Here is an 87,264-nt window from a genome sequence, read left to right on the forward strand (position 1 = left end):
GGAAATTCGTTCATAGAGCGACCACTCCCGTTCGGATCGTCGGGAGCGATGCTCGCAGCAGGTCGGCTCCTTTTCAAGTCGGTAACGCTCTTTTTATAGAAAACGCCTGAGATAAAATGCGTTACTTGTAAGTGAATCGTTACTAAAAGGGAACAGACCACGTTTTAAACTGCGTCAGTTCCTCATACATCCAAGCCGGGTCGAGATCCGCCCCGTTCGGCCAGGTGACGACACCCATTTGAAGACGCGCTTGCTTAAAGTAGCTCGGATCCTTGAGCGGTTCGTAGATGCCGCGGTCATGAGCCGAGGTGACCGCCGAGAGATCTGCGACGCCGCTGGTGCCATCTTGGAAGGTCACCGCCAGGCGATAGTCCGGCAATATCGACAATCCCTTCACGCGCCAAGGAGCGGCTGGAATCACTCCAATGGCGCGATCCGTCTCGGAAGCTGCTTCAATTGGCATAGTTTCCAATCCTCCATCAATTCTTCGCGGTGCTCGACGGCCCACTCGATTGTCAGGGCGAGCGCTCGCTTCGGCAGTCGTCCACCAATGACTTCGAGCGTGCGGATATCGATCAGCGCTTCATGCTCGGCGTAAAGGGCATGAAAATGCGGCGGTGCGTGCTCGCGCCAAAACATCTGGATCACGATTCCGAAGAATTGGCTGATGGTGGGCATCCAGTGATTTCAGCCTCCGTGTGCGAATCGATTTGTCGGCGATCCTAAGCCGGACGAGGTTTAGGGGCAAGCCCGGGTGAGCAGGGAGATTGACGTCTTGGCTCGTGGTTCTTCCGGGCTAGGCTCCGTGATTCCCGAGCCGCTCGAAGGGACCCGACGATGGTGACGAGTCTCACGAGCGCCGGTCCACGAGCGCTTCGACCAGCCGCAGGTCGTCCTCCACGGTCTCCTCGGCGACGACAAAACCGTGACCGAAGTGCTCCTTAAGCCGGTAATGGAACTCCTCGTAGCCAAGGCCGGCGAGGGCCGCGGCGGCGCCGAAGCTGATCTTGTGCGCTTGGTACAGACCGGCGGCGAGGAAGAAATCGCCGGCACCGTTCCCGAGGGGCTCCAGCACCGTGGCGAAGTCCGGATTGATGGTTGGTGTCGGCATGGTCGGGCCCCGGACTTGATTGGCTGAATCGGGTGATCGGTCTTGTCAAGTTTAGCGCAGAAGACGTGCCATCGTGGCTCGACGCCGTGGCTCTCCCGGATCTCATGCGAGGGAAACGGGGCCGGCTCAATTCGACAACGGCAAATCGCTTCTCGTCGCCCGCTTCTCCCCCCACGACAGCACAACCACAGTCAAAGCCGGCAGAAATGTAACGGTAACCGTCGCCGCACCCATCAACCCGAACAACACAATCACCCCCACACCGCGATAAAGCTCGGTGCCCTCCCCGGGCAGCAAGACCAGCGGCGACAGGCCGCAGATAGTGGTCAGGGTCGTCATAGCGATGGGACGCAGGCGGGTCTGGACCGCGTCCACCACGGCGTCCACCACCGACACGCCTTCCTGGCGGAGGTTTTGGCGGGCCTGATCCACGACCAGGATCGGATTGTTCACGACCGTCCCCATCAGGATGAGGAAGCCCAGCATGGTGATCATGTCGAAGGGCTGACTCAGGGGCATCAGGCCGATCGTCGGCAATAAGCTGCCGACCAGGTTCAGCAGCGCCAGCCCGACGATGCCGCCGGCGATGCCCAATGGAATGGCAGTCATGATCAGCAGCGGGAAGCCCCAATGCGCAAAGATCGCCACCAGCACCAGGTAGATGATGACCAGGGCAATCAGGAAGTTGCCGCTCAAGGCGTCGCGGGTGGCGTCGAGCTGGTCACTGGCCCCGGAGATCTCCACGCTGACGTCCGAGGACAGCTCCCCGCTGCTGCGCATGGCGCCCAGCAGATCCTCCTTCACGCGCTCGACTCCCGTTTCCAGAGGGACGTCGTCCGGCGGAATCACGTTCAGGGTGACGGTTCGGCGACCGTCCACCCGGCGCACCGTGCCGGCGTCCACGGCCTCCTCGATGGTGGCTAGGCCGGACAGCGGGAGGGTGGCGCCTCCGGGCGTGTGGATCATCACGTGTGGCAGCTCGTCCAGGCGAGGCTCCCGGCCCTGGCTGCCGTACAGGTAGATGTCGATCTTGTCGTCGTCGAGGAAGAAATCGTCGAGGTACGCCCCTTCGGTCAGGGCTGCGATAGTGAAGCCGATCGCCTCGGTGTCCAGACCCAGCTCGGCGACCCGATTCCAGTCCGGGCGCACCTGGATCGAGGGCTGGGCCAGAGACAGGGTGGGCGGTTGGGTCTGGATGCGCGGGTTGTCGAAGATCTCACGGGCGCGTTCGTAGGCGGCGTTGGCCGAGCGGTAGACCGACACGAGATCCGCACCGGAGATATCCAGGTTGATGCTGCGGGTCCCGCCGTCGTTGCTTGAGATGATGGAGCCCTTGGCCGCAAATGAACGCATGCCCGGAAACTGCTCGTAGAACCCGGTGATCTCGTCCATCAAGGGCTCGATGTGCAGCGGATCGATGGTTTCGGCGATGATGCGCACGTTGGTGGGCCGCACCTGCATGTTCAGGAAGGCGATCGGCGGCACCGAGACCTCGCCGGCGTCAAAGGCATCGCTCTCGGCCCCCACGTGCGGCAGAAAATGGCCTTCGATCTGTTTGGCGATGGCCTCCATCTCCGACAGGTTGTAGCCGGGTGGCGCGTTCATGGAGGCGAAGGTCTTCGGCTCTTCGCCCTCGGGCAGATATTCGGCGGGGGGTGTCAGCGTCAGGATGATCCAGAGGCTCAGCGCAACCGTGACCAGGATGGTCAGGCTCCGTCGCACGGCACTGCCGACCAGCCAGCGCACGCCACCCACGATGCCCCCGACCCAGCCCCCAGCCCAGCCGCCGGCCCGACCTTCGAATGGCGCGTTGCCAGATCCGTCCGCGGCCGTTTCGCGGACACCGAAGCCCATCCGTGCACTGAGCGTGGGAATCAGCGTGATCGCCACCAGCATGGAGGCCAGAATGGCGGCGGAGATCGCAATGGCCACATCGGAGTAAAGCTGTCCCGCTTCCTGCTCGATGAAGAGGATGGGCAGGAACACCAGGATGGTGGTCATGGTGGATGCGAGCACTGCCGGCCAGACCTCCTGGACGCCCTTGAGTGCGGAATCGAACCGATTCAGCCCCAGACGGCGGTGGCGCTCGATGTTCTCCAGCACCACGATGCTGTTGTCCACGGTCATCCCGATGGCGAACGCGATGCCGGCCAACGAGATGACGTTGATGGTGCGCCCGGCGAGCAGCAGGCCCATGAATGCCGCGATGGTGCACAATGGGATGCCGATTACCGCGACCAGCGTGGCCCGCGACGAGCGCAGGAACAGAAACAGCACCAGGGACGCAAACACCGCACCGATCGCCAGATTGTTGCGGACGTTGGCCACCGATGCCTCCACATAGCGGGCATCGTCCGAGGTCAACTCAAGCCGCAGCCCGGCGGGCTCCAACACCTCGCGATTGATGGCGTCGACTTCCTTCAACATGGCCCGCTTGATGTCGATGACGTTGGAGCCGCTCTCCCGCCTGACCTGCAACCCCAGCACCCGCTGGCCGTTGACGAACGACAGGGCGCGAATCCGGGAGTGGTCCTGACGCACGCTGGCTACATCCGAGAGTCTGACAACGCTGTCGCCGGTGCGCGAGACCACCAACTGCTCCAGCTCCTCGAGATCTTCGAACCGTCCCAGGGTGCGCAGCAGGTAGGAGCGCTTGCCCGAATCGATCTCGCCGCCGGACACATCGCGATTCCGTGCCGTGATGGCGTCCCGCAGGTCCAGGAGGCTCAGTCCGCGCTGGGCCAGTTTCAGCTCGTCGACAGTGATCTGGATCTGGCGCTCGGCACCGCCGCCGACGGTGACCTCGGACACCCCCGGCACGCTCTCCATGCGCGGCCGAACCCGGTCTTCGACAAAGTCCCGCATCAGGTCGATGTCCAGCTCGCGGGGGTTGCCTATCAGGGTGGAGATCCGGAAGTACATGAAGGCGTTGGCGGAGAAGGACGCCGCGACGATGCGGGGCTCGTCCACGTTGCGGGGGTAATCGGACACCTGACTGAGGGCGTTGTTGATCTGGATCAGGGCCTCGGTGATATCCACACCGAACGGGAATTCCAGCTCGATCTCCGATGCGCCGAAGGACGCGGACGAGATCATTCGGGTCAGATTGGGGACATTGCGCAGGTAGCGCTCCTGCTCGATGAGGATCTCCTTTTCGATGTCTTGCGGGGTCGCGCCGGGCCACCGGGTCTCCACCGTCACCGTGCGGGTTTCCAGATCGGGGATCATCTGGACCGGAATGCGCAGGGCCGCGGCAGTGCCCAGGATCGCCAGGATCAGGGTGATCACGGCCACCAGGGTGCCGTGCCGGATGATGCGGGAGAACATCAGCGCGCCGTCCGCTCGGAGATGCGCACCTTCATGCCGTCATCCAGGGATTCATTGCCTCGAACGACGACCTGCTCATGGCCTTGCAAGCCGTCGACAATGACGACCCGATCGTGGAAGCCGATGCCGGTGGTCACGCGTTTCTCCCGGACCGCGAAAAGCCCCCCATCGGTCGGCTCGGCAATCCAGACGCTGACACGACCGTCCGGGTAGCGGTTGATCGCATCGCGGGACACCGTCAACCCTGTCCCCCCGACGGAGACCCGCAGCACCGCATCGACGGCCATGCCCGGCAGGGCGGCAAAGCCGTCGGGCGCAATCGCGCGCAGCAGGAAGGTTCTGGATTGCGATTCGCCGACCGGGACCAAGGCATCGATCTCGGCCGTGATGGGGTTGCCTTCGGGACCGGCGCCGTCGATCAGCAACTCCGAGCCTTCATCGATCCGGCGGTAGGCCTCCTGGGGCACCTGAAAATCCAGCCGCAGATTGTCGGTGTCCACGAGCGTCAGCAAGGCGTCTCCCGGCGTGACCCACTCGCCCAGTTCGCTGGAACGATCGCTGACGACACCGTCGAACGGCGCCTCCACGCGATGTCGGCGCAACACCACCTGCCGGTGTGCTTCGGCGGCCTGCAGACGGGCGACCGCGGCCTCTGCGGCGGCAACATCGGTCTCCCGGGTGCTGACTTCGGTCTCGGCAATGTTCCCGCGCCCCACCGACCGGGCCTCCTCCAGCCTGCGACGGGCCTCCTCCAGCCGCGCCCGGGCCTCGTCGGTTTCGGCACGGGCCCCGGCCAGCTCGAACAGCGCCTGCTCATCGTCCAGCCCGATCAGCAGGTCGCCTTGACTGACCTTCGCGCCCGTGTCGACCGCGACCTTGTTCACCAGGCCGGCAACCGCCGTGGACAAACGGGAGCTGCGCAGCGCGTTCACGGTTCCGGTGAGTCGGACCTCCTCGACGATCTCGGTGGTTTCAACATTCGCCAGTTGCACACCGGGCGGCTCTTGACCCCACGCGGGCGTCGTCAGCGCGCAGATCAGGAAGACCTGCAGGCAATGGCGCCAAGGGTGGTGACGCATTCAGTGTCCTCTCGTTTTCATCGGGATCAAGGCGATGTCTTCGGCCTCGTGACGCTGTACCGAGATACCGAATGTCAGGACGCGGGTCGCCAAACAGGAAGGATATCGGTCTGCGAGAAATCCTCACCTTTGAACAGCAGCGGAAGTCCGCGGACCTTGGCAAGCGCGTAACTGAATAGGTCGCCGTAGTTCAAGCCGGCCGCGTGCCCACTGCCCCGACCGTAGGCGACAAAGGCCGCGAACGCGGCTTGCAGCTCGGCCTTGCCCGGCGCCACCAGCTCGAACATCGGCAGGCGCAGCAGATCATCCAACAGCACGACCGCGCGCTCGCCCCGTCGGCCATGCACGACCATGCGGGCTTCCAACGCGGTCGGGGTACTGATCAGTGCGCGCGGCGCTTTCTGGATGATGTCGACAAATGCCTCGCGTTCCGGCTCCCCGAAGACGATCGCCACGAGCGCCGAGGTGTCGATGACGATCATTCGGGGAGTCCTGCCTCATCCCAAGGGAGAGGATCGAAGGCGTCCGCTCGGTCCGGGATGCGATCGAGCTGCGCCAGCAGCGCACGCATGCAGGCGGCTGGCTCGGCGGCGCCATCGAGCTCTCGCAGCAATTGATCGACCGCGCGCTCCACGGCAGCCGTCTTACTCAAACCGGTCACTCGGGCGAGCCGCTCGACCTTGCCGACGACGGCGGGATTGGCGATTTGCAGAGGCATGGAGAGACGCTCGATATTGAAATCAACACCGTCAATATAGGCATGCCTGCCGGTCATCGCAAACGGCCCGCCGATTCGGCCTTCAATCGGCTCCGGGGACCGGTCTAGCTCGGCTTTATCCTCTCGCCGAGCCCGACAGCATGACCCGTCTACCCGGGCGGACATGCCGACGGAGCCGCACTCGGAGAGTTGGAGGACGGGCTGGAATGTCACTGAGACGGAGCCGCCGGCGCCGGCTTTGATCGACACCGAAGGCGGACCCGTTCGGGATGGTTCCTCGCGCCGCTACATACTCCCCGAGCGCAGAAGCACTTGTCCCGTCGCCCCGACCATGGCCTCCATGCCACCGCTGAGCGAGATGCTCAGCGCTCCTCGCACGGCGGCGTAAAGAGTCCCAAGCCGCGCGGGCGGGCGGCACTGCCGTTCGCGCCGAAGTCACGCGCGACTGCCGAGAGCACTGTCGGCTCCTGCACGGGTCGCGCTTGATGCGGCTGTCCCGGCATGGTCTCCACCTCGATCGTCTGGGTCGGAAATGCGAATTCCACGCCCAATCGATCCGCGAGCCGCATGATCTCGAGGAACACGCGTTGCCTCTCGACAAGCTCCGCGGACCAGTCCGGGACCTGCAGGAAAAAGTACAACAGGACATCGAGCCCGTGAGGGCCAAAGTCGTGCATGACGACGTGAAAGTAGTCTTTGCGTGTAGCCGGGTTGGCCTTGATGATCTCTTTGATACCCTCGAGAAAGGCCTCGATCCGCTCCGGCCCGGTGTCGTAGCGAATATTCAGCTTCGTCGTGACACGGCGATAGGTCCGCTCGCCCATGTTGTCGATCGCCGCATTCACCGTGACCGAATTGGGCACCGACAGCAGCGAATCGTAAAAGGTACGAATCCGGGTGCTGCGAAAGCCGATGTCTTCGACCGTTCCTTCGTTGTCGTTCATCTTGATCCAGTCGCCGATCCGGAAGGGTCGATCGAGCATGATCGCCAACGAGCCGAGGAGATTCGCCAGCGTCTCGCGAGCGGCCAGGGCGACCGCCAGACCGCCGACGCCGAGGCCGGTAATGACCGAATACGCAGGCAGGCCGATGCGCTGCGCCCCGTCCACCACTAATGCAGCGATCGCGACGAACGCCAATAGCTTGAACCCGAGCCGGAGAAGTTGGCTGTCGATGCCCCGTGGACGCAAGTGCCGCGAGCGAATCACGACCTCCGGGATCTGTGTCAGGATCAAGACCGCGAGCCAGCCAAGCAGCGTGTATTCCAGGATCACGAAGAACTGCTTGTCCAGGATCAGCATGTGGCCGGTGAAGTTGACGATCTCGTTGATGAAATACTTCACACCCTGCACCAGGACGACCCCGAACAAGAGGGCCAGGATGGCCCCCCTTCGCGAGATCTGATGTTGCTCTCGACGGCGCTTATCGGCTCGCCGTCCGGCGCGATAGCCGGCCACGCCCAAAGCAAAACCAGCCATGAGCACAACGACCGCGGCGATCCATTGCCACGCCGTCTGCCCCAAGACCTGTCGCCCAAGCCAAGCCGGCAGGCCCGCGTTCCAGGACAGGCTCAAACCGGGTCCCGGGGTGAGGCTGTAGGCGTCGTAGAGTCCGGGCGTTGCCTCTGCACGATACGGCAGATCGGAGACCCGTTCGAAAAACGACTCTGCGCGCTCCACCGTCAAGGGGCTGAACAGCCACTCGCCGGTCCGAGTCCCTTCCTGGACCTGTGCGATGGTGATCTCGGTGTAGGGGATGCGCCATTTCAAGATCTCGTCGATTTCCACGCGCCTGGCGTCCGGGATCTCCTCGTAGGGCGGCAAACCCACGCGGTCGATGGTCTCCTTGAGCAGCAGAGCCGCCTCGAGGCCGATGTCCGCGGCAAACTCCGCCGGCACACCGCTCAGATCAAGGGTACGCCAAGCGCGGCGCAGCGGCTCGAGGGTCTCTTCCCGCGATTTCCCTGGATCCTCTGCGATCTTGTAGGCTTCCTCAAGGTTGACGATCAAGCTCCGCGCAGTCGCCTGCGGACTGGAGGTATCCGGCGGGCGAAGCGGATTGGCCAAGGGCTCGATCGCTCGAGGCGCGGCGAAGAGCGGCGCAGCCGCTAGCCACAGCAGAATCAGGGAGACCGTCATCGGAACCGGGATCCTCGAGCGACGGAAAAGCCTCCGGAAGCAAACGCACATAGAAGGTGCCAGAGTGACCAATGCTTCGGGGCAGAATACAGGTAATCGCCCGACGAAGATAAAAACGGCATCCGTCGCCGCTCCACGGCCTCGTCGTTCCGCCCCGCGACATACCGCGGCATCCTCCCGGTCCTTTCAGACCCCGCCGGGGCACGCAGCATCGAACATTTCCCGCTGCGCGCACTCGCCCGCTCCGGGCGGCACCTCCGTCGCAAACCATGACGCTCATCAATTCGCGCAACCCGCGCCGCGTCTACACTCAAACACGTCCTTGCGATTTCATGGAGAACGTCCCCGACGATGGACACCGACAGCGCTCAAATCAGCGACACCACCCATCACGGCGGTCGCAGCACGCGCAGCAAGGTCGTCCGGGCCGCCGGACCCGAAGCAGCCAAGGACGAGGCCGAGTGCCCAGCCGGTCGCTATCAGGTCGGACGCGTCGTCGGCATCGGCAAACGCTGATCCCCACCATCGAGAACGGACGCTCATGGCCAGAATCATTCCCTCCGACATCAGCCCCTTGGCGCTCGCGGGCGCGCATTCGGGAGAATTGGAGACCCTGGCGCTGCTCGAGGCGCAACTCGGCCCCGACTATGCCGTGTTCCACAGTGTCCATTGGAGCTTCAGCCAAGGCCAGGTCACCCGATTCGGCGAGATCGACTTCATCCTGGTCAACCGCGCGGGCGCCGTGCTCTGCATCGAGCAGAAGAACGGTGTCCTGAGCGAAACGCCGGACGGCCTGGTCAAGGTCTACGGTCAGCGTCGAAAGTTGGTCGGTGCGCAGATTCACCGCGCGCTGGACCAGGTCCGCGACAAGTTTCAGTGGCAGCACGGGAGCGCGTCGCCGCTCGACCTCGACTATCTGCTCTACTGCCCCGACTACCGCGTCCGCAATCTCAACGCGGCCGGCCTGGACCAAAGTCGCATCCTCGATGCCGCCGCCACCGACGGACTGGCCCGGCGGATCGAACGGATCCTCGGCCCCGGCGAACCCGATCCCGCCCGACGCACCTTGGTCGAAGACTTCTTCTGCCAGACCTTCGAGGTCGTCCCGCAGATCCACCTCTACCGACGGGCCCAAGAGCAACACTTCGTGCGCCACGGCGGCGGCCTCGCCGAACTGGTCCGCACCCTGGAGATGACGCCGTTTCGGGTACGCGTCTCCGGCACCGGCGGCTGCGGCAAGAGTCTGCTGGCCGGCGTGTTCGCCCGTGATCAGGTCAAGCAGGGTCGGCGTGTCCTTATGATCTGCTTCAACCGACCGCTCGCCGATCGCCTGCAAAGCCTGCTGCCCGAGGTCCACGCCCGAACCTTCTACGGCTTTTGCGACCAGTTCCTGCGCGCACGCGGCGAGCCGCTGGACTACAAGGGCATGAACCAACCCGGCTTCTGGAGCACCATGCAGGACCGCGTCCTCTCCGCCCCGATCCCGGACGCTTGGCGCTTCGATGTGCTCATCCTCGACGAGGGCCAAGATTTCGAGGCCGATTGGCTGGAGATCCTCAAGCTCTTCCTCACCGAGGACGCCCGCATCCTCTGGCTCGACGATCCGAATCAAAACCTGCTCGGCAAACCGCCGGTCGATCTCCCGGGCTTCGTGCGCCTGCACTCGCGCCACAACTACCGCTCCCCCTACGGCATCGCCCGCTTCATGCGCAGCCATCTGCCCTTCGACTTCGAGCCTGCCAACCCCCTGCCCGGGCTGGGTGTGGGCGTGCACCCCTATCGCGATGCCGACGATCAAGCCAAGCACCTGGACGCGGTCGTCGGCAACTTGATCGGCCTCGGCTTCGCACCCGACGAGATCGTCATCCTCTCGCTGCGCGGCGTCGACCAGTCGCCGCTCTGGAAACACGACCGCATCGGGCGCCACACCATCCGCCGCTTCACCGGAACCTACCAACCCGACGGCGTCCAGATCTGGACCGACGGCGACATCACACTCGACAGCCTCTACCGATTCAAAGGCCAGGACGCCCCGGCGATCATCCTGACCGATGTCGAGGATCAGAAGGACCCGGAACGCCTCGACCGATTGCTCTATTGCGGGATGGGGCGGGCGACGGTGCGGGTGGATGTGTTGGTGAAGGGGGAGAGTGGGATTGGGAAGCGGTTGGGGGGCACGTGATGGTATTGCGCTCGATCAAAGCCTACCGAGCGGGGAAACCAACGACTCTAAACAGACAGGGAGCCGAGGATCGGACCGCATTGTGAGCAGAGTCAGCGGGATCGCCCCCGCAAACCGCATACGGTCGTGGCCATGGGGAATGCAAAGCGACAAGAGCGACTGCTTTAGATCCATTGAAACCGACCCCTAAACTGCGCAAACAAAAAGCCAATGAATTACCTGCGACACCCGTAAAAACACTAACCATAGCAATCAGAAAACTGACTTTTCGACGCACCGTTCGACCGATAACAACGTCCTTAAAGGCAGGAACATACATACAATATTTCGCCTCTTTAGTTGTTATCTTGAACCCCCTATGACAATTTAAAAACCAGCGGAGTTTAGCGTGAACGAATATCAGAAACTTAGCGACACAATTAACAATATTGCCGAAGAAGCAAGCAGGGCAAGCATTAAAAACTATCTTAAACGCTTTAAGGAAACTGGTCATTTCGATAAATTTGAAGAACGGTTTGCAGATTTCAAGCAAGACGTTCAACGCGCGGCTGAAGAATGTGACCGGGCAATCAATAGCCCAGTCTACGTTGGCGTTGTCGGGCATTACTCCCACGGAAAGTCTAGCCTTTTAAACGCTCTATTATCCCCACCTAAAAGCCGAGAGTTGCTACCCACCGGCGATAGCGTAGTGACTGCAATGTGTACTTTAGTTGGCTTTAAGGATGACCGCCAGGGTCATGAATTCCATGAGGTGAAATACGACGGCATTGAGTCACCAATTCCAGCAGAAGAATACCAAAGCAAAGTCTCAGGTAAGCGACCGAGCTCTTTGCAAGGCGTTCATCATTTTCGGATCAAGCTCAATACATCCGAACTCAATCCCGGCGTCTTCCAGTCGATGGCGGAAAAAAATATCGAGTTACTTGACACGCCCGGACTAGGAGGGCCTTACTGGAAAGATGAGCAAGCACTACAGAGTTGGATCAAGGAGTTTATGCTGCTTATCGTGGCTGTAAAAGCTGACGCCATCAATAAACGCGTTGCCGATTCCGTTAATCCATTTTTGAAATACTCTACACGACCTATCATTCCAGTCGTTACATTCTGGGACCTATGGCAACAATCTGACGCATACAAGGGAATCAGCACAGAGGAAGATGCACGCCAGAAAGCCCGTGAAGACTTGATAAAGTATTTCCCCGCGATGTCGGATGCAGTTGAGGAAGGAAGGGTTACTTTCGTTTCGGCGAAAAACTATCGAGACCAGACCAATCCGTATGAAACGAATGCACGTGAATTTTATACGGAAGACTGGAATATCGACAATGTCAGGACTACGCTCACTAACTATATTAGCAGCAAAGTCATCGTTCTACAGTCGATGCGTTCGGAGCAGTCCGACCTAGAGCTCAATCGGAAAAGACGCGTTATCGAAGGGTGCAGCAACCTCTGCTCCACCTACAACAGCCTTAACTATACGTTGAAGTCGGAGCTAGAGGCGACAAGACCAAAAGCAGCATACGAAGAAGAACTAGAAGAGGCATTTCAGAGAATTCAGGATGAACTAACTCGCGAGTATGATCGCATCATAGATAAAGCCGCTGAGACTGTCGAGGATCGCGTTGCTGCAATATCAACGACCGGAAACTTGAGTCAACAATTGAACGAGATCACAAAGGACGTCAATATAGAGACACATCGCCTAATTAAGGAAACTCTCCCCGATCGCCTTGACCGCACCCTTGAGCGCAGCGTGAAAAGAAGTATTACACGCTTCCTAGACAATGATTACCCCATTGAAAAATCCAAAATCAAACGCATGAAGCAGCTGGTCAATGACGCTTGCCGAGATCTCACCGAGGACCTTTGTAAGCCTACATCACAGAGTCCATTTAACCCTCCGCAGGGTGTAACTGATCTTGCAAAAAACGTAAGCAGCGCTTTGTTCGATGGCCTGAAAACCCTATTTACGACAAACCTGCCTTTGGCATTGTTAATACTTGCAGCGATCTTTATACTACCCGCAATAACTGGCTGGCTCAGCGGCATTTGGTTAGTCGGAGATAAACTTGCGACTGGCGTCCAGTATCTGCAATACTTTATCTTTGCAGCCGGCGTATTCACACTTTTCGCTATTAGTTGGAGCAATGTAAAACGTGCCCGAGAGATCACCGCAATGCAAGTAAAAGAAAAGGCGCGTAAACAAAATCGGCGGGCCGATATTAGTGACCGCATCAAGCCCGATGTCGATGCCAAGCTCAAGACCTTTGAGAATGACATTCGGGAAATACTTGAAAATGAGATTAAACCACTAATTCAGTCCGGTGATGACATTTCTGAGGATCTCGATCGTTTGTTTTCGGACATAGGATCTCAGATTCGAATTATCGAAAAGGAGTGCAGCTCGATGGCTAGAGGTATCCGCTGATGAGACCATTAAGAGGACTCTCTGATCATTACAATCGAGCTGCGGTCATATTGGCTAAAACCTTGCCTCAGCCAAGTCTTAGCGACGACCCCCTGATGCAATTGCTTCAGGCATTGGAGTCAGTCGAAACGGGCTCGCTTGCGCAGGATCTCGATCCACTACGAAGCTTTATCCGCTCGACCGAAAAGATTCTCGATAGTGAGTATCGATCCATTGCGAGTCGGTCAAATACGAGCTTCAGGGATCTTTGGCTTCCAATCGTTCTTCTTGGGAAAAGTTGGGCTTTGGCCGCACGATCTTTATTAGGCATTCCAGCAGATTCTTGGCAACATGTAGACAGGGTCGAATCTATCATTTTCACACCGGTCACCCAGCGCGAAGATCCACGTTTGCGCGTCAGGCTATACAATGAGGTTAATTGTATACAAAGGAATGACTATCGAGAGTTCGAAAATTGCATAAAAATCCCTTTCGGCCTTCGTACAACATACAAAACGAAAGAAGCGAGGATAGGATTTTTAGACCAGAAGAGTCGAATCATCGAAACAGAAAAGGATGATGCTGAACGCATGCTTCGCGGCGACTTCCCGACTTGGCTTACTCTGCTTTTGAAGTGGGACGCGGTCGAGCAGATTGAGCTAAACTACCGACATGAAATCGGCGAAGATATTTGCAAACAAATCACTTCGATCGTAGCAATTCCGGATTGCCCAAGTTCCGTACGAGCTACTGCGGAGAGCGCTGAAACCTTCCTTGATAATTGCTTCGGCTGGCTCGGTTTATCGGACTCGCGAGCCAGAATCCCTGCGTCAGCCCTAATCATACTTACTAATGGCGGGGAGGAATGGTATCAACTCCTTGAAGCATACAGCCGACGGATAAGAGCGCTCCTGTATGAAGAGTGCAGCTTTCGCTCCAATTACGGTGAAGCGATTGACGCGGAAACAAACACCCCTCTGTTCTTTTCACTCATACAAAGGCATCTGATCTTTCCCCCTGGGGCTGACATTCGATTAGAGAATGAATTCAACGCACTTGGAACGCTTTTCGATTTCGGAAGCGACGGTGAAAAAGGTGTTATACAAGAGAGATTTACATGGCCCAGCACCAGTGATTTAGCTGACCTGATAAGGCACAGGATCGGCAACGTATCATTTTTGGTTGATGCGGGGGAGTCGCTTAAGCAGCATTGCGATTACCTATTAAAAAAGGCAGACTCGCTGGATCTATCTTCGACCGACCAAACAGAACAAGATTACTCTACGGAGTGGGAGCGTGAGGTTGCGGGATCGGCGCAATCGCCTACAATTACTCCAAATCCTACGACTGGAGACATTTTTGATCGTCTTACGGACCGACTTGCGGATTTGATCGCCAAGTCCACTCCGGAGGCTTTTGATCAGTCTTTCTCACAGGCTCAGAAAGTCGCAAACCGAGGGGTTATGCCTAGCCGCGAGAGCATGGAGCGTTCATTAAGCATGATGACCATGCTGACATCTTGCGTGTTTAGGGCAATTTTAGGCGTGTTTTCGCGCAATCTTGATATCGGCTTAGAAGTAATTCGACTTCTCAACGAACAAGGCACATATTCACCGAAGGGCACTGGCTTTCATAGCTTTAATGATGGATTTGAGGGAGACGATTTGTTTAAAGCGATGTCCATCCTATTACGCTCTGCGGTCCATGAAGAGTCTCTTAATGACCGAATTACCGCGTTCGCAGCTGCATTGTATGTTTTAGATGTTAATGGGGTCGTTCCTGAACGCGGACCGGATGGGACGTTCGACGATGAGTATTGTGCTGCAACTGCGCTTGTAGCACTTGAGGAACGGGGTTTAGTCATTCCCGAGGAAGTGTCAGCGTGGGCATTTGATTGCAAAGCGAACATCGATGCACTACTTAGCGCCGAAAAGCAAAATCAGATTAACGCAATCATGTCAAAGCATTCACTGTTTTTGCAAAATCTGAAATAGGCTGAAAAAAGTAAAAAAAAGGGGTCACCATTTAGCTGACCTCGATCAAAGGCACAACGTATTTCCTCGCACCCAAGCACGCTCGTGTCGGTCGGGAAGTGCAACATCGGTACCGCCAACGCGCCCGCGGTTCTCGTTGACAGGTCGCGGATTGACTCCGATCCGCGCCAGTCACCCTAAAAAGGGGTCAGGTTCAGTCGATCCAGATCGGCAACTCCTGCTGCTCGGCCTCTCCCAAGGCTCGGCCGCTTCCGTTTTGCGCGGGCGTTCCCGCTGGCGCAGTCCTCGACGTTGTCCGGCCACAGCTTCGATCTCGGCGCTAAACCGTACGTTTCCGATCGGTTGGTCTTGGTTCAGAACCATGCATCGATCGGCCCCTATCGAGTTGAGGTTCCGCGCGAGCCTCGGGCCTGGGACAGGGCACGCCTGCCGGCAAGATGGATGGGTGGCGCCGGCAACCGCGGGTGCGGGCGTCATGCCGCACGACCGCCCGAGCCGACCGAGCGCAATCAGGGGGACGGTTGTCGGGATGACGATCGAGGCCGAAACGGGTCTTTGTCGTTGCGTGGTCTGGCTGTCCGGGATTATAAACCGCCGGCTTTCGTTTCTTTTTTCTTCACCACAGAGAATCACGGCATGCACCTGTTCTACAAACTGGCAACCGCGGCCACCGTCACGCTGGCACTCGCCGGAGCGCGCGGCGTCATGGCTGCGGAGACCGTGCCCCAAGCGGCGGCAACGGCAGCTCCGCCGGCGGCTGAATCTTCGGCCACATCCGGCGACCCCGCGGATGTCGTCGTGACGATCAACGGCGTGGGCATGACGCGCGCCGAGCTGGACCGCAACGTCGGCGCCCTCTTGGCCCAAAGTCGGTCGGCTGCGCCGCTCGACCCCGCCATGCGCGAACGCATCGAGGAGACCGCGCGGGAGAACATGATCCGCTCGGAGCTTCTGTATCAGCTCGCGAAGGATGAGACGGTCGCCGATCTCGACGAGCAGACCGATGCGCAGCTCGCTGAAATCAGGTCGCGTTTTGCCAGCGAGGAGGAATGGGAGACGACGCTCGCCCAGAAAGGCGTGACCCCGGATGCGTTGCGCGAAATCCTTAAACAGGGAATCTTGATCGATGCCTTCATCGAGAACGAGGTGGCGTCGAAGATCGAGATCACAGACGCACAGCTGAAGGCCTTCTACGACGAGAATGCCGACGCATTCAAGAAGCCGGAATCCATCCGTGCCAGCCATATCCTGATCGGCGTGGATTCCAACGCTACGCCCGAGGAGAAGGAGAAGGCGAAGCAGAAGGCCGAGGGGTTACTGAAACAGGTGCAGTCCGGTGAAGACTTTGCCGAGCTGGCCAAGACGGAATCGACCTGCCCGAGCGCGCCTCAAGGGGGCGATCTGGGCGAGTTCGGACGCGGTCAAATGGTCGCGCCCTTTGAAGAGGCGGCCTTCAGCCTGGAACCGGGTGATGTCAGCGAGGTGGTGGAGACCCAGTTTGGGTATCACATCATCAAGTCGACGGGCAAGAACGCGGCCGGAGCCGTGCCCTTCGAGGACATGAAGGCACAAATCGAGAAGCAGCTGAGGGCGCAAGAGCTGCAAATGCAGGTCCTCGCCAAGGTCGATGCATTCAGGCAGACGTCCGTAATCACGTTCCCGGAGCAGGTTCAGTAAACCTCCCCGGCAACGCCAGCACTCATCCAGGATGAGACGCGCGGATTCCCCCGGCAGAGCCGGGGGTGATCCGGTGTTTGGAGCCTTAGGTCACCGCAACGGGCTCTCGACGTTGCGCGGTCATCGCATGCAGGACGCATTGCTCGCGCGGCAGAGCTTCCCCCAGCCGTGCCCGATAGACGCGATCGTCCTGTGCATCGAAGGGCCGTGCTCGTAACGCGGGCCACTGCGATGACTTTGCGCTGGGTGGAGAAGCGGGAGCGCAGTCCACCAGCGTCGGCGCGGGGTTCGGTGGACTTCGCTCTCGCTCGTCCACCCTACCGGCTCGTCTTAATGAACGGCGTGAATCGAGGGAAGAGGCGCTGGGGTTGCGTGACCGCGGTGCGCGACGTGCAACGGCTCGCCTTCAAGATGGAGTCGGAGGCGTCTGGGCATGGGGGCAGGCTTGGCGGAAAATGCAGCTGACCGCTGCCGCTGTACTTTTTCTGTCATCTTAAAACGAGGCAGCTCCGAGGATCGTTGATTCTGCCGGGGCCGTCTCATTCCAAAACATCGTATAACGCGCCGAGCAAGGTTGAGGATATCTCGGCATTTTCAGCTGAACCACCCTTGGGTTGATTCGTCCCGTGCGCGAATCTTCTCGGACAGTCGGGCGCAGCGCCGATCCTTCAGCGGACCGGACGGCAGCGCGGCGGCGAGCGCTAAGGCACGGTCAAGATCGTGGGTGCGGTGCTCGTGGTACTTCGCCAGTGCCGTGCACGCATCGGCATCGCCTTCAGCAGCCAGTTGCTCCCAAATTGCAAGAGCCTGCTCCCAGTCGCCACGTCGACGATGCAGACGCGCCAAATCCAGCAAGCCGGCCGAATCCAGGTGGCGGCACCCGGACCGGAGTAGATCGAAAGCGCGATCGGATCGACCCTGCGCATGATGGTAGGCGGCCACGGCACGGATGTCGGCATCGAACGCACCCGGATCGTCGAACACCTCGCCCAGACGCGGGATCAAGGTCGCCAGCGAGAGCAGATCCCAGCGGTTGTGACGCAGCACGCCGGCCAAAGGGGTCGTCTCGCCCGTGCGCAACCAGGCGAGCCAGGCCGCCGGGGCCTCGGAGCCCGGCAAATCATCCTTGCGCTTGAACCCCAAGAGGCGCTGCTCCACGCTCGCGAGTCGGCAATCGGGCCAGACGCGGCCGTAGGCTCGGCGCACCGGCTTCAACAGATCCAGATGCGGCAGCGTCGGAAGCGGATCGGCTTGACCGCAGAGGCGAAACCGCGTGGTGAGCAGCGGGATGTCGAAGGACAGGCCGTTGTAGCTAACGAGAAGCCCGGCGCCACTGAGTTCGGCGGCGATGGCTTCAAGATAAGCCGGCTCGGCATCGAGGCGCGTCAGGAGGTATTGGCGCAGGGTCCATCCGTCGGCTTGTGCGCGCAGCAGACCGGTCATAAAGGCCCAGGTCCCCGTGCCGCCGGCCAGGCCGCTGGTCTCGGTATCGAGACAGACCGGGGCGGCTGCTGCCGGAACCGACCGCCCTCGTTCGAGCTCGGGCTCGAGGCGCGACGGCGGACTCACCCAGCCCGGATCGATCGACGCCTCCCACATGGCACCATCGAAGGGTCCGATCGAGACCTGACCGTGCCGCTGTCGCGCGGGGATCCGCCGCTCAAGACAGAGCACGCCGGGCGCGATCTCGACCGCGCCGACCGCTTCGGCCAACCGGTCGGCCCCCGGTTCACCCGCGCCACCGGCCCGGGCCTGCCCGACCGACACCCGACGAATCCGCTCGGCCAGCGAGGGTCTGTCGGTCGGCGACGACGGGGCGCTGCCCTGTCCGTCCGGGCCAGGACCCGCTCCGCGCAAGCGTTGAAGGCGGTCTTTGAGTGTCATTCCGGGCGATCATTCCGCGACGGCGGAGAGGTCGGGTGCTCGCGGCGTCACCCGAGCGACCGATGCGCTCACCCCCCTGCCCCGCTCAGGAGATCGAGCACCTTCAAGGCGGCTTGCCGTGGCGTCACGGCAAGCTCTTCGTCGCCGCGCAAGACCGGCCCGACACAAGCGGGACAGCCGGCGGTGCAGCCGCAAGCGGCGACCAGATCACGGGCGTCGGCAACCAACAGGGACGCGTCGTCGTAGAGCGGTGCCGAGAGTCCGACGCCGCCCGGATAGTTGTCGTAGAGGAAGAGCGTCGGCTCGAAGCGCTGGCCGGACATCGGGTCCAGGGGCGCGTTGTCCGGTCCGCGCATCTGACCGCGACCCTCGGCGCCCACGATGGCGAACCAGGTGCCCTGCCCGTCTCCGACCGAGCGGCCGAGATCGTGGATCTCGGCCATCGAGCGCAGCGCGGCGACGTGGTGCAGCGCATAGGCGGCGCCGAGAAAGCCGTCGATCGCCTGCTGACGGTCCGGCAGCGCGGCCTCCAACGCGCTCGGCTCGACCTGCCACCAGACCGCGGTGGTGTGCATCTCCTGATCCGGCAGGTCGATGTTGCCGTATCCGATGTTGTCGTGGCTGTAGTAGCGGATCTTCTTGTAGCCAGGATAGCGCCTGACGAGATGGACCTCGCCTTGCGCCGTCGCGCCTTGGCCTTGGGCGCGGCCGTCGAAGCGGGCGAGAATCTTGAGCCGGGTGTAGTCGATGGCGTCGGTGTAATAGTCGGCGCGGGTGCGGGTGACGAACGCCTTGCGGCCGGTCCAGTCCAGACGCTCCACCTGATAGGGCTGGGACTGGATCATGTAGATGGCCCCCTCGTAGAGCGTGCCCGGCGCGCTGCTGTAGTCGACCTCGGCAATGACCGTCTGGGAACCGCCGGTGGTGTCGATCACCACGAAGTTGCCCTCCGCGACCGAGCGGAGCGACACCGCGTTGGCGGGATAGCTGTCGGCGACCCAGAACCAGCGGTCACCCTGGTGCTGCAGGACACCCTCGTCGCGCAGATAGCTCAGCATCTCGCCGAGATCCTCCGCGCCGAAGGACTCGCCGTCGCGAAACGGCAGCTCGAAGGCGGCGCAGCGCACGTGGTCCATGAGGATCAAGAGCTGATCCGGATGGATGCGCGCGTGCTCCGGCGAGGCGCCGAAAAAGAACTCGGGGTGGCGCATCATGTATTGATCGAGCGCGTCGCTGGTCGCCACCATCACGCCCAGGCTGGGTTTGAGCCGCCGCCCTGCCCGCCCGAGCCGCTGCCAGGTCGCGGCCACTGTCCCCGGATAGCCGTTCAGGATGGCGACATCCAGGGCGCCGATGTCGACCCCGAGCTCCAACGCCGAGGTGCTGACCACCAGATCCACGGCGCCGGCGCGCATGGTCTGCTCGGCACGGCGGCGCTCGCTCGGCAGATAACCGCCGCGATAGGCCAGGACGCGCGGCGGCTTGCGCGGGTCGCGGTCGAAGACGTCCTTCAGGTATTTGGTGATGACCTCGACCATGAGGCGCGAGCGGGCGAAGACGATGCTTTTCAGCCCCAGCTTGGCCGCCGTGCGCGCGATCCGCGTGGTCTGGGAGCGGGCCGAGGCGCGGATCCCGAGATCCGGGTTGATGACCGGCGGGTTCCAGAGCAGGAGATAACGCTCGCCCTGCGGTGCGCCCGACTCGGCGATGGCCGCGACCGGTGCACCGCAGAGACGCTCGGCCAGCTCGGCGGGATTGGCGATGGTCGCCGAGGCGAAGATGAAGGTCGGCTCCACGCCGTAGAAACGACAGACCCGGAGCAACCGTCGAAAGACGTTGGCGACATGCGAGCCGAACACACCGCGATAGGTGTGCAGCTCGTCCACGACGATGAAGGCCAGCCCCTCGAAGAACTGCGCCCATTTGGTGTGATGCGGTAGGATCGCCTGGTGGAGCATGTCCGGATTGCTCAGCACGATGTCGCCGCGCGTGCGCACCGCCTTGCGGGCATCGCCGGGGGTATCGCCGTCGAAGGTGAATGCCTTCACGCCCGGCCCGCCGGCGGCTTGGATGGCACGGCTCAGGTCCATCAGCTCGGCGGCCTGATCCTGCGCGAGCGCCTTGGTCGGAAAGAGATAGAGCGCCTTGCGGCCTTGCGCGAGCACGGCATCGAGCACCGGCAGGTTGTAGCAGAGTGTCTTGCCGGAGGCGGTCGGCGTAGCGACCACGAAATGCCGCTTGGCGCGGGCGAGATCCCAGGCCTCGCGTTGATGGCTGTAGAGCTGCGCGCGACCGCCGGCCCGCAGCGCCTCGGCAAGCGGCGGCGCAAGATCGTCCGGAAGATCGAGCCAGCGCGCGGGACGCGCGGCCTGAGTCGACTCGCCGGCGATCCGCCCCCGATAGCCCTTGAGCAGATGGGCCTTCAGGCGCGTGACGGGTTGCGCCTCGCTCGGTGCCGTCTCGATGATCGTCTCTTCGCGGGCAGCGCGGGTCAGTGGATACGAAAGAGGCACGCTGTCGATTCCGCTCACTGGGGATTGGCTGATCTGATGAGTCGGCCCTCTTCGTAAGGCCGACCCGTAAGGTGGCGAGCGAGAGCGTAGGGTGGACGAGCGGGAGCGAAGTCCACCGGTTCACGCGCCGGCGCTGGTGGACTGCGCTGCGCTTGTCCACCCTACAGCGCTTGTCCACCCTACGGCGCTTGTCCACCCTACGGCGTTTGTCCACCCTACAGCGCTTGTCCGCCCTGCGGCGCTGATGGGATAGGCCGGGGTCTGCAACGAACCCCGATCATCCCCCGGACATCCGGATCCTGCAACCTCGCCGGTCCGGTTGATATGGCTGCACGCGCGCCGGGTTTATGGCCAGCCCGGAAAACCCTATACTGCCGATAGATTAAGCGCTCGACGAGCCCCTAACCAAGAGGACACCCATGCACAACGGCACGACCATCACCCAGTTCATCATCGAGGAGCAGCGCCACGTGGCCGGCGCCACGGGCGATTTCACCTCCCTGCTCAACGATATCGTCACGGCCTGCAAGGTCATCAGCAACATGGTGAACCATGGTGCGTTGGTCGGCGTGCTCGGGAGCGCCGAGAGCGAGAACATCCAGGGCGAGACCCAGAAGAAGCTCGACATCCTCACCAACGAGGTCTTCATCAAGTCCAACGAGTGGGCCGGGCATCTGGCGGCCATGGCGTCCGAAGAGATGGACACCATCTACGACATCCCGGCCAAATACCCGCGCGGCAAATACCTGCTGACCTTCGACCCGCTCGACGGCTCCTCGAACATCGACGTGAACGTCTCCGTGGGCACCATCTTCTCGATCCTGCGTATTCAGGGCGGCGACGGCGCGCCGAGCGAGCGTGATTTCCTTCAGGCCGGTACCCAGCAGGTCGCCGCGGGATATGCGCTCTATGGGCCCTCGACCATGATGGTCCTGACCACGGGCAACGGCGTGAACGGCTTCACCCTGGATCAGAACATCGGCGAGTTCATACTCACCCACCCCAACATGACGATCCCGGCCGACACGCGCGAGTTCGCGATCAACGCCTCGAACATGCGTTTCTGGGAGCCACCGGTCAAGCGCTATGTCCAGGAGTGCCTGGACGGCAAGGAAGGCCCGCGCGGTGAAGACTTCAACATGCGCTGGATCGCCTCCATGGTTGCCGAGGTGCATCGCATCCTCACGCGCGGCGGCGTCTTCATGTACCCCATCGACAGCAAGATGAAGGAGAAGGGTCAAGGCGGGAAGCTGCGTCTGCTCTACGAGGCCAACCCCATGTCATTCATCGTCGAGCAGGCCGGCGGCGGATCCATCACGGGTACCGAGCGCATCATGGATCTGCAGCCCGAGTCGCTGCACCAACGCGTCCCGGTCATCCTGGGCTCGAAGAACGAGGTCGAGCGCATCCTCGGCTATCACGACCAAGCGTAAGAGCCCGTCTGCCGGATCCCGTTTGCAGTCATCCACGCGACTGCGAGCGGAGATCCGGCACCGAACCTCCGACCCTTTCAAGCCAGCTCGATCTCCACCGCTTCGGCAACACGCCTGGCCTTCTCCCGCGCCTCCTCCAGCGTCTCCCCGCGCGCCAGCGCAACACCCACGCGACGCTTGCCGTCGACCTCCGGCTTGCCGAACAGGCGCAGGGCCGTGTCCGGCTCCACGAGTGCGCAATCCAGACCGCCGAAGCGCAGATCCCGTGACCGACCCTCAGCCAAGAGCGCCACCGATGCCGAAGGGCCGAGCTGTGTGATGTGCGGCACGGGCAGACCCAGGATGGCGCGCACGTGCAGCGCAAACTCCGAGAGATCCTGCGAGATCAGCGTCACCAACCCGGTGTCGTGCGGACGCGGCGAGACCTCGCTGAACCAGACCTCGTCGCCACGCACGAACAGCTCCACGCCGAAGATGCCGGTGCCGCCGAGCGCATCGGTCACCGCACAGGCGATCTCCTGCGCGCGGGCCAGCGCGGCGGCCGCCATCGGGTGCGGCTGCCAGGATTCGCGGTAATCGCCGTCGATCTGAAGATGGCCGATCGGCGCGCAGAAGCTGGTCCGGTCCCCGTGACGCAGTGTGAGCAAGGTGATCTCGTAGTCGAAGGCGACGAAACCCTCCACGATCACGCGGCCCGAGCCGGTACGCCCGCCCTGCTGCGAGTAATCCCAGGCGGCATGCACCTGCTCCGCATTGCGCACGGTGCTCTGACCCTTGCCCGATGAGCTCATCACCGGCTTGACCACGCAGGGCAGACCGATCGCCTCGATCGCGGCACGGTAGGCTGCCTCGTCATCGGCAAACCGGTACGGCGAGGTCGGCAGGCCCAGCTCCTCCGCGGCCAGCCGACGGATGCCCTCGCGGTTCATCGTCAGATGCGCGGCACGCGCGGTGGGCACGACATGACGCCCGCCGGCTTCGAGCTCCAGCAAGGTCGCCGTGGCGATCGCCTCGATCTCGGGGACGATCAGTGCCGGATCCTCCTCCGCCACCAGTGCAGCCAGTGCCGCGCCATCCAGCATATTCAAGACATGGCTGCGATGCGCGACCTGCATCGCCGGCGCCCCCGGGTAGCGATCCACGGCGATCACCTCCACCCCGAAGCGCTGCGCCTCGATCGCGACCTCCTTACCGAGCTCGCCCGAGCCGAGCAACATCATGCGGGTCGCGCCTGCGGCGCCGGGTGTTCCGATTCTGGTCATGCGTGTGCTCCGGGGTTGGCTTCGGCGGGATGATACATCGGCTACAGGGACGGTCTCCAAGGGCTATGCAAAGGCGTTCCGCCGAGGTGAATTGACCGGCAACACCGGAACCCCTCATTCGGCATCGGTCACTCGGGCAATCAGCTCCCGCCCCTCGTTGCGGACATTGCCGACCGCTCGCGAGACCGGGTGCATCGCAAGCCGCTCCTCCGGAGAGGGCATCAAAAGCGCCGAGAGCCGAGCCGGATCGCTCGTGCGATCGAGCCAGACGTCCACGACATCGGGCGCCAGGATTACCGGCATGCGGTCATGCAACGGCTGGATAGCGGGATTGGCCTCGGTGGTCACGATGGTGAAGCTGTCGATCACCTCTCCGTCCGCGGGGCTGGTCCAGCGCTCCCAGAGTCCGGCGAAGGCGAGGATGGTCTCGTCCGTTGAATGGATGAAGTAGGGCTGCTTGCCGTCCGGGCGCTTGGCCCACTCGTAGAAGCCGTCGGCCGGGACCACGCACCGACGCGCCCGGTAGGCCGCCCGAAACGCAGGCTTCTCCGCCACGGTCTCGGCGCGAGCGTTGATCAGTCGGGCTGCGATCGTCTCATCCCTCGCCCAACTCGGGAGCAAGCCCCAGCGCAAGGCGTGGAGAACCCGCTCCCCGTTCGGCCGCTGACGGATTACCGGCAGCCATTGCATCGGGGCCGCGTTGTAGCGCGGGCCAAGACCTTCGATCTCGATGGCCGCGCCGAAAAGGTCGGCGATGGCATCGGCCGAACTGTATTGGGCGTAGCGTCCGCACATGGATGGGGTCTCCTCCGGATCGGTATCGGGTGTAGGGTATCGACATCAAGGTTTGCGACGGTCTGCTTCGAGTCGACCCGCTCCCTGGTTACGGTATTGCGATCGGCGTCAACTGGACGATCCTGAGGTGGTGATGAAGAAGCTCCTATCCCGATCGATCGGCTCGCTGCTGATCTTGGCGGCACTCTACCTGGTTTGCATCAACATCACGCTGACCCTGCCGGCGACGCGCGCCTTTCTCGACGCGCTTCAGCCGGAGCACTTCAGGATCACCTGGCAGCGCGCGTGGAGCCTCTATCCGCTGCGCATCGAGCTGGACGGCGTCGTCGCCGATGGTCAAACGCCCACCGAGCAATGGCAGGTCGATGCGCGGCGCGCGGCGGCGTCGGTGTCGCTGCTGCCGCTGCTGAAGGGAGAGATCCGGATACACGACCTGGATCTGGAAGACATCGACCTGCGCCTGCGGCCGCGTCCTCCCGCCGACGGCTCCCGAGACGCCCTCGCCGAATTCTTTCCCGTAATTCGAGACCGCGATCCCGATGCAGCCGCGGAGGCGGCGCCGGAAGACCCGAGCGGCACGCTGGTGCTGGAGATCGACGACATCCAGGTCCGGGGCGAGCACAGCTTCTGGGTGTCCCATGTCCGCGGGAGCACACCCGGTGCGGTCCGCGGCAGCTTTCGCATGGAGACCGCCACGGGTCGGCTGGCCTTGGCGGGCGGTGCGCTTGACCTGGCACTGACATCATTGACGGTCGGACCGAGTCAGGCGGTGACCGACGCCGCGGCTATCGCGGGAACGATCGACATCCCGCCGTTCATCGTATCCGAGACGAAGGGGCTCGAGATGATGCGCGTGCCGGAGCTGGATGCCCGCATCGATCTACCGGTGCAAAACCTGGATTTCCTGGCCCTGCTGATGCCGGTTTTCGACGAGATCAGGTTGAGCGGCCGCGGACGCCTGCGCGGCCGGCTCGCACTGTCGGCCGGCGAGATGTTGGGCGGGACCGATCTGGTGGTCGAGGCGCATGAGCTGGCGATGGATCTCGGACGCTACGACTTCAGCGGCGACGGCACGATCGAGCTGAAGGTGGATCCGCAAGACGAGGCGCAGGCCGACCTGCTGGTGCGCTTCGAGCAGGTCCGGGCCGAGCTGGAGCCGGACGATTCCGCCGGATCGAAGCGTCCGCAGGTGCTGTTCACGGGTCGCGGACTTACCGCACAGCTCCATGCCGCCGAGGTCGATCCGACCACCACATCCACCGCGGAGCAGGTCGAGGAGCTGGCCTCCGAGGTCGAGTTAGGATTCAAGTTGGATATTCCGTCCATGCAGGTGCCGGATCTCGCCGTCTACAGCCGCCTGTTCCCGGAGAAGTGGGATCTGGACTTGTTGGGCGGCACCGGCACCGTGGCCGGCGCTTTGGAGGTCTCGGCGGACCGCCTGGCGCTTAAGCTGGACCTTGCCTCCGACGACGCGGATCTGCGCTATCGCGGCTATCACGCCACCGCGGACCTGCTGCTCCGCCTGCGGGCGCGGATCGATGACAGCTCGACAGCCAACCTCCGCCTGGACGGCACCGAGCTGCGCATCGAGGATGCACGGCTTGCCGTCACACACGGCGACGCCAAAAAGCGACAAGCGGCGGAGCGGCACCCCTCCTCCGAGCCTTGGCGGGCGCATCTCGAGATCTCGGAGAGCGCCTTGGGGCTGCCCGTGTCCGCCGGTCATACCGATGCCGACCCCATCCCGGCAATCGCTGAAACGCTGCAGGACGAGGGCTTCGGGGCCCTGTTGGCCGGGGCCGACGGTCGCGTCTCTGCGGTCTTGAGCGTCTCTCGGCTGGATTGGATCGCCGAGCTGCTGGAGCGCCCGCTGGGCCTGAGCCTGGCCGGCGCCGGCGAGCTCGACACCGAGATCGTCCTGACCAACGGCCGGGCCGACACGGGTACGACCCTGACGATGCCCCGCGAGCCGCTCTCACTCGGCATCCTGGAGCATCGGGTGGATGGCATGGGGACGGCCCACCTGCGCATGGAGCAGGGTGGCGAGCGACCTCGGTTTCGCCTGAATGTTGCTCTGGACGATGCGCGCTTACGCCGGCGCGACGAGCCCGAGCCGAGCATCGGCGACGTGCGCCTGGACGCCGAGATCCTGATGACCGACTCCCGCGCCGATGGCGGTGACTCCGCGGACATCCGCTTGAATCTGCATTCCGCGCGCGTGCGCGACATGAGCAGCTACAACGCCTATCTGCCTGCGAACACACCCCTGTCGCTGGTCTCGGGCGAAGCGACCCTGGTGGGCGATCTGCGCCTGAAGCCGGATCGCGCCGAGGGACAACTGCTTCTGGCGGGAGAGGATATTCGCGTGAAATTGGACCGGCAGGACCTGTCCGGAGACCTGAAGCTCGAGCTCCTGGTCCGCGATGGCTCCGCGAAGGATCTACGCTTCGACATCACCGGCTCGTCGGTTCTGCTCGAGAATTTTCGGGTGGCCGGAGCGGGCGGCTCGGCCTCGGCGCCGGAGGATTGGCATGCCCGGCTCCAGCTCGACGAGACGCAGATCCGCTGGCACAAACCGATGCATCTGGACATGCAAGCCTATGTCACCGTCAAGGACACCCGGCCCTTCGTCGAGCTGCTCGACGGCGTGCGCGGTAAACACGACTGGATCGATAACCTCCTCACGCTGGAGAATCTGGCCGGTCATCTGCGGCTGGCCGTAGACGCCGACACCGCGGTCATCGAAGACGCCATGCTCGGCGCGCCCGAGCTCGGCATCCACGCCAAGGGGCGTTCCGCCCCGACCGCTCGCGAGGGCATGTTGCTCCTGCGATGGCACAATCTCACCGGCACCATGGAGCTGCAAAACGGGCGAAGGCATTTCGATATCCTCGATGCACCTGCCCGCTTTACCGCCTACAGACCCGGCAAGACGCCGCTTCGGGACCTCGACGCGGCGCAGACCGATGCCGAGGATCGCCCCGGTACCGAACCCTCTTCGACCGCCGCGACACACGACAGGGCGCCGTTCAGTCATGACACGGCAGGGCCTCCGAACAAGACGCCCCCGAGCGGACGCCAACGACCCACGCCGACGCAAAACCCTTTCCTGGACGACAGTCTGTGAAGCGATCGCCGTCGCGGTCGAGATCAGCTCCCTGCGCCTCCGGCAACAGGGGATCGTGCCGGCTCCTAAACCGCGCCAGCTCCGACAGTCATCGGAGCCGGCGCGGCCGATCCACTCCAACGAATGACGCATACCGCACCGGACGCGGTTTAGGACGATCGATCCCCGAGGCTATCAAGATCGCTCACAGGGTCTATCATCAGACGGAGATGGTCCCGGACCTGGATAACGAAAACTGCCGAGGGGCTTGGCAATGCGGACCGTCGGGGCCGCCTTGGCCAAAGGCGGCAGCCGGACAAGGAACGCGGTCCCGACCCGCAGCTTTTCGGAGACATCATGACCACACTCCCTGCCGTTGAGCCACCTGCTGCGCTCGATACACCCGACAACCCCGCATCAACCCTCGCAGCGACAAGCGGCGCGCCGGCCGGCACGGCGGCCCCGACCACCCTGGGCCCGGCCGCCATCGCTGCCGAGCTAGGCAAATTGGCGACCTCGCCGAAGGGTTTGAGTCCCGACGAGGCCAAAGGCCGGCTGGAGAAGGTCGGGCCGAACGCCATCATCGCCCGGGAGGAGAACCGCTGGAGCAAGCTGCTCGGATACTTCTGGGGACCGATCCCCTGGATGATCGAGGCAGCCGCGTTGATCTCGCTCGTGCGCCGGGACTGGCCGGACTTCGCCGTCGTGACCGGGCTCTTGCTGTACAACGCCGCGGTCGGCTTCTGGCAGGACAACAAGGCGGCCAACGCCTTGGCCGCCCTGAAAAAGGGGTTGGCACTCAAGGCACGGGCGCTGCGCGGCGGTCAATGGCTCTCGGTGGATGCGGCCGATCTGGTGCCCGGTGATGTCGTCATGGTTGCCGCCGGCGAGATCGTGCCGGCCGACTGTCTGCTGATCGAGGGCGAGTATCTGAGCGTGGATCAGTCCGCACTCACGGGCGAGTCCTTGCCGGTCTCCAAGCGTGTGGGCGACAGCGCCTATTCTGGAAGCATCGCCAAACAGGGCACGATGACGGCCGCCGTGACGGCCACCGGCAACCAGACCTTCTTCGGGCGCACGGCCAAGCTGGTCGCGTCCGCCGGCTCCAAATCGCACTCGGAGCAGGCGGTGCTCCAGATCGGCGACTTCCTGATCCTGCTGGCCGCCGCCTTGGCCGTCGTGCTGGTCGGCTTCCAGGTGTATCGGGACGTCGTGGTCGCAGACGTCTGGGGTTGGGACACGATCGGCGCAATCGCCCAGTTCGTCTTGGTGCTCCTGATCGCCTCGGTGCCGGTGGCCATGCCTGCGGTGATGTCCGTGACCATGGCCCTGGGTGCCTTGGCGCTATCGAAGGAGAAGGCGATCGTCTCGCGGCTCTCGGCGATCGAGGAGTTGGCTGGCGTCGACGTCCTGTGCAGCGACAAGACAGGCACCCTGACGCTGAACCAGCTCAAGCTGGATACCCCGATCCCCTACGGGAGCGCCCGGGCGCAGGATGTGGTCTTCGCCGCCGCGCTTGCAAGCCAGACCGGCAGCGAGGATGCGATCGACCAGGCGGTTTTGCAGGCGCTGGCCGACCCCAAGGCGCTGGATACCGTCACCCGGACCAAATTCGTCCCCTTCGACCCGGTCAACAAGAAGACGGTCGCCACCGTCACCGACGCGCAAGGCCGCACCTTCCAGTATGCCAAGGGCGCCCCGCAGGCCATCGCCGAGCTCTGCAAGCTCGATCCGGTGACCCGCGGGAAGTACGACGGGGAGGTCAACGCGCTGGCGGGCCGCGGCTACCGGGCGCTCGGGGTCGCACAGTCCGGAGACGACGGCACGACCTGGGTCTTGGTGGGCCTGCTGTCGCTGATGGACCCGCCGCGGCCGGATGCGAAGTCGACGATCGCCGAGACCGAGAAGCTCGGACTCGCCGTGAAGATGGTGACGGGAGACGATGTCGCCATCGGCAGCGAGATCGCCAAGCAGCTCGGCATGGGCGGGCACCTGCTGGTGGCGGGCGACGTGTTCAAGGAGGGCACGGACCCCGACCGGATCCCCATGTCCGCTGCCCGAGCAGTGGAGCGCGCCGACGGCTTCGGGCGGGTCTTCCCGCAGCACAAGTACGAGATCGTGAAGAGTCTCCAGGAGCTGGGGCATCTGGTCGCGATGACCGGCGACGGGGTCAACGATGCTCCGGCCCTCAAGGAGGCCGACTGCGGCGTGGCCGTGAGCGGCGCCACCGACGCGGCCCGCAGCGCGGCCGCGCTCGTCCTGACGGCACCGGGTCTGTCGACCATCGTCAATGCCATCATCGAGGCGCGCAAGATCTTCGAGCGCATCCGCAGCTACGTCTACTACCGGATCGCCATGACGCTCGACATCATGTTCGTCGTCGTCATGGCCTATGTCTTCTTCGGCTTTCAGCCGCTGACCGCCATCATGATCGTCGTTCTGGCCCTGCTGGACGACATCCCGATCATGACCATCGCCTACGACAAGGTCGAGACCTCGCCGCAGCCGGTGCGTTGGCACATGCAGCGCATCCTGGTGTTCTCCTCGCTGATGGGCCTGCTCGCCATCGCGCAGAGCTTCGGCCTGGTCCTGGCGGGCATGGAGTGGATGAGCGATCCGGCCTTGATGGCCCGCTTCGCACTCGATCATCAACACCTGCAGACCATGTTGTTCCTGCAGCTCGCGGCCGGCGGTCACTTGCTGCTCTTCGTCGTGCGGACCCGGCGCTCGATCTTCGTGCCGCCCTACCCGAGTGCACCGCTCTTCGTGGCGATCGTCGCAACCCAGGCGGTCGCGGCCTTGATGTGCGCCTACGGGATCCTGGTACCGCAACTGCCTTGGAGTCTGATCGGCATCGTCTGGGTCTACGTCCTGATCTGGATGGTCGTGACCGACGTCGTGAAGCTGATCTACTACCGCATCCAGGACCAGCGCGAGGCCGCAGGCATGAGGCTGAGCCAGCCAATCACAGGGGTACAAGCGTGAACGACATCAAAACGCTGATCGTCGAACCGGGTGCAAAGGTGCATCTCGAGCAATTCGATCCGGCCTACACAGGCGAACCCGGGCAGGAGATCGCGCACGCCGATCGCGCACCTGCGTTGGAATCGGTCAAGGCCAGGATCGGTGCATTGCAGCGCAAGATGTACGGGGACAACGCGCATTCACTTCTCATCGTGCTCCAGGGCCTGGATGCCGCCGGCAAGGACGGCGTGTGCTGGCACGTGATCTCCGGCATGGATCCTCAGGGCTGCAGGGTCCAGGGATTCAAGGCGCCCACGGCCGTGGAGGCAGCGCACGACTTCCTGTGGCGCATTCACCCGCATGCACCGGCCAAGGGCGAGGTGGCGGTCTTCAACCGCTCGCACTACGAGGACGTGCTGGTCACTCGGGTTCACAAGCTGGTACCGCGCAAGGTCTGGGAGCGGCGTTACGACCTGATCAACGAATGGGAGCGTCTGCTTCACATCGAGAACGGCACGACCATCCTGAAGTTTTGCCTGGTCGTTTCCAAAGAGGAGCAGCTCAAGCGCTTCGCGGAGCGGCTGGAGGATCCCGACCGGCAGTGGAAGATCAGCGATTCCGATTACAGGGAGCGCGAATTCTTCGACGACTATCTGGCCGCCTTCAACGAGGCCCTGGAGCGCACCTCGACACCGCACGCGCCCTGGTTCACCATCCCCTGCGACCACAAGTGGTTCCGCAACCTGGCCGTCGCCGGCATCATCGCCGACACCCTGGACGCGTTGCACCTCGAATACCCCGAGCCCACGGTCGATCTCGACCGGATCCGGCGCGAATACCACGCGGCGCAGAGCAAGGAGAATGCGGGCGGCAAGGGATAGCGGGGCTCGACGGCGGCGTCTTGGCCCCGTCGAGGAGCCGCCGGGATGCAACGATGAGCCGGTGTCAAGCCGGCCCGCAAGCGAGGCGCGCGCCGAAGGGCCCGGCCCGGCCGGGCGCTCGCGCCCGGCTCTCGAGACGCCGATCTACGTCGTCACCATACCCATCAGATAGCGCACCCAGACCCAGGCGATGAGCAACGTGGTCAGCGCGATCGGGATGCCCGCCTTGGCAAACTCCCAGAACGAGATGTTGAACCCTTTCGCGTTTGCCGCATCGACCACGATGATGTTGGCCAGGCTGCCGATGATGATGAGGTTGCTGGAGAGCCCGCTGGCCAAGGCGATCAAGGGTCCGGCCTGCGGATCGCCGGCATAGGGCAGGAGCAGCATGACCGTCGGCACGTTCGAGACGATGTCGCTCAGCACGGCGGTCAAAGCATAAAGCACGCCGCTGTGCTGCAGATCGAACCCTGCCGCCTTCAGATCGCCGACCAATTGTTGCGGCAACCCGCTGTCCTGGATGGCGCCGTTGACGACGAACAGGCCGATGAACAGGATCAGCAGATCCCAATCGACACGGTGCAGCATCGTGCGCGAGACGAAGCGGGCGTTGAACAGCATGAAGGCCCCCGCGCTGGCTGCCACCAATCCGCGATTCCAATCCGTAAAGATGAAGGCGTAGAGGATAAAGCCCAGGACCAACAGCCCCTTCAGGGTCTCCCAGCCGTCGAATCGAGGCGTTTCGGCGGTTGACTCGGCAGTGTCGACGCGCTGCGCTGTATCCGGTCGATCGAGCCGCCAGCGTCCGCGGTAGGCCACGACCAGAACAAGCCAGACAACGACCAGAGAGAGGACGGCAGGGATCGCCGCGTACCCCATAAAGCCGGCAAAGGACAGGTGGAGCCGTTCGCCGATGAGCATGTTCTGGGGGCTGCCGATGAGCGTGGCCACCGACCCGGCATTGGCGGCAAAGGCGATGGCCAACAGGAAGGGGACCGGGTTCATACGCCGCTGCAGACTGATCGACAACACGACCGGGGTCATGGCGACGGCCACCACGTCGTTGGTGAGGAATGCCGACATCACCCCGACCACTGCCGTCAGCGACGCAAGCAAGACGGGCGGACTGGCCTGGATTCGGGTCACCGCTGCGGACAGCGACCCATAGAACCCGGACAGCTCGAGCTGGATGGAGATCAGCATGAGGCCGAAGAGCATGCCGAGTGTGCTGAAATCGATGCTCGCGAGGGCTTGGCTCTGGGTCAGCTCGGCAGTGGCGAGCAGGGCGATGGCGCCGCCCAAGGCGATGGACGCACGGTCGACCTTCAGCCACGGCAAGTGACCGAGCATCATCCCCAGATAGACCACGAAGAAGACGATCAGGACCATCGACATGAGTCATTCACTCGGTTCGATCCGGGTTTGCCGCACTCACATGCATACCCGAAGGCGTACGCAGCGGTCGTGCCGGACGGTCGGTTTGCTATCGGAAGGAGATTATCGTACAGGAGAATCGACGCGCTCGCGGATGTCGCCGAACGCCGCTGCATCGCGGTCACCCGAGCCGCTCGATCGGCGCATAGAGCCCCACAGCCGTGCCGACCGCCATCGCCGAGGCACCTTGCCGAGGACGATCCGGCGGCCGACGGACACGTCGGTCGGCTCCAACGCGTCCGGGCACACTCTGCGTCTTTGCGGTTCAAACCGGAAAGGGTCCATTCTCGGACCCGGCCGACCGAAACGGAGGAGACACCCCGATGCCGCTGCAATCGATCAACCCGTACAACGGCGAGACCCTGGAGCAGATCGAGACGATCGACGAGACCGCGCTGGAGGCCGCGCTCGACGCGGCGGCGCGGGCCGCATCCGCCTGGGGCGCCCGGCCCGTCGCCGAGCGCGCGGGCCTGCTGCATGGGGTCGCCAAGCTCCTGCGCGGCCGCACCCCGAATTTGGCCCGCCTGATGTCCTTGGAGATGGGCAAGCTGATCGGCGAGGCCGAGGCCGAAATCGGCAAATGCGCGCTGGTCTGCGACTACTACGCCGAGAACGCCGAACGACTGCTCGCCGACGAGCCGATCGCCTCCGATGCCTCGCGCAGCATGGTCGTGCATCAACCGCTGGGTCCGCTGCTCGCCGTGATGCCGTGGAACTTCCCCTTCTGGCAGGCGTTCCGCTGCGCCGCACCCGCAATCGCGGCGGGTAATCCGGTCCTGCTCAAGCATGCCTCGAATGTCCCGCGCTGCGCCTTGGAGATCGAGCGACTGTTCGAGGACGCGGGCGCCCCGGACGGGGTCTTCAGCACGCTGTTGATCGACGCCCGCCGCGCGGAGGGTGTCGTCGCCGACCCGCGCGTGCGCGGCGTCAGCCTCACGGGCAGCGACGCGGCGGGACGACGGGTCGCGTCCATCGCCGGCGAGCACCTGAAGCGAACGGTGCTCGAGCTCGGCGGCTCCGACGCCTTCGTGGTACTTGAAGATGCCGACCTCGAGGAGGCCGTCGCGACCGCCGTGCGCTCGCGGTTCATGAACGCCGGCCAGAGCTGTATCGCGGCCAAGCGATTCATCGTCGTCGATGCAATCGCCGAGACGTTCGTCGCGCGCCTGCGCACGGCAATCAAGGCGCTGGTGCCGGGCGATCCCCTGGACCCGCGGACGACCTTGGCACCGCTCGCGCGTGCGGATCTTCGCGACACGCTCCATGAGCAGGTGCTCGCGAGCCTCGACGCCGGGGCACGCCTGATCATCGGCGGACACCCCTTGGATCGCCCCGGCTGGTTCTATGCCGCGACCCTGCTCGACGCCGTCGGCCCCGGCATGCCGGCCTACGACGACGAGCTGTTCGGCCCCGTAGCGGCCGTTCTCCGTGCCGCCGACGAAAGCGAAGCGCTCAAGATCGCCAACGACACCCGGTTCGGGCTCGGCGGCAGCGTCTGGACACGCGACAGCGCGCGCGGCGAGCGCTTTGCGCGCCGGATGGCCTGCGGATGCGCCTTCGTCAACGGTCTGGTCAAGAGCGACCCGCGCCTGCCCTTCGGCGGGATCAAGGAGTCGGGCTACGGACGCGAGCTCGGCGCGCTTGGCATCCATGAGTTCGTCAACGCCAAGACCTTGTGGATCCGCTAGGACTGTCGAGCCTTGGAGTGCCGGCCGACTCAACACCCGTGTGCTCCCCGGGACCAACCCATGGCACGCGTCGTTGTCTCGGTATCCGCCATGGCCTATGTTTTCCACCGCCTAGGGTTTCCCGGAGCCTCTCGTGACCACCAAGCACCCCTTTCATCCCGCCTTGATGCGGCAATTGGATCGGGACGATTTGCTTGATATCGGTGCACATGGCGAGGTCTACCGATAAGGCGCACCACGCATTGAGCGGTCGGCTTCGAGGATATTCATCAGGCGTCGGAGATAGCGATCAAACCACCGGCACGAACATCCGGTTCGGCGTACGCCCGAAGTGGTCGCCGAGGCATTGTTTGTCACTCCGGCCACCGCGGCACTTGGCGCAGAGCGCCACGGGCATGCGTGACACCGCTGAGCGGTGTCACGCGTTCTTTGCGGTTTGGGTGGTCGGTCTATGGGACGAGGCCTACGGCGACACCGAGAGTGCAAGGCCAACGGGTGCAACGCCTGACCAAAAAAAGGCCCGGTAAGACCGGGCCGAAATGTCTCCCTAAGGAGGAGACGAGGAGGACTCTGGGAGCCGAGTCAGCCGTGCAGCGTTCGCTCGGGGCTTTTGCCGGGCTGGGACCGACTCGGCATCGTTCGGGTCTCGATGCCGCTCACTTGGCCGTCACGCCTGCGACGAGTGAGGGCTTGGGTTCCTGAAGCGATGGCTTGAGGATGAGCAAGGCGACCGTGGTCAGAATGGTGCCGACGGCGATGGCGAGCGCGTACAAGGCAAGGTGGCTGACGGCGTTCGGGATGGCGAGGACGAAGACGCCGCCGTGGGGTGCGCGCAGTCCGACGCTGAAGTACATGGAGAGTGCCCCGGCGGCCGCCGAGCCGAGGACGGCGGCGGGTATGACGCGCAACGGGTCCTTGGCGGCGAAGGGGATGGCGCCTTCGGTGATGAAGGAGAGCCCGAGCACGCCGGCGGCCTTGCCGGCCTCGCGCTCGGCTTGGGTGAAGCGGTTGCCGCCGACGAGGGTGGCGATGGCGATCCCGAGCGGCGGCGTCATGCCGGCGGCCATCACGGCGGCCATGGGCATGAAGCTGTCGCTGGTGAGCAGTCCGACGGCGAAGGTGTAGGCGGCCTTGTTGACCGGGCCGCCCATGTCCACGGCCATCATGCCGCCGAGGATGAGGCCGAGGATGACGGCGTTGGTGGTGCCCATGCCCTGCAGGAAGGCGGTGAGACCGTCCATGATCAGCTTCACCGGTCCGCCGACGACGTAGATCATCAGCAGGCCGACCGCGAGCGTGGAGAGCAGCGGGATGACCAGCACGGGTTTCAGCCCTTCGAAGTGCTGGGGCAGATGCACCCGGTCGCGAATCAGGAGGGCGATGTAGCCGGCAAGAAAGCCGGAGACGATGCCGCCGAGGAAGCCGGCTTCGAGGTTCATGGCGAGCATGCCGCCGACCAGTCCCGGGGTCAGACCGGGTCGGTCGGCGATCGAATAGGCGATGAAGCCGGAGAGGATCGGGATCATCAGCTTGAACGCGGCACCGCCGCCGATCTCCATCAGGGCTGCGGCCAGCGAGCCCTCGACCTTGAACGCCTCGATGCCGAAGACGAAAGAGAGCGCGATGCAGAGACCGCCCGCGACCACGATCGGCAGCATGTAGGAGACGCCGGTCAGCAGGTGTTTGTAGACGCCTTCGAGATGGCGCTTTCCGGCGCCCGATCCCGCCCCCGCGGTCGGCGCGGCAGCGACCGGCGCGGTTCCGCCGGCGACGGTCGCCTCGGCCTTGGCGCGATCGATCAGGGCCGCAGCGCCCTTCACCGCTGCACCGACCGATGTCGTGTAAACCGGCTTGCCGGCGAACCGACCGGTGTCGACATGGGTGTCGGCGGCGATGATGACCAGGTCCGCCGCGGCGATCTGCTCGGCGCTGAGCTGGTTCTTCGCGCCTACCGAACCCTGGGTCTCGACATCGATGCTGTCCCCGGCGGCGACCGCCGCCTTCTTCAGCGCGTCCGCGGCCATGAAGGTGTGGGCGATGCCCGTGGGGCAAGCGGTGATGGCGACGATGCGCCGGCCCGCCCGGGGCGCCGGCGCGGCTTCGGCGGTCGGTGCCTTCGGCGGTGCCGTCGCCACGTCCGAGGCGGGACTCGGAGCCAACCCCGGCACCAACGCCAACAGCTCCTCGATGACCGCCCGGCTGTCGCGAATCGCGCGGCCGGTGGAAACCGTCAGCATCGGCTTGTCGCCGAAGGGTTCGAGCTCGACATGGATGTCCGCGGCGATGAGCACCGCATCGGCGGCGGCGATGGTCTCCTCCGAGAGCCGATTGGTGGTGCCTTCGGCGCCGTGGATCTCGACCTGGATCTCGTGACCCATCAGGGCTGCGGTCTTCTTGATGGCCTCCGCCGCCATCAGGCTGTGGGCGATACCCGTCGGACAGGATGTCACTGCAATAAGTCTGGCCATGGTGTGCTCCGGAATCTGGTGGTCGGCTTGCGTGGCTCGGCCTGGAAGGACTTAAACCGCGCCCGGCGCGATGTGCGTCGTTTGCTGGATTGGTTTGGGCGCGCCGCCTCCGACAATTGCCGGAGCCGGAGCGGCTTAAGGTATTAAAAAATATATAATTCTAAAGCGCGTCCCCGCTAAGGGCCGTGGATACACCAAACGTCGAGCTCACTCGAAAGTGAGCATCTCGCTCTGGACGCGGTTTAGGCGACGGCGTCGAGTGCGCTCACCTGCACGCGGGCGGCGAAGGATTCGACGACCTCGGCGCCGGGCAGATTAGGACCCAGCTCGCAGAGTGCGCCGAGCGAAAAGGCGGTCGCCAGGCGCGCGCGTCCGGCCAGGTCCAGGCCGTGCAGCGTGCCGACGACGAGCCCGGCCACCATGGCATCGCCCGCACCGACGGTGCTTTTGACCTTGACGGCCGGCGGTGTCGCGAAGACCGCCCCGTCGCGCTCGACAAAGAGTGCACCGGCGGCGCCCATCGAGACGGCAACCAGACCCACACCCTGCTCGACCAGCGATCGGGCGGCCGCCAGCACCTCGGCACGGCCCTTCAGCGGCCGGCCGACCAGCTCGCTCAGCTCCTCGATGTTCGGCTTGATGATGTCCGGGCCGCGGCCGACGGCCTCGGCAAAGGGGGCACCGCTCGCGTCGAGCACGACCTGCTTGCCGCGTGCCTTGAGACGCGTGACCAGCTCCGCGTAGATCGTCGCATGCACCCCGGCCGGGACGCTGCCCGAGAGCACGAACCAGTCGGTGTCCGCACAGAGGCTGTCGATCGTCTCGGTCAGACGCAGCAGATCATCCGGGTGCGGCTCCAGGCCGGGAAAGTTGATGTCGGTGACCTGGTCCAGGATGGGGTCGACGATCTTGACGTTGACGCGGGTGCGTCCGGGCAACCGTACGAAGCGGTCCTCGATCCCCTTGCGGGCAAAGAGCGCGACAAAGGGCTCGGCGTTGGCGGCGCCGAGCAGCCCCGTCGCAGCAACCCGCGGGCCGAAATCGGCCAGGAAGGAGGCGACGTTGACCCCTTTGCCGCCGGCATCCGACTGCTCCTGCTCGACGCGGTTGACGCGTCCGGCGGTGAACTCCGGCACCCGCGCGGTCTGGTCGATGGCCGGGTTCAGGCTGAGCGTGGCGATCTTGGTGCTGTTGGTCATGGTCCGGGTCTCCATCAGCGCAGTCCGCGCACGGCGGCGGAGGTGGGGCAGGCCAGGGCGCGTCGGGCAAGGGCACGCGCCTGCTCCATCGAGAGGCCGCGGATCTGCGCCTTGACCGCCGCGATGCTCGGGATGCTCACCGAGAGCTCGCGCACGCCAAGACCGGTCAGGATGACCACGCCGCGCGGGTCGCCGGCGATGCCGCCGCAGACCCCGACCCAGATCCCGGCCTTGTCGGCGGCGCGCACGGTCGCATCGATCATGCGAAGTACGGCCGGATGCAGACCGTCGGCTTGACGCGACAGCAGCGGGTGCATCCGGTCCACCGCCAAGCAATACTGGGTGAGATCGTTGGAGCCGATCGAGAAGAAGTCCGCCTCGGCGGCCAGCTCCTCGGCCATCATTACCGCGGAGGGGACCTCGATCATGATGCCGATCTCGACCGGATCAGCGCCGAGCTCCAGACGGACCTCCTCGGTCAGGGACTTGGCGCGCTTGAGCTCCTCCAGGGTCGAGATCATGGGGTACATGATGCGTACCGGGCCATGCGCAGCGGCGCGGAAGATGGCCCGCAGCTGGGTGCGGAACAGCTCGGGGCGGTTCAGACAGAGCCGGATGCCGCGCTCGCCGAGGAAGGGGTTCTCCTCCGCCGGCATGGACATGTAGGGCACGGCCTTGTCGCCGCCGATGTCCAGGGTGCGGATGATGATGGGCAGGCCGTTCAAGGCGCGGACCATCTCGGTGTAGGCCGCGGCCTGCTCGTCCTCGCTCGGGGCCTGATCGCGACCCAGGAAGAGGAACTCGGTGCGCAGCAGGCCGACGCCCTCCCCGCCCGCCTCAACCGCTCGACCGGCCTCCGCGGGTGCGGCGATGTTGGCAACCACCTCGATGCGTGCCCCGTCGGTCGTGATGGCGGGCTGGTAGCAGGCGCGACGTTCGGCCTCGCGCTGGGTCGCCAAGTCGGCGCGCGCACGCTCGGCGTTGGCCCGATCCGCGTCGGTCGGGATCAGCACCAGGGTGCCGCTGTTGCCGTCCAACACGATCGGGCTGCCGTCGGCGATGTCGAGCACCGAGTCACCGGCACCGACCACGGCCGGGATGCCGAGTGAGCGGGCGATGATGGCGGTGTGGGAGGTCGGCCCGCCGGCGGCGGTGCAGATACCAAGCACCAGGGCCGGATCCAGACGGGCGGTATCGGACGGGCTCAGGTCGTCGGCGATGAGGATCACCGGCGTATCCGGCAGGTTCGGCTCGTCCTCGATGCGCTCCGCCAGCATGCGCAGCACGCGCCGACCCACGTCGCGCAGGTCCAGTGCGCGGGCGGCGAGGAGCGCGTCCTGCTGCGCGGCCAGAGTCTTGGCCTGCTCGCCGATACTCTGCTCCCAGGCATAGCCGGCGGAGCGCGCGTCCTCGCGAATCAGCGCCTTGGCACGGTCGATCAGACCCTGATCCGCCAGGAACTCGGCATGGGCGCGGAAGATGGCGGCCTTGCCGGCGCCTGCGCGGGCCTTGACCTCCTCGTAGAGCTCGGCTAGCTCGCGTTTCGCGGCCTCGATAGCGCGCTCCAGACGTGTCAGCTCGGCGGCGGGATCTCGGGCGGTCGCAGCCACCACGATCTTGCCGCGTTGATATTGCCGGACCGGGCCAAGCGCCAACCCGGGCGAAGCGGCCACGGCGGCGACACTCGGGCCTTCCCAGTCGATCCGGGGCAGATCGGCGGTGCCGGCCGCGCCTGCGGTCTCCTCTTCTTCCTCCAGCCCCGTGTCGATGGCCTCGCGCAGCGCGGCGAGCGCGGCATCCGCGTCGGCGCCCTCGGCCATGACGCGGATGGTCGCGCCGGACTCGATCCCGAGGTTCAGGAGCGCGATCAGGCTCTTGGCGTCCCCCGCACGGTCGCCGTGACGCACCCGAATGGTCGCGCCGAAGCCCTTGGCGATATCGACCAGTGCCGTCGCCGGACGCGCATGCAGGCCATGCGGGGAGGTGATGACGGCATCGAAGTGATTCGGAAGATCATCCGGCAGCGGTTCCGTCGTCGGTGCGCCCGGGGCGGTTCCGCTCGATAGCCGTTGCGCGATATCCGCCGGGCTGGTGGTTCGGGCGAGCCGTGCGGCCTCGGCCGCGTCGCCGAGGACATCGGTCAGGTTGGTCAGGATCTGGAGATGCTCGTCGGACTTGGCCGCGATGCCGACCACCAGATGCACGCGGTCGCCCGGATTCCACTCAACGCCCTCCGGCACCTGCAGCACGGCGACGCCGGTCTTCTTGATCATCCCGCGGTCCTTGGGCACGCCATGAGGGATGGCGATGCCGTTGCCGAGAAAGGTGTTGGCCACGCGCTCACGCGCCAGCAGGCTGTCGATATAGCCCGGCTCGATGTAACCCGCATCGACCAGGATCCGGCCGACCTGACGGATGGCGTCGGTCTTGTCGATTGCGGTGGCGCCGAGACGCACCGCGGAGAGGTCTAAAGAGATCATGTCGGTCCTCCTCAGTGTTGTTTTAGGAGCCGGCTGCCACCTGCCTCCTGCGTTCTGGCTCCAGCCTCATGGTCGAGTCCTTTCGGGAGATCGGAAACCGATCAGAGCCGGAGGCCGGCGGCTTTCAAGAACTCGTGACATCCGCTCCGCGGTGTCACGCATGCCCCTGGCGCTCTGCGCCAAGTGCCGCCGTGCCCCGAGTGACGAACGAGGCCGTCGGATCTTTTGCCGGCGGTCGGGCCTCGCTCGTCGGTCCGGCCAAAGCACATTTAGTGCGGTTCCCGGGATAGTCGAGTTGGACTCGACCCCGCTGGCCGTCAGGACCGAGTAAGAAGACGACTGCAAGTCGTCGATCCCGGGCTTTCGCCGCTTCGCGACGATCGCCTGTTTCGCTTCCGGGCGGGGACCAACGCGGCTGAAGGCTGATAGCTGACGGCTGATCGCTGACAGCCGACCTATAGCGAAACCCCGAACTGCATCCCGATCACCGTCGCATCCGGTATATCGCCCGTCCCGCCCGGCTGAACGATGTACTGAATATCGGGCTGGATATAGGCGAATTTGGTCAGCTGGATGCGATAGCCCAGCTCCAAGACCCATTCGTAGTCCGGGTCACCGTTGCCGAGTGATTCCTGCTCGGCGGCATAGTCATCGCTCAGCTTGCCGAAGGTGGTACCGAAGATGAGGCGGTCTTGATGACGGCCGGCGAAGGGGCCGACATACTGGGCGCCGAAGCTGGTCTGGAATGGGACAAGCGCCGGCTGCTGCTGGTTGGTATAGGCAAGTGTGCCGAAGAGATAAAGCCCTTGATCGGAGCCTGCGCGCTCCTGTGTGACCTGCTGATCCAGTTGGGCGTAATAGCGGATGAAGGTATCCGTGGTGGAGTCCGAATTAAAATCGGGCATGTCGAAATAGACGTTGTTCAGACCCAGACCGAAGTGACCGGGCTTGGAGCCCCAGCGCCAATCCCATTCCAGCTGTGCCATGATCGACACACCGTCGCTGGAGCGAAAAGTGAAATCCGTACCGTGCAGATCTGGATCCCACATCTTCTCCGTCAGCTGGTAGACGCCGATCTTGGCTCGGAAGTCGTCGGTCGGTGCGTATTGGAAGCGCGTGCCCCAAACGGCGAACGGATAGGATGTCATGACGCCGTCGAGCAGCACGGCCCGGATCTGGCCGTTGAAGCTGTTGGAGAGGTAATATCCGTAAAATGGCGATCCGGCGAAATCGTCTGTCGCCGTAATGCGGCCGAACTTGAGGGCGTACTGTCCGTCGGCCCAAGTCTTTTCCAGGCTGAGGTTGTAGAGAAAATAGGTTTGGCCGCCGACGAGCTGCATGACGCTGTAGATGCCGCCTACGTCCTCGTCGATACTCGCGCCGGCCCGGTCGATGCCGCTGAGATTGAAGGTCCAGCCGTTCAAACCGGCCGCTTTGCCCAGATCGACCGTCATCCCCATGTAGAGATCGCCGGCCAAGGCCGTGCCCTGCTGGATGCCACCGCCGACGTTGCTCGCGACGATGGCGTTGTAGTAGGCAAAAAAGTCGAAGCCGTTGGCCGCGAGCTCGGTGCGCTTGCCGCCCCAATCGCCGGTGAGATAGTCGCCGTTCAACCAACCGCCCGAGGCGTCCGAAGGGCTACTCGGCGGCAGAGGTACTTCGTCTCCCACGTTGCCGTCTTCGGCCAGCGCCGCATTGGCTGCGATGATGGCGATCGTCAGGGCTGCGAGACCTACACGGGTGTTGGTGGTATTCATCTTTGTCCTCTCGTAGGGTCGGGGTTCGTCATCGACGGGGCCGTCCGATACGCTTCGATCGAGCGCTTGGCCTGCGACGTATCACAACCCTGCGGGATGAACGAACGATGACACGACTCCATGGCCTTTTTGTCATCTTTGTCATATTCGCCGTGCCGTCGTTCGCGCTGCGGGCGACGGGTGCCGACGGCGATCAGCGCGCCGGACAGACCGGGGGCAGGCCGAGCCTGCACATCCTCACCCGCGACACCACTGCCATCGGCGGTCCGGCCGAGCGGCACGGGCGGGACTTCGAGGCCGCGACCGGAACCGTGGTGGAGGTGACTCGGGTCCCCTTCGCGGACCTCTACGAGCGGATCATGCTCGGTTTCGTCACCGGTCACTTGCCCTTCGATGCACTCCTGATCCCCTCGGCGTGGCTGCCGGATTTCGCACCCTATCTGTCGCCGGTCCCGGAGCGGATCATCGCCGGACCGATCGTCGGCGACATCCTTCCGCTCTATCGCGACGCTTTGATGCGATGGAACAACCGCTGGATGGCTCTCACTATAGATGGTGATCTGCACATGGGCGCCTATCGCCGGGATCTCTTCGATGACCCGTCGGCCGGTGCCGCCTTCGTCGAGGAGCACGGTCGGCCCTTGCAGCCGCCGCAGACCTGGACCGAGTACCGCGACATCGCAGCCTTCTTCAGCGGTCGACAAGGCGCCGACGGCAGCGTGCTCGCCGGCACGCTCGAGGCCTATGCCCGCGACGGACAGCGGATCTGGACACTCTTCAGCCACGCCGCGGCCTACACCAATCACCCGGACCATCCGGGCGCTATGTTCTTCGACCCGGACACCATGGTTCCGGCCATCGACAATCCCGGCTGGGTGCATGCATTGAATGAGATGCTGGAGCTGCGCCGATTCGGTCCAGCCGATGCGGACAGTCTGGACAGCGAGGCCGTACGCACCCGTTTCGCCGCAGGACGGGCCGCGATGAATATCGACTGGGCCGATACCGGCGTGTTGGCCGGTGCGCTGGACGGGGGGCAAGGCGGCACGGCCAGGCCATCCGCCATTGCCGGCGATGTCGGCTTCTTCGTTCTGCCCGGCAGTCGCGAGATCTGGAACCCCGCGAGCGGCGCCTGGGAGACACTGCCGGCCGTCCGCTCGGTCAGCTTCCTGGCCTTCGGCGGCTGGATCGCCTTGGTGCCCGCGGCCAGCGCCGAGCACGAGCGGGTATGGGCCTATTTGGCCTGGTACGCAAGTCCGGAGCACAGCGCCCGCGACATGCTCGACGGCAGCTCCGGCATCAACCCCTACCGTCTCTCGCACCTCGACGACCCGGCACCCTGGCGGCGCCTCCTCGGAGACCGTCAGGCGAACGACTATCTGGGCGTGCTGCGCGCCAGCCTCTCCGCACCTCAGATCGCGCGCGACCTGCGCCTGCCCGGCTATCGCGCCTACATCGCCGCCCTCGAAGACCAGCTCGACCGCGTCATGACCGGCAGCGCAACACCCGAGGAGGGACTTCGCGCCGCCGCCGCGGACTGGGAGGCCCTCACCGACCGCCTGGGTCGCAACAGCCAGCGCCGACATTATCGGGAGGCGATGGGGTTGTCTGAGAAGCACGATTGATACAGCCGGGGGGGCTTCGCCGGGGCGGCCCCGGTCGGAAGGGATCTGCCCTACCCCGATCCCTTGTTGACCGGGAGCGTTGCAGTAGACTACAGATGGTTGGCGGTGGCTTCGGCGAGGGATTCACCATGAATGATCGAGCTGCAGCCATTCGATCGACTGAAATCGAAAACGACCGTAGACTGAACATTTAGCGCACGACGGCGGAGGAGGAAGCCAACGATGCCGACATTACCGGAAGCCATTTACGAGCACAGCCTGAGGCTGCCGGAATCCGCTGCTCGGGAAGCCCTGGCCTTTATTCAGCAATTGGAGAATCGCTGCGGGAAGGAACAGGTTCTGCAGACGCGCTCATCCAAGGAAACCGAATCCTTCTTGGCCGCCGTCGCCGGCACCCTCGGCAATGACTTCCCGGACGACATCGACGATGCCGACCTTGGCATCGATGCGCCGCGGGATTCACTGGACTAATGGCTTACCTGCTCGATACCAACACAGTCATCGCTTTGATGAAGAACAATGCGAACGTCGTAACCCGGGTACGCGAGGCCGGCCTCGCCGAGCTGCGGATATGCGTCCCTGTCGAGGCGGAGCTTTGGTTTGGTGTCGCCAAAAGCGCCCGGCCCGATGAAAACCGCCAACGCCTGCTGATTCTGCTTTCCTGGTTGCCCAGTCTGCCGTTCACCAGCAACGCTGCGCAGTATTTCGGGGATATTCGCGCCTACCTCGCCAAGAAAGGGACGCCGATCGGGCCATATGACCTGCAGATCGCCGCGATCGCACGTGCGCGGGGATTGGTTCTCGTCACCCACAACACGGATGAGTTTTCCCGCGTCCCACTGCTGGCCCTGGAGGATTGGATCGGGTGAGGGACACGGAATCATCGAGTTGAGCTCGATCCGCTGGTCGCCCGGCGAGCGCAAGAAGCCGACTGCACGTCGGCGATCCCGGGATATCAGCGCTCCCCTATCCAGCCCTTTTTCTCTGTTTTTTCACGCCCTGCACCCACCGCGATGTTCTCCGGCATCCAAGCACGTCTGCTGCTGATCCTGGGCCTCGCGGCCCTGGCGATCACGCTCGCGAGCGCCATCGCCCTGATGGCGCTGCTGGAAGCCCGTGCCGGGGTGGCGACGGTCATGGAGCGCGAGCTGCCGGCGTCCAACGCGGCCTTGGTGCTGGCGCGTGTCGGCGAGCGGCTGGAGGATCGCGCGCCTGCGCTGCTGGCCGCGAAGGACGCCGAGGCGCGTCAACGCCAGACCGCTCTGATCAACCGTGACCTGCGCTCCCTGGCCAGCGAGACCGAGCGGCTGCGCGACCTGCATCCGGCCGGCAGCGACGGGGTCGCGGACATCGCCCGGCTGGCACCCGAGCTGGCGGCGAACCTGCGTGATCTGGCCCTGACGCTGGAGCAACAGGCAACCCTGGGTGTCGCCCTGCAAAACCAACGCGATCGACTGCTGGCCCTGCGCGAGCGCGTGCAGCAGATCCTGGGGCCGTCGATCCTGCTGGTGAGCGATGTCGTGGGACGGGATACGGACGTCGACCCGGGACTCTTTCGCCGCGCGGCCGGTGCCCAGGGACCCCTGTTGGATGCTGAGCGGTTGGCGGGCTCGGCCTTCAGCGACCTGCTGCTCGCGGCCGAATCGCCGAGCCTCGACCAGGTACGGGTGTTCCGTGGCTCCTTCGAGCGCACCCGCGGTCAGCTCACGGACCTGCTCCCGAGGATTCCGTCGGGACTGCGCCCGGAGCTGGCACAGGCGATCGCCGACCTGGAGGTCCAACTTCGCACCGACGGCATCTTCCGACTGCGCGAGCAGGAGATCGCGACCATCGAGGGCGCGGAGTCCCTGGTGACCGCGAGCCGCGGTATCGCCGCAGCGCTCAAGACGCGAGTGGATGCACTGGTGCACTCGGCCAGCGAGACCATCGCCCGGGCCGCGGACGCCATGGGCGACACCCTGCTGACCAATACACTGATCTTCGTCGCCGTCAGCATCGCGGTGGTGCTGCTCGCGACGCTCATCTCCTACCGGTTCCTGGTACGCGACATCAGCCTGAACCTGCGTGCGGTCACCCGTGCGATGCAACGCCTCGCCGGCGGCGAGCGCGATGCCCGGGTACCGGCGATGGATCGGCGCGACGAGATCGGCGACCTGGCCCGGGTCTTCAACGTCTTCAAGGACAACGCCTTTCGCATGGAGACGGTGGAGGGGCAGCTGCGCCAGGCCCAGAAGATGGAGCTGGTCGGGCAGCTCACCGGCGGTATCGCCCATGACTTCAACAACATCCTCGCCGCCATCCTCGGCAATCTGATCTACCTCGAGCCGAAGCCGGGAGAGGACACCATACTTCGCGAGCGTTGGCAGCGAGCGATGGGTGCGACGGATCGCGCGGTGCGCCAGGTGGAGCGATTGCTCGCCTTCTCCCGGCGCCAACGACTCGCGCCCGAGGTCGTGGACATCAACGCTTTGGTCGGCGGGATGCTGGATCTGCTCGAGGTGAGCGTCGCGGAGGGTCACGAGCTGCGTGCCGTGCTCGCGCCGGACCTGCCCCCGGTGCGGGTCGACCCCGGACAGCTCGAGAACGCGCTCATGAATCTGGTCATCAACGCCCGCGATGCCTTGGACGGCGACGGTCGGATCAGCGTCACGACCGCAGCTGCCGGTGACGATGCCGTCGAGGTCGCGGTCGCGGATACGGGTCGCGGCATCCCCGCGGACGTCCTCGAGCGCGTCTGCGAGCCCTTCTTCACCACCAAGGCACCCGGCAAGGGCAGCGGACTCGGGCTCAGCATGGTGTATGGCTTCGCCCGCCAGTCCGGGGGCGAGATGCGGATCGAAAGCCGCGTCGGGGAAGGCACGACCGTGCGCATACGGCTTCCGGTCGCCGAGCCGTCAGCGACCGTATCCGAGCACATCGCAGAACCCGCCCGGGACGCGAATCCACCGCAGGGCCACGGCGAGTGCGTGCTGGCGGTCGAGGACGACGTGGATGTGCTGGCGACCACGGCCGATTACCTCCGCGGTCTCGGTTATCGCGTCCTGACCGCCGGCGACGGCTCGACGGCCTTGGATCTGCTGGAGCACGAGCCCGCGATCCGCCTGCTCTACACGGATATCGCGATGCCGGCACCTTGGGACGGGGTCACCCTGGCCCGCGAGGCGCGCTCGCGCCGGCCCGACCTGGCGATCGTGTTTACGTCCGGCGAGGCCCGCGAAATCAAGGACCCATCCGCCGAGCTGCTGCGCAAGCCGGTCGGTCGGGCGCATCTGGCGCACGCGATCCGGCAGGCGCTCGATAGCGAGTAAACTCAGTCGTGCTCCCGGGGCGTTGCCCCGGGCTCGCGTGGTGAGCCCCGTTGGGGCAGCCGGAGACCAGCGGGTTCGATTCATGGCCACGTAAGGCTCCGTCCGATGGTGGATCAGGGAGCAGTCTGCGCCGATCGGTGGCTTATTCCGTGAGCCTGCCGGACGATTCTTTCTAATCAGGAACAGGAATGCGCTGCCCCGTCTGCTCCACATCGGCATCGAAGACATAGCCTGCTCCGCGCTCGGTTCGGATCAGCCGCGGGGCGTGGCTGTTGGACTCGATCTTACGGCGCAGGCGCATGATGAGGACGTCGATGGTACGGTCGAACACATCGGCCTCGAACGCATGGGTGCGCTCGAGGAGATGCTCGCGGCTTAAGACCCGGCGCGGTGCATCGAGGAAGGCCTCGAGCAGTAGAAACTCGGCATTGGTCAGGGACACCGGGTTGCCGTCCGGGTCGGTCAAGAGACGCGCGGAGAGGTCCAGCATCCAGCCGGCGAAATGCCTGCAATCGTGCCGGGTGGATGGAGTCTGCGCGGGCATCGTCGCACCTGCGGATGTGCGTCGCAGCACGGCCTTGATACGTGCGATCAACTCGCGCGGATTGAATGGCTTGACCACATAGTCGTCGGCGCCGATCTCCAGCCCGACGATCCGGTCTACGTCCGAGCCCATGCCGGTGAGCATGATGATCGGGATCGTCGAGGCCGCGCGCAGGCGACGCGCGATCGTCAAGCCATCCTGATCGGGCAGGCGGATGTCGAGCAGGATGATGTCGGGCGTGTGCTGCCGCAACAGCTCAGTCAGCTCCGAGTCGCTGCCGGCCTGCAGAACGTCCCAACCCTGTTGACGGACCTCGTGCGCGACAAGATCCCGGATGTCCCGGTCATCGTCGACGATGAGGACCTGAATCAATAGCGCCCGCCGGTCTTGTGCATGTAGTTCGCGAGCTCGTTGCGCTCGAGGTTGACCCGCATCAGGTTCGTGTGGGTGATGCGGAAGATCGCGCGCATGACCTTGTAGACCAACCGCGGATGGGTCTCGACCAATGCCTCGAAATCATCGGGCTCCAGGGTCAGCACGCTGCTCTCGTCCTCCGATCGCAAGGCCGCCTTGCGGGCGGAGCCGTCGACGAAGGCGCGGGTGCCGGCACATTCGCCCGGCCGCATCCGATACAGAGACTCCTCGACCCCGCCGACCGTCTTGCACACGCACAGACGCCCCTCCGCCAACAGAAACAAGGTGCGCCGCTGCTCGTCCTCCGACACCAGTAATTCACCGTTGGTCAGCCTGACGAGCCCCATGCGCTCCGCCAGAATCGACGCTTCCGTCTCGTCCAGCTCGGTGCCGAGCACCGAGCTGCGCAGTATTGCCACCCGATCCATCTGATTCATCGACCGATCTCCCGTTTCTCTCCGACACAAAGGACAACGTGCAGTCATCGTCCGCGAGCGCAGCAGGTGCGCACGCTGATGAAGGTCCCGTGAGTTTAGCGCGTCGGATCGGGATGTGCCCCGTCGGCGAGGCACGCCGGGGTGCGGTCAAGGCGCGTCGAAATCATTTCCGACCAGCAGATTCGCCTCGGTCTGCGGGACATGGCACTGGGTACAGAAATAGCGAGTCCCGATGATCTTTTTCTCGACCGTACCCGGATCGCTGCGCAGGCTCACGTAATGACTCTCCGGCATCGGGGAGGGTTCGTCCGCGTCCTTGTCCTGATCCCAGAGATCCTGGTCGTGGTGACATTTCAGGCACTTGTTGTTCTTCAGCGTAATCAGGCCGGATTCCTCGATGCTGTGCGGGATCAAGGGCGGCGCATCCTCGAACGCGGTCGGCAGGGTCGAGTCGGCATCCTCGGGATCGATCGAAAGATACTCGAAGCTCACCGGGTCGGGGGAATCGAAGACGGTCCCGCCAAGATCGTCGTCGATCCAAGACAGGTCTTGTGCAAGGGCAAAGCTGCCGGCCAGAACGACCCCGACGACGAGCGTGATGGAACGGGGAAGCATGGTCATGGGTGATCCTCCTTCGTGATGAGCGGATGCCGCACCGGAGCGGAGCCGGAAACCGGCGTGCTTAAGCGCCAACCGAATGCCAGGCTCTCCTCCGGGCAGATCGGGATACAACGCGCGCAATTCGTACATTCCCCCGAAAGGACCTGACCATCCTGCGCGAGCCTTTTGAGGTTCAAGACCTGCGGCTCCGGGCAGATCGCTTGGCATTTCCCGCAACCGTTGCAGCTGGCTTGATCGAATTTGACCCTGACCTGGGCCGTATAGCGCCCGACCGCCGAATAGAAGGCGCCGAGTGGACAGAGGTGGCCGCACCAACCGTGCTTCACGACAAGCCAGTCGAATAAAAAGAGACCGACCAATGCGGTCCAGCCCAACCCCAAGCCGAAGATCATCTCCCGATGCATGGCACCGATCGGGCTGACCCATTCAAATGCCGGTAGCCCGATCAAGACCGACAGCAGGAGTGCGAGTGCCAGCACCGTGTAACGCAGGTGACGTGGAAGCGCGAAGAGGTTCTTGCGCCAGGTCTTGCGATGCAGAAAGCCCGCGAAGTCGGTGACCGGATTTACCGGACAGACCCAAGAGCACCAGACCCTTCCCCCTAAGATGAGGAAAACGCCCAAGACCAGCGCTGCACCCAAGAGCACCTCGGATTGAAGGACGTGTCCGGTCAGCAGGATCTGGAGCGTTGCGAATGGATCGGCGAGCGTCACTTGACCGAGGACCTCGGATGCACTGAGGTTTCCGCTCAACACGGGGAGACCGAACAAGGACCAGCCCCAGTGCAGCGTCCCGAAGAACAGCAGCAAGACGCCGATCTGAACGATCCGACGCAGAATCAAATAGCGCCAACTCCAGAGGCGAGTTGTCGTGGCCTTAATCATCGGATTGCAGGACCGAGGCGTGGCGCGGAGCGCCAAGGGATGCATGACACCGCCGGAGCGGTGTCACGAGAAACGTAGGCGCGTCGCGGCGAATCTGGTAGCGCGTTTTGCGGCAGTGCTCGAAAGACCGGCGGTTAGGGTGGACGAGCGCGAGCGAAGTCCATCTAGCCCTGCGCCGGCGCTTCAGTGGCTCTAGCTCATGACACCTGCTCTGCGGTGTCACGCATGCCCCGTGGCGCTCTGCGCCACGCGCCGCGATCGCCGCAGTGACGGGCAAGGCCGGCGTTGCCTGCCGATTCCTCGCCATCTAAAACTCCGCCTGATTCAGATAATCCAGCCCGGGCACCTGACCCTGCTCCGGTGCGGAATCCAGTCGTCCCTTCCGGGTTTCGCCTGCATCGGGACCGGACATCGCGCCTTCTGCCTGCTTCCATCCCATCCTGAAGTGGTCGCCGATCTTGCCTTGAATCAACTCGGCGGGAAGCACCTTGATGGCCGCGATCTCAGTCGGACAGGCGTTTTCGCAGATGCCGCAGCCCGTGCAGCCTTCGCTGAGGACCATGGGCAGAAGCATCGCGTGCTTGCTCAACTCACGCCGTCGGGTTTCGACATGAATGGCCTTGTCCCGGAGCGGGCAGACCCGATAGCAGATCTCGCAACGCAAGCCTTGCCAGGAGAGACAGTGTTCGGTGTCGATAAAGGCAAGACCCATCCGCGAATCCATCACCTCGTCGAGGGTCGGTGAGAGCGCACCGGTCGGGCAAGCCACCTTGCAGGGAATGTCGTGACACAGGTAGCAAGGGATCTCCCGCGGCTCGAAATAGGGTGTGCCCAGCGGAGCGCGGTCGGCCAAGGCAGCGAGCTTCAAGGTGTCGTATGGACAGGCGACGGCGCAACGTCCGCATTTGATGCAGAGCGCATTGAAGTCCGCATCCGGAAGCGCACCGGGCGGACGCAGGGCCAATGGCTCGGCGCGGGCGTTCTGAATGACGAGATACGACCAGAGCATACCGCCGCTCGTGGCGACGGCTGCGCCCTGGATGCTCTTCTGTATAAAACCGCGCCGCGTTGTCATGGTCGGTGAGTCGCCGGACGTGATGAAAGCGCTCGGCTCGCTCGGATGCGTACATCGCACCCGAGCACCGTCGAAGAAGCCGAGGAGGCCGACCTACACCTTATAGATCTTGATCGCGGTCTTCTTGAAATCCTCCTCCTTGGAGATCGGACAGGTGGCGTCGATACAGAGCTTATTGACGAACACCGATTCGTCGAAGAAGGCCATGAAGCTATAGCCTCGCGGCGGACGATTTCGGCCTGTCGTCTCGATCACCGCCTTGATCTTGCCACGCCGGGACTCGATCCAGACCGCATCCTGACTTTTCAGACCGCGCTCCTCGGCATCCTTCTCGTTCATGTCCAGGACCGCCGCCGGCATGGCCCGATGCAGCTCGGGGACGCGTCGCGTCATGGTGCCGGTATGCCAGTGTTCGAGCAGTCGCCCGGTGCAGAGCCAGAGGTCGTAGTTTCCGTCGGGTGATTCGACCGGCGCGGCATAGGGTCTGAAGAAGATCTTCGCCTTGCCGGGGAATTTGGTCTTCTCCTGCGTCGTTGGACCCGTCAAATTACCGGTCACCAGCTCCTTCATCGCGCCGCCGTAGAACTCGATCTCCCCGTTCTTCACATAGGGGTCGTATTTGGCGTTGAAGCGCCACGGCGTCTCTTTACCGTCGACGACGGGCCACCGCAGCCCCCGCACATCGTCTTGATAATAGACATCGAAGGGCGCGAGGTCGTGGTGATGACCGCGCCCGAAGGCGGCGTACTCTTCGAACAGCGCCTTTTCCACAAACCAATCCACACCGAGATGCTTGACCGTGTGATTGTCGTGTCCTTTGGCGACCGGATCGGGCCAGGCAAACGCCTTGTTCTCCGGTGTCTCGAAGAGCGCTTCATATAAGGTCATCTCGGGTCGATAACCCATCTCCTGCGCCGCCGACATCACGTCGGGGAGTTTTCCCTCTTCGAATCCCTCGTCCTCGAGACCGGGAATGGCCTGCTCCTTCCAGACCTCCGCCAGGGTAAGACGTTTGGAAAACTCGAGGATCTGCCACAGATCACTGCGCGCGTCCCCGGGCGGCGGCACCTGCTCGCGCCAGACCTGCGTGCGTCGCTCGGCGTTACCGTAGCCGCCCCATTTCTCGAAGATCATGGCGACGGGCAGGATCAGATCGGCGACCTTGGCCGAGATGCTCGGATAGGCATCGGAGACGACGATGAAGTTGTCCTGCTCGCGTGCCGCCTTCAGCCAATGGTTGGCATTGGCGACATGCTGGAACGGATTATTGACCTGCACCCAGATCCACGAGATGGAGCCGTCTTCCAGATCACGCATGATCTTGGTGATGTGGCTCCCGGGTTTCGGGTTGAGCGTCTTGGGCGGCAGCTTCCAAGTCTGCTCGGTGATGTCTCGATGCTTGGGGATGTTCACGACCATGTCGGCCGGCAAACGGTGACTGAAGGTGCCGACCTCGCGCGCGGTGCCGCAGGCGGAGGGCTGGCCGGTCAGGGAGAAGGGGCTGTTGCCGGGCTCGGCGATCTTCCCCAACAAGAGATGCACACTGTAGATCTGCTCGTTGACCCAGGTTCCGCGCACATGCTGATTGAAGCCCATGGTCCAGAAACTGACCAGCTTGCGCTTCGGGTCGGCGTAGAGATCCGCCAGACGCACGAGCTTGGCCTTGAAGGCATCCAAAGATTCTTCGGAGTCGCCCTTGGCCAGCTCGGCGACAAAATCCAGGGTATAGGGCTCGACCCCGGTCTTGAAGTCATCGAAGCCGACCAGCCAGTGTTTTCCCGCGGTCGCGGTATTGCTCTGTGCGATCGTGTGCACCTGCTCGGGATCCAGTCCGAGCCCGATCGCCTCGTCCCGCGTCAGTGTCACCTCGACCTCGCGCGCCTGGATATCCTTCTCGGCTTCGAACGCGAACTTATCGGTCGCACGCATCCCGTAACCGATGTCTGTGGGCCCGGCGCAAAAGACACAGTGCGCATCGACGAAGGCTTGATTCACGGCATCGCGTTGGATGATCTCGCGCGCAAGGTAGTTCAGCAGTGCCGTGTCGGTGTTCGGTTTGATGATGATCTCGAGATCCGATCCTTCCGATGTCATGTTTCGAAAGGTCGTGATATTGACGACCTTCATCTCGGGATGACTTAGGCGGCGGTCGATCACACGTTGCCAGAGGACCGGATGGGCCTCGGCCATATTCGCGCCCCAGGCAACGGCCGTATCCGTGTATTCGATGTCGTCGTAGTTGCCGGGCGGCTCGTCGATGCCGAAGACCTGCATGAATGCCGCCACCGCCGAGGCCATGCAATTGCGCGCATTCGGATCGATGTTGTTGCTGCGAAAACCGGCCTTCATCAGCTTGGTCATCGCATAGCCTTCCTGGATCAACCATTGGCCGGAGCCGATGACGCCGATCCCGGTCGGACCTTTTTCCTCGTAGGCCTTCTTGAACTGGATCGCCATCTCGTCGAAGGCCTGATCCCAGGTCACCGGCGTGAACTTGCCCTTCTTGTCGAACCGGCCGTCGGTCATCCGCATCAAGGGCTGCGTCAGGCGATCCTTGCCGTAGAGGATCTTGCCGTTGAAATAACCCTTCACACAGTTCAGACCGCGATTGACCGGGGCGTCTGGATCGCCCTTGGTCGCGACGATCTTGCCGTCTTGGGTCGCGATCATGATCCCGCAACCCACGCCGCAGAAGCGGCAGACGCCTTTATCCCAGCGCCAGTCCTGCTCGGTCTCGGCCGCCGCCACGGCGGCGATGCGGCTGATCGGGATTCCGACGGAAATGGCCGTCGCGGCTGCAACGCCAGATTTCAAAAAGGTACGGCGGCTAAGCTCCATCATTCCTCCTCGATCTCGTTCTATTTCTTGATCGCTCACCCGCTCAAGTCGGGTAAGGATGCGGTTTAGGATTCGGCCATCTCCGCAGGGATCGCATCCCGTTCCGGCGGTGTTTCGTCGAAGACGTGGTAGACCATCTCGGCCAGCATCACGCCGGGTAATGCCTTGATGCGGCAGAGTGCGGCGACCTCCCCTTCGACCGTCTCGGCCTCCTGTACGACCACGATCCGCCCGGTCGCAGGCTCCACGTGATGGACCTCGACGCCGGGCAACACATTGAGCGCTCGCGTTGCGTCCTCGACTCGGGCGGGCGGGACGACGACCAGGATGCCTGAGAGATTCATCGGTGGGTTTCCGGGCTCGGTTTGGTTTTGACTGTCCGGACGCTAGCGCCGCAGCTGACGAGAAACCTTGATTCTCATCAAGAATCGCCAGCGAATGATCCGAGCCTGCCAAGGCTTCGCCGAGCCGAGTTGAGTCTGGCTCGTTGTTTGCATCTGCTGATCTCTAGGCCAACGGTCGCTCGAGTGTTGGTTTTTTCTCGGAGTAGTCCCCGATGTCGATCCGAATCATGCTTGTGGACGCGCGTCCTGACCGGCGCGAGGTGCTCGGACCGGCCTTGAGTGCGGAGGGGTTCGACGTGGTGGCCTGTGTGGATCCGGACGAGGGGCTCCTGAGTGCGGTGGTGCGTTTCGCGCCTGACGTGGTGCTGATCGATATCGACTCGCCGAGCCGGGATACCCTGGAGAACCTCCGCACCGTTCAGGCGCATCAACCTCGCCCCATGGTGATGTTCACGCAGGACGACGCCAACGAGAGCATCCGACGCGCGATCGAGGCCGGTGTCAGCGCCTATGTCGTCGACGGAATCGAGCGGCGGCGCGTCCGCCCCATCGTCGAGGCGGCGATGGCGCGTTTCAGCCAGTTTCAGGCACTTGAGAAGGAGCTTCTCGAGACTCGAGGCAAGCTGGCGGAGCGCAAGCTCATCGAGCGTGCCAAGGGAATCATCATGAAGCAGCAGGGGTTGTCAGAGGACGCGGCCTTCCAGGCGATGCGGCGGCTGGCGATGCGTAAGAACAAGAGGTTGGCCGAGATTGCCGAAAGCGTGATTTCGGCGTCCGAGTTGTTCGAGCCTTAAACCGCGTTTAGGGGGGTGCCGGGGTACTTCGGGATTTGGTTTCGGCCTTGCGGGCGCCTGACGCGTCGGCGTTACGCGGTTTAAATCATTGATAAAATATGGAATTCTTGCGCTGCGTGAGACAGAAGTCATCGGAGCAGCGCTTTGGGCCGTTCGTTTTGGTGCGCGGGAGGGCGCTCTGCACCGAGGATGGCCGGTCCTGAACGGCAACACGCGTCTATTGAATCGCCGGTGCTGACGACAACCTTACTCGACCAGCCAGCAAAACTCTTTTTTAAATCAATTAGCTCGAACTTTCGAATTGATCGATGCAACGGCCTCCTGGCGTTTTGGCATCGATTCTGCGTAACATCACTGACGATCACCCAACGGCGGGCGGATCGGAAGATCGTGATCCAGACAGACGACGTCCCTCGGAGCCTGTAGGCAACAGCGACGTCTCGTTTCGACCGAGTGGGCCCACGTGCGGTCGCGACACCCGGTCGTCGGATCCAAAAACAGTTTCGGCATGGTCATGGCGGCCGTGCCACCGGACAAAGGCGTCCATCGTGCAGCGCTCAGCGTTGCTTGGTGGACGCCTTTTTTCGTTTTCCGGTTTCCGTTTCATGCCTTGCTACCGACAGAGGTCAACATGCGCAATCAAGACAGACCCGAACATCAGACCCGCGGCGTCCTGCCGACGCGCCTTGCCGCGGCCGGCATCGCCGCGCTCATGCTGAGCCTGGCGGCCCGCGCATCGGCGGAGGCGCTCGGCCCGCCCGAGAAAGAGGATCTCAAGCTCGGCTTCATCAAGCTCACCGATATGGCGCCGCTCGCTATCGCCTACGAGAAGGGCTTTTTCGAGGACGAAGACCTCTTCGTCACTCTGGAGGCCCAGGCCAATTGGAAGGTGCTGCTCGATCGCGTCATCGACGGCCAGCTCGACGGCGCCCACATGCTGGCCGGCCAGCCCTTGGCCGCGACCATCGGCTTCGGGACCGAAGCGCCGATCGTCACACCGCTCAGCATGGATCTGAACGGGAACGCCATCACCGTCTCGAACGCCGTGTGGGAGCAGATGAAGCCGCACGTGCCGAAGATGGCCGACGGCCGTCCGGAGCATCCGATCAAGGCCGATGCGCTCAAGCCCGTCGTGGAGAGCTTCAAGGCCGCGGGCAAACCCTTCAAGATGGGCATGGTCTTCCCGGTCTCGACACACAACTACGAGCTGCGCTACTGGCTCGCCGCCGGCGGGCTGAACCCCGGCTACTACGCACCCCATAAGAACGACACCGACGGGCAGATCGACGCCGACGTGTTGCTCTCGGTGACCCCGCCCCCGCAGATGCCCGCCACCATGGAGTCCGGCACCATCGACGGCTACTGCGTCGGCGAGCCCTGGAACCAGCAGGCGGTCTTCATGGGGATCGGCGTCCCCGTGATCACCGACCATGAGATCTGGCCGTACAACCCCGAGAAGGTTTTCGGCATGACCGCCGCGTTCGTCGAGGCCAACCCCAACACGGCCGTGCGGATCGTCAAGGCGATGCTTCGGGCCGCCAAGTGGCTCGACGAGAACGACAATGCCAACCGCGCCGAGGCGGTCAAGATCCTCTCGCGGCCGAACTATGTCGGCGCGGACGAGGCGGTGATCGCCGCCTCCATGACCGGCACCTTCGAGTACGAGAAGGGCGACAGCCGCGATGTCCCGGACTTCAACGTCTTCTTCCGCCACAACGCGAGCTACCCCTACTACTCGGATGCCGTCTGGTATCTCACCCAGATGCGCCGCTGGGGTCAGATCGCCGAGCCCAAGTCCGACGACTGGTACATGGAGACGGCCAAGCAGGTCTATCGGCCCGATCTCTACCGCCTGGCTGCCGAATCATTGATCGCCGACGGTCTGATGGAGGCGTCCGACTTCCCGGACTTCGACACCGAGACCGGATTCAAACCGACACAGACCGGATTCATCGACGGCATCGACTACGACGGCACCCGTCCGAACGCCTATCTGGAGCAGTTCTCGATCGGGCTGAAGGGCGACAAGCAGTTGTAACGCACGGCCTGAAGCGTCCGGCGACGGGAGAGCCCCAAGCCGGACGCGAGCCCATCGAATCCGGAGAACACCATGTCGAACATCGACGTCACCGCGAAGACCTACGACTTGCCCTGGCTCGCGCGGGCTATGGACTGGCTCGCCGGAGACGGTGCCGAGCGCGCCGCCGGCGGCTTGACCCGCCATCTGTTGCTGCCTGCGGTCGGGATCGGCCTCTTTCTGATGCTTTGGGCTGCCGCGGCCTCGCAGATCCAGACCTCGCTCGGCCAGTTGCCCGGGCCGACTCAGGTCTGGGCCCAATCCGTAGCGCTCTGGGATGAGCACCGCGAGGAGCGCGCCCGCGAGGCCGCCTTCGACGAACGCGTCGAGCAGCGCGCTGAACGTGCCATCGCAAGGGGTGCCTCGGATGAGGAGATCGCCAAGATCCGAGCCCGCGGCTACACGGGTGCGCCGACCTTCTTCAGCCAGATCTGGACCAGTCTGGTGACGGTCATGGTCGGCTTCCTGCTCGCATCCTTGATCGCGATCCCGCTCGGCATCCTCTGCGGGATGAGCGCGGCGGTCTATGCGGCGGTCAACCCCTTGATCCAGATCTTCAAACCGGTCTCGCCGCTCGCCTGGCTGCCGCTTGTCACCATCATCGTCAGCGCCGTCTATGTGACCGACGACCCGCTCCTTGCCAAGTCGTTCATCATCTCGGCGATGACGGTGACCCTGTGCTGTCTCTGGCCCACGGTGATCAACACGACCGTCGGGGTCGCGACGGTCGATCGTGACCTGATGAACGTCAGCCGCGTTCTGCGGCTGTCTTGGTTCAAGCAAACGGTCAAGATCATCCTGCCCTCGGCCTTGCCGATGATCTTCACGGGTCTGCGGCTGAGCCTCGGGATCGGCTGGATGGTGCTGATCGCCGCGGAGATGTTGGCCCAGAACCCCGGCCTCGGGAAGTTCGTCTGGGACGAGTTCCAAAACGGCAGCTCCAACTCGCTGGCGCGGATCATGGTCGCCGTGCTCGTGATCGGCTTCATCGGCTTCGCGCTCGACCGCGGCATGCTGATGCTCCAGCGCCGCGTCTCCTGGGACAAGACGGCGGTGCTGCGATGACAAGACCTGCCGATTGCTCCGCCCCCACGACCGTCGCACGAGGATCCAAGACATGTCTGCCTATCTGAGCATCGATCGGGTCGGGATCACCTTCCCGACGCCGAAGGGACCGCTCGAGGTCCTGAAGGACATCAAGCTCGACATCGCCCAGGGCGAGGTCGTCTCGCTTATCGGCCATTCGGGCTGCGGCAAATCGACCGTGCTGAACATCGTCGCCGGGCTGCTCGAAGCGAGCGTCGGCGGCGTGCTCCTTGAAGAGCGCGAGGTGAAGTCGCCGGGGCCGGACCGCGCCGTCGTCTTTCAGCAGCACTCCCTGCTGCCCTGGCTGAGCGTCTACGACAACGTCCGCCTGGCCGTCGACCAGGTGTTCGGCCGCAGCAAGAGCCGCAAGGAACGGCATGAGTGGACCCTGCACAACCTGGATCTGGTGCATATGGGCCATGCGTTGGAGCGCCGCCCCGCAGAGATCTCGGGCGGGATGAAACAGCGCGTCGGCATCGCCCGCGCACTGGCCATGGAGCCTAAGGTCCTGTTGATGGACGAGCCTTTCGGCGCGCTGGACTCGCTCACGCGCACTCACATGCAGGACTCGCTGCTGGAGATTCAGGCACGGCTCAACAACACCGTCATCCTGATCACCCACGACGTCGACGAGGCCGTGCTGCTCTCCGACCGCATCGTGATGATGACCAACGGTCCTTCAGCGACCGTCGGGCGGATCCTGGAGGTCGATCTGCTGCGCCCCCGCGACCGACTGGCGCTCGCCGAGGATCCGACCTATCACCACTACCGCGCCGAGGTCGTGAAGTTCCTCCACGAGCGCCACGCGCCCGCGGTCGGGCAGTCCGCCCGGGCGGCGCGCGAGCGTCCGACACTGCGCCTCGCGGCGAACGGTTAAGGGAGCACACATCCATGAGCATCATCCCCGATTGGCTCAGACGCAGCGCCCACGCCGGCGGGCGCGACGGACTGGAAAAGACACGCCTGACGCTCGGCTTTATCCCGCTGACGGACTGCGCGCCGCTGGTCATCGCCAAAGAGCGCGGCTTCTTCGAGAAGTACGGCCTGGACGTGGAGCTCTCCAAGGAGACCTCGTGGGCCAACGTCCGCGACAAGGTCAGCATCGGCATCCTGGATGGCGCCCACATGCTCGCACCCATGCCGATCGCGAGCACGCTCGGCATCGGTCCGGTCGAAAAACCGACCGTCACGGCGCTGAGCCTGGATCTGAACGGCAACGCCATCACGGTCTCGCAGGCGCTCTACGAGCGGATGCGCGAGCTGGATCCGGGCGCCATGAACCATCGGCCTTACTCGGCGGTGGCCTTGAGGCAGGTGATCGAGGAGCGGCGTGCCCAAGGCGGCAAGCCGTTGACCTTTGCGGTGGTCTTCCCGGTTTCGACCCATGCTTACGAGCTGCGCTATTGGATGGGCGCCGCCGGGATCGATCCGGACACCGACGTGCGGCTGCTGGTGGTCCCGCCGCCGCAGATGGTGACCCAGCTGCGCGCCGGCAACATCGACGGCTTCTGTGTCGGCGAGCCTTGGAATTCGGTCGCCGTCGCCGAGGGTCTGGGGCGTGTCCTCATCACCAACTACGAGCTCTGGAACAACAACCCCGAGAAGGTCTTCGGGGTCAATCTCGAGTGGGCCGAGCAGTATCCGAATACACACCGCGCCCTGCTCATGGCCCTGTTGGACGCGGCGCGCTGGACCGATGCGCCCGAGAATCGCCCGAGCGTCGCCGAGCTGATCGCGCCGAGTCGCTATATCAACGCGCCGGTCGAGATCGTGCGTCAGTCCATGACCGGCACCTTCCGCTATGCGCTCGACGAGGCACCGGTCGCGATGCCCGATTTCAACGTCTTCTTCCGCTTCGCGGCGACCTATCCCTGGCGCTCCCACGCGCTCTGGTTCCTGACCCAGATGGTGCGTTGGGGCCAGATCGAGAAGCCGCTCGACCTGGCCGCCGTCGCTGCGGAGGTCTATCGGCCGGACCTCTATCGCGAGGCGGCCGATGCCCTGGGTCTCGCCTCCCCCGCCCTCGACCACAAGCGCGAGGGTCTGCACGCGCGCGGCTGGATGCTCGAAGAGGCCACCATCCCGTTGGCGATGGGGCCGGATCGCTTCTTCGACGGATCGACCTTCGATCCCGCCGATCCGGTCGGGTACATCGCCGGTTTCGATGTTCAGCAGCGCGCCTGCTCGCTCGAGGCGCTGGCGGCGGCGAACGGCGGCCCGGCCGAGACGGCGACGCTCTGAGGCCGGCGGCAATGCGCCCCGACACACGGATTCCCGACGCGGAGAACCAAACACGATGAACAAAGAACGCTTGGTCCTGGTGGGCAACGGCATGGCCGGGATGCGCACCATCGAGGAGCTGCTGAAGCTGGAGCCGGACCTCTACGAGATCACGGTCTTCGGCGCCGAGCCGCATCCGAACTACAACCGCATCCTCCTCTCGCCGGTGCTCTCCGGGGAGAAGACGATCGACGAGATCATCTTAAACAGCCGCGACTGGTACGCGGAGCATGGGATCACACTCCACACCGGCGATCCGGTCGAGCACATCGACCGCCGCAAGCGGCTGGTGCGCAGCCGCTCCGGTCTGGAGGTGCCGTACGACCGGCTGGTCCTGGCGACCGGGTCCAACCCCTTCATCATCCCGGTACCCGGGGCCGATCTGCCGGGCGTCCTGGGCTACCGCGACATCGCGGATGTCGAGGCGATGATCGAGACCGCGCGCGGCTTCAAGCGCGCCATCGTCATCGGCGGCGGACTGCTCGGACTCGAGGCCGCTTACGGGTTGCAGCAGCAGGGCATGGAGGTGACCGTCGTGCACCTGCTCGACACCCTGATGGAGCGGCAGCTCGATAAGCCTGCCGCGGCGCTCCTGAAGGCGTCGTTGGAGCAACGCGGGCTGACCTTTCTCATGGAGGCCCAAACCGCGGCGATCCAAGGTCGCGACCGGGTCGAATCGGTCCGCTTCGCCGACGGCAGCGAGATCGCGACCGATCTGGTGGTGATGGCGGTCGGCATCCGCCCGAACATGGCGCTCGCCCAGAACGCCGGGATCCATTGCGAGCGCGGAATCGTGGTCGACGACACCATGTTGACCTACGACGCCCGCATCTACGCGATCGGCGAGTGCGTGCAGCACCGCGGCCACTGCTACGGCTTGGTCGCGCCGCTCTTCGAGCAGGCCAAGGTCTGCGCCAATCATCTCGCCAAGCTCGGCTACGGGCGCTACCATGGCTCCGTGACCTCGACCAAGCTCAAGGTCACCGGCATCGATCTCTTCTCGGCCGGTCAGTATCAGGGCGGGGACGGCTGCGAGGAGATCCTCTTCCAGGATCCGGGCGCGGGCATCTACAAGAAGCTGGTGATCCGAGAGAACCGGCTCGCCGGCGCAGTGCTCTACGGGGACACGATCGACGGGGCCTGGTTCTTCCAGTTGATGCGCGAAGGGACCGACATCTCGGAGATACGCGAGGATCTCCTCTTCGGGCAGGCCCATCTCGGGGACTCCGGCCACGGCGGTCAGACCCAAGCCGCGCTCATGACCGACGAGATGCAGGTCTGCGACTGCAACGGCGTGTGCAAGGGCGAGATCGTCAAAGCGATCACGAGCAAGGGTCTCTTCACGCTCGAAGACGTGAAGCTGCACACCAAGGCGGCGGCCTCGTGCGGGTCCTGCACCGGTCTGGTGGAGCAGATCCTGGCGAGCACGCTCGGGAGCGACTACTCCACCCCCGAGGCCAAACCCATCTGCACATGCACCGACTACAGCCATGATCAGGTCCGCGCGGCAATCCGCGAGCAACACCTCACGAGCCTGAGCGACTGCTTCGAGAAGCTCGACTGGCGCCGTCCCGACGGCTGCCACGTCTGCCGGCCCGCGCTCAACTATTACCTCATCTCCACCTGGCCGGCGGAGGCGATCGACGACAGCCAGTCGCGCTTCGTCAACGAGCGTGTCCACGCCAACATCCAGAAGGACGGGACCTATTCGGTCATCCCGCGCATCTTCGGCGGCGAGACCTCGCCGGCTCAGCTGCGCGCCATCGCCGAGGCGGCCGAAAAGTATGCCGTGCGCTCGGTCAAGATCACGGGTGGCCAACGCATCGATCTTCTGGGCCTGACCAAAGAGCAGCTGCCGCACATCTGGAAAGACCTGACCGACGCCGGTTTCGTCTCGGGCCACGCCTACGGCAAATCGATGCGCACGGTCAAAACCTGTGTGGGATCCCAGTGGTGCCGATTCGGCGTGCAGGACTCGACCAAGATGGGCATCGAGCTGGAGGAGCTCACCTGGGGCTCCTGGACACCGCACAAGTTCAAGCTCGCCGTCTCGGGCTGCCCGCGCAACTGTGCGGAGGCCACCATCAAGGACTTCGGCGTCGTCGCCATCGAATCCGGCTGGGAGCTGCACATCGGCGGCAACGGCGGCGTGAAGGTCCGCGCGACCGATGTCCTCTGCCGGGTCACCACACCCGAGCAGGTCAAGGAATACTGCGGCGCCTTCATGCAGCTCTATCGCGAAGAGGCACGCTATCTGGAGCGCACCGCGCCGTGGGTCGAGCGGGTCGGCCTCGCCTACATCAAGAAACGCATCGTCGAGGACGAGATCGGACGCCGCGCCTTCTACAAACGCTTCCTGGAGTCGCAAGCGCAGGCCCAGGTCGATCCCTGGAAGGAACGCGCGGCCGGCGCCGAGGCGCATGAGTTCACGGCTTTGAAGCAGGTGAATGGGTGAAGGTTACAGGTCAAGGGTTAAAGGCTAAGGGTTAAAGGCTAAGGGTTAAAGGCAAGCTGCGGAGGTTGGAGGCTGCTTCCAAACACCGCAACAACGTGAGGCTACACAATGACTGCTGTCGTTGACGACATGACTTGGCTTGAAGTGGGTACGCTCGATGAGATCCCTCGCCAAGGTGCGCGGGTGCTCAAACGCGAACAGGGTGATATCGCCGTCTTCAGGACCGCGGCGGACGAGGTGTTCGCCTTACTCAATCGTTGCCCGCATCGCGGGGGGCCCTTATCGGAGGGGATCCTTTACGGGCGAAACATCGTCTGTCCCCTGCACAATTGGTGTCTCGATCTGGCGAGCGGCGAAGCAAAGGGGCCGGACGAGGGCTGTGCGCCCGCCTACGCGACACGGGTCGAGGCGGGACGGGTCTTCGTCTGCACAGAACCCAATTAAACCGCGCGCTGCGCAGTATGCGATGTTTTTGGATGGGATTCGGTCTTGGCGGACTTGACTAGCGCTGGAGCCGGCGCGGTTTAAGAGATGAAAAATAGATGCGTTTTAAACCGCGTTCCCGCTAAAGATTGTGGATACGCCAAACGTCGAACACACTCGAAAATGAACACCCCGCTCTGGACGCGGTTTAGCGGCGGCCAGTCGCCGCTCATCCGTTCTTCGGCGATTGCCGGAAATTCGATACCCGCTACTGACGCCCTCGCGGAGCCGCGATGATCACGGAGACAGGACGATGACCGAACCGACCAAGACAACCTGTCCCTATTGCGGCGTGGGCTGCGGGGTGCTCGTCATGCCGCAGGCCGACGGAACGGTTTCAGTGCGCGGTGATCCGGATCACCCGGCGAACCTCGGTCGTCTCTGCTCGAAGGGCGCGGCCTTGGGCGAGACGCTCGGGACCGCCGGGCGACTCCTCCATCCGAGGATCGCGGACGAGCGGGTGAGCTGGGATCAGGCGCTTGATCGGGTCGCCGGTCGTCTCGGCGAGATCGTCGCCGAGCACGGACCGGAAGCGGTCGCCTTCTATGTCTCGGGTCAGCTCCTGACCGAGGACTACTATGTCGCCAACAAACTGATGAAGGGCTTCATCGGCGGCGCGAACATCGATACCAACTCGCGGCTCTGCATGGCCTCGAGCGTCGCCGGCTACAAGCGCGCCTTGGGTGCCGACACCGTACCCTGCGACTATGCGGATCTTGAGGCCGCCGAGCTCATCGTCCTGGTGGGCTCCAACACCGCCTGGTGCCACCCGGTGGTCTATCAGCGGATCAAACAGGCCAAGCAGGCCAATCCGGACCGGCAGATCGTCGTGATCGACCCGCGCCGCACGGCGAGCTGCGAGATCGCCGACCTGCACCTGCCGATCGCGCCCGGCACCGATACCGTCCTCTTCAATGGTCTGCTCAACTGGCTCAGACGCGAAGACGCGCTCGACTGGACCTTTTTGGAGTCGCACACCGAGGGCTTCGCCGCCGCCTTCACCACAGCACGCGAGTCGGCCGGCTCGGTGCCGCGCGTCGCCGCGGCCTGCGGTCTTCCCGAGTCCGAACTGGCCGATTTTTACCGGCGCTTTGCCCGTACCGAACGGGTGGTGACGCTCTACAGCCAAGGCGTCAATCAATGGTCGTTCGGCACCGACAAGGTCAACGCCATCATCAATTGCCATTTGGCGACCGGACGCATCGGTCGACCCGGCATGGGGCCCTTCTCCATCACCGGACAACCCAATGCGATGGGCGGACGCGAGGTCGGCGGATTGGCCAATCAGCTCGCCGCGCACATGGACTTCGCACCCGAGGACATCGATCGGGTCGGGCGCTTTTGGCAAGCCGACGGCATCGCCCGCGCGCCGGGCCTCAAGGCGGTCGAGATGCTGCGGGCGGTGGAAGAAGGCAAGATCAAGGCGATCTGGGTGATGGCGACCAACCCGGCCGTGAGCATGCCCGACGCCGATCGGGTCCGTGCCGCGCTGCGGGCCTGCGAGCTCGTCATCTGCTCGGACCTCTTCGCCGACACCGACACCGCCCGCTGCGCGGACGTGCTCTTGCCCGCCGCGGGATGGGGCGAAAAAGAAGGCACCGTCACCAACTCGGAGCGCTGCATCTCGCGTCAGCGCGCCTTCCTCGATCCGCCCGGCGAGGCGCGTCCGGACTGGTGGATCCTCGCCGAGGTGGCGCGCCGCATGGGGTTCGCCGATGCCTTCCCCTATCGCTCGGCGGCCGAGGTCTTCCGCGAGCATGCAGCACTGTCCGCGTTCGAGAACGACGGACGACGCGATTTCGACATCGGCGCCCTGGCCGATCTTGCGGCGACCGACTACGACCGACTCACCCCGGTCCAATGGCCGCTCCCGGCAGGACGCGAAGCCGCACGTCTGTTCGCCGACGGACGCTTTTACACCCCGAACGGCAAGGCACGCTTCATCGCAATCACACCGCGTCCGCCCGCCACCGCGCCGGACGACGACTATCCGCTCGTGCTCAACACCGGCCGCATTCGCGACCAGTGGCACACCATGACCCGCACCGGTCTGGCGCCACGCCTGAGCAGCCACATCGCCGAGCCCTTCGTGCAGATCCGCCCGGTCGACGCCGCCGCGCACGGGCTCAGTCGGGGCGGTATCGCCGAGCTGACGAGCCGATGGGGTCGGATGCTGGCGCGCATCGAGGTGGATGCCGATCAGCGCCCCGGCTCCGTCTTTGTCCCCATGCATTGGAGCGACACGCTGGCCCGCCAAGCGCGCGCCGATGCGCTGGTCAATCCGGTGACGGATCCCGTCTCCGGACAGCCCGAGTTCAAGCACACGCCGGTGCAGGTCAGCCTCTTCCGAGCGGCTTGGTACGGCATTGCGCTGAGTCGCGAGCGGCTGCTCCTCCCCGACGGCATAACCCGGGCCGCCACCGGCGCGCAGCCCGACTACTGGGTCGCCATCCGGCAGCAGGGCTTCTGGCGTACCGAGATCGCGGGCCGCGAGCCCATCGCGGACTGGGCCGACCGGGCGCGAGACCTCTTCGGCGCGGACGGCGAATGGCTGGACTTCGCCGACGTCGCGCACGGCCGATATCGCGGCGCCCGTATCCTCGACGGACGCCTCGCCGCCTGTCTCTTTATCGCCCCGACCCCGAACCTGCCGAGCAGCCGCTGGCTCGGTGAGCTCTTCGGCGCCGCGCAGCTCGACACCCGCGCCCGCACCGGTCTGCTCGCCGGTCGACCGCCACGCGGGCAGGTCGACGCCGGCGAGACCGTCTGCGCCTGTTTCAACGTCGGCCGCACGCGCATCGAGCAGGCAATCCGCAGCGAGGGCCTGCGGTCCGCAGAGGCCATCGGCACCTGCCTGCAGGCCGGCACCAACTGCGGGTCCTGTCTACCCGAGTTGGGCCGCATCCTCGAGCAAACCCTCGACCGCGGCGCGGCGTGAACGGGGAGCACAATCGGATTAGAATCCGCGCACACCCGAGGCCCTGACCACGGCACCTCATCGGTCCGGTCGGACTCGGCAACGCGATAAGGAGAAACCAGTGTCCGAAGTGCAGGAAACCGCGTCCGACCCCGCCATCGTGAAAGCGGTACGGCGTCTTCCCCCTGCCGAGCAGCAGCTGCTCCTAGCCTGGGCGCGCGGCATCGGCACCATTCGCTACGGGACCTTGCGCGGTTTCAAGAAGGCGGCGGCCATGCTGGCGCTGACCCGCGATCGCAAGGCTGCATGGCCACTCCTCAAGGTGGTCTCCTTGGCCGTGAAGCACATCCTCTGGGACGCGCGCTCCTGGACAGCTCGACTGGGCGTAGGTGCAATCGTTGCGACCCTCGTCGCGACCGGGAATGAGGCAGCCACGATCGTCGCCCCCGCAGGCGTGGTCGGCCTCCCGCTCTGGATGTGGATCGGAGCCGGCGGCGGGCTGATCGGTCTGATGGCGGACACGATCGCAAAGCGGAGCAAGGTGCATCCCGGGGGCTAGCGCGCCCGACAATCCAGCCGGCGGCTGATTGGCGGATCCGTTTCGACGCCGAAATCGCCTTGACCACCGTGACCATCGCGGAGAGCGCGTTCGGCATCCACAAGATCTGCATGGAGCAGCGTGCAGCGCGGCTGACCCGAGGGCCTGACGATTGGCGTACCCGCATCCCACCGGGGTTGCCGCACCGAACGCCAACATGTTGCATGACAAGACCCCTTGTCTGGACATGTCGGTCCGCCGCCGGCGTCGGCTGGTCTCGCCTACTCGGGTGACCAAGCGGGATCGAGAATCTGATTCGGTGTCCAGAGGCATGTCTCGGGGAAATCCGAGAGTCCGGTCTCCTGCGCGGCTTGCGCCGTCGCGTCGTCCCAAACGCCCGCCCACCAGTCGGGGTCGTCGAGCTTTGGAAGCAGGCTTGGGGTCTCTTGGAGTCTACGCAGGATTCCTCGCCGTTGGTTTCTGATGGTGATCTGCCAGCTGGCTCCGCGGCGACCGGGCTGCATCTGCCACTTCAGCAGGTGAGCCAAGAGCAGTGCCATGCGGTTCGTCAGCTCTCGCTGCTCACTCTTTCCCACGTCTTCGATCTCCTCGGCCAGATGGGCAATATCCAAAAGGTCGAACCGTCTTTCGCGCAGCAGTCTTGCTTGTTCGGACGCCCAAGCGACCACGTCTTCTTCGTACCTTGTTGCGTTCGTCATGGTGGCTGTTCCCCTGATCGTCGCTGGCTTCTCTCGCCTCGGATGACTATAGATCTGAATCGGAACACAAAAAAGCCCGCTCGGGCGGGCTTCTTCGAACGGGCTTTCGTGGATTTTCTGGTCAGGTCGTGAAATCACCTCTCCGATGGCTCGACTCCGGCGCGGCCGATCCGGCGGCGGCGCGCTCGAACCGGCGCACGGCGCGACTGACGGTCGAGTAGTGCACGCCGAAATGCTCGGCGATCTCCTGCATCGTATAAGCGCCGCTCGCGAATGCCCGCGCCATCGCCTCGCGCGGCGTCGCGGACTGATCGCCGAACGCCGACAGCGGCTTCGCGAGCCCGCGGCGCTGGGCACGCGGGACCTCGCGCAAACGCTGCGGATCGCTCGCCAAAGCCCGGTGGCGCTCGACGAAGCCGTCGGTGCCGAGGAAGACCTGGCACCGCAGTCCATCCCACACGCTCGACCGTCCGACCCCCTCGGCGACGAAGTCCGCGTAGGCGGCTTGCGCCGCGGCACGCGCGGGCCCGAACTGACCGAGCACCCAGTCGGTCTCCAACCAGGGCGGCGCCGGCACCCGCCCCAGCATGGCGGGATAGCTGCTCCAGACCCAATCACCCGCATCGGCCACCATGCCGGCCCGCACCGGATTAAGGACGACGTAACGCACCAGCTCAAGCAGATAGGTATCGCGCTCGACGAGGATGCCCTTGAAGCGGCCCTGAAACAGGTGTCCGACCAGGCCGTGACGACGATTGACCCGTTGGGTGAAGACACCGTTGAGCTGCCGCATTCCCTTCGACAGATTCCCCTCCGCGGTCTCCACCACGACATGATAGTGATTGGTCATCTGGCAGTAGGCATGACAGCGCCAATTGAAGCGTGCGCAGGCCTCCGCAAACACCGCCAGCCAGGCCGCCCGGTCCTCATCGTCGCGATAGATCGCCTCGCGGCGATCGCCGCGCGAAGTGACGTGATACAACCCGCCGGCGAGCTCGATTCGGAGTGGTCTAGCCATGAAGACAGCTTAGACCAAGAATGCAGGATTACAAGACCTGACCCTAATGCCGCTGGATTACAAGACCTGACCCTAATGTCCCTTTCCGGCTCAGTCGAACAAAATTGCCTCGAGTCTGGCCTGAACTTCATCGAAGATGGACTGAGGGACTGTCTCTTTGAAGCGTGCCTGGCGGGTGCGCCAGTCGAGTGATTTGAGCTGATGACAATGGATAGCACCCTGGGTGTCGGTTCCGGCTCCGATGAGTGTGACGACGGTTCCGTGGGTGCGTGCGGCGGCGGCGGTGCCCTGTGAGATTGGGCAGATCATGGCCAGTCCGTGCTGGTTGAAGAGCTTGCCGCTAACGACGAGGCCGAAGTGTGGGCCTTTCATTTCGCGGCCCGATGAGGGGTCGAAGTCCAGATGCACGATGTCGCCGCGATTGGGGCGATAGGCCATCAGTCGCGCTCCAGTCCGACCGAGGGCATGTCGTCCCAGCCTTCAACGCGCGGCAGTCCGTCGGGCATTTCGGCGAGCAGGTCAGCGAGTTTGTAGCGTGGACGGCTGGGGGCTTCGATGGTGAGGGTGTTGCCGCGCAGGTGGAGTGCGACTTGGGAGCCGTCGTGGAGGCGGTTTTGGTCGATGAATGCTTTGGGTACGGTCATCACGAGTGAGCCGCCGGCTTTGCGTAGGGTTTGCTGCATGTTGGGTCTCCTGTCGGTTTCGAGTCCTACTTTAGTAGCACTTGCGGTGCTCTTCAATATGCTGCCGTTGGCACGGTGGTCAGGTGTGACAGGGGCGGGTTGTCACAGTCGGTAGGTGTGACAGGCCGGCTGGGGTGTTGGGGGTGAAGCCGGAATAGGCATTGCGATCAATGCGTTGAATCGGGTGGGCGACGTTGGTCCGGTCTTTGACGGAGAGCCGATAGAGCGGTTGACCAAGACCGCTCCCGTCTCCGGGAGACGACTCCCGATTCATTCATTCGACTGCAATGGATAAGATCCATGAAAAAGCATCCACAGGACTTTACCTTGATTGCACTCATGATCGTGGTGGTGATAATTGGGATTTTGGCGGCGGTGGCGCTGCCGACCCGCCTGCTGGTGGCGGCGACGGCTTCCGGCCCCCGCCCCAAATCGTGGATTCGGCACATGGCTGATGTTCCTTTCTAATTAGGTGCCCCCACAGATCTCACGCAGCGATGCTGGAAAACAAGACCTGATAAGCATCTAGCGAGGCTTCGCCTCAGACCGACGAGCCATGGGGCGAGCTCCGGTGTCGGGCGGCCCCGGTTGAGCGACGGAAGGCTAAACTTCCGTTGGTAGCCGCACGGAGCGGCGTGTGGCGCGTGGCCAAGATGTCAACCGGGGCCTGCCATCATGTTAGTCCAAAGCGTCGGTGAGTTGCTGAACGATCGGGTCACGCTGGATCTCGAAGGAATCGACCGGTTGTATCTGAACCTGTATCAACCGCGGCTGCAGACCGGCGGCGGGGTGGCCAACTTCTTCAAGGTCCATCGCGGTGCCAAGGTCGCCTCCACGGTGCTGATGGCCCCGATCAGCCACGCCTTCGTCAAGGCGATCGATCGGTTTGCGCAACGCGAGGGTGTTGAGATCGTGCCCTTCGCCAAGGGACAGCGCAAAGACGACGTCACCCGCGAGCGGCTCCGCGACTTCGCTCAACCCGAGGGTGTCCTGTACATCGGCAAGGCCCAGGAGCGGTTTGCCAGCTTCCGCATGATCAAGAAGATCAGCGCCCACACCGGCCAGCCGTACCCTTGGTTCACCCGCGGGACGGTGATGTGCAACCATTACTACTTTTATTTGGTCGATGCGGACTTCGGCCCTCTGTTCATCAAGTTCTGCTCCTACTTTCCCTACACCGCGCGGGTCTGTCTCAACGGTCATGAGTACGTCAAACGCCAGTTGGCCAAGGCGGGAATCCCCTTCGGGGCCCTGGACAACGGGCTGCTCGCCTGCGCCGATCCGGCCCGCGCGCAACGCATCCTCGATGACCTGAACGAGGAGACGATCGCCGCGCTGGTGGCCAAGTGGTTGGGACGGCTCCCGGATCCCTTCACGGCGGAAGACCATGCCGCCGGCTACACTTTCCAACTATCCATCCTGCAGGCGGAGTTCGCCCGCACGCAGGTGTTCGACCGGCCGCTGTCCGGGCGCCATCTATTCGAGGAGGTCATCCGCGAGAACCTCGACCTGGGACGGCCCGAGAAGGTCAGCCTGATCTTCAATCGGAGGATCACCAAACGCACGCCGGGGAGCTTTCATACCCGCGTCATCACCCAAGGGGTTATCCCTTCGCTGCATGTCGGCTACAAATCCTCCAAGATCAAGCAGTACTTCAAGGAAGGCCGGGCCCTGCGCACCGAGACCACGATCAACAACACCCACGACTTCGGCATCGGACGGAATCTGAACAACCTGCCCGCCCTGCGGGCCATCGGCTTTACCGCCAACCGTCGCTTGCTCGAGGTCGAGACACTCAGCCAGGACTGTCTGCTGGCCGAGGCGGTGTTCGATCAGGTCACCCAAGCGCAGGTGGTCGGCGGGCAACGCGCCCCCGGACTGCACCTCGACGATCCGCGGGTGTTGGCGCTGTTCACCGCCATGTGCCTGTTCCTCACCCTGCCCGAGGGCTTCCGCCATGCCGGGATGCGCACCTGGATGGCCCAGGCTCTGGGGTTGCCGCTTGCGGACTACTCACCCGGACGCATGACCTACGATCTGCGCCGACTGCGGCTGCATGGCCTCATCGAACGGATCCCGCAGAGCCATCGCTACCGGGTCACCGATCAGGGCCTGCGGGTGGCCCTGTTCTTCACCAAGGTCCACAGCCGCATCCTGCGGCCAGGGTTGTCCCAGTTGTTCGACGGCTGTCCCAAAGCGCCCAACCGGCCCATCGCCACCGCCATGGGTCGGCTGCAACAGGCCCTCGATGACCTGTTGGGGCAGGCCAAACTTGCGCCGACCTAAATTTGACTCACGTGCGCAGAAAGTTGTTCGTCAAGGAACCCTAGTGGTCCGCTGTAGAAATCCCGAGACCGTTTGAGCGCCTAGGCCGCCAAGGGCTTGCCCTGATAGGTCCATCGGAAGGGCCTGGCCATGGTCTTGTTGAAGAAGTCGATGAAGCTGGAGATTTTCGTATTCAGGTCCTCCACCGAGGTGAAATTGCCGCGACGGATGACTTTGCGGGCGAGGATCGAGAACCACATCTCGATCTGGTTGAGCCAAGAGGCATGCTTGGGGGTGAAGTGGAAGACGATGCGGTGGCTGGGGTCGCGGAGGAACTTCTCACGCGTCGCCATCGATTTGAGAATGCCGCACTTGCCTTTGAGGCCGAGGTCACCGTTGAAGCCGATGGCCTCGGCAACCAATCGCACGACCGCTTCGGAGCAATGGATGTTGAGGTTGTCCATCACGAGATGCCAGTGAGTTTCGGGCGAGCGCGTGGCCAACAGCTTGGCGAGGTACTGTGCGTAGTCTTCCTCGGTCCGGGTCTGGCCGAGGTGGTGACCGACCGTCCCGGTGGCCACATCGAAATCGGCGATGAGGGTGGTGGTGCCGTGGCGGATGTACTCGAACTCGGTGCGCTCGGGGCGCCCGGCACGCATCGGCTGCGTTGGGGCCGCGCGCTCGAGCGCTTGCACGCCGGTCATCTCGTCGATGCTGCGCGTGACGATCCCCGCGGCGGCGCGCTCGGGGGCGAGCTGATAGGTCTGGCAGACATCGCTGCATTTGGTGGCAAAGTCGGCGTCTCGCGGGGTGTTGATCCAGCCGCGGGTGCGGTGGGGCTTGAGCTTCCCCTCACGCAGGAAGCGTCCGACGGCGTGGCGCGAGATGCTCTCGACAATGCCCTCCTCGCGCGCCGCCGTTGCCAAAGCGGCGTGGGTCCAATGCGTGAAAGGGCGTCCGCTCTCGCTCGGTGGCTCGCAGGCCAAGGCGATGATCCCGCAGATCTGCTCGGGCTCGTAGGTCGGCGGGGTCCCCGGACGCGGCGCATCGCACAACCGTTCGGCGAACGCCCGCCCCTCGCCGGCAAGCCAGCGTTTGCGCCAGCGCTGCACGGTTGCGCGCCCAATGTCCAACTCCCGAGCCGTCTCGTGCACACCGACACCCGCATCGGCCAGAAGGATGATGCGCGCACGCATCACCAGGCTCTGCGCCGCATGGTGCTGTCGCACGATGGCTTCAAGACGGTGGCGGTGTTTCGTGGACAGATCGACGGGGACAGCAGCGCAGCGGGCCATGGTGAACAAGTGAAAGCAGAGGAAAGTTAAACTGTTCCGCATCATGCCGCACTGACCTGCGAAACGGTATCAGGATTTCCACTCTGGACCACTAGCCGACCCCGCCCGTGGGCCTACAGTTAAGGTAGAAGAAAAGACCTGAGCTGGAGACCCGGCAGGAGGAGTCGACGATGAAACTCTACGGCGGAATCGATCTGCATTCCAACAATAGCGTCGTGGCCCTTTTGGACGAAGAGGACCGCGTGGTGTATCGCAAGCGGTTGGCGAACGACGCGGCGCTGGTGCTGGAATCCTTGGCACCGTATCGCGAAGCGATCACGGGATTGGTCGTGGAATCGACGTACAACTGGTACTGGCTGGTCGACGCCTTGATGGATGCGGGCTATCGGGTGCACTTGGCCAACACCGCGGCGATCGTGCAGTACAGCGGGCTGAAGTACAGCGACGACGATTCCGACGCCGCCTGGCTGGCCAAGCTGCTGCGCCTGGGGCTGTTGTCGGAGGGCTATATCTACCCCAAGGAACAGCGTGGCGTGCGCGATCTGCTGCGACGGCGCAGTCGCCTGGTCCAGCAGCATACGGCCAACGTCCTGGCGGTGCAGAACCTGTTCTCGCGCAACCGCGGGCGCTCGCTGAGCGCCAATGCGATTCGACGCCTGACGCCTGGGAGGGTGGGCGAGCTGCTGCCGGATGCGAATCTGGCTCTGGCGGTCCAAAGCACCCTGCTGGCCATGCGTGGCCAAGAGGCGGCGATCGATCTGTTGGAGCGCGAGGCCTGCGCGCAGGTCAGATCCCGGCCCGAGTACCGGCATCTGCTCAGCACCAGCGGCATCGGTCAGGTGCTGGGGTTGACGATCCTGTTGGAGACCGGACCGATCGAGCGCTTTGCCCGCGTCGGCAATTATGCTTCCTACAGCCGCCTCGTCGGCAGCGAGCGGCTCTCCAACGGCAAACGCAAGGGCCGGGGCAACACCAAGAGCGGCAACAAATATCTGGCCTGGGCCTATCTGGAGGCGGCCAACTTCGCGGTGCGTTACAACCCCGCGATCAAGCGCTACTACCAGCGCAAGCGCGCCAAGACCAATGGCGTGGTCGCCATCAAGACGGTGGCGCACAAGCTGGCACGGGCCTGTTACTACATGCTGCGCGAGGGGACCGACTTCGACGTCAATCGGGCCTTCGCCTGAAGGGCCATGGGCGATGCGCCGGTGAGCCAGGACACGGGGTTGGCGGACAGCCTCCAGATCTGATTGGCCGCCGGCACATCTCCCGCCGACATCGTCAGGGAGCAACGCTTGTGACCGAGACGCCTCTGCCATCGAGCCAACACGGGGTTGGACGGTGCCGACATGGCACCGAGCCAGCGATCTGTGAATCCGCGGCCCGGTGGGTGCGGGGCGGGGACGCCTGGATTTTTAGGGATCCGCGCCCCCGCCCCGCACCCACCTCCGTGGTCCACTTGGACCTTGGTGGGGCACCGACGATTTTCTGGGGCTCGCAGGAGCCAGGGGCCGGGTGTCTACTCCCAACAGAGCAGCCCCACCGCCTTGATCCAGAAGGGTGACTGGCGCGGATCGGAGTGAATCCGCGACCTTTCAACGAGAACCGCGGGCGCGTTGGCGGTAGCAATGTCGCACTTCCCGACCGACACAAGCGTGCTTGGGTGCGAGAAAATAGGTCGTGCCATTGATCGGGGTCAGCTAAATGGTGACACCACGCACTCTCTTTAGCCATTACCTAGCTCCAATTGATTGACGACATCAGCCAACGAAGCAGAAGCCGCTGTACCCTCCGCTTCCTTGGCGCTGCGGAGATCTTGCAAATCCTGATAGTCCTCGAGAGCTTCTGCGACAGCGCGAAATTCCTCGATGGGAAGGACAACGTACTCTTCGGAACCTTCCTGCCCTATAAACTGAGGATGCAGGTTCATCGATCACCTCTTGGCGTAAACGTGCTTTCGGTGCATCACGCGGTACACAACAACCGTAGCTTCTTCAACCTCAAAAAGCACTCTGTAGTTGCCAACGCGGAGCCGATACTCTGGCGTGAAATTGGTGAGCCGCTTGATGTTTCCGGTCAGTCCGTTTTCCAGTTCGGCGAGCTTCACAGCAATTCGCTCGGCTTCTTGCTTTTGCAGGGAGCGTAGATCCTTTATTGCCTGGGGCTTTAGTTCGACCTTCATCCGCGGTCCGTGTGTTGTCGGGCATTTTTTTATCGGCTAACGTCAACCACAGCACGCGCAAACTGCGGCCTGAGCGAGAGCGAAGGACGCAGTTTGGCGTCGAAGCTGGTGGGGGTGTTAGGCAATAAACCCTCTTCTGCTGTTCGGCGGTCGCGGGGATTAAGTAAGCTGTCCTCGGATCTCAATGAAGCGCAGCGGAATTGGCGTCCATTTTGAAACCTGTGTTATGTATCATTTCAATGAGCGCACCCACTTTATTGTCATTTGCTCGGTAAAATTGGCTGAACTCTTTTCCACCGAATTTAGCCAACTGTTTAGCTCTGCCTTAGATAGCACCAATCCTGAATAAATTAAAGAGCGTCTATCCCACGGAGATAAATGGGACATGTTTGCTCTTTGCCCCCTAACCCAGTGAGGCATATTCCTATTCCTCGCTACTGAAGCCTGATTTCTGATACTAGCAGCAGACATTGCCAACTCTCTTATTTCTTGAACCTCAAGAAGCTTTGGATCATTTGCAATATAATATTCTATCCATTCCTTTATAAATGGCACCTCTGAGGCCATTACATTTTGAAATAAGGAAATCAGCTTATCTTTATTCCTTTCAACAAACGTTGCATTTGCCACTTTGCTCAAATATAAAATAACATCACTTATCACTGGAAATAGAAACTCAAAATTATCTAAAACTTGATTTGATATCGCTCTTATTTTATACCTTCGACATCTTCTCAATATATGACGAGCCAGACCTAAATCGAGCTTATCGCTAGATAAGACTTTTTCCATAAGTTCGGTTAAGACCGTAGGTCTGACTTTTCCTTCATCCGCAGGTTCCTCTTCGAATGAACTACCATAGGCATCTAAGGGCGAATTTATTTCGCTAAGAGCGCCATGAATTTCAGCCTTTTCCACCTCTTCAGGACTATTAAGATATTTTTCACAAAACTCTGCGACTGGAACGATTGCTGTCTTTCCAGATGCTAGAGTGAGCCGATGGTTTTCATACAGGTATTTAGTGAGTTTTTCTAGAAATAGTCGGAGATCCCCCTCTGAGTTTCCGAATACTCGGAAGTCATCCACATACCTAGAGTGAGGAAATTTAGCATCCCTTATATAATTATCTACGTCAATCAGAACTGCCTCAGCCATAATAATACTTGCAGCAGGACCTACGGGAACCCCCTGTGAAACAGAGCCGTTTAGGTCTAGCAAAAATCTTTCTGTGTTATTTGATAACTCAAAGAGTTCAGGGTCAGCATATTCAATTGCGTTTTGTAATCTATGAACATAAATTTGGTTGTAAAAATCAGTTATATCGGTAACTAGAACGTGAGAATTTTCCTCGGACAATTCTCTGCATTTTTCAATAAACCCTGAATACCCTACGCCATTTGAAAAAAAAGTTCCTTTATCTTTACCTATGCCAATCCGATATGAACAAGCTACCCTTTCATCTTCAGGGATTCTTGCTGCCTCTACTTTCTCCGATATGAGAAATGCAATTGATGTATAAATTAATGTATTTATCGGATCTAGTTGGTGCACCACCCTAAATGTTCCGTTCGGCTTTGGAGAGCCAAAGACTCTTGGCTGTTCGATAGGATATCCGTCAATTTCGTTACAGGTTAAGTGAGTTACCACTTCGTCCCAATTGGCCCACAATGCTTCATATTCAAATGGCTTTGGAAAGAAATCAGAATCATAGAACTTAATAATGTGATTTTTTGCAAATTCCAGTGATTCTCTACTTAGTCTTGCCACTCAATTTCCCTCTGATTTGATACATAACGTCATGCATCAGCCGATCGAAAAGCCTGCATGCACCAAACATATAACAAACGACAAGCTCGACGCGCGCTTTTTGAAAGCGGAGCAGGTCTTGAAATCACATCTTTCGGTACGCCTAAGATCCTGCGAGGATCCGCCGCAGCTCCGCGGCGGTGATGTCGGCCTGCTCGAACTTCGAGTAGATCGTCACCAACAGAATGTCATCGCCACTATGCAGGTAATAAATGATCCGAAAGCCGCCGCGCTTACCCCGGACAGCGTCAGAGTTCTTCACACGCATTTTGCACAAGATATGACCGACGCCCGGGATGCGGTCGCTGGGGTCTCGCCCGCAGCGAGGCATCAGCCCGAATCCCTCGGTACCGGCGGCTGAGCCGCTCCAACTGGCGCTTGAATGCCTCCGTGTAGCGGATGACCACGGTTAATCGGCGTCAATGCCGCCCCACAGGGTATCGACCGTCCTGACGCGGCTGGCCAGCGCGTCCGTCCAGCCCTCGCGGAAGGACTCGCCCGCGCTGGGCCAGGGCTCATCCGCCTCGACCCCCTCGCGGAAGGAATGCACCAAACGCAGCAGCAAGGATCGGTAACGCGCGGGCGTGCGCTCGATCTCGGCTTGGAGCTGCTCGGTGATGTCGTCGGCCGGCGCGGGCATGGGTCTAACCCTCTGGCTAAGGTGTCGCTGCGATCGACTGCAATTGAGCCCTGACGCGACAGGGAACCAACCAATCCCCGAAACCCGGCATGCGCCGCAGGGCAATGGTCGGGCGGTTCTTCACGCGCCCGTCGGCTTGGGGAAGCGGCGTCAGCGCCACGTCGCCCTCGTTCACGGATATCTCACATCCGCCAGCCTGTACTCGGGTTCGTCGTCCCCATAGGCAAGAGCGAGGCTGGAGCCGGCGAGGTCGGACCACTGTGCACGATCGCCGTCCATCGAAGGCGACACCACTGTTACCAGTAGCCGAGCGTTGCTGGAAAGCTCGAACGGCTCGTCGAAAACGATTGACTGGCCGTCGAAATGGGCCTTTAGGGTAACGCTGGGCATCGGGACCTCTTGGCAGCAAAAGGGGCTGGTTGCGAAAAAACGTGCCGGGATCAGTTGATCCGTGTGCCCCGGTCAGGTCGACTTCCCACGTCTAAGTCACCCGTGTCGCGTCTGTCGCACCGTGTCGGTGGAAATCTAGCACAGGCGTGTGGGGTCTGCCGCGATCCAGGCCAGCGGGAGCGCATAGTACTGCGAGTCCTGACCCACGGGATGCCTACGCCCGGGTCGTGGCTGAAGCCTCAAAGCGTACTAATCGAAACCTCATACACCCCCCCGATCACCACAAACTCATCCTCCCCCTTCAGCATCCCCGGCAACAACCGATTGAAGAAGAAGATCTTCGGCAGGGGCACCTCCGCGATCAGGATGTAGTCCCCGAACTCGTCGGCGCGCTCGCGGCTGCTGGTGAAGCTGTTGAGGTTGTTGAAGAGGACGCGGTAGCGCCCGCCGCCGAGGGTTTCGAGGATCTCGTGCTCGTCGATGCGGTTGATGCCGCGGTAGAGGCTGAGGTGGGTCTCTTCGGGGTGGGCCTGGAGGAGCTCGTACTGACAATTAGAGTCGCCCTCTCGGTCACGTCCAGGATAACCAAGGCCATCCTTGGAAACCGTCCGTCATCGCTTGGTAAACCCACGGATATCCCACGGGTGAGAAGGAAGTTCGGAGACATCAGATGTCTCCGTTGGGCGTACTTGCAGTTAAGTTAATGATATATGTCGACGGACAGGCTCGACGGCATCCTCCTCTCCAGGTCTTCAAGGGTGTCGAAGGTCTCCAAGTGATCCTTTTTCTTGATCCATGTTGAATCTCTTAGAGGATCATAAGAGCCCGCGTTCGTGAGTCGGCGGGCTTGGTGTCAATGTCCGGAGACAGTGATTCCGGTCACTTGCGCTGCTGCATCCGTTGCATCCAGTAGGGTCTGATTCGCCAAGTGCGCATAGCGCTCGGTCGTCGTCACCTTGGCATGTCCCAGCAGCTTCTGGACCTCGTAGATACTACGTCCGGCATTGACCAGTGCGGACGCGAACGAGTGACGTAGGTCATGGAGCCGCAGTCCCGGCATTCCCGCTTGCGTCCGAGCGGATGTCCAGCTTCCCCAGATCGATTTGAAGGGTTGCAGGGTCGACGGATTCGGAACCACATACGGGCAGTCCGGAAACCTGGGGACTGTCTCGAAGACCTCGATGGCCATTTTGGACAGGGGCACCTTCCGGGGCTTTCCGCTCTTGGTCAAGGGAATCCGCCATTCTCGGCGGTCCTGATCGATGTCCTCCCATTTGGCATCCAGAAGTTCCCGTTTGCGTGCTCCGGTGAGCAGCAATAGAGGCACGATGTAACGGAGCTGGGTGTTGCTGCTGTTGTTGACCGCCGTGATCAAGCGCTCCGTCTGCTCTGCTGTCAGGTAGACCTCCTTGATATTGTCGACCTCCAGCAGTGTGACATTGGCCGTGGGATTGACCTCCGCACCCGGAACGCCCCATCGCTTGGCGAGATTGAAGATCCGTCTGAGCACGCCGACCATGGCGTTGCAGTACGCTGGGCTCAATCCCGAAGCGGATTTCAGTTGATGCCAGGCCTGGATACTCTCGGCGTCGATCTCCGCCAGCCGATGACGTCCGAACTTGGGCAGGAGATGCAGACGGATGATGCCTTCATCGAAGTCCGGTCTACGTTTGGCGGTTTGGATGTGGGGCATGTAGCGCTCCCGGATCAGCTCCTCCAGGGTCGGGATCTGCTTTAAGCGCTTCTTCTCCTTACCTGGATCTTCGCCCAAGGTGATCTTGGCCTTGAGCTGGATCGCAGCCTTCTGGGCCTTCTCGAAGGAGACATCAGCAGCACTGCCGATCTTCTGGGCTCGGAGCCTTCCGAAGGGGTCACGATAGCGCAGATAGTACGTTTTGTTACCGGTGGCTCTGACCTCCAGGATGAAGCCTTGCAAGCTGTCGGAATAAAAATCCGTCTTTTGCTTGCCTTGGGCGCAGGTTGCGGTTCTCACAAAAGCGGCATCTAACCTTACGACAGGCATAGGTGTCTCCTGCCGATCTCACTCGGCACGTTGGGTTGATGGATGGGTGTGATGGCGAACGCACGACACAGCGGCCACCTGAGAGGGCGGCTCCGGGGGCATGGGGAACGTCAGGGGTCAGGCTCGGGGCTGGCCGTAGGGGGCTGTTTGGGGCGCTGAGGGGGCCGGGAGGGACCGAGGGACTCGGGTGGCCGGCGGTGCGACGCGGAGAGGCCCCGTCCGAGGATCTGGGAACCTGAAAAGCTGAAATCCTGCGAACCTGGCCGTCCGTGGCCCGGTCCTCAGCCGTCTAGGCGGTCTATGCGGGCAACAAGCGGTAGATCTTTGCCCCCCGTGCCCCTACGGTACAGCTCCATTTATGCCCCGGTGAATGGTCCCCGGTATGCAGTTCCAAGACCTGCGTCACCACACGCTGACTGACGTGGGCACGATTCGCCGCCTCTTTGACGATGGCCATTTTGGTCTCGATGCCATCCTTGAGGCAGCCGAGGATGGCTTCGACGACAGGCTGACTTACCTTGGCCGATTCGGTCTCCTTGACGGCCTCCAGATCGCCGTCGTCCAGGGACTCGACCGAGTCCAGCAGCTCCGCATAGCTCTGTCCTCGCACCGTGCTGTAGCGGTAAGCGGCTCGATCGAGGACATGTCCACGCTGTTTCTCGTTCTCGAAGGCCACCGTTTTGGTCTGGGTGTCCTCGTCCAACGATACCAACTCCAGAATATAAGCACAGTCGGCGTCGTCGACCATGTCACTGGTCCCGGCATACACCGATTTACCTTGTTCGTTCTTTTTCTTGTTGGTATGGGCCAACGCGATGCAGGTCCCGCCCTTCAAGATGAATTTTCGGATCAAGGTGTTGAAGCTCGACGAATTGGTCTTGTCCATCATGTTGGTAAACTTCTTCACCGTATCGAGGATGAGGACCGTACCCTTGGCCTGACCGGATTCGATCACATCCGGGATCACGCTCTTCAGGTTCGCCGATTCGAAACCATTGTAGCCGGGAGCAATCATGTGAAAGCCGTACCGGGCCGCCAGTTCCGCCTTCACGGTCAAACCCTCCAGATTGTCGTCGACATTCACGTAGAAGACGCACTGTGGGTCGATGCGCTTCGCCCGGATCGCCTCGATCAACATCCTGAGAACGAGCAAGGTCTTGCCGGTGTTGGGTGCAGCGTAGAAGATCGTGTACTGCGCCATCAGCGCGACCTGGCCCAATAGGAAGACCTGTCGACTGACCTCACGGCGAAGTTCGTCGACTCGGTCCTGCATGCTATAGCGAGCCAGAGGATGAGCTTGCGGTACCCTCTCCGGCGAGTCAGTCCCTTGAAACACCTCGGCCCCACACGTCGGGAACGTCTCGGTGGCGACCTGCCGCTCTGCACGTTCCGCCACGATGTTGTTGATGGTGCCCGCTGTCACGGGCGTCCCGGTGTAGCGGCCGAACGACTCCCACTTTGTTCGGAGCGCAGCCGATCCCGGATACTTGGCTCCTCGACTGCTCCATTGATCCCAGGCTCCGAAACCCGCCTCGCTTCCTCCTGTTTCATGATGAATCGCCATTCCGATAGACATCCAGTCCTCGTATGACTCGTCGGGGTCCGGTTGCCCCAGGACGGACTCCAACGTTCCAATGATCAAATCATCGTCATCGCTGGGCTTGATTGCGGGCCTGACCTCGGGAGGCCGTGGAGCCTGACGTCCGTTGTGGTGGAAGACGGCATCGATGAAGTCCTGACCCACGTCGGGTAGATCATCGACATGGTCCACGTCCATGTAGACCAGCTCCTTGCCGGTGCTCGGTGCCAGAACGACCATCGCCCGTCCCGTTTTGACGTCGATGCGCTCCGGATGCTCTTCCGTGGAATGGCTATCGGACTTCGCGTAGATCCCCGGAGCACGACGATAATAGTGATGGCAACCTTTTGCGGTCCCCATGACCATTGCCGGCGTGACATCGAAGGCCTCTTCGAGTTGCGCCAACGCCGCTTCTGCTTGCTCGGTATCGGCGTCGAACACGATCAACTTGTCACCGACGATACAGCCAACTTCATGGTCCGGATGCTGTTTCCAATATGCCAAAATCCTTTCGCGAGACAACCCAGAATTCCAAGGATCCCACATCACGGCGGTGCGTTTCGTGCCCGGCAGAACCGGGATGATGGACGAACCGCGATCAAACCAGTAAAGAGCAGCTTGACCATAGTCGGTTGGGACTTCGTCAGGCGAACACGACTTATCATAACTCATAACGATCAACCCTAAATGAGTGTAACGCAAAAAGAAATGCGCGACCTCACAGAGGGGTGGCGAGAAACCTTACTCACCTAAGTTGATTTAAATAATTGATGTCGTTTTCTCTTCGCAAAATCCAAAAATTAGATACTCAGCTTCCCGCATCCCATGGAGCGGTCGCTTCCAGACGGCCGTTAGCCGTCTGACGATTAGTGTAGTGATCCACGCGTGGATGGCAAGGCCCAGAAAGCAAGAAAATGCGGTTCGGTCGTCTTTCATCGAGCGGTGAAAGAGTTACGGCCTTTAGGCTTATTCGCGTTCATTGAAGCGACGACAGCATCCTTGTTAAAGCGCTTTGGACAGTATCCTTTCGCATTGAAGCTAAAGGTCGTTGGCTTCATCGTTTTTTTATTAAGGCTAACGTGCGTTGGCAGTTGCCGCCGTCTTAAGGCCAACAATCGAAAGACCCATCGGAGAGTCTAGGTGTCGCTTTTCTCCATGGTTAGAAGAAGCCGAGTTGCGATGTCTCCCCGTGGACCCCTCTGAGCTTCGCAGGATTTCAGGTTTTCAGGTCCCGAGGCGAAATCCTGAACCGCTCCGGAGTCCGGGGCACCTTCTGAAATCCTGAAAATCTGAAATCCTGATGCCCCTCATGGCACCACAGCCAGCTTTTCAGGTTTGCAGATCCCCAGGTGAAATCCTGGACTGCTCCGGTGGCTGGGAGGCGACCCGGAACCTCTCGGGAGACCGGGGTGCCCCCCTGAGAACCTGAAAATCTGAAATCCTGAAAACCTGATGCCCTCCATGGCACCACTGCCGGCTTTTCAGGGTTCGAGGTTGAAATCCTGGACCCGATGGTGGAACCCTCCCGGTTCCCAGGTCCCACTGAAATCCTGAAAACCTGATGCCCTCCATGGCACCACTGCAGCTTTTCAGGTTCGCAGCTTCGCAGGTTTTCAGGGTCCCGAGGGTGAAATCCTGGACCCACGTTGGAGCTGCGAGGGCACTCGGAGCCCCCAGGTCCCCAGGTGCCCACTGAAATCCTGCAAACCTGAAAACCTCATGCCCCCATGGCACCACTGCAGCTCCGCAGGATTTCAGGTTCTCATGCGGCTCAAGCCGCAAACCGGCTCCGGAGCCGGTTGCCCAGTCCGGGGCCGTCTCAGCCTCAGTCGGTGGCCCGAAGGATGTCCTCCGCTTCGGGATGATCGTAGACATACACCCGCAGTCGGTGGTACTGCTCGGCACACCTGCATGCCAAACCCTGATCTTTCTGGAAACTCAGGTTGCTGTAGGTATACAGGCAGCAGGTGATCCCGAAGGCATCGGCCGACAGCGACCCCTCGAAGCCGTTCTCGCAGATCACCGAGAAGGTCGCCTTGACATCCGGAGCCATGTAGAAGCCTTGGTTGTCGAGTGCCCAGAAGGCCCAGTAACCACCTCCATAGTCGGCACTGAGACGGTCGGCGACGGTATAGATCGTCGGCTCCACCGGATAGGAGAAGTAGCGCCCGAAGATCTCGGCGGCATGGCGAACCCGTTTCTCGGCCGGTACCATCATACGTGTCATCATTGTGTCTCTCCTGCCCCTTCCTCCGGACGCACGCTAGCCTCAGCGATGAAGCTGATCCGGAGTAAAGGGGCTTAGGGGTTTAGGTTCAGCTCACGGCGTACCAAACGATTCCGGTCAGGATTAAGGCCGCCACGAAGAATCCCGGATCGATCCAGAGCATGAAACCCAGTGCGATGAGGGCCATTCCCCGTGTCTTGGGGGATTCAAGGCAATCAGCAGCAGCACTCCGGCAGGAATTCTCATCGGGTTGCCTTCGTCGGTGGAACCTGGATCTCGGTCCCGGCATCGATGAGCTTCTGCATCTCGCTCAGGAAGTCCCCGGAATCTGACTTTCTATGTCCTCCGGTCTCCAGGGTCTCTACGAGACCTTCGGCTTTCAGGACCGCCAGCAGAAATCCCGGAGTATTCGCCGATTTGCCCTTGCAGACCCCTGCCCGCTTGAGAGTCCCCGCCGTGACCGGGGCATCGGTGTCCAGGACCGGCTGAACGGCACTCCAAGGCACCCATTCACGCCCGAAGAGCCCTCCTCCGGTATTGCCCCAGATCCTGATGTGTAGGGCTTTCTCGGAGTCGCAGCCGAGATGATAGGCAAGGGTGGATGCCCCCGAGAGGCTAGGGCACGTCCCGACCTTGAGGATTCTCATGTCTCCGGCTGGTTTGCTTGAGGGCTTGGAAGATTTTCGTGTTGCCATTGGTGATGCTCCCGGTTGCGTTAATATCATATAAGGTGGACGATTGACCGCAGTTCAGAGATTCGCCTCGATGCAGGCTCGGAGATCTCCTTGGATCCAAGGGGCATCGGGGATGAAGACGACGAGAGCGAAGTCGTTGTTGGGAATGAAAACGGCCTTGAAATAGCCCTCGATGAGCTGAATGGCTTCCCAAGGTATATCCTGAAGGCGGTGATTGCCCCAAACCGGGGAATCGACGTCCTCGGGCTCGATGAGGACCACGTAGCCCTCGTCCTCGGGGTCGTACTCCGGGTGACTGAAGGACTGGATGGCGTCCCGAATCAGGGGATATACGGGGTCACTTTTCTGAAGGCGTGACAGATCGTCGTGCGATGTGAAGCGCAGCATGGTATTTTCTCCATAGGCATAAAAAAACCCGCCGAGTGGCGGGTCTGAGATGGTAGGGCAGTAGATGCCCTTTATTGGTGAGCCGTGTTAGGGGCTTGTCGTAGTCGACATTAAGCTTCTAAAGGACACATATGAAGTGTACCATTAGGATGGACTCAGGTGCGTCTGAGCACGGGGAAAGCTTAGCAGAAAACAAACCTCTTTTAGCTACGATAAAGCTTCATAGGTCAGATGGGTCAAGTTGACTCTCCTTGTAACGGTCGAGGATTCCAAGCGTAGAACCTTCATCTCTGTAGCTGACTGAACATCTAGCGGCTGAATACACTGGCGGTGCAATTGCAATAGATAGCGATGTGCCGTTGTCTGTCAGCCAAAAATATTGAGTTGCTCTGCCACCCATAAGGGCAGTATATTCAAACGTGATAACCTGCCCGAAGGTGACGGACAGTTCGGGGATAACCTGATCACATGGCACATCAATCCATGCGTCAATCTGTAGTAGCCGCCCTTCAAACATAGTAATTGACACGTCAGCAACCTTGCCGAGTAGCGTCCTCTCTTTATCTTTAAGCCGACATATATTAAATTCAGCTTCTATGCAATCATCTATTCCAATCGCTCGAAGCTGGTTGTGTGTCATGCCAAATTCTAAATCCTTGAAACCGCTGATACTCGCAGCGGCAGCAGTCCCTATCAGTACAAACGCTGACGCGGATGCGATCAATCGCCATAACGAAGTTTTCATCTTTTTTGTCGCCCTCATGATTTCGGTTATTTCTTTACTACCTGCGCGCGGCCGCACATCGAGCAGGCGGTTTACTGTCGGCCAGCTTATACACAATTAACTGTAAATACTGATTCGCGAGGTCTGCCGAACAAGCGTTTATCCGCCGTGCGCTTGGCAGAGATCCCTGATGCTGGGGAGACGAACATCGGGCAAGGAGGATAAAAAAGAAGGGGCAAGTTGATTCATATTACTCAATGAGATCCAAATCCCACAGACTCGAAGCAAGACACAAAAAGCCGACCCCCCCCCAAATCGCTCCAGGCAGTTCGGCTTGCTCTGACGCTCGCTTCCTCCGTCACGTGTGCGGCGGGGCATGGGGCGCAAGCACAGCAGAAATTGTGCCTGGCCCCTTTTCCCCTAATATCATAAGCCGCGAGGGAAATGGTATAAATAGTAAAGTGTCACCGTAATTCCCAACATTTTTAACTTGTTTTTGAATCCTCACTTTTCCCGCTTCTTTATAGCCTTAATGTCATCATAATTTTATTAATTGCCCCCCCTGAATAATGTGGAGAATAGCCAATAAAAACCCGAGAGAAATTGTTGCAAGCCGCGCATAATGCCCCTTCTCTTCTATCGGGCTATTTGCCCACCCCTTAATAAAGTGAGCCAGCAGGAATAGAATGATTCCCAAAAAGAATGTTAACTTTCTTGGATAAAAACCCTCACTCCAGAGAAAAATAAATCCAAGACCTAATATTATCACGGAAAATATATACAAAAGCCAAGAAAAAATTATTGCAGGCATCCTCAATTTTAAAACAAAATATTTGGCTTTTTCATGGTTGTGAAAATGCTTTATGCCATAAGTAATCGATATGGCAAATATGAATACGACAAATAAGAGTGCCCCGATATCGTAAAGCGCCTCGTCTCTTCCTGAGCAACTCGAAAGCAGTGTTAAAGCAGAAACAATACCAATCAAGCGAACCATATCATTTTCTCCAACTACTACTTTCTAATTTCTTTTCCTACTTCTTTGCCCCATTTCAAGATATTCGGCAACTTTGGAAGCACTACAATTACAAATACCGCTATGACTGCTATTGTAAAAAGGAGGGTTGTCGCATAATGCGTTGAAAAATAAGCCAGGGTGCCGGCTCCAACTGCGGCAACGAGGATTAAAACGACGATCAGCCAAATGGGAATAATAAGTGGCAAGGTAAACCTCCTCTAAGTTGGTAACGATTCACTAACAAGTAAGGCATTTTACCTCAGCCATCTTGTATGAAAAGTGCGTTAGCGACTTGAAAAAGAATACGACGTGCTGCGAGCATCGCTCCCGATGATCCGAACGGAGGTGGTTGCCGCATGAACGTAATTTCCGGGCTACGGCGCAGCGCACGAGGAG

At 62.4% G+C, this 87,264-nt stretch carries 69 protein-coding genes and 2 pseudogenes; 27 read left to right on the forward strand and 44 right to left on the reverse strand.

From position 1 onward, the window contains the following. Positions 1–142: 142 nt before the first annotated feature. The 8 genes from THIMADRAFT_RS21590 to THIMADRAFT_RS21625 all read right to left on the reverse strand — a co-directional run bounded on the left by THIMADRAFT_RS21590 (position 143) and on the right by THIMADRAFT_RS21625 (position 8,373). Complete coding sequence (locus THIMADRAFT_RS21590; RefSeq protein ID WP_007195246.1) at positions 143–463, reverse strand: DUF2442 domain-containing protein; 321 nt, start codon at positions 461–463, stop codon at positions 143–145. Continuing rightward, complete coding sequence (locus THIMADRAFT_RS21595; RefSeq protein ID WP_007195247.1) at positions 418–678, reverse strand: DUF4160 domain-containing protein; 261 nt, start codon at positions 676–678, stop codon at positions 418–420. The genes THIMADRAFT_RS21590 and THIMADRAFT_RS21595 overlap by 46 nt, the downstream gene beginning before the upstream one ends. Positions 679–850: 172 nt before the next feature. Beyond that, a complete protein-coding gene (locus tag THIMADRAFT_RS21600) occupies positions 851–1,111 on the reverse strand; it encodes a UPF0175 family protein (RefSeq protein ID WP_007195248.1) in 261 nt (86 codons plus the stop codon). A gap of 126 nt (positions 1,112–1,237) precedes the next feature. Continuing rightward, entirely contained in the window at positions 1,238–4,438 is a 3,201-nt protein-coding gene (locus THIMADRAFT_RS21605) for an efflux RND transporter permease subunit (RefSeq protein ID WP_007195249.1), read from the reverse strand. Continuing rightward, positions 4,438–5,517 carry an efflux RND transporter periplasmic adaptor subunit gene (locus tag THIMADRAFT_RS21610; RefSeq protein WP_007195250.1) on the reverse strand — a complete coding sequence of 360 codons (1,080 nt, stop codon included), beginning with the start codon at positions 5,515–5,517 and terminating at the stop codon, positions 4,438–4,440. The genes THIMADRAFT_RS21605 and THIMADRAFT_RS21610 overlap by 1 nt, the downstream gene beginning before the upstream one ends. A gap of 74 nt (positions 5,518–5,591) precedes the next feature. Next, positions 5,592–5,999 (reverse strand): type II toxin-antitoxin system VapC family toxin, encoded by a 408-nt coding sequence (locus tag THIMADRAFT_RS21615; protein ID WP_007195251.1) that lies wholly within the window; start codon positions 5,997–5,999, stop codon positions 5,592–5,594. Beyond that, positions 5,996–6,235 carry a type II toxin-antitoxin system VapB family antitoxin gene (locus tag THIMADRAFT_RS21620; protein WP_040733693.1) on the reverse strand — a complete coding sequence of 80 codons (240 nt, stop codon included), beginning with the start codon at positions 6,233–6,235 and terminating at the stop codon, positions 5,996–5,998. Before THIMADRAFT_RS21620 ends, THIMADRAFT_RS21615 begins: the two co-directional genes overlap by 4 nt. 362 nt (positions 6,236–6,597) lie before the next feature. Continuing rightward, positions 6,598–8,373: a mechanosensitive ion channel family protein gene (locus THIMADRAFT_RS21625; RefSeq protein WP_007195253.1), complete on the reverse strand. Its 1,776-nt coding sequence runs from the start codon at positions 8,371–8,373 to the stop codon at positions 6,598–6,600. A 351-nt stretch (positions 8,374–8,724) separates the two neighbouring features. Between THIMADRAFT_RS21625 and THIMADRAFT_RS27200 the strand changes: the two genes are divergently transcribed. From THIMADRAFT_RS27200 to THIMADRAFT_RS21645, 5 genes are all read left to right on the forward strand, one after another. After that, a complete protein-coding gene (locus THIMADRAFT_RS27200; RefSeq protein ID WP_007195254.1) occupies positions 8,725–8,889 on the forward strand; it encodes a hypothetical protein in 165 nt (54 codons plus the stop codon). Positions 8,890–8,914: 25 nt separating this feature from the next. Next, positions 8,915–10,555 carry an NERD domain-containing protein gene (locus tag THIMADRAFT_RS21630; protein ID WP_007195255.1) on the forward strand — a complete coding sequence of 547 codons (1,641 nt, stop codon included), beginning with the start codon at positions 8,915–8,917 and terminating at the stop codon, positions 10,553–10,555. Positions 10,556–10,943: 388 nt separating this feature from the next. Continuing rightward, positions 10,944–12,983, forward strand: a complete 2,040-nt coding sequence (locus THIMADRAFT_RS21635) for a dynamin family protein (RefSeq protein ID WP_007195256.1) — start codon at positions 10,944–10,946, stop codon at positions 12,981–12,983. A gap of 95 nt (positions 12,984–13,078) precedes the next feature. Next, positions 13,079–14,956 (forward strand): hypothetical protein, encoded by a 1,878-nt coding sequence (locus THIMADRAFT_RS21640; RefSeq protein WP_139052949.1) that lies wholly within the window; start codon positions 13,079–13,081, stop codon positions 14,954–14,956. Positions 14,957–15,592: 636 nt separating this feature from the next. Beyond that, on the forward strand, positions 15,593–16,633 hold the full coding sequence (locus THIMADRAFT_RS21645) for a peptidylprolyl isomerase (protein WP_007195258.1): 1,041 nt from the start codon (positions 15,593–15,595) through the stop codon (positions 16,631–16,633). 594 nt (positions 16,634–17,227) lie between these two features. Here the strand turns inward: THIMADRAFT_RS21645 and THIMADRAFT_RS21655 are convergent. Together THIMADRAFT_RS21655 and THIMADRAFT_RS21660 are read right to left on the reverse strand one after the other, a co-directional pair. Continuing rightward, on the reverse strand, positions 17,228–18,517 hold the full coding sequence (locus THIMADRAFT_RS21655; protein WP_007195259.1) for a ribonuclease H-like domain-containing protein: 1,290 nt from the start codon (positions 18,515–18,517) through the stop codon (positions 17,228–17,230). Between the two features lie 68 nt (positions 18,518–18,585). Continuing rightward, positions 18,586–21,012, reverse strand: coding sequence for a DEAD/DEAH box helicase (locus THIMADRAFT_RS21660; protein ID WP_040733711.1), 2,427 nt, complete (start codon positions 21,010–21,012; stop codon positions 18,586–18,588). Between the two features lie 437 nt (positions 21,013–21,449). Between THIMADRAFT_RS21660 and THIMADRAFT_RS21665 the strand changes: the two genes are divergently transcribed. Then, entirely contained in the window at positions 21,450–22,463 is a 1,014-nt protein-coding gene (locus THIMADRAFT_RS21665; RefSeq protein WP_007195261.1) for a class 1 fructose-bisphosphatase, read from the forward strand. 77 nt (positions 22,464–22,540) lie between these two features. Here the strand turns inward: THIMADRAFT_RS21665 and purT are convergent, their stop codons facing one another. Together purT and THIMADRAFT_RS21675 are read right to left on the reverse strand one after the other, a co-directional pair. Next, on the reverse strand, positions 22,541–23,725 hold the full coding sequence (gene purT, locus THIMADRAFT_RS21670; RefSeq protein WP_007195262.1) for a formate-dependent phosphoribosylglycinamide formyltransferase: 1,185 nt from the start codon (positions 23,723–23,725) through the stop codon (positions 22,541–22,543). A 114-nt stretch (positions 23,726–23,839) separates the two neighbouring features. Next, entirely contained in the window at positions 23,840–24,520 is a 681-nt protein-coding gene (locus tag THIMADRAFT_RS21675) for an SOS response-associated peptidase (RefSeq protein ID WP_007195263.1), read from the reverse strand. 133 nt (positions 24,521–24,653) lie between these two features. Here THIMADRAFT_RS21675 and THIMADRAFT_RS21680 point away from each other — a divergent pair, with 133 nt between their 5' ends. The 3 genes from THIMADRAFT_RS21680 to THIMADRAFT_RS21690 all read left to right on the forward strand — a co-directional run bounded on the left by THIMADRAFT_RS21680 (position 24,654) and on the right by THIMADRAFT_RS21690 (position 31,471). Then, positions 24,654–27,647 (forward strand): AsmA family protein, encoded by a 2,994-nt coding sequence (locus THIMADRAFT_RS21680; RefSeq protein WP_007195264.1) that lies wholly within the window; start codon positions 24,654–24,656, stop codon positions 27,645–27,647. A 336-nt stretch (positions 27,648–27,983) separates the two neighbouring features. Continuing rightward, positions 27,984–30,611, forward strand: a complete 2,628-nt coding sequence (locus tag THIMADRAFT_RS21685) for a plasma-membrane proton-efflux P-type ATPase (RefSeq protein ID WP_007195265.1) — start codon at positions 27,984–27,986, stop codon at positions 30,609–30,611. After that, positions 30,608–31,471: a PPK2 family polyphosphate kinase gene (locus THIMADRAFT_RS21690; RefSeq protein ID WP_007195266.1), complete on the forward strand. Its 864-nt coding sequence runs from the start codon at positions 30,608–30,610 to the stop codon at positions 31,469–31,471. The genes THIMADRAFT_RS21685 and THIMADRAFT_RS21690 overlap by 4 nt, the downstream gene beginning before the upstream one ends. A 144-nt stretch (positions 31,472–31,615) precedes the next feature. Here THIMADRAFT_RS21690 and THIMADRAFT_RS21695 read toward each other — a convergent pair whose 3' ends face one another. Next, positions 31,616–32,866 (reverse strand): ArsB/NhaD family transporter, encoded by a 1,251-nt coding sequence (locus THIMADRAFT_RS21695; protein WP_007195267.1) that lies wholly within the window; start codon positions 32,864–32,866, stop codon positions 31,616–31,618. A 362-nt stretch (positions 32,867–33,228) separates the two neighbouring features. Between THIMADRAFT_RS21695 and THIMADRAFT_RS21700 the strand changes: the two genes are divergently transcribed. Then, a complete protein-coding gene (locus THIMADRAFT_RS21700; RefSeq protein ID WP_007195268.1) occupies positions 33,229–34,593 on the forward strand; it encodes an NAD-dependent succinate-semialdehyde dehydrogenase in 1,365 nt (454 codons plus the stop codon). Positions 34,594–35,249: 656 nt separating this feature from the next. Here the strand turns inward: THIMADRAFT_RS21700 and THIMADRAFT_RS21705 are convergent. From THIMADRAFT_RS21705 to THIMADRAFT_RS21720, 4 genes are all read right to left on the reverse strand, one after another. After that, a complete protein-coding gene (locus tag THIMADRAFT_RS21705) occupies positions 35,250–37,061 on the reverse strand; it encodes a PTS fructose-like transporter subunit IIB (RefSeq protein ID WP_007195269.1) in 1,812 nt (603 codons plus the stop codon). 242 nt (positions 37,062–37,303) lie between these two features. Then, a complete protein-coding gene (gene pfkB, locus THIMADRAFT_RS21710; RefSeq protein WP_007195270.1) occupies positions 37,304–38,260 on the reverse strand; it encodes a 1-phosphofructokinase in 957 nt (318 codons plus the stop codon). A 14-nt stretch (positions 38,261–38,274) separates the two neighbouring features. Next, positions 38,275–40,740 (reverse strand): phosphoenolpyruvate--protein phosphotransferase, encoded by a 2,466-nt coding sequence (gene ptsP, locus THIMADRAFT_RS21715; RefSeq protein ID WP_007195271.1) that lies wholly within the window; start codon positions 40,738–40,740, stop codon positions 38,275–38,277. Positions 40,741–41,195: 455 nt separating this feature from the next. After that, positions 41,196–42,497, reverse strand: a complete 1,302-nt coding sequence (locus THIMADRAFT_RS21720) for a carbohydrate porin (protein ID WP_007195272.1) — start codon at positions 42,495–42,497, stop codon at positions 41,196–41,198. Between the two features lie 107 nt (positions 42,498–42,604). Here THIMADRAFT_RS21720 and THIMADRAFT_RS21725 point away from each other — a divergent pair, with 107 nt between their 5' ends. The 4 genes from THIMADRAFT_RS21725 (at position 42,605) to THIMADRAFT_RS21740 (ending at position 47,430) form a co-directional block, all read left to right on the forward strand. Beyond that, positions 42,605–44,122, forward strand: coding sequence for an ABC transporter substrate-binding protein (locus THIMADRAFT_RS21725; RefSeq protein WP_007195273.1), 1,518 nt, complete (start codon positions 42,605–42,607; stop codon positions 44,120–44,122). Positions 44,123–44,344: 222 nt separating this feature from the next. Continuing rightward, complete coding sequence (locus tag THIMADRAFT_RS21730; RefSeq protein WP_007195274.1) at positions 44,345–44,593, forward strand: hypothetical protein; 249 nt, start codon at positions 44,345–44,347, stop codon at positions 44,591–44,593. Then, positions 44,593–44,991: a type II toxin-antitoxin system VapC family toxin gene (locus THIMADRAFT_RS21735; protein WP_007195275.1), complete on the forward strand. Its 399-nt coding sequence runs from the start codon at positions 44,593–44,595 to the stop codon at positions 44,989–44,991. Before THIMADRAFT_RS21730 ends, THIMADRAFT_RS21735 begins: the two co-directional genes overlap by 1 nt. Before the next feature lie 144 nt (positions 44,992–45,135). After that, the gene (locus tag THIMADRAFT_RS21740) at positions 45,136–47,430 is read left to right on the forward strand and encodes a hybrid sensor histidine kinase/response regulator (protein WP_007195276.1); all 2,295 of its coding nucleotides are present in this window, start codon (positions 45,136–45,138) and stop codon (positions 47,428–47,430) included. 172 nt (positions 47,431–47,602) lie between these two features. Here the strand turns inward: THIMADRAFT_RS21740 and THIMADRAFT_RS21745 are convergent, their stop codons facing one another. The 7 genes from THIMADRAFT_RS21745 to THIMADRAFT_RS21775 form a co-directional block, all read right to left on the reverse strand. After that, positions 47,603–48,346 carry a response regulator gene (locus THIMADRAFT_RS21745; protein ID WP_007195277.1) on the reverse strand — a complete coding sequence of 248 codons (744 nt, stop codon included), beginning with the start codon at positions 48,344–48,346 and terminating at the stop codon, positions 47,603–47,605. Beyond that, positions 48,343–48,825: a Crp/Fnr family transcriptional regulator gene (locus THIMADRAFT_RS21750; RefSeq protein WP_007195278.1), complete on the reverse strand. Its 483-nt coding sequence runs from the start codon at positions 48,823–48,825 to the stop codon at positions 48,343–48,345. The genes THIMADRAFT_RS21745 and THIMADRAFT_RS21750 overlap by 4 nt, the downstream gene beginning before the upstream one ends. 147 nt (positions 48,826–48,972) lie before the next feature. After that, entirely contained in the window at positions 48,973–49,446 is a 474-nt protein-coding gene (locus tag THIMADRAFT_RS25055; protein ID WP_007195279.1) for a nitrate reductase cytochrome c-type subunit, read from the reverse strand. After that, the gene (gene napH, locus THIMADRAFT_RS21760) at positions 49,443–50,330 is read right to left on the reverse strand and encodes a quinol dehydrogenase ferredoxin subunit NapH (RefSeq protein WP_233490325.1); all 888 of its coding nucleotides are present in this window, start codon (positions 50,328–50,330) and stop codon (positions 49,443–49,445) included. The genes THIMADRAFT_RS25055 and napH overlap by 4 nt, the downstream gene beginning before the upstream one ends. 307 nt (positions 50,331–50,637) lie before the next feature. Next, positions 50,638–51,405 (reverse strand): ferredoxin-type protein NapG, encoded by a 768-nt coding sequence (napG, locus tag THIMADRAFT_RS21765; protein WP_007195281.1) that lies wholly within the window; start codon positions 51,403–51,405, stop codon positions 50,638–50,640. Positions 51,406–51,498: 93 nt separating this feature from the next. Then, positions 51,499–54,246 (reverse strand): nitrate reductase catalytic subunit NapA, encoded by a 2,748-nt coding sequence (napA, locus tag THIMADRAFT_RS21770; protein ID WP_040733652.1) that lies wholly within the window; start codon positions 54,244–54,246, stop codon positions 51,499–51,501. Positions 54,247–54,308: 62 nt separating this feature from the next. Beyond that, the gene (locus tag THIMADRAFT_RS21775; RefSeq protein ID WP_007195283.1) at positions 54,309–54,587 is read right to left on the reverse strand and encodes a chaperone NapD; all 279 of its coding nucleotides are present in this window, start codon (positions 54,585–54,587) and stop codon (positions 54,309–54,311) included. A 212-nt stretch (positions 54,588–54,799) separates the two neighbouring features. Here THIMADRAFT_RS21775 and THIMADRAFT_RS21780 point away from each other — a divergent pair, with 212 nt between their 5' ends. The 9 genes from THIMADRAFT_RS21780 to THIMADRAFT_RS21820 all read left to right on the forward strand — a co-directional run bounded on the left by THIMADRAFT_RS21780 (position 54,800) and on the right by THIMADRAFT_RS21820 (position 67,238). Then, complete coding sequence (locus THIMADRAFT_RS21780; protein WP_007195284.1) at positions 54,800–55,381, forward strand: ANTAR domain-containing response regulator; 582 nt, start codon at positions 54,800–54,802, stop codon at positions 55,379–55,381. 631 nt (positions 55,382–56,012) lie between these two features. Next, positions 56,013–57,419: a CmpA/NrtA family ABC transporter substrate-binding protein gene (locus THIMADRAFT_RS21785; protein WP_007195285.1), complete on the forward strand. Its 1,407-nt coding sequence runs from the start codon at positions 56,013–56,015 to the stop codon at positions 57,417–57,419. Between the two features lie 72 nt (positions 57,420–57,491). Further along, positions 57,492–58,523 carry an ABC transporter permease subunit gene (locus THIMADRAFT_RS21790; protein WP_007195286.1) on the forward strand — a complete coding sequence of 344 codons (1,032 nt, stop codon included), beginning with the start codon at positions 57,492–57,494 and terminating at the stop codon, positions 58,521–58,523. 52 nt (positions 58,524–58,575) lie between these two features. Further along, positions 58,576–59,421 carry an ABC transporter ATP-binding protein gene (locus THIMADRAFT_RS21795; RefSeq protein ID WP_007195287.1) on the forward strand — a complete coding sequence of 282 codons (846 nt, stop codon included), beginning with the start codon at positions 58,576–58,578 and terminating at the stop codon, positions 59,419–59,421. Positions 59,422–59,435: 14 nt separating this feature from the next. Further along, a complete protein-coding gene (locus THIMADRAFT_RS21800; protein WP_007195288.1) occupies positions 59,436–60,785 on the forward strand; it encodes a CmpA/NrtA family ABC transporter substrate-binding protein in 1,350 nt (449 codons plus the stop codon). A 55-nt stretch (positions 60,786–60,840) separates the two neighbouring features. Continuing rightward, positions 60,841–63,279: a nitrite reductase large subunit NirB gene (gene nirB / locus THIMADRAFT_RS21805; protein WP_007195289.1), complete on the forward strand. Its 2,439-nt coding sequence runs from the start codon at positions 60,841–60,843 to the stop codon at positions 63,277–63,279. A 108-nt stretch (positions 63,280–63,387) separates the two neighbouring features. Further along, entirely contained in the window at positions 63,388–63,723 is a 336-nt protein-coding gene (gene nirD, locus THIMADRAFT_RS21810; protein WP_007195290.1) for a nitrite reductase small subunit NirD, read from the forward strand. A gap of 292 nt (positions 63,724–64,015) precedes the next feature. Further along, positions 64,016–66,700 carry a nitrate reductase gene (locus THIMADRAFT_RS21815; RefSeq protein ID WP_007195291.1) on the forward strand — a complete coding sequence of 895 codons (2,685 nt, stop codon included), beginning with the start codon at positions 64,016–64,018 and terminating at the stop codon, positions 66,698–66,700. 100 nt (positions 66,701–66,800) lie between these two features. After that, positions 66,801–67,238 carry a hypothetical protein gene (locus THIMADRAFT_RS21820; protein ID WP_007195292.1) on the forward strand — a complete coding sequence of 146 codons (438 nt, stop codon included), beginning with the start codon at positions 66,801–66,803 and terminating at the stop codon, positions 67,236–67,238. A 260-nt stretch (positions 67,239–67,498) separates the two neighbouring features. On the opposite strand, the gene THIMADRAFT_RS21825 is transcribed toward THIMADRAFT_RS21820, so the two are convergent. From THIMADRAFT_RS21825 to THIMADRAFT_RS21840, 4 genes are all read right to left on the reverse strand, one after another. Further along, on the reverse strand, positions 67,499–67,936 hold the full coding sequence (locus THIMADRAFT_RS21825; RefSeq protein ID WP_007195293.1) for a DUF29 domain-containing protein: 438 nt from the start codon (positions 67,934–67,936) through the stop codon (positions 67,499–67,501). Between the two features lie 121 nt (positions 67,937–68,057). Further along, positions 68,058–68,954 carry a transposase gene (locus THIMADRAFT_RS21830; protein ID WP_007195294.1) on the reverse strand — a complete coding sequence of 299 codons (897 nt, stop codon included), beginning with the start codon at positions 68,952–68,954 and terminating at the stop codon, positions 68,058–68,060. A gap of 90 nt (positions 68,955–69,044) precedes the next feature. After that, positions 69,045–69,392, reverse strand: coding sequence for a type II toxin-antitoxin system PemK/MazF family toxin (locus THIMADRAFT_RS21835; protein ID WP_007195295.1), 348 nt, complete (start codon positions 69,390–69,392; stop codon positions 69,045–69,047). Continuing rightward, the gene (locus THIMADRAFT_RS21840) at positions 69,392–69,637 is read right to left on the reverse strand and encodes an AbrB/MazE/SpoVT family DNA-binding domain-containing protein (protein WP_007195296.1); all 246 of its coding nucleotides are present in this window, start codon (positions 69,635–69,637) and stop codon (positions 69,392–69,394) included. The genes THIMADRAFT_RS21835 and THIMADRAFT_RS21840 overlap by 1 nt, the downstream gene beginning before the upstream one ends. A gap of 300 nt (positions 69,638–69,937) precedes the next feature. On the opposite strand from THIMADRAFT_RS21840, the pseudogene THIMADRAFT_RS28670 reads away from it, so the two are divergent. Together THIMADRAFT_RS28670 and THIMADRAFT_RS21845 are read left to right on the forward strand one after the other, a co-directional pair. Next, positions 69,938–70,024 (forward strand): annotated as a pseudogene (locus THIMADRAFT_RS28670) (pilin); the annotation flags it as partial. 288 nt (positions 70,025–70,312) lie between these two features. Continuing rightward, positions 70,313–71,923, forward strand: coding sequence for a hypothetical protein (locus THIMADRAFT_RS21845; protein WP_007195298.1), 1,611 nt, complete (start codon positions 70,313–70,315; stop codon positions 71,921–71,923). 80 nt (positions 71,924–72,003) lie between these two features. Here the strand turns inward: THIMADRAFT_RS21845 and THIMADRAFT_RS26025 are convergent, their stop codons facing one another. Continuing rightward, positions 72,004–73,131, reverse strand: coding sequence for an IS630 family transposase (locus tag THIMADRAFT_RS26025; RefSeq protein ID WP_199484280.1), 1,128 nt, complete (start codon positions 73,129–73,131; stop codon positions 72,004–72,006). Between the two features lie 236 nt (positions 73,132–73,367). Between THIMADRAFT_RS26025 and THIMADRAFT_RS21855 the strand changes: the two genes are divergently transcribed. Further along, positions 73,368–74,384 carry an IS110 family RNA-guided transposase gene (locus tag THIMADRAFT_RS21855; protein ID WP_007195300.1) on the forward strand — a complete coding sequence of 339 codons (1,017 nt, stop codon included), beginning with the start codon at positions 73,368–73,370 and terminating at the stop codon, positions 74,382–74,384. Positions 74,385–74,923: 539 nt separating this feature from the next. Here the strand turns inward: THIMADRAFT_RS21855 and THIMADRAFT_RS26030 are convergent. The 3 genes from THIMADRAFT_RS26030 to THIMADRAFT_RS26040 all read right to left on the reverse strand — a co-directional run bounded on the left by THIMADRAFT_RS26030 (position 74,924) and on the right by THIMADRAFT_RS26040 (position 77,146). Continuing rightward, positions 74,924–75,127, reverse strand: coding sequence for a hypothetical protein (locus THIMADRAFT_RS26030; RefSeq protein ID WP_007195301.1), 204 nt, complete (start codon positions 75,125–75,127; stop codon positions 74,924–74,926). Positions 75,128–75,130: 3 nt separating this feature from the next. After that, the gene (locus tag THIMADRAFT_RS26035; protein ID WP_007195302.1) at positions 75,131–75,379 is read right to left on the reverse strand and encodes a type II toxin-antitoxin system RelE family toxin; all 249 of its coding nucleotides are present in this window, start codon (positions 75,377–75,379) and stop codon (positions 75,131–75,133) included. A 231-nt stretch (positions 75,380–75,610) separates the two neighbouring features. Continuing rightward, a complete protein-coding gene (locus tag THIMADRAFT_RS26040; RefSeq protein ID WP_007195303.1) occupies positions 75,611–77,146 on the reverse strand; it encodes an RNA-directed DNA polymerase in 1,536 nt (511 codons plus the stop codon). A 31-nt stretch (positions 77,147–77,177) separates the two neighbouring features. Here THIMADRAFT_RS26040 and THIMADRAFT_RS27210 point away from each other — a divergent pair, with 31 nt between their 5' ends. Next, complete coding sequence (locus tag THIMADRAFT_RS27210; protein WP_158308407.1) at positions 77,178–77,546, forward strand: hypothetical protein; 369 nt, start codon at positions 77,178–77,180, stop codon at positions 77,544–77,546. A gap of 48 nt (positions 77,547–77,594) precedes the next feature. Here the strand turns inward: THIMADRAFT_RS27210 and THIMADRAFT_RS21870 are convergent, their stop codons facing one another. The 12 genes and pseudogenes from THIMADRAFT_RS21870 to THIMADRAFT_RS26875 form a co-directional block, all read right to left on the reverse strand. Further along, positions 77,595–77,825, reverse strand: coding sequence for a hypothetical protein (locus THIMADRAFT_RS21870; RefSeq protein WP_007195305.1), 231 nt, complete (start codon positions 77,823–77,825; stop codon positions 77,595–77,597). Between the two features lie 16 nt (positions 77,826–77,841). Beyond that, positions 77,842–78,000 (reverse strand): hypothetical protein, encoded by a 159-nt coding sequence (locus THIMADRAFT_RS27570; protein ID WP_199484281.1) that lies wholly within the window; start codon positions 77,998–78,000, stop codon positions 77,842–77,844. Further along, on the reverse strand, positions 77,997–78,215 hold the full coding sequence (locus tag THIMADRAFT_RS21875; protein ID WP_007195306.1) for a hypothetical protein: 219 nt from the start codon (positions 78,213–78,215) through the stop codon (positions 77,997–77,999). Before THIMADRAFT_RS21875 ends, THIMADRAFT_RS27570 begins: the two co-directional genes overlap by 4 nt. Positions 78,216–78,454: 239 nt before the next feature. After that, a pseudogene (locus THIMADRAFT_RS26045) lies at positions 78,455–78,766 on the reverse strand (NAD(+)--dinitrogen-reductase ADP-D-ribosyltransferase); the annotation flags it as partial. Between the two features lie 302 nt (positions 78,767–79,068). Further along, positions 79,069–80,208 (reverse strand): tyrosine-type recombinase/integrase, encoded by a 1,140-nt coding sequence (locus THIMADRAFT_RS21885; RefSeq protein WP_199484282.1) that lies wholly within the window; start codon positions 80,206–80,208, stop codon positions 79,069–79,071. A gap of 328 nt (positions 80,209–80,536) precedes the next feature. Further along, entirely contained in the window at positions 80,537–82,489 is a 1,953-nt protein-coding gene (locus THIMADRAFT_RS21890) for a PriCT-2 domain-containing protein (RefSeq protein ID WP_007195308.1), read from the reverse strand. 1,153 nt (positions 82,490–83,642) lie between these two features. Next, positions 83,643–84,047 (reverse strand): antirestriction protein, encoded by a 405-nt coding sequence (locus tag THIMADRAFT_RS21895; RefSeq protein ID WP_007195309.1) that lies wholly within the window; start codon positions 84,045–84,047, stop codon positions 83,643–83,645. A 239-nt stretch (positions 84,048–84,286) separates the two neighbouring features. Further along, positions 84,287–84,691 carry a hypothetical protein gene (locus THIMADRAFT_RS21900; RefSeq protein ID WP_050799659.1) on the reverse strand — a complete coding sequence of 135 codons (405 nt, stop codon included), beginning with the start codon at positions 84,689–84,691 and terminating at the stop codon, positions 84,287–84,289. Positions 84,692–84,793: 102 nt separating this feature from the next. Continuing rightward, on the reverse strand, positions 84,794–85,126 hold the full coding sequence (locus THIMADRAFT_RS21905) for a hypothetical protein (protein WP_007195312.1): 333 nt from the start codon (positions 85,124–85,126) through the stop codon (positions 84,794–84,796). A gap of 220 nt (positions 85,127–85,346) precedes the next feature. Beyond that, positions 85,347–85,871 carry a hypothetical protein gene (locus THIMADRAFT_RS26865; protein ID WP_139052951.1) on the reverse strand — a complete coding sequence of 175 codons (525 nt, stop codon included), beginning with the start codon at positions 85,869–85,871 and terminating at the stop codon, positions 85,347–85,349. Positions 85,872–86,388: 517 nt separating this feature from the next. Beyond that, on the reverse strand, positions 86,389–86,847 hold the full coding sequence (locus THIMADRAFT_RS26870; protein ID WP_139052952.1) for a hypothetical protein: 459 nt from the start codon (positions 86,845–86,847) through the stop codon (positions 86,389–86,391). 17 nt (positions 86,848–86,864) lie between these two features. Then, entirely contained in the window at positions 86,865–87,074 is a 210-nt protein-coding gene (locus tag THIMADRAFT_RS26875; RefSeq protein WP_139052953.1) for a hypothetical protein, read from the reverse strand. Positions 87,075–87,264: the final 190 nt, after the last annotated feature.

Origin of the sequence: Thiocapsa marina 5811, from assembly GCF_000223985.1 — a bacterium.
Taxonomy (GTDB): Bacteria; Pseudomonadota; Gammaproteobacteria; order Chromatiales; family Chromatiaceae; genus Thiocapsa; species Thiocapsa marina.

What these genes read in the sequence shown, in the direction of transcription:
- THIMADRAFT_RS21600 (WP_007195248.1), bottom strand. Translation starts at nt 1,111, where the DNA reads ATGCCGACACCAACCATCAATCCGGACTTCGCCACGGTGCTGGAGCCC.
- THIMADRAFT_RS21780 (WP_007195284.1), top strand. Translation starts at nt 54,800, where the DNA reads ATGTCGATCCGAATCATGCTTGTGGACGCGCGTCCTGACCGGCGCGAG.
- nirB (WP_007195289.1), top strand. Translation starts at nt 60,841, where the DNA reads ATGAACAAAGAACGCTTGGTCCTGGTGGGCAACGGCATGGCCGGGATG.
- purT (WP_007195262.1), bottom strand. Translation starts at nt 23,725, where the DNA reads ATGACCAGAATCGGAACACCCGGCGCCGCAGGCGCGACCCGCATGATG.
- THIMADRAFT_RS21630 (WP_007195255.1), top strand. Translation starts at nt 8,915, where the DNA reads ATGGCCAGAATCATTCCCTCCGACATCAGCCCCTTGGCGCTCGCGGGC.
- THIMADRAFT_RS21795 (WP_007195287.1), top strand. Translation starts at nt 58,576, where the DNA reads ATGTCTGCCTATCTGAGCATCGATCGGGTCGGGATCACCTTCCCGACG.
- THIMADRAFT_RS21605 (WP_007195249.1), bottom strand. Translation starts at nt 4,438, where the DNA reads ATGTTCTCCCGCATCATCCGGCACGGCACCCTGGTGGCCGTGATCACC.
- THIMADRAFT_RS21735 (WP_007195275.1), top strand. Translation starts at nt 44,593, where the DNA reads ATGGCTTACCTGCTCGATACCAACACAGTCATCGCTTTGATGAAGAAC.
- THIMADRAFT_RS21750 (WP_007195278.1), bottom strand. Translation starts at nt 48,825, where the DNA reads ATGAATCAGATGGATCGGGTGGCAATACTGCGCAGCTCGGTGCTCGGC.
- THIMADRAFT_RS21870 (WP_007195305.1), bottom strand. Translation starts at nt 77,825, where the DNA reads ATGCCCGCGCCGGCCGACGACATCACCGAGCAGCTCCAAGCCGAGATC.
- THIMADRAFT_RS21645 (WP_007195258.1), top strand. Translation starts at nt 15,593, where the DNA reads ATGCACCTGTTCTACAAACTGGCAACCGCGGCCACCGTCACGCTGGCA.
- THIMADRAFT_RS21895 (WP_007195309.1), bottom strand. Translation starts at nt 84,047, where the DNA reads ATGATGACACGTATGATGGTACCGGCCGAGAAACGGGTTCGCCATGCC.
- THIMADRAFT_RS21800 (WP_007195288.1), top strand. Translation starts at nt 59,436, where the DNA reads ATGAGCATCATCCCCGATTGGCTCAGACGCAGCGCCCACGCCGGCGGG.
- THIMADRAFT_RS21655 (WP_007195259.1), bottom strand. Translation starts at nt 18,517, where the DNA reads ATGACACTCAAAGACCGCCTTCAACGCTTGCGCGGAGCGGGTCCTGGC.
- THIMADRAFT_RS25055 (WP_007195279.1), bottom strand. Translation starts at nt 49,446, where the DNA reads ATGACCATGCTTCCCCGTTCCATCACGCTCGTCGTCGGGGTCGTTCTG.
- napA (WP_040733652.1), bottom strand. Translation starts at nt 54,246, where the DNA reads ATGATGGAGCTTAGCCGCCGTACCTTTTTGAAATCTGGCGTTGCAGCC.
- THIMADRAFT_RS21825 (WP_007195293.1), bottom strand. Translation starts at nt 67,936, where the DNA reads ATGACGAACGCAACAAGGTACGAAGAAGACGTGGTCGCTTGGGCGTCC.
- THIMADRAFT_RS21835 (WP_007195295.1), bottom strand. Translation starts at nt 69,392, where the DNA reads ATGGCCTATCGCCCCAATCGCGGCGACATCGTGCATCTGGACTTCGAC.
- THIMADRAFT_RS21775 (WP_007195283.1), bottom strand. Translation starts at nt 54,587, where the DNA reads ATGAATCTCTCAGGCATCCTGGTCGTCGTCCCGCCCGCCCGAGTCGAG.
- THIMADRAFT_RS26865 (WP_139052951.1), bottom strand. Translation starts at nt 85,871, where the DNA reads ATGAAAACTTCGTTATGGCGATTGATCGCATCCGCGTCAGCGTTTGTA.
- THIMADRAFT_RS21665 (WP_007195261.1), top strand. Translation starts at nt 21,450, where the DNA reads ATGCACAACGGCACGACCATCACCCAGTTCATCATCGAGGAGCAGCGC.
- THIMADRAFT_RS21855 (WP_007195300.1), top strand. Translation starts at nt 73,368, where the DNA reads ATGAAACTCTACGGCGGAATCGATCTGCATTCCAACAATAGCGTCGTG.
- THIMADRAFT_RS21685 (WP_007195265.1), top strand. Translation starts at nt 27,984, where the DNA reads ATGACCACACTCCCTGCCGTTGAGCCACCTGCTGCGCTCGATACACCC.
- THIMADRAFT_RS21890 (WP_007195308.1), bottom strand. Translation starts at nt 82,489, where the DNA reads ATGAGTTATGATAAGTCGTGTTCGCCTGACGAAGTCCCAACCGACTAT.
- napH (WP_233490325.1), bottom strand. Translation starts at nt 50,330, where the DNA reads ATGATTAAGGCCACGACAACTCGCCTCTGGAGTTGGCGCTATTTGATT.
- napG (WP_007195281.1), bottom strand. Translation starts at nt 51,405, where the DNA reads ATGACAACGCGGCGCGGTTTTATACAGAAGAGCATCCAGGGCGCAGCC.
- THIMADRAFT_RS21705 (WP_007195269.1), bottom strand. Translation starts at nt 37,061, where the DNA reads ATGGCCAGACTTATTGCAGTGACATCCTGTCCGACGGGTATCGCCCAC.
- THIMADRAFT_RS21615 (WP_007195251.1), bottom strand. Translation starts at nt 5,999, where the DNA reads ATGATCGTCATCGACACCTCGGCGCTCGTGGCGATCGTCTTCGGGGAG.
- THIMADRAFT_RS26030 (WP_007195301.1), bottom strand. Translation starts at nt 75,127, where the DNA reads ATGAACCTGCATCCTCAGTTTATAGGGCAGGAAGGTTCCGAAGAGTAC.
- THIMADRAFT_RS21700 (WP_007195268.1), top strand. Translation starts at nt 33,229, where the DNA reads ATGCCGCTGCAATCGATCAACCCGTACAACGGCGAGACCCTGGAGCAG.
- THIMADRAFT_RS21640 (WP_139052949.1), top strand. Translation starts at nt 13,079, where the DNA reads ATGCAATTGCTTCAGGCATTGGAGTCAGTCGAAACGGGCTCGCTTGCG.
- THIMADRAFT_RS21740 (WP_007195276.1), top strand. Translation starts at nt 45,136, where the DNA reads ATGTTCTCCGGCATCCAAGCACGTCTGCTGCTGATCCTGGGCCTCGCG.
- THIMADRAFT_RS21905 (WP_007195312.1), bottom strand. Translation starts at nt 85,126, where the DNA reads ATGCTGCGCTTCACATCGCACGACGATCTGTCACGCCTTCAGAAAAGT.
- pfkB (WP_007195270.1), bottom strand. Translation starts at nt 38,260, where the DNA reads ATGACCAACAGCACCAAGATCGCCACGCTCAGCCTGAACCCGGCCATC.
- THIMADRAFT_RS21720 (WP_007195272.1), bottom strand. Translation starts at nt 42,497, where the DNA reads ATGAATACCACCAACACCCGTGTAGGTCTCGCAGCCCTGACGATCGCC.
- THIMADRAFT_RS21595 (WP_007195247.1), bottom strand. Translation starts at nt 678, where the DNA reads ATGCCCACCATCAGCCAATTCTTCGGAATCGTGATCCAGATGTTTTGG.
- THIMADRAFT_RS21625 (WP_007195253.1), bottom strand. Translation starts at nt 8,373, where the DNA reads ATGACGGTCTCCCTGATTCTGCTGTGGCTAGCGGCTGCGCCGCTCTTC.
- THIMADRAFT_RS21695 (WP_007195267.1), bottom strand. Translation starts at nt 32,866, where the DNA reads ATGTCGATGGTCCTGATCGTCTTCTTCGTGGTCTATCTGGGGATGATG.
- ptsP (WP_007195271.1), bottom strand. Translation starts at nt 40,740, where the DNA reads ATGATCTCTTTAGACCTCTCCGCGGTGCGTCTCGGCGCCACCGCAATC.
- THIMADRAFT_RS21590 (WP_007195246.1), bottom strand. Translation starts at nt 463, where the DNA reads ATGCCAATTGAAGCAGCTTCCGAGACGGATCGCGCCATTGGAGTGATT.
- THIMADRAFT_RS21730 (WP_007195274.1), top strand. Translation starts at nt 44,345, where the DNA reads ATGCCGACATTACCGGAAGCCATTTACGAGCACAGCCTGAGGCTGCCG.
- nirD (WP_007195290.1), top strand. Translation starts at nt 63,388, where the DNA reads ATGACTGCTGTCGTTGACGACATGACTTGGCTTGAAGTGGGTACGCTC.
- THIMADRAFT_RS26035 (WP_007195302.1), bottom strand. Translation starts at nt 75,379, where the DNA reads ATGAAGGTCGAACTAAAGCCCCAGGCAATAAAGGATCTACGCTCCCTG.
- THIMADRAFT_RS21680 (WP_007195264.1), top strand. Translation starts at nt 24,654, where the DNA reads ATGAAGAAGCTCCTATCCCGATCGATCGGCTCGCTGCTGATCTTGGCG.
- THIMADRAFT_RS21785 (WP_007195285.1), top strand. Translation starts at nt 56,013, where the DNA reads ATGCGCAATCAAGACAGACCCGAACATCAGACCCGCGGCGTCCTGCCG.
- THIMADRAFT_RS27200 (WP_007195254.1), top strand. Translation starts at nt 8,725, where the DNA reads ATGGACACCGACAGCGCTCAAATCAGCGACACCACCCATCACGGCGGT.
- THIMADRAFT_RS21875 (WP_007195306.1), bottom strand. Translation starts at nt 78,215, where the DNA reads ATGCCCAGCGTTACCCTAAAGGCCCATTTCGACGGCCAGTCAATCGTT.
- THIMADRAFT_RS27210 (WP_158308407.1), top strand. Translation starts at nt 77,178, where the DNA reads ATGCATCAGCCGATCGAAAAGCCTGCATGCACCAAACATATAACAAAC.
- THIMADRAFT_RS21840 (WP_007195296.1), bottom strand. Translation starts at nt 69,637, where the DNA reads ATGCAGCAAACCCTACGCAAAGCCGGCGGCTCACTCGTGATGACCGTA.
- THIMADRAFT_RS21610 (WP_007195250.1), bottom strand. Translation starts at nt 5,517, where the DNA reads ATGCGTCACCACCCTTGGCGCCATTGCCTGCAGGTCTTCCTGATCTGC.
- THIMADRAFT_RS26870 (WP_139052952.1), bottom strand. Translation starts at nt 86,847, where the DNA reads ATGGTTCGCTTGATTGGTATTGTTTCTGCTTTAACACTGCTTTCGAGT.
- THIMADRAFT_RS21790 (WP_007195286.1), top strand. Translation starts at nt 57,492, where the DNA reads ATGTCGAACATCGACGTCACCGCGAAGACCTACGACTTGCCCTGGCTC.
- THIMADRAFT_RS21725 (WP_007195273.1), top strand. Translation starts at nt 42,605, where the DNA reads ATGACACGACTCCATGGCCTTTTTGTCATCTTTGTCATATTCGCCGTG.
- THIMADRAFT_RS21620 (WP_040733693.1), bottom strand. Translation starts at nt 6,235, where the DNA reads ATGCCTCTGCAAATCGCCAATCCCGCCGTCGTCGGCAAGGTCGAGCGG.
- THIMADRAFT_RS21675 (WP_007195263.1), bottom strand. Translation starts at nt 24,520, where the DNA reads ATGTGCGGACGCTACGCCCAATACAGTTCGGCCGATGCCATCGCCGAC.
- THIMADRAFT_RS21845 (WP_007195298.1), top strand. Translation starts at nt 70,313, where the DNA reads ATGTTAGTCCAAAGCGTCGGTGAGTTGCTGAACGATCGGGTCACGCTG.
- THIMADRAFT_RS21900 (WP_050799659.1), bottom strand. Translation starts at nt 84,691, where the DNA reads ATGAGAATCCTCAAGGTCGGGACGTGCCCTAGCCTCTCGGGGGCATCC.
- THIMADRAFT_RS21830 (WP_007195294.1), bottom strand. Translation starts at nt 68,954, where the DNA reads ATGGCTAGACCACTCCGAATCGAGCTCGCCGGCGGGTTGTATCACGTC.
- THIMADRAFT_RS21815 (WP_007195291.1), top strand. Translation starts at nt 64,016, where the DNA reads ATGACCGAACCGACCAAGACAACCTGTCCCTATTGCGGCGTGGGCTGC.